The following is a 97,542-nucleotide window of genomic DNA, read 5'->3' as shown; positions in this document are numbered from 1 at the left end:
TTACATTCCGAACCCGGAAGCTAAGCCTTACAGCGCCGATGGTACTGCAGGGGGGACCCTGTGGGAGAGTAGGACGCCGCCGAACAATTATTGGGGAAACCCCCGCATCTTCTGATGCGGGGGTTTTCTGCGTTTAGGCTCGGAGTATGCGCCATGACCTCGTGATCTTCGACAATGACGGTGTCCTCGTCGACAGCGAGCCGATTTCCAACCGGCTCCTGGCGGCCTATCTCACCGAACTCGGGCACCCCACGTCCTACGAGGACTCCCTGCGCGACTACATGGGCGCCGCCATGCACCGCGTACACGACCTGATCGCGGAGCGGACCGGGCGGCGGCTGCCCGAGGACTTCGACGACGTCTTCCACGGCCGGGTCTTCGCCGCCTTCGCACAGGAGCTGCGGCCGGTACCGGGTGCCGAGGAGGTGCTGCAGAAGCTCGCCGCGGACGACGTGCCCTACTGCGTGGCGTCGTCCGGGAGCCATGAGCGGATCCGGGTGGGGCACCGGACGACCGGGCTCGACCGGTGGTTCGACGACGGGCGGATCTTCAGCTCGCAGGACGTCGGGCGCGGGAAGCCGGCTCCCGATCTGTTCCTGTACGCCGCCGAGCGGATGGGCGTCGCACCGGAGCGGTGCGTCGTCGTCGAGGACAGTCCGCTGGGGGTGCGGGCGGCCGTCGCGGCCGGGATGGACGTGTACGGGTTCACCGCGATGACGCCGGCCGGGAGGCTGTCCGGTGCCACGCGGCTCTTCTCCGACATGCGGGAGCTGCCCGACCTGCTGGCGTGATCCATGAAGTGATCCACTGATCCACCCGGGGCACCCGCCTGTGAGAGCTGAGAAGAATTCATCTTTGGCTGGATCTACCCACGGGTAGGCCCGAGCCCTACGCTCGCCGCCATGACTGATGTGCTGCGGCGCGGCAGGGGCTCGCTGGCGTTCGGTTTCCTCGTGCAGGGGGTCGCCTTCGCTCTGCTCGTGACGCGGATCCCGGCCATCCAGGACCGGTACGGGGTGTCCGACGCCCTGCTGCCGGCGTTCCTGGCCGCCGTGCCGATCCTCGCCGGCATCGGGAGCGTGAGCACCGAGCGGCTGGTGAAGCGGGTGCCGCCGAGCCGGCTGCTGCGCTGGTCGCAGCCCGTGGTGCTGCTGGCGCTGCTCGGCGTCGGGGCCGGGGAGCGGATGGTGGAGCTCGCCGTCGCGCTCGCCGCCTTCGGGCTGGCCGTCGGGATGCTGGACGCGTCGATGAACATGCTCGGGGTGAGCCTGCAACGGGCGTACGGCCGCAGCATCATGCTCGGTTTCCACGCGGCCTACAGCCTGGGCGGGATCCTCGGGGCCTCGCTGGGGTGGGCGGGGGCGCACTGGGATCTGGCGTTGTGGGTGTCGTACCTGCCGGTCGTGGCGGTGCTGCTGCCGGCCGTGCTGGTGGGCAGCCGGTGGTACGTCGACGACCGGGGGGCGGCGACCGGGGCGGAGGAGAAGGCCGCGGGGGAGGGCCAGGTCGTCGTCTTCAGGTGGCTGCTGCCGCTGTGCCTGGTGATGACGGTGGCGTACATCGGGGACTCGACGGTCTCCAACTGGAGCGCGAAGTACCTGCAGGACGTGCTGGGCAGCTCGGAGCAGCTGGCGACGGTGCCGTACAACGTGTACATGGTCACGACGCTGCTGGGGCGGACCGTCGGGGACCTCGGGGTGCGGCGGTTCGGGGCCGTGGCGGTCGTGCGGGCGGGTGCGCTGCTGGCGGCCGGCGGGTTCGCGGTGGTGGCGGCGGCGCCCGGGGCGTGGGTCGGGATGCTGGGGTTCACCCTGCTGGGGCTGGGGTTGTGCGTGCTGGTGCCGCAGACCTTCGCGGCTGCCGGCCGGCTCTTCCCGGGGGCTTCGGACGCGGCCGTGGCGCGGCTGAACGTCTTCAACTACGTGGGGTTCCTGATCGGTTCGCCGTTGGTGGGTGCGCTCGGCGATCTGTGGAGCTACCGCGGCGCGATGCTCGTGCCGATGGTGTTGGTGCTGGTGACGCTGGTGTACGCCCGGTCGTTCGCGGCTCAACCGGACCGATACGGTGGCGGGCATGAGCGGCCGCGCACAGCTGATGTGGGACGAGGCAGTAACGGGCTATGACTTCGGTCCGGGGCATCCGATGGACCCCGTCCGGCTCGCCCTGACCCGGAGCCTGGTCGGCGCCTTCGGGCTGGACCGGGAGATGGACGTGGTCGCCGCGAAGGCGGCCGGGGAGTCGACGCTGCGGCTCGTGCACCGGGAGGACTACATCGAGGCCGTGAAGGCCGCGTCGGCGGACCCGGGGGCGGCGGACCAGTCGTACGGGCTCGGGACGATGGACGATCCGGCGTTCCCGGGGATGCACGAGGTGTCGTCGCTGATCGCCGGGCAGTCGGTGGGGGCGGCGGAGGCCGTGTGGCGGGGTGAGGCGCTGCACGCGGTGAACTTCGCGGGCGGGCTCCACCACGCGATGCCGGGCGGCGCGTCCGGGTTCTGCATCTACAACGACGCCTCGCTGGCCATCGCCCGGCTGCTGGAGCTGGGGGCGGAGCGGATCGCGTACGTGGACGTCGACGTGCACCACGGCGACGGTGTGCAGGCGGCGTTCTGGGACGACCCGCGGGTGCTGACGATCTCGCTGCACGAGCACCCCCGCACGCTGTTCCCGCAGACGGGATGGCCGCAGGAGACCGGGGCGGAGTCGGCGGAGGGCTCGGCGGTGAACGTGGCGCTGCCGGCCGGGACCGGGGACGCCGGGTGGCTGCGGGCGTTCCACGCGGTGGTGCCGGAGCTGATCGCGGACTTCCGGCCGCAGGTGCTGGTGACGCAGCACGGGGCCGACACCCACTTCGAGGATCCGCTGGCGCATCTCGCGGTCTCGCTGGACGCGCAGCGGGCGGTGCAGGCGGCCTGTCACGACCTGGCGCACGCGCACGCCGACGGGCGGTGGGTGGCCCTGGGCGGGGGCGGCTACGCGGTCGTGGACGTCGTGCCGCGGTCGTGGACGCATCTGACCGCGATCGCCGCGGGGAAGGCCGTGGCGCCGGAGACGGTGATCCCGGAGGCGTGGCGGCAGGAAGTGTTCGCGAGGACCCGGCAGTTGGCGCCGGGGCGGATGACGGACGGGCGATGGCCCGTGGAGTGGGCCTCCTGGGAGGACGGCTACGACCCCGCGGACCGGCTGGACCAGGCGGTGCTGGCGGCCCGGCGGGCGGTGTTCCCGCTGCGGGGGCTGCTGGCGTGACGCGCCGCGGGTGAGGGCGCCCTACGCCGACCGTGCGGTGTTCCGCGGGTTCGGGGGACAGGCGCGGGCCCGGTCGCGGACGATCTCCTCGTGCTGACCCCCGAAGCCCTGCGCGCGCACCTGGTGGGCGCGCGGCTCGCCGGTACCGTGGCCACCTCGCGCGAGGAGAGCCTGCGGAGCTACCGGCTCTTCGCCGCGCGGGACCCGCGGGTGCTGCTCGGGATCGATCCGGAGGGTGCCTGGGGGCAGCGGGACGTGATCGAGCTGATGGCGGACCGGTGCGGGGTTTCGGCCGATTTCCGGGGGAATTCCGGCCAGGATGTGATCGACCCGGAGCGTACGCTGGCCGCGCTGGACGCCTTCGCGGACCGTCTGGCCGATGCCGCCCGGCGGGCCGCGCCCGTGCTGCTCGGCACCGGTCACCCGCACCGGCTGCTCGGCTTCTACGCCGCTCTGGCAGACGCCCTGTCGGCGGCGGGATGTGCCGTCCTCACCCCCGCGCAGGGTCGCTGTGTCGACATAACGACCCGGTTCGGCCTACGCACGTACAACCTCGACTACGTACGAGGAGTCGCGCTGGTGCGGCCCCCCGGGGCGGAACGCCCCGGTTGTGAGCCCGGCGCACATACGCACTCACCCCTCCCGGTTCGTACCGTGCTGGCCGCTGCCGCGGAGGCCGGCGGGCCGCTGCCCGAGCTGGTGATCGGGGACCACGGGTGGGTCTGCGGAGCAGGTCAGCTGGGGTTCGAGACCATCGGGCCGGCCGATACGGACGACCCGGCGCTGTTCGTGGGTGAGGCCGAGGGGTCCGTGTCCGTCGTCGTTCCACTTGATGACGGCGTGCGGTCTGATTACTACCTGCCGCTGACCCGCTACGTACTCAATCGGGCGTGTCTGTCACAGTAGGCCGCCGATGGGTGCACCTCTTCCCCACTCGCATCACCCGCCCCTACATTGGGGAGTGAGCACGCAGCGACGAAGAGTCACCGGAAGGGGAAGCCGGTGGCCGTCGAGTGCGGAAGGTTCAGGTGTGTCATGGCTGCAGCTGGCGAAAGGCCTCTGAACGAGGTTCAGTTCCTTACCGTGGCGGAAGTCGCCTCGGTGATGCGAGTGTCGAAGATGACCGTGTACCGGCTGGTGCACAGCGGTCATCTGCCCGCGATCCGTGTGGGGCGGTCCTTCCGCGTCCCGGAGCAAGCGGTTCACGAGTACCTCCGCGAGAGTTACGTGGGGGTGGAAACCGCCTGACGGCTGGGCCGGGGTGATCTCCACAGGGCACTTCGGGATCGCCCCGGCCCCTCGATTACGACCTCAGCGCTCGGTTGGGTAGGCTGGCCCCTCGTAGGTCGTATGGGCCCATGGCGCCCAAACACCGAGTGATGAGAAGTGAGCGAGGGTAAGTCGTGGGCTCTGTTATCAAGAAGCGGCGCAAGCGGATGGCGAAGAAGAAGCACCGCAAGCTGCTCAAGCGCACGCGCGTTCAGCGTCGCAACAAGAAGTAGGTTCGCGACGCGGACCGCGTGAGAGCGTTGCTGTGGCCCCCCACCGACCGGTGGGGGGCCACAGCCGTATCCGCCCTCCGGTCGTTGCGGCTCGTACGTCCGGCTTGCTTCGGTCGCCTCGCGCATCGCGCGGTCCTCACAGCGCAACGCCGACCCGCTAAGTTGGCCCCACAGGGGAACGCGGCGGGACAAGAGGTTTCTGAAGGAAGGCGCTGATCTTGGGCAAGGTCGTGCTCGTCACCGGAGTGGCCCGCCAGCTGGGGGGCCGGTTCGTCCGGCGGATCCAGCGTGACCCCGACGTGGACCGGGTCGTCGCCGTGGACGCGGTGCCGCCCGAGCACCATCTGGGCGGGGCCGACTTCGTCCAGGCCGACATCCGCCAGCCCGGGATCGCGCGGGTGCTGGCCGAGACGGGCGCCGACACGATCGTCCACCTCGACGTGACGGGCACACCGCTGGGCAGCGGCAACCGGGCGTCCCTGAAGGAGACCAACGTCATCGGCACCATGCAGCTGCTCGGTGCCTGCCAGAAGTCCCCGACCGTGCAGCGGCTGGTCGTGAAGTCCAGCACCAACGTCTACGGTTCCGCGCCGCGCGATCCGGCCGTCTTCACCGAGACGACCCCGCCCAAGTCCCTGCCCAGCGGCGGCTTCGCCAAGGACACCGTCGAGGTCGAGGGCTACGTCCGCGGCTTCGCGCGCCGGCGGCCGGACGTGGCGGTGTGCGTGCTGCGCTTCGCCAACATCCTCGGCCCGAGCGCCGACACCCCGCTCGCCTCGTACTTCGCGCTGCCCGTGCTGCCGACCGTGTTCGGCTACGACCCCCGGCTGCAGTTCGTGCACGAGGACGACGTGATCGAGGTGCTGCGGCTCGGCTCGCACGAACCCCGGCGGGGCACGCTCAACAGCGGCACGTTCAACATCGCCGGCGACGGCGTCCTGCTGCTCTCCCAGTGCTCCCGCCGCCTCGGGCGCCCCACGGTGCCCCTGCTGCTTCCCGCCGTCGTCTGGGCGGGCTCGCTGGTGCGTACGCTGGGCATGACGGACTTCTCGCCCGAGCAGATCCGGCTGCTCACCCACGGCCGGGTGGTGTCCACGGGCCAGATGCGCGAGACGCTGGGATTCGAGCCCAAGTACACGACCGCGGAGACGTTCGCGGACTTCGCCCGCAGCCGAGGCCCCGGACTCCTCCCGCCCGAGGCCGTCGCGGCGGCCGTCGACCGGATCGCCGCGCTGCCCCTGGCGGGCGGCGGTCAGAGCCCGACGCAGAGCGCCAACTGAGGAGCGCATCAACGATGGCGGACGCCAAGGTCATTCCGTTCGACGACGACCGGTCCCGTGGGAGCGCCGCGCAGCGGCCCCAGCGGCGCCGGAGCGCGGGGAACCGCCGCCCGGGCCAGGAGTCCGCGCCGGTCCGCGAGGTGCAGCCCCTGCCCGCCAGGGACGTTCCGCAGGATGGTGTCCCCGTGACGGACGGGGAACAGCCACCGGAGCGGTCCGGGGACCGCGACGGCGGCCTGGAGCGGCGGATCGCGGGCGGCCTGGCCTTCCTGCGCCGCCGCCTCACCGGGGACTACGAGGTCGACGACTTCGGCTACGACGAGGAGCTGACCGACCAGGTCCTGATGTCACTGCTGCGCCCGCTGTACGAGAAGTACTTCCGGGTCGAGGTGAAGGGCATCGAGAACATCCCGTCGGAGGGCGGCGCGCTGATCGTCGCCAACCATTCGGGGACGCTGCCGATGGACGGCCTGATGCTGCAGGTCGCCGTGCACGACAACCACCCGGCGGGCCGGCACCTGCGGCTGCTCGCCGCGGACCTGGTCTTCATGCTGCCGGTGGTCAACGAGCTGGCCCGCAAGCTCGGCCACACCCTGGCGTGCGCCGAGGACGCGGCGCGGCTGCTGCACCAGGGCGAGCTGGTCGGGGTGATGCCGGAGGGCTTCAAGGGCCTCGGCAAGCCCTTCGCGGACCGCTACAAGCTGCAGCGCTTCGGCCGCGGCGGTTTCGTCTCGACGGCGCTGCGCGCCGGGACGCCGATCGTGCCCTGCTCGATCGTCGGGGCCGAGGAGATCTACCCGATGATCGGCAACGCCAAGACGGTCGCCCGGCTGCTGGGATTCCCGTACTTCCCGCTCACGCCCACGTTCCCCTGGCTGGGGCCGCTCGGCGCGGTGCCGCTGCCGACCAAGTGGACGATCCAGTTCGGTGAGCCGATCCCGACGGACGGCTATCCGCCGGAGGCCGCCGAGGACCCGATGCTGATGTTCAACCTGACCGACCAGGTCCGGGAGCAGATCCAGCACACGCTGTACAAGCTGCTGGTGCAGCGGCGGTCGGTCTTCTTCTGAGCCCGCGTACGGACAAGTCCGCGTGCGGACGGGCCCGCGTGCGCATGACGGTGGGGCGCCCCTCGGCCGAGGGGCGCCCCACCGTCATGCGTCTAGTCCGCGTCCTCTAGTCCGCGTCCTCGCCGTCGATGCCCAGGCCGGGCAGCAGGCCGGGCAGGAGCGGCGGGAGGGTCACATCCGGCTCGGGGGCGGGTGTGAGGCCGTCAGCGGGCGGGCTGGTGCTCGTCTCGCTGTCCCTGGGCGGGTCGAGGAGGCCGCCGGTGTTGCCGCCGAGCAGGCCGTCGTCGTCGCTGCCGGAGCCGGCCGAGCGGCTGGGGCTGCCGCTGCTCGTGCCGCGCTCGTCGCTGTCCCGGCCGGCGCTCTCGCTGGTGGGGCGCGTCGAGCGGTCGGTGCCGGTGGAGCCGGCGGGGGCCGACTCGGAGGCGCCCGGGCGTCTGCCGTCGCCGCCGCCCGCGGCCGGGGGCTCGGGCAGCAGGGAGCGCAGCGGGGCGACGTCCTGCTCTATGGCGTCGAAGACCGAGGACACCTGCTCGCTGACGTCCCCGAGCTGGACGGGGAGGCGGTCGCGCAGCTCGCCCCAGGTCTGGCGGTGGGAGTGGGAGAACGCGGACAGGGCCTGGATCGGGCCGAGTGAGTCGGGGTCGTGCTGGTACGCCTCGCTCAGCAGCCGGTGGCCCTCGGACGCGTCGTGCCGCACCCCGGACAGGGCCCGGCGGATCTCGCCCACGGACTCGTGGTCCAGGGGGCCGCTGCGGCCGCGCTCCATGAGGCGACGGGCCTCGCTGAGCCGGGTGGACGCGTGGTCGAGGTAGACCCGGCCGCGCTCGTCCGCCCCGTCGGCCAGGCCGAGCTTGACGTCCTCGATGCCCCGCTTGAGGCCGTAGAGCGAGTCGCCGGGCAGGGCGTCGGAGCTGGCGGCGGAGACGCCGCCGAAGGCGCTCGCGGCCACGCCGACGCTGAGCCCGCCCGCGGTGAGGCCCTTGGCGAGGCGGGACCGCGGCCGGAGCTTCCTCAGTGAGCTCGCCCGGTGGGCGCCACGGGCCCGGGTGGAGCGCTGCCCGGGGACCGCGCGGTCCGTCGCCCCGCCTCCCGCGGTGCCCTCCTGGAGCATGGCCTCGAACGCGGCCACCAGCTGGGCCCGCTGGACGACCTTGACCTCCGGGTCGAGCTCCGGCTTGGGCAGCGCGTCGAGACCGGAGGCCAGCGCCAGCAGGCGCGCCCCCTCGGCCGGTTCCGCGGCTGCCGGGGCCGGTGCCGAACCTTCGGGCTGCTCGGCCGCCGTGCCCTGCTCGGACTGCTCCTCCAGGGCCTGGGCGAAGGCGTTCGCCCGCCGGTGCGCCGATACGTTCGCGATCACTGGCGGCACCTCCTCTCGTCATGACGGTCGACTCCCCAGGGGGTCCTGAGGGTTGCACACCCTGACGGCGACCACACGATCGAGTGAGCGGAGTCGGCCAGGGGGTGACCACAGGGAGCCTGCATCCCGCACAACGAGCGGCGCGGCACTTGGGTTACGGACGCCGGCTGATCGGATGCCGAAGTCAACAAACTCTCACCCACCGTGAGTTGGCCGTCGCCGAGGGTGCGCGCCCGTCAGCGGGCGTCTTCCGGGAGGAGCCGGGCGAGGGTGCGGACGGCCCGGTACTGGAGGGTCTTGATGGCGCCCTCGTTCTTGCCCATGACACGGGCCGTCTCGGCGACGGAGAGGCCCTGGAGGAAGCGGAGCGTCACGCACTCCTGCTGCTGGGGGTTGAGCCGCCGTACGGCGTCGAGCAGGGCGGCGTTGGAGAGGGACTCCAGGACGGAGTCCTCCGGGGAGCGCTCGACCTCGTTGGCGTCGAGCATCTCGCCGGTGGTGACCTCGAGACGGAAGCGGCTGGACTTGAAGTGGTCGGCGACCAGGTTCCGGGCGATCGTGACGAGCCAGGCGCCGAAGTCGCGGCCCTGCCAGGTGAAGGTGCCGATGCGGCGCAGGGCGCGCAGAAAGGTCTCGCTGGTGAGGTCCTCGGCGGTCGCCTTTCCTCCGACCCGGTAGTAGATGTACCGGTAGACGGTGTCGCTGTACTGGTCGTAGAGGCGGCCGAAGGCGTCGGCCTCGCCGGCCTGGGCGCGCTCGACGAGGTCCATCATCCGGGCGCTGTCGCTGTCCGCCGCGGGGCGGCGGGCGGTGGCCGCCCCGGACGGGCGGCCTCGTCTGCCGACCGCGGCGCTGCCGTCGGCCAGTGCGTAGCACGGGCCGACGGGCGCGGCGGTGGCGAAGGCGGGGACGGCGTACGCGGTGGGGACGAAGCCGCGCAACAGGTCGAGGACCGTTGCGCGCAGCGTAGCCAGGCCCGAGGCGTCAACCCCGACGTGTGGGTACACGGGACTCCCAGAGGCAGAGCTTCCATCACGTGCAGTGCGGGACCTTTCACCCGTCGTAGCGACGGAGGGGTACCGGTTTGCGTCTGAGGAGAATAACGCTTCGTGCAGGCACTGCTACACCGAGTTGCTCAAGTCGTCGATTACGTCGCTTCCGTAACCGATTGACGCCGGATCAAGTGTCAGAACCTGAACGGTTGTTGACCGAAGCGGTTCGGATCACGGCTGAGTGCGGGGCGTGTTGTGGCCGTGTGCAGCCAAGAGGACTGGACAGGCGGTTGTGGGGGTACGCCTGTTGGATTTACGGCGCGTGTCATCCCGGAAACGAAGGTGTCCCGCTTTGATCGCACGGTCAGCGGCTTGATCGGACGGTCAGCGGCGGCGGCGGTGCAGGGCGATGGCGGCCGCCGTGCCGCCGGCGACCGCGCCGACCCCGGCCGCGGCCGGGATGCCGACCTTGGCGGCCTTGCGGCCGGTGCGGTAGTCGCGCAGGCGCCAGTCCAGCTTCCGGGCGTGCTTGCGCAGCTTGGAGTCCGGGTTGATGGCGTAGGGGTGGCCCACCAGCGAGAGCATCGGGATGTCGTTGTGCGAGTCGCTGTAGGCGGCGCAGCGGCCGAGGTCCAGGCCCTCGGCGGCGGCCAGGGCGCGGACCGCCTCGGCCTTCGCGGGGCCGTGCAGCGGCTCGCCGACGAGCTTGCCGGTGTAGACGCCGTCGACGGACTCGGCGACCGTGCCGAGCGCGCCGGTCAGGCCGAGGCGGCGGGCGATGACCTGGGCGATCTCGACGGGGGCGGCCGTCACCAGCCACACCCGCTGGCCCGCGTCCAGGTGGGCCTGGGCGAGGGCGCGGGTGCCGGGCCAGATGCGCTCGGCCATGTACTCGTCGTAGATCTCCTCGCCGATCGACTGCAGTTCGGCGACGCGGTGGCCCTTGACGATGGACAGCGCCGACTCGCGGGCCTCCTGCATGTGCTCGGGGTCCTCGACCCCGGCCAGCCGGAACCACGCCTGCTGCCAGGCGAAACGGGCGAGCTCGCGCGTCTCGAAGAACTTCCGCTTGTACAGGCCCCGCCCGAAGTGGAAGAGGGCGGCGCCCTGCATGACGGTGTTGTCCAGGTCGAAGAAGGCGGCGGCCCGGTCGTCGCCGTGCACCGGGAACTGCGGTTCCGTCGTGCCGGCGGCTTCCTGTGTGGACTTGCGGGCTGCCTCCGCCGAGGCCTCGCCTGCCAAAACGCTCCGCGCCGTGGCGGGGCGCCTACGCGGTGTGAGCCATCCAAGTGCGGCCATGGCGTGAGCATAGCCATTTCGACCGGGGGTTCCGGAGTCGAGAGGTTTGAAGCGTGTGAACTCTCGGCGAGTGTGTCGTTAATGGCGCCGGCCGGGACGGCGGGTCCCCGGCGTGTCCGCTGGCGCTTTCGCGAGGGCTTCCCCTCGTTCACGGGCGCGCGACAATGGCCGACATGAGTCTCTTCCGCCGCAGGCCCCCTCGGGACCGGCTCGTGACCTTGATCCGCAAGCCCGGCTGTCACTTGTGTGATGACGCACAGGTCGTTGTGGAGAAGGTGTGCGGGGATCTGGGCGTCCCCTGGGAGCAGAAGGACATCACCGAGGACCGTGAACTGCACGACCGGTACTGGGAGCAGATCCCCGTGGTGCTGGTCGACGGCGCGCAGCACACGTTCTGGCGTGTGAACGAGGAGCGCCTGCGCAAGGCGCTGACCGACTGATCCGGACCGCCGGGACGACTGACCGAGCAGTACAAAGAGGGTCGGAAGTCGCTTAGGATCGATGGCGGCTTGGTCTCGGGGGCGGGATTCACTGAGGAGAGTGTGCGGTTTTGCCCCCAGAAGAAAAGGAACGAGGGTGCCCGTGCGCCGGTTCCCCGCGCGTGCGCCGGGGGCGCGTGAGCCCGGTCACGTTGGGCGGGCAAATCGGACACCATCTTTGTGCACGCGTTCACAAAGACATAGCCTGCATTCGACGGGGCGGTCATGTAGGGACGTATGACCGCCTACAGCCCCGCTCTACCCGCAGGAGCACCGTGGCAACTGGCCGAACTCACCGACCGGCGACCCGCAGCCGAGGGATTCCCGAGGCCACCGTCGCCCGGCTTCCGCTGTACCTCCGCGCGCTGACCGCACTGTCGGAGCGCTCGGTGCCCACGGTCTCCTCCGAGGAGCTCGCGGCCGCGGCGGGGGTCAACTCCGCGAAGCTGCGCAAGGACTTCTCCTACCTCGGGTCGTACGGCACGAGGGGCGTCGGCTACGACGTCGAGTACCTCGTCTACCAGATCTCCCGCGAGCTGGGCCTCACCCAGGACTGGCCCGTCGTGATCGTCGGTATCGGCAACCTCGGCGCCGCCCTCGCCAACTACGGCGGGTTCGCCTCCCGCGGCTTCCGCGTCGCCGCGCTGATCGACGCCGACCCGGCCATGGCGGGCAAGCCCGTCGCCGGCATCCCGGTGCAGCACTCCGACGACCTGGAGAAGATCATCCAGGACAACGGCGTGTCCATCGGCGTCATCGCCACCCCCGCCGGTGCCGCCCAGCAGGTCTGCGACCGGCTCGTGGCCGCCGGTGTGACCTCCATCCTGAACTTCGCGCCGACCGTGCTGTCCGTCCCGGACGGCGTCGACGTGCGCAAGGTCGACCTCTCCATCGAGCTGCAGATCCTCGCCTTCCACGAGCAGCGCAAGGCCGGCGAGGAGGCCGCGAGCGCCGACGCCCTGCCGGCCGCCGCCGCCCGCACCGACTCCGCCGACCAGGGGCCCGACGGGGACATGCCCGCCGTGATGCCGGCATGAGTCTCCTCGTCGTCGGACTCTCCCACCGCAGTGCCCCGGTGAGCGTCCTGGAGCGGGCCTCGCTCGCCGCGGACGCCCAGGTCAAGCTGCTGCAGGACACGGTCGCCGCCGAACCGGCCTCCGAGGCCGCGCTGCTCGCCACCTGCAACCGCATCGAGCTCTACGCCGACGTGGACAAGTTCCACGCCGGTGTCGCCGAGCTGTCCACGCTGCTCGCCCAGCACAGCGGCGTCGGCCTGGAGGAGCTCACCCCCTACCTCTACGTGCACTACGAGGACCGGGCCGTCCACCACCTCTTCTCGGTGGCCTGCGGGCTGGACTCGATGGTCGTCGGCGAGGGCCAGATCCTGGGCCAGATCAAGGACTCCCTGGCCCGGGCGCAGGAGCTGAACTCCGCGGGCCGGCTGCTGAACGACCTGTTCCAGCAGGCCCTGCGGGTCGGCAAGCGCGCCCACTCCGAGACCGGCATCGACCGCGCCGGCCAGTCCCTGGTCACCTTCGGCCTGGAGCAACTGGCCGCCGGCGGTGACGTGGAGACCTGGGCCCGGGGCAAGAAGGCCCTGGTCATCGGCGCCGGCTCGATGTCCTCGCTGGCCGCGGCGACGCTCGCGCGGGCCGGGGTCGCCGAGATCGTGGTGGCCAACCGCACCCTGGACCGCGCCGAGCGGCTCGCGCAGATACTGAGCGAGGGCGACGACACGGCGCACGTGGTGGCCCGCGCGGTACCGATGGAGTCGGTGCCGGTCGAGCTGACACGTGCCGACGTGGCCGTCTCCTGCACCGGAGCGACCGGCCTGGTGCTGACCGCCGAGGCCGTCGCCGCGGCGGCCGAGGGCCGGGCGCCGTCGGCCGCGTCCGGCGGTGACGGACCGGCGGCACCGGGCGGCGCGTCCGGCCGGGCGGCCGGGGGCGCGCAGCGCGGCCCCTCGGGCACCGGCCCCGGCACCGAGGACGGCTGTCCGCTGGACCTCACCGCGGTGCAGACGACCGCCGGTTTCTCCGTGCTGGGCGAGGCCGCCGTGGCCGGAATGGCCGCCGCCGAACTGGAGCAGCACGCCGCGTGGGTGGACAACGGCACCCCGGGCGGCGCCCAGCGGGCCGGGAGCCCGGCCAGGCCCGGCACGCTCGACCCGGCCGCGGACACCGAGGCCATCGCCGCGCTCGCCGCGACCGTCGCCACCGTGGGGCGGATCCCCGAGCGGCGCCGGCCCGAGCCGGTCGAGGAGCCGCAGCGGCCCGAGCCCGTGTTCTTCCTGCTGGACCTGGCGATGCCGCGCGACATCGACGCGGCCGTGCACCGGCTGGCCGGCGTGCGGCTGGTCGACATCGAGTCGCTGGCGGAGGCCTCCGCGGGCGCCCCGATGGCGGCCGACGTGGACCAGGTCCGGCGTATCGTCGCCGACGAGGTCGCGGCCTTCGGGGCGGCGCAGCGGGCCGCGCACATCACGCCGACCGTGGTCGCTCTGCGCACCATGGCCGCCGATGTGGTGGCCAGCGAGATCGCCCGCCTGGACGGGCGGCTGCCCGGCCTCGACGACAAGCACCGCGCGGAGATCACCCAGACCGTGCGGCGCGTGGTGGACAAACTGCTGCACGCGCCGACCGTACGGGTCAAGCAACTCGCGGCAGAGCCCGGCGGCGCCGGGTACGCGGACGCGCTGCGGACCCTGTTCGACCTCGACCCCGAGACGGTGGCTGCCGTCTCCCGGGCCGGGGACAGCACCACCCAGAAGGACCGAGGCCCGGCATGAACGACAAGAAGCTGAGGCTGGGCACCCGGCGGAGCAGGCTCGCCATGGCCCAGTCCGGGCAGGTGGCGGAAGCCGTGAGCCGGGTGACCGGGCGGCCCGTCGAGCTCGTCGAGATCACCACGTACGGCGACGTCTCGCGTGAGGCGCTCGCGCAGATCGGCGGCACCGGCGTGTTCGTGACCGCGCTGCGCGACGCGCTGCTCAGGGGCGAGGTCGACTTCGCCGTGCACTCGCTCAAGGACCTGCCGACCACGCAGCCCGACGAACTGGTCATCGCCGCCGTGCCGGTGCGGGAGGACCCGCGGGACGTGATCGTCGCCCGGGACGCGCTGAAGTTCACCGACCTGCCCCGCGGGGCGCGCATCGGGACCGGCTCACCGCGCCGCATGGCCCAGCTCAACGCGTACGCGCGCAGCCACGGCCTGGACATAGCGACGGTTCCGATCCGGGGCAACGTCGACACCCGCATCGGGTTCGTGCACAGCGGCGAACTCGACGCGGTCGTGCTGGCCGCCGCCGGACTGAACCGGATCGGCCGCGGCGACGAAGTGACCGACTTTCTGTCGGTCGACACGGTTTTGCCCGCCCCCGGCCAGGGGGCCCTCGCGATCGAGTGTGCCGCGGGCGACGCGGACCTCGTCGCCGCGCTCGCCGAGCTCGACGACCCGTTCACGCGGGTCGCCGTGACGGCCGAGCGGTCACTGCTCGCCGCCCTGGAGGCCGGTTGCAGCGCCCCCGTGGGCGCGTTGGCCGACTTGTCGGGCGAGAGGCAGATTGTCAAGGAAATGCGCCTGCGCGGCGTCGTCGGGACCACCGACGGCACCCGCACGGTGCAGCTGTCCACCACCGGTCCCGTGCCCGACACGCACGACGGGGCTACGGCGCTCGGCCGCGAACTCGCGGACGAGATGCTCGCCCAGGGCGCGGCCGGTCTGATGGGGGAGCGAGCACAGTGAGCCCCACCACCCTTTCCGCCGGTCCTGAACACGGGCACGTCACCTTCCTGGGTGCCGGACCCGGAGATCCGGGACTGCTGACTCTGCGCGCCGTGGAGGCGCTGGCGAACGCGGACGTCCTCGTCGCCGAGCACGAGGTGCTCGACGTCGTACGTCAGCACGCCAGGCAGGGCGTCTCCGAGGTGCACACGGACGCGGGTCCCTCGGACCCGGCGCCGGGCACAGGAGCGCCCCAGCTGACGGTAGTTGACGGCACGTCAACCACCGTCGCCGCCCCCGCGGTGCGGGATGCCGCACATCTTGTCATGGAGGCCGCACGGGGCGGCAGGCGGGTCGTCCGTGCGGTGTCCGGTGACCCGGGCCTCGACACCTACGCCGCCGAGGAGATGCTGGCCTGCGCCGCAGCGGGGGTGCCCTTCGAGGTCGTCCCCGGTGTCGCGAGCGCGGTCGGCGTGCCCGCGTACGCCGGTGTGCCGCTGCGCGACGCGCAGGGCGCGGACGTGCGGTTCGTGGACGCGCGGACGGCGTCGGACCGGTGCTGGACGGAGGTCGGGGCGTCGGACGGCACGGTCGTCGTCTCCACGACGCTGGACTCCGTCGCCGCGGCGGCCGGCGAGCTCGTCTCCGCCGGGCGCAAGCCGGACACCCCGATGACGGTCACCGTCGCCGGGACGACCACCCGGCAGCGCACCTGGACCGCCACGCTCGGCACGATCGCGCAGACGCTGAAGCAGGCCAAGGTGCTGCCCTCGCCCGACGGCGGCCGGCCGGTGATAGCCGTGGTCGGTGAGCGTTCCGCCGCCGCCCAGCGCGACCAGCTCGCGTGGTTCGAGTCCAAGCCGCTGTTCGGCTGGAAGGTGCTCGTGCCGCGCACCAAGGAGCAGGCGGCGTCGCTCTCCGACCAGCTGCGGTCCTACGGGGCCGTGCCGCACGAGGTGCCGACGATCGCCGTCGAGCCGCCGCGCACGCCCCAGCAGATGGAGCGGGCGGTCAAGGGCCTGGTGACGGGCCGCTACGAGTGGATCGCCTTCACCTCGGTGAACGCGGTCAAGGCCGTGCGGGAGAAGTTCGAGGAGTACGGGCTCGACGCGCGTGCCTTCGCGGGCATCAAGGTCGCGGCCGTCGGCGAGCAGACCGCCAAGGCGCTGATCGCCTTCGGCGTGAAGCCGGACCTGGTGCCCAGCGGCGAGCAGAGCGCTGCCGGTCTTCTGGAGGACTGGCCGCCCTACGACCCGGTCTTCGACCCGATCGACCGGGTCTTCCTGCCGCGCGCCGACATCGCCACGGAGACACTGGTCGCCGGGCTGATCGAGCTGGGCTGGGAGGTCGACGACGTCACGGCCTACCGCACCGTGCGGGCCTCCCCGCCGCCGGCGGAGACGCGTGAGGCGATCAAGGGCGGTGGCTTCGACGCGGTGCTGTTCACGTCGTCGTCGACGGTCCGGAACCTGGTCGGCATCGCCGGCAAGCCGCACAACGTCACGGTGATCGCCTGCATCGGCCCGGCCACGGCGAAGACCGCCGAGGAACACGGCCTGCGGGTGGACGTGATGGCCCCCGAGCCGTCGGTGCACAAGCTGGCGGAGGCGCTGGCCGACTTCGGCGCGAAGCGCCGGCTGGCGGCGCTGGAGGCCGGGGACCCGGTGACGCGTCCGAGCGAGCGGCGGCCGGGGAGCCGGCGGCGGCGGTCCACGACCTGACCGACCCGACCTGACCCGACGAGCGGGGCGGACCGCGATCAACGCGTTCGCCCCGCTCGGGCTTGTCGTCCGTGCGTGTCAGTGCGCGCAGGCGTACGGCAGGAAGTCCGCCCAGGTGGTAGGGGTGAGGGCGAGACGGGGGCCGTGGGGGTTCTTGGAGTCGCGGACGAGGACGTGGTCGGGGACGGTGGCCACCTCGACGCAGTCGGGGCCCTCGTCCGTGCTGTAGCTGCTCTTTATCCACACGAGGTCGGTCATGTCTCTCCAAGCACTTTCTCGATGAGGGCCATCGACTCTCGTGGGCTGAGAGCCTGCGCCCGGATGGTCCCATAACGAATGTCGAGGAACTGCACTTCCTTCGGATCGGCGATCACACGGCTGATGTGCTGCACCTCCACGTGTCCGACCGTGGTGCCGTCCTTGAGTCTGAGCAGCCTGAACGGCCCTGCGAGACCTGAGTTCTCCTCACGGCTCAGCGGCAGTACCTGAAGGTCGACGTTGGGCAACTCGGCGACCTCCAGCAGTCGTTCGAGCTGTTCGCGCATGACCATCCTGCCCCCGATGGGCCTGCGCAGCGTCGACTCGCACTGGACAAAAGTGAACAGCGGGCGGGCCGTCGTGTCACTGACGATCTCCTGACGCGCCACGCGGGCTGACAGCCGTTGTTCGAGTTCGTCCGTGGTGAAGGGCGGTCGGCGAGCGCTGAACACCGCCCGTGCGTACGCCTGGGTCTGCAACAGCCCATGCACGACGGAGTTGTTGTAGGCCCCCAGCTCGACGGCCTCCGCCTCCAGTTTCTTCAGGTCCCGCACCTTCTTCGGATACCGGGCCTCCGCCACGTCGCTCTTCATCGCGGCGATCTTCCCGCCCGCGCGCAGGACTTCGTCCGCCGCGTCGAGGTACTCCGGCCGTGGAATCCGCCGCCCCCGCTCCACCGACGAGACCAGGTCCTCGCCGTACCCGATCGCCGCCCCCCGAACTCCGCCTGGGTGAGGCCGGCCGACTCGCGCCACAGCTTCAACTGCCGTGCCACCGTGCGCATCACGGCCCCGGCCTCCTCGTCGTCCAGCCCCGCTTCCCACCCGCTCATGCTCGCCGCCCTCCCGTCGCGCACCCTTCCCCGGAGCAACTCCGGCCGCGCGCGGTCGGTCACGCCGGACAGCCCGGACGGAATCCGGACGCGCACGGACAGCCGCTACGCCGGCGTCACCGCGTGCCCGAAGCGGAGCAGGTTGGACGGGTCGTAGGTGGCCTTGTCGTGGCGCAGGCGGTCGTAGACCTCCGGGGTCCAGGCGCGGGCGCGGTCCTGGTCGTCGCCCGGGGTGCCGTGGATGTTGACCATGGTGCGGCCCGTGCCGTACGGGGCCATCGCGCTGTGGAGGCGGCGCGTCGCCTGTTCGACGGCCTCGGCCGCCGGCGGGGCGGGGATGATGCCGACCGACTCCAGGAAGTACCGGGCGTCGCGGGCGCACACCGCGTCCTCGACGAGGGCCGGCCGGGCCAGCGCGCCGCCCATGTGGCGCACCGAGGCGACCAGCAGCGGGTGGTCGGGGCCGGCTGCCGGGCCGACCTGGTCCAGGAACGTGCTCAGGGCGTCGGGGGGCAGGTCCCGCAGCAGTGTGCAGCACTCCCGGGCCGGAAGCGGGTCCTGGGGTTCCATGTGGATGCGGTCCAGGGCCGCGTGGTCCATCTCCTCCACCAGGTCCACGGCCACGGGGGCGGCCGCGCGCAGCGGGGCGATCAGTGCCTCGCCCTCGGCCGTGGGACCCGGCCAGGCGATCGCCACCCGGGCCCAGAAGCCGCCGCGCAGGGTCTCCGGGATCTGCGGGATGGGCGGCAGGCGGAGCACCGAGAACATGCTGCACATCTCGTCCGGGACGGTGCGCGTCCACTCCGCCCAGGCGTGCAGCAGCGTCTCCGTGTGCTCGGCGTGGCAGTGGATGCCGCCGCCGTAGAGGCGGGGGACGGGGAGCAGTCCGGTGACGAGTGAGGTGACGACGCCCACCGTTGTCTTGCCGCCGCGCAGGGCCCAGAACAGTTCCGGTTCCTCGTCGGCGGTCGTCTCGCGGAGCCGGCCGTCCGGGGTGACGACCTGGAACGAGCGGACCAGGTCGGCGGCGTAGCCGTAGGCGCGGCCGAGGACGGGCAGGCCGCCGCCGAGGGTGTAGCCGATGACGCCCGCGTCGGTGGAGGTGCCGCAGAGGCCGGCCAGGCCGTGGGGTGCGGCGGCCGCCATGAGGTGGCTCCACTTCGCGCCCGCGGCGACCGTGGCCGTGCGCGTGCCGGGGTCCACGCGGACGTCCGTCATGCGGGACGTGTTGATCAGCAGGCCCCGCTCGACGGGGAAGTTGGCGCCGTGGCCGGTGGCCTGGACGGCCACGGGGGTGTGCGTGGCGCCTGCCCAGCGCAGGGCGGTGACGACGTCGTCCGGGCCGGTCGCTCCCACGACCACGTCCGGCGTGCGCAGGGAGGCCAGGTTGAAGCCGGTGACCTCGTCCGCGTAGCCCGGGTCGCCGGGCCGCAGGACCGGGCCGTTCAGCTCCGAGAGGGCGAAGAGGTCGGGGGTGTGGTGCGGGGCGGTCATCGCGTCCTCCGTGGGCGCGCGGTACGGAGGGACGGCGGCGGCGCGGGGTGGGCCGTCGGGGTCCTGGTGTTCGTGCATTTGTTCGTTGTTCTCAGGATGGACCTGGGAGGTGGCGGGCGCATCGCGGGGTGGCGGGCGCGGCCGCCGGGCGCCGACGGTGCGTCGGTATCGGGGGGTTTCGGGCGGGCGTAGCGTAGGGGTCATGTCGACGTACGGATCTTTTCCCGGTTCCCGGCCGCGGCGTCTGCGGAGCAACCCCGTCATGCGCCGTATGGTCGCCGAGACCCGGCTGCACCCCGCCGATCTGATCCTCCCGGCCTTCGTGCGGGAGGGCGTCAGCGAGCCGGTGCCGATCGCGGCCATGCCGGGGGTCGTGCAGCACACCCGGGACAGTCTGAAGAAGGCCGCCGCCGAGGCCGTCGCGGCGGGGATCTCCGGGATCATGCTGTTCGGCGTGCCCGAGGAGTCGAAGAAGGACGCGCTCGGTACGGCGGGCACCGACCCGGACGGGATCCTGCAGGTCGCCCTGCGGGACGTGCGGGCCGAGGTCGGGGACGAGCTGCTGGTCATGTCCGACCTGTGCCTGGACGAGACGACCGACCACGGCCACTGCGGGGTGCTCGACGCGCAGGGGCGGGTCGACAACGACGCCACCCTGGAGCGCTACGCCGAGATGGCCCAGGTGCAGGCCGACGCCGGCGCCCATGTCGTCGGGCCCAGCGGGATGATGGACGGGCAGATCGGCGTCGTCCGCGACGCCCTCGACCAGATCGGGCGGGAGGACGTGGCCATCCTCGCCTACACGGCGAAGTACGCCTCCGCCTTCTACGGCCCCTTCCGCGAGGCCGTCGGTTCGTCCCTGCAGGGGGACCGGAAGACCTACCAGCAGGACCCGGCCAATGTGCGCGAGTCCCTGCGCGAGCTCGCCCTCGACCTGGAGGAGGGCGCCGACATGGTGATGGTCAAGCCGGCCGGCCCCTACCTGGACATCCTCGCCCGGGTCGCGGACGCCGTGGACGTGCCCGTCGCCGCCTACCAGATCTCCGGCGAGTACTCGATGATCGAGGCCGCCGCCGAGAAGGGCTGGATCGACCGCGACCGGGCGATCATGGAGACCCTGACCGGTATCCGGCGGGCCGGGGCGCGCACCGTCCTCACCTACTGGGCCACCGAGGTGGCCCAGAAGCTGAACCGTCAGTAGGCCAGTGCCTGGTCCCGGCCCCGCAGGCGGTACGTGACCGTCAGCTCGCTGTCGTCGTGGACGCCCTTGGGCGGGCGGGCCCCGGGATCAAGGGCTGACCCCGGGGGGCAGGGCTTCCCCCGGGGGCCGGGCCCGGAGGTCCGCCTGCCGCTGTCCGCATGCCGGAAAACTTCTTGTAGGCGGCATGTATATCTCTAGGCTGCGGGGCACTGGCCGCCCCCCTGTCGCGCCCGTCCCTCTCCGCAGCCCGAGGAGCCCCGCCATGACCGTCGCCGAGCCCGCGTCCGCCCCCGCCACCGCCGTGCCGCCGCTCGCCGCGCGGGTCCGGGCCGTCGGCGGTTCCCCCGTGCGGGACATCCTCGCCGTCACCGCCCGCCCCGAGGTGATCAACTTCGCGGGCGGGCTGCCCGCGCCCGAGCTGTTCGACGCGGAGGGCATCGCGGCCGCGTACCGGGCGGTGCTGAGCGAGACGCCCGCGCGGGCCCTGCAGTACTCCACGACCGAGGGCGAACCCGCGCTGCGGCAGGCGCTCGCCGCGCGCGTCACCGCGCGCGGACTGCCGACCGGCCCCGACGACCTGCTCGTCACCACCGGCTCCCAGCAGGCCCTGTCCCTCCTGGCCACCGCGCTGCTCGAACCCGGGGACACCGTCCTCGTCGAGGACCCCTGCTACCTGGCGGCCCTCCAGGCCTTCGGCTTCGCGGGGGCGCGGGTCGTGGCCGTGCCCGGTGACGAGCACGGCGTCGACCCCGAGGCGCTGGAGGACCTGGTGGTGCGCGAGCGGCCCAAACTTCTCTACACCGTGCCCACGTTCCAGAACCCCACCGGCCGTACGCTGCCGGCCGGACGGCGCGCCGCCGTGGCCGCCGTCGCCGCCCGGCGCGGGCTGTGGATCGTCGAGGACGACCCGTACGGGGAGCTGCGCTACGAGGGCGACCGCGTGCCCTGGATCGCCTCGCAGCCGGGCGCCGAGGACCGTACGGTGCTGCTCGGCAGCTTCTCCAAGGTCATGGCGCCGGGACTGCGGCTGGGCTGGCTGCGCGCGCCCGGGCGGCTGCGGCGGGCCTGCGCCGTCGCCAAGCAGGCCGCCGACCTGCACACCCCGACCGTCAACCAGCTCGCCGCCGCCCGGTACCTCGCCGACCACGACCTCGACGCCCACGTCACCCGCGTCGCCCGCGTCTACCGCGAACGCCGCGACACCATGCTCGCGGGGCTGGCCGGGGCGCTGCCCGAGGGGTCGGTCTGGAACCGCCCCGAAGGCGGCATGTTCCTCTGGGCCCGCCTGCCGGAGCCCTGCGACACGACGGCCCTGCTGCCGGTCGTGGTGCGGCACGACGTGGCGTACGTCCCCGGCGCCCCCTTCCACGCCGGGACACCCGACCGCAGGACCCTGCGACTGTGCTTCGTGACGCAGACGCCGGAGGAGATCGAGGAGGGGCTGCGCCGGCTGGCGGCGGGCCTGCGGGAGGGCCGGTCCTAGGGCCGAAGTACCAGCGGCAGTTCCTGCTGTGGGCCGCCGACGGGCCCGGGCCGTTCTGGTTACGGTGACCGCATGTCCGACTCCAAACCGTTCGATCTCGACGCGTACTTCCGGCGGATCGGGTGGGAGGGGGAACGGCGCGCGGATCCCGCGACCCTGCGCGGTGTGCATCTCGCGCACATGCGGGCCATCCCGTTCGAGAACCTGGACGCCCTGCGCCGTACGGCCCCCTCTCTCGACCCCGCCGACCTCATGGCCAAGCTGGTGCACAGCCGGCGCGGCGGCTACTGCTACGAGCACAACTCACTGTTCGCCAGGGCGCTTCGGGCGCTCGGCTTCCGGGTGACCCTGCTGACGGCACGGGTCGTCGTGGGCGCCGACGGCATCACCAGCCGGCCGCGCACCCACATGGCGCTGCTCGTCGACGTCCCCGGCGAACCGCGGCCGTACCTCGCGGACGTCGGTTTCGGGGCGATCGGGGCGCTGCTGGAGCCCGTACCTCTGGTGGCCGGCGTCGAGTTCGACGACGCCGGGCGGCGGCACCGCCTCGTCCACGCGCCGCACGACGGTCCGCTGGACCTGTGGGTGCTGGAGGCCCACGACCGGCAGAAGGGCGACTGGGCGGCGCAGTACGCCTTCACCGTGGAGCCGTTCGAGAGGCCCGACTTCGACGTCGTCAACTGGTACGTGGGCACGCACCCGCGCTCCCCGTTCACCCAGCGCCTCTACGCCCAGCACCTCGGCGCCGACCGGCATCTCCTCCTCGACGGGCGGCTCCTCACCGAGACCCGCACCGACGGGACGGTCACCGAACGGGAGGTGACCGGTGAGGCGGAGGTGCGGCGACTGCTGGACGAGGAGTTCGGGATCAGCGCGCCCGATCACGCCCTCACCGCCGGGGCGCCCGGCCCGCCCTGACCGCTGCCCTCTCACGACACCGGGGACGGCACTCCACGGCAGGAGTGCCGCCCCCGGGCCGTCGGGCGGGTGCCGGGGCTCAGAGCCGCTCGGGCGTCCGGATGCCCATCAGGGCCATGCCCTGGTGGAGCGTGCGGGCCGTGATGTCGCACAGGAACAGGCGGTTCTCGACCTGCTGCGGCGACTCGGCCTTCAGCACCGGGCACTTGTCGTAGAACGACGTGTACAGCGACGCCAACTGGTACAGGTACGCCGCCAGCTTGTGCGGGGCGTACTCGGCGGCGGCCTCCGCCACCGTCTCCGCGAACGCGTCCACGTGCAGGCCCAGCGCGCGCTCCGCCGCGTGCAGCTCCAGCTCCGGGTGCGCGGCCGGGCGCACGTCGCCGGCCTTGCGCAGGATCGACCGGATACGGGCGTAGGCGTACTGGAGGTAGACCGACGTGTCGCCGTTGAGCGAGACCATCTGGTCCAGGTCGAACTTGTAGTCCCGGTTCGCCGACGTCGACAGGTCCGCGTACTTCACCGCGCCGATGCCCACCTGGGCGCCCCGCTCGGCGATCTCCTCCTCGGAGAGGTCCTGCGCCTTCTCCCGGACCACCGCCGAGGCGCGGTCGACGGCCTCGTCCAGCAGGTCGACCAGCCGGACCGTCTCGCCCTCACGGGTCTTGAACGGCTTGCCGTCCTTGCCGAGGACCGTGCCGAACGCCAGCTGGTACGCCTTCACGTCGTCGTTGAGCCAGCCCGCCCTGCGGGCCGTCTCGAACACCATCTTGAAGTGCAGCGACTGCCGGGCGTCCACCACGTAGATCAGGCTGTTCGCCTTCAGCTGGAAGACGCGGTCCCGGATCGCCGACAGGTCGGTCGCCGCGTAGCCGTAGCCGCCGTCCGACTTCTGCACGATCAGCGGGACCGGCTTGCCGTCCGGGCCCTTGACGTCGTCGAAGAACACGCACAGCGCGCCCTCCGAGCGGACCGCCACGCCCGACTCCTCGAGCATGCGGCACGTCTCGGCGAGCATGTCGTTGTACCCCGACTCGCCCACGATGTCGGCGTCGTGGATCTCCATGTCCAGCTTGTCGAAGACGGAGAAGAAGTAGATCTTCGACTCGTCCACGAACTTCTGCCACATGGCCAGCGTGTGCTCGTCCCCCGCCTGGAGGTCGACCACCCGGCGCCGCGCCCGCGTCTTGAACTCCTCGTCGGAGTCGAAGAGCCTGCGGGCGGCCTTGTAGAGGCGGTCGAGGTTCGACATCGCCTCCTCGCCGGTCACCTCGGCGGCCTTGTGGTCCAGCTCGTGCGGGTGCTCGTCCAGGTACTGGATGAGCATGCCGAACTGGGTGCCCCAGTCGCCGATGTGGTGACGCCGGACCACCGACTCGCCGGTGAACTCCAGCAGCCGCGTCACACAGTCGCCGATCACCGCGGACCGCAGGTGACCGACGTGCATCTCCTTCGCCACGTTCGGCTGGGCATAGTCGATGACCGTGGTGCCCGGGTTCTCCGCGCGGGGCACGCCGAGGCGGCCCGCGTCGTCCGCGTAGCGCGCGGCGAGGGTCTCGGTGATCGCCCGGTCGGTGAGGGTGATGTTCAGGAAGCCGGGGCCGGAGACCTCGACGTCCTTGATCACGTCACCCGACTCGACCCGGGAGACGACCTGCGTCGCCAGCTCGCGCGGGTTCGCCTTCTCCTTCTTCGCCAGGGCCAGGATCCCGTTGGCCTGGAAGTCGGCCCGGTCGCTTCGTCGCAGCAGCGGGTCCGCGGAGCCGGCCTGCGGCAGGGCTGCCGACAGGGCCGCCGCGAGGCGCTGGTGGACGGAGTCGCTGAGGGACGTGACCGGGGCCATAGGTAAGGGTGCCGTTCTCCTCGAGGGAATCGATAGACAGGCTCAGTATCCCATGGGGGGTCCAGCCGTTTTCCTGGACGCCGGTGCCGGGCCCGACAACGCGTTTTCGCAGTCGTGGCCAGAACTGGGACAATGTTGCGGTCAGCCGTGCGACCGTACCGGCTGCCCGATGCAGAAAGAAGGACGTGCCGATCGTGGCTCAGAGCACCGAGACCACCGACTGGGTCTCCCGTTTCGCGGATGAGGTCATCGAGGAGTCGGAGCGCCGGGCCCCGGGCAAACCCGTCGTCGTCGCGTCCGGCCTCTCCCCGTCGGGCCCCATCCACCTCGGCAACCTCCGCGAGGTCATGACCCCGCACCTCGTCGCCGACGAGATCCGCCGCCGGGGCCATCAGGTGCGCCACCTGATCTCCTGGGACGACTACGACCGCTACCGCAAGGTGCCGGCCGGCATCCCGGGCGTCGACGAGTCCTGGGCCGAGCACATCGGCAAGCCGCTGACGTCCGTCCCGGCGCCGAAGGGCTCCGCGCACCCCAACTGGGCCGAGCACTTCAAGGCCGCGATGATCGAGTCGCTGGCCGAGCTCGGTGTGGAGTTCGACGGGATCAGCCAGACCGCCCAGTACACCTCCGGCGTGTACCGCGAGCAGATCCTGCACGCCATGAAGCACCGCGGCGACATCGACGCCATCCTCGACCAGTACCGGACCAAGAAGGCCCCCGCCAAGAAGCAGCAGGGCCAGAAGCCGGTCGACGAGGCCGAGCTGGAGGCCGCCGAGGGCTCCGGCGCCGCCGCCGAGGACGACGGCAGCTCCGGCTCCGCCGGCTACTTCCCGTACAAGCCGTACTGCGGCAACTGCGAGAAGGACCTCACCACCGTCACCTCCTACGACGACGACTCCACCGAGCTGACCTACGCCTGCACCGCGTGCGGCTTCTCGGAGACCGTCCGGCTCAACGAGTTCAACCGCGGCAAGCTGGTCTGGAAGGTCGACTGGCCGATGCGCTGGGCCTACGAGGGCGTCGTGTTCGAGCCCAGCGGCGTCGACCACTCCTCGCCCGGCTCGTCGTTCCAGGTCGGCGGGCAGATCGTCGGCATCTTCGGCGGGAAGCAGCCCATCGGCCCGATGTACGCCTTCGTCGGCATCTCCGGCATGGCGAAGATGTCCTCCTCCAAGGGCGGCGTGCCCACCCCGGCCGACGCCCTGCAGATCATGGAGCCGCAGCTGCTGCGCTGGCTGTACGCCCGGCGCAGGCCCAACCAGTCCTTCAAGGTCGCCTTCGACCAGGAGATCCAGCGGCTGTACGACGAGTGGGACCGGCTCGACGCCAAGGTCGCCGACGGCAGCGCCCTGCCGGCCGACGTCGCCGCGCACTCCCGTGCCGTACGCACGGCCGCCGGTGAGCTGCCCCGCACGCCCCGGCCGCTGCCGTACCGCACGCTGGCGTCCGTCGCGGACATCACCGCCGGGCACGAGGACCAGGCCCTGCGCATCCTCAGCGAACTCGACCCCGACCAGCCGCTGACCTCGCTCGACGAGGCCCGCCCGCGGTACGACAAGGCCGAGGCCTGGATCAACACCCACGTCCCCGCCGACCAGCGGACCATCGTGCGGGACGAACCCGACGCGGAGCTGCTGAAGTCGCTGGACGAGCAGGGGCGCCAGTCGCTGCGGCTGCTGCTCGACGGGCTGGCCGGCCACTGGTCGCTCGACGGGCTGACCCACCTCGTCTACGGCGTGCCCAAGGTGCAGGCCGGGTTCTCCGCCGACGCCACGCCGAAGGAGCTCCCGCCGGAGATCAAGACCGCCCAGCGGTCCTTCTTCGCGCTGCTGTACCACCTGCTGGTGGGGCGCGACACGGGACCGCGCCTGCCCACGCTGCTGCTGGCGGTGGGCCAGGAGCGGGTGCGGGCCCTGCTCGGGGAGTGAACCGGCCCTGAAGTGACCGGGCACCGAGAAGGGGCCCCCGGATCTCCGGGGGCCCCTTCCTCTGTTCGCCCTCGTCCCCGCGCGAGCGGGTCACGGTCCCCGCGCGAGCGGGTCACGCGATGTGGTCCTCCTCCAGTTCCGCCGAGTGGCGCTTCTGGAAACGCTCCACCAGCGACTTCAGCTCACCGGGGCTCAGCGTCGTGCCGTACGTGGCCTGGATGTTGTCGCCCAGGGCGCGCGGCGTGGGGTAACTGCCGTCGATCGACTGGCGGAACACCTGGTAGTACGCCTCCTCGTCCGGCTCCGGAGCCGGCGGCGTGCCCCCGCCCTCGCCCAGTTCCCGGGTGCGGTTCGGGCCCACCGGGATCGGGAAGCTGCCGGTGTCCTCCGGGGACGGCGGCTCACGGTCGTACTCGGGCTGGTACCGCTCGGCCTCCTGCTGCTCCGCGATCCACTGGGCGTAGTGCTCGGCCGGGTCGTAGTCCGGGTCGTACCCGCCCTGGTACTCGACCTCGCGCGGGGTGTTGAACCACGGGCTCTGGTCCGGCTGGGGCTCCTGCTCCGGGAACTCCGTCTCGGGGCCGCTGTCGAGCTCCAGGCGCTGCTCGCCGGGAGGCGCCGCCCTGCGCGGGCCGGGCGCCGCGCCGCCGGACCGGTGGTCCGCCGTCACCTCCGCCTGCTGCGGCGGCGGGGGGATCAGCGCCGGTTCGATGCCCGCCGCCGCCAGCCCCGCCGGGGCCGTCTCACCCAGCGGCACGCCGTACTTGGCCAGGCGCAGCGGCATCAGGGACTCCACCGGCGCCTTGCGCCGCCAGCCCCGGCCGAAGCGGGAGCGCAGCCGGGCCTGGTACACCAGCCGCTCCTGCTCCAGCTTGATGACCTGGTCGTAGCGGCGCAGCTCCCACAGCTTCATGCGGCGCCACAGCAGGAACGTGGGCACGGGGGAGAGCAGCCAGCGGGTGAGGCGGACGCCCTCCATGTGCTTGTCGGCCGTGATGTCCGCGATGCGGCCGATCGCGTGGCGGGCCGCCTCGACGGCGACGACGAACAGCACCGGGATCACCGCGTGCATGCCGACACCGAGCGGATCCGGCCACGCGGCCGCGCCGTTGAAGGCGATCGTGGCCGCCGTCAGCAGCCACGCCGTCTGGCGCAGCAGCGGGAACGGGATCCTGATCCAGGTGAGGAGCAGGTCCAGGGCCAGCAGGACGCAGATGCCCGCGTCGATGCCGATCGGGAAGACGTAGGAGAAGTTCCCGAAGCCCTTCTTGAGGGCCAACTCGCGGACCGCCGCGTACGAACCGGCGAAGCCGATGCCGGCGATGATCACGGCACCGGCCACGACCACGCCGATGAGAACGCGGTGCATCCGAGTCAGCTGCAGTGGCGCGGCCACCCGTACTCCCCTCCCCTTGCGTGTTGTTGCGCGCAACAGGGTGGCACATGTGTGCGGAGAACGGGTGGCCGGATCCCGACGGGCCTGTTCAGCTCTTCGACACGGGCTTCTTCGACGACGAGCCCGACGCGGCCTTCGACGCCGACTTCGACGGGGACGTGGAGGAGGACTTGGACGGGCTGCCGCCCGCCTTGCCGCCGCCCGAGGCGTTCGCCTCGGTGACCGCCTCCACGGCCTCCTTCGCGGCCTTCTTCGCGTCCTTCAGCAGGTCGGCGCCGCTCGGCGTCTTGTCGCCGGCCAGGCCCGCGCCGTTGTAGTCGAGGGTGACGACCACGTTCTCCACGCGCGCCACGATCGTCTGCTGCTTGAAGGTGCCTTCCTTCTTCTTCAGCTCGTACGTCACCGCCGTCGCCTGGTCGCCCGTGCCGGACACCGGCTCCGTCTTCGCGCCCTTGGCGCCCTCGACCGCCTGCGCGTCCTGCACCTGCTTCGTGTAGTACTCCTGCGCCAGCTTGTCGGCCGGGCCGCGGGCGACGTCCGACTCGAAGCGCAGCAGCGACACGTTCAGCCAGCGGAACTGCGAGCCCTTCACGCCGTTGTTGTCCAGGCTGCTCCAGGAGCAGCCGGCACGCGTGGAGATGTCGTCCGACTTGCCCTCCTTGCCGGACTTGCTCTCCGGGACCAGGTCCTCCAGCGTCTTCTTCGACAGCACCTTGCAGGGCTCCGGAAGCTTGCTGTACGCCGCCGCCCGCACGGTCGGCGACGGGCTCGCGGAGGCCGACGCCGCGGACTTCGCCGCCTTGTCCGTGCTGTCCCCGGAGCCGGAGTCCGAGGAGCAGCCGGAGGCGACCAGCATCACGGGGACGGCGGCCGCGCAGACAAGGACGCGGTTCAGGCGCTTCGCTCGCTTGGCTCGCTGGTCTCGCTCTTCTCGCTGTGCTCGTCGCTGCATGGTTCCTTCACTCATGACGCTCGTGGTTCCCTGCGGTCGGAACGGGTCCGGGTGGTCACGGTACGCGGTGGGGCAGCGGTGTGTTCTTCCTTCGGATGCTTTGCGCGTACCCGTGAACGGGGCGTGAAGGGGCCTCAGTCGCCCAGCGAATCCGCCAGCCGGGACGCCAGTTTCTGCGCTCTGTCCTGCATTTCCCTGCTGTCCGGCACGACACCGACGGTCGCCGGCTGCTCCGTGTACTCGATGGTCACGATGACGTTCGACGTGCGGAACGCCACAGTCACCGTCCGCTGCTTGGCCGTCGAACCGGAGCTGCTCAGCGCGTCGTCGATGAAGGCCTCGTCGCCCAGGTCCTCCAGGACGCGGGGCTGCAGCTCGCTCGGGGCGACGGAGGGCGAAGCCGAAGCCGAAGCCGAGGACGAACCGGGCGAACCGGAAGAAGCGGAGGAACCGGAGGGGTCGGGGGAGTCCGAGGAACCGGAGGAACCGGAAGGGTTCGCGGACGGGGAACCGCTCCGGGACGCGGAGGAGTCGCCGGCCGGAGAGCTGCCGCCGGTCCGCGCCGACTCGGTGGCCGTCGGCTCGGGCAGGTGGGCCCCCGCCTCCTGCTCCGCGAACAACCGCTCCGCCTGGCTGTCGTCGCTGACGGCGTTGTCGTAGGAGACGACCCGCTGGAAGTCGACGAGCAGATGGTCGGTCGCCTGCCGCCCGTCGACCTTCCACTGGCAGCCGACCTTGCGGTCCGTGTCGAACGTGACCGTCGGCACGCCCTCGTAGGCCTTCTCGCGCTGCTCCTCGTCGGTGATCTGCGCGATGCCGGGCAGGAGTTCGTCGAGGGTGCCCCGGCCGACCGCGGTGCAGGGCTCGGGCAGGGTGCGGTACCGGCCGGGCTCGGCCGCGGCCGACGCCGTGCCGGCGTCGCCCGGGTTGGAGTCGTCCGTCGTGCCGCCGTCGCCGGAACCGCCCGTGCAACCGGCCAGCAGGGTCACGAGGAGCACGGCGATACCGGGTGCGTACGCCCTCCGTTGCACGTGGTGGCTCCTCTCGACACGGATATTGGCTTGCCGCCGCGAGGCGGCCGATGGACACAATGTGTATCGCACGCACTGCCGTGGACGCCGGTCCGGAATCCCTTTCGTCGACCTTGGCTCCGGTATTTGCTCTTGAAGACTTCTGTTCGTTTACGGGGGATTGAGGACGTTATGTCGTACGTAGAGGTGCCCGGCGCGAAGGTACCGATCCGGATGTGGGCCGACCCGGCCACGGTCGAGGAGTCGGCGCTCCAGCAGCTCCGCAACGTCTCGACCCTGCCCTGGATCAAGGGCCTGGCCGTCATGCCCGACGTGCACTACGGCAAGGGCGCGACGGTCGGCTCGGTCATCGCCATGCAGGACGCGGTGTGCCCGGCGGCGGTGGGCGTCGACATCGGCTGCGGGATGTCGGCGGTGAAGACGTCCCTGACGGCGAACGACCTGCCGGGTGACCTGTCCCGGCTGCGGTCGAGGATCGAGCAGGTCATCCCGGTGGGACGCGGGATGCACGACGAGGCCGTGGACCCGGGGCGGCTGCACGGGTTCGCGACGGCGGGGTGGGACGACTTCTGGGGGCGGTTCGACGGGGTGGCGCAGGCGGTTCAGTTTCGGCGTGAGCGAGCGGCCGCGCAGATGGGAAGCCTTGGCCAAGGCAACCACTTCGTTGAAGTTTGTGTGGATACGTCTGATTCGGTATGGCTCATGCTCCACTCCGGTTCCCGCAACATCGGCAAGGAACTGGCCGAGCACCATATCGGCGTGGCCCAGAAGCTCCCGCACAACCAAGGGCTGGTCGACCGGGACCTGGCCGTCTTTGTCGCGGACACCCCGCAGATGGCGGCGTACCGCAATGACCTGTTCTGGGCGCAGGAGTACGCGAAGTACAACCGCTCGATCATGATGGCGCTCCTGAAGGACGTGATCCGCAAGGAGTTCAAGAAGGCGAAGCCGGCCTTCGAGCAGGAGATCTCCTGCCACCACAACTACGTGGCCGAGGAGCGGTACGAGGGCATGGACCTGCTCGTGACCCGCAAGGGCGCGATCCGGGCGGGCTCGGGTGACTTCGGGATCATCCCGGGCTCCATGGGCACGGGTTCGTACATCGTGAAGGGCCTGGGGAACGACAAGTCCTTCAACTCCGCGTCGCACGGCGCGGGCCGGCGCATGAGCCGCAACGCGGCCAAGCGCCGGTTCTCGGCGAAGGACCTGGAGGAGCAGACGCGGGGCGTGGAGTGCCGCAAGGACTCCGGTGTCGTGGACGAGATCCCGGCCGCGTACAAGCCGATCGAGCAGGTCATCGACCAGCAGCGGGACCTGGTGGAGGTCGTGGCGAAGCTGAAGCAGGTCGTCTGCGTGAAGGGCTGACCGGCTCTACCGCTCCCGGTGCACCTTCGTGTTCGACGCCTGGGCGCGGGGGCGGAGGATCAGGAGGTCGACGTTGACGTGGGCGGGGCGGGTGACCGCCCACGTGATGGTGTCGGCGACGTCGTCGGCGGTGAGGGGGTCGGCGACGCCCTCGTAGACCTTCTCCGCCTTCTCCTGGTCGCCGTCGAAGCGGGTCAGGGCGAACTCCTCCGTCTTGACCATGCCGGGGGCGATCTCGATCACGCGGACCGGCTGGCCGACTATCTCCAGGCGCAGGGTCTCGGCGAGGACGTGGGCGCCGTGCTTGGCGGCGACGTAGCCGGCGCCGCCCTCGTAGGTGCCGTGGCCCGCGGTGGAGGAGACGACCACGACCGTGCCGTCGCCACTCGCGGTCAGCTTGGGCAGCAGGGCCTGGGTGAGGTTGAGGGTGCCGATGACGTTCGTCTCGTACATCCGGCGCCAGTGCTCCGGGTCGCCGGTCGCGACCGGGTCGGCGCCGAGCGCGCCGCCCGCGTTGTTGACCAGGACGCCGATCGTCTTGAACGCCGTGGCGAACTCGTCGACCGCCGCGCGGTCCGTGACGTCCAGCGGGTACGCCGTGGCCCGGTGGCCCGCCGCGTTGATCTCCTCCGCCAGCGCCTCGATGCGGTCCTTGCGGCGTGCGGTGAGGACGACCCGGTAGCCCGCCTCCGCGAGCCGGCGGGCCGTGGCGGCGCCGATGCCGCTGCTCGCACCCGTGACGACGGCGATGCGGGAGGCTGCGGGCGGGGCGGCGGTGGCCATGGAGGGCTCCTCGGGCGGTCCGGTTCTTCTGATGCGGGCTCCGGCCAGGATAGGCGGGGGTTCAGTTCCCCCGCGGGGCGTACATGATCACCGCCATGCCCGCGAGGCAGATCAGCGCGCCCGTGATGTCCCAGCGGTCCGGGCGGTAGCCGTCCGCGATCACTCCCCACAGGATCGAGCCGGCGACGAAGATCCCGCCGTACGCGGCCAGGACGCGCCCGAAGTGGGCGTCGGGCTGGAAGGTCGCGACGAAGCCGTAGGCGCCGAGCGCGAGGACGCCGCCGGCCGCCCACAGCCAGCCCTTGTTCTCGCGTACGCCCTGCCAGACCAGCCACGCGCCGCCGATCTCCAGCAGGGCGGCCAGGACGAACAGGGCGGCGGAGCGCAGGATCGGCATGCGGGCAGCTTCGCACGGGCGGGCGGGGCGGCCGGGGCGCGGTGTCACCCCCATCTCTGAGGTGCCGTGCTCCGGCCGCCGCTCCGCTGTATGGTTGAATCGTAAACAACCTGGAGGGTGAGCGAGCATGCAGTTCGGGATCTTCAGCGTCGGGGACGTCACCCCCGACCCGACCACGGGACGCACGCCGACCGAGCGTGAGCGGATCAAGGCGATGGTGGCGATCGCGCTGAAGGCCGAGGAGGTGGGCCTGGACGTCTTCGCGACCGGTGAGCACCACAACCCGCCGTTCGTGCCGTCGTCCCCGACGACGATGCTCGGCTACATCGCCGCCCGGACCGAGCGGCTGATCCTCTCCACGGCCACCACGCTGATCACCACCAACGACCCGGTGAAGATCGCCGAGGACTTCGCGATGCTGCAGCACCTGGCCGACGGCCGGGTGGACCTGATGATGGGCCGCGGCAACACCGCCCCCGTCTACCCCTGGTTCGGGCAGGACATCCGCCAGGGCATCAACCTGGCGCTCGAGAACTACGCCCTGCTGCACCGCCTCTGGCGCGAGGACGTCGTCGACTGGGAGGGCACGTTCCGCACGCCGCTGCAGGGGTTCACCTCCACGCCCCGGCCGCTGGACGGGGTGCCGCCGTTCGTCTGGCACGGCTCGATCCGCTCCCCGGAGATCGCCGAGCAGGCCGCCTACTACGGCGACGGCTTCTTCCACAACAACATCTTCTGGCCCGCCGACCACACCCGGCGCATGGTGGAGCTGTACCGGGAGCGGTACGCGCACCACGGGCACGGCACGCCCGAGCAGGCGGTCGTGGGGCTGGGCGGGCATGTGTTCATGCGGAGGAACAGCCAGGACGCGGTACGCGAGTTCCGGCCGTACTTCGACGTCGCGCCGGTGTACGGGCACGGGCCGTCTCTGGAGGAGTTCACCGAGCAGACGCCGCTGACCGTGGGCTCCCCGCAGCAGGTCATCGAGAAGACCCTGACGTTCCGCGAGTACGCCGGCGACTACCAGCGCCAGCTGTTCCTGATCGACCACGCGGGGCTGCCGCTGAAGACCGTGCTGGAGCAGATCGACCTGCTCGGCGAGGAGGTCGTGCCGGTGCTGCGCGAGGAGTTCGCCAGGAACCGCCCGGCCGGCGTGCCGGACGCACCGACGCACGCGGCCCGGCTCGCCGGTGCACCGCCCCGGCCCGGGGACGACCGGACGGCGGGCCGCCGGTGAGAGACCGGTGAGAAGCGGGTCCCGGCGCGGCCCGTCCGGTCCCGGGGCCCCGGTGGCTTGGCACACTGGACCGGTGCCCCACACCGTGCTGCTCGCCGAAGACGACCGCGCCATCCGCAACGCCCTGGAGCGCGCCCTGACCCTGGAGGGCTACCAGGTCGTGGCGGTGGCCGACGGGGTCGAGGCGCTGGCGCAGGCCCACCGCAGCAGCCCGGACGTGCTCGTCCTGGACGTGATGATGCCCGGCATCGACGGGCTCCAGGTGTGCCGGGTGCTGCGCGCCGAGGGCGACCGGACGCCCGTGCTGATGCTGACCGCGCTCGTGGAGACCGCCGACCGGATCGCCGGGCTGGACGCGGGCGCCGACGACTACGTGGTGAAGCCCTTCGACGTGGAGGAGGTCTTCGCCCGGCTGCGCGCCCTGCTGCGCCGCACCAGCCCGGTGGCGGCACCGGCCGCGCCGCCGGCCGAGGCGCCGAGGCCGGTGCCCGAGCGGTTCGTCGAGGCGGCGGGCATCCGCATGGACCCGCAGGCCCGCCGCGCCTGGCGCGACACCCGCGAGCTTGAGCTGACCCGCACCGAGTTCGAGCTGCTGGAACTGCTGGTCCGCAACGCGGGCATCGTGCTGGACCACGCCACGATCTACGACCGCATCTGGGGCTACGACTTCGGCCCCGGCTCCAAGAACCTCGCCGTCTACGTGGGCTATCTGCGCCGCAAGCTCGACGGGCCGGACGCCCCGCAGCTGATCCACACCGTGCGCGGTGTGGGTTACGTGCTGCGGGAGGGCTGAGTGGGCCGCCTCGGCCGGCTGCCGGCCGGTCGGCGGCCGAAGCTGGTCTCGCTGCGCACCACGTTCGCGGTGTCCTTCGCCGCGGTCACCGCGGCCGTGACGATCCTGGTCGGCATCCTGTCGTACAACGCGGCCGCGCGGCTGGTGCGGGTGGACCAGCAGACCGTCTTCGACGAGGTGGTGCAGGACCTGCGCAGCGAGGTCAGGGAGAACCGGATGGCGCCGGGGGACTTCTCCTCCGCCGCGCCCGGCCACGACCTGGTGCGGCCCGCGCGGACCGATGTGCAGGTGCTGGGCCCGGACGGGCACGTCGTCGACCCGGGCAGTCCGGGGCTGCCGGTGACGGGGACCGACGTGCGGATCGCGGCGGCCGCCGATTCCGGGCGGGTGGCCGAGCACGGCAACGTCAACGTGGGCGACGACGTGTACCGCGTGGCGACGGTCTCCCTCGGGGGCGGCCGGGGCGCGGTGCAGATCGCGCAGGAGTTCAGCGACGTCGAGGACCTGCTGCGGGCGCTGCAGCGGCGGACCCTGCTGCTGATGGCCGCGGTCGTGGTCGGCGCCGGGCTGTTCGGCTGGTGGCTGGCCCGGCGGATCACCCGCCGGCTGGTCGTGCTCACCGACGCCGCCGAGGACGTCGCCCGTACCCGCCGGCTCGGCATCCAGGTGCCGGTGGCCGGGCATGACGAGGTGGGCCGGCTGGGCCGGGCCTTCGACCGGATGCTGGGCCGGCTCGCCCAGTCCGAGGAGGACCAGCGCCGCCTGGTCCAGGACGCCGGTCACGAGCTGCGCACGCCGCTGACGTCGCTGCGGACGAACATCTCCCTGCTCCGCCGGATCGACGAGCTCCCGCCGCGCGCCCGGGAGGAACTCGTCGCCGACCTGGGGCAGGAGGCCCGTGAGCTGACCGACCTGGTCAACGAACTGGTCGACCTCGCGGCCGGGCAGTCCGACACGGAGCCGCGGCAGCGGCTGGACGTGGCCGACCTCGCGGAGGAGGTCGCGGCCCTCGCCCGGCGCCGCAGCGGGCGGCGGATCCTGCTGCGCACGTGCGGCGACACCACGACCGACGGGCGGCCCGGGATGCTGACCCGGGCCCTGTCCAACCTCGTGGAGAACGCCCTGAAGTTCGACGAGGGCGGCCGGGACGCCGTCGAGATCGTCGTGGCCGGGCCCGCCCGGCCCGGCACCATCCGCGTCGAGGTCCTCGACCGCGGCCCCGGCATCGCGGGCGGCGACCTGGACCGGGTCTTCGACCGCTTCTACCGCGCCGCCGACGCCCGCTCCCTGCCGGGCTCGGGCCTGGGCCTGTCCATCGTGCGGGAGGTGGCCCTCGCGCACGGGGGAGCGCCCTTCGCGGTCCGGCGGGACGGGGGCGGGACGGTCATCGGCTTCACGGTGGGCGGCGCGGTGCCTGGCGGCGGCCCCGGGGCGGACTGAGATCCCGGCAGCGGACCGGGACCAGCGGCCCGGCCCGCCCCGCGGCCGCTTCGGGCTACACCGCCAGCCACACCGCCTGGTCCGGCCCCAGCCGCCCGTTCTTGAGCGGTCCGCTGGCGAGGAGCAGCCCGGAGTGCGCGGGCAGCTCGTACGGCTCCTCCGAGAGGTTGACCACGCACAGGAAGCCGGGGGAGCGGGTGAAGGCCAGCACCCCGTCGGGTGCGTCCTGCCACTCCATCGTGCCGTCGCCCAGGGCCTCGTGGTCGCGCCGGATGCGCAGGGCCGTGCGGTACAGCTCCAGCATGGAGGCCGCGTCGCCGGTCTGCGCCGCGACGCTCAGCCGGGCCCAGTCGGCGGGCTGCGGCAGCCAGGGCGTGCCGTGGGCGCCGTCGGGGCTGAAGCCGTACGGGGCGCTGTCGCCGGACCAGGGGATCGGCACGCGGCAGCCGTCCCGGCCGCGTTCGGTGTGCCCGGAGCGTTCCCACACCGGGTCCTGCAGGACCGACTCGGGCAGGTCCTCGACCTCGGGCAGGCCCAGTTCCTCGCCCTGGTAGACGTAGGCGCCGCCGGGCAGGGCGAGCATCAGCAGGGCGGCGGCGCGGGCGCGGCGGGTGCCGAGGTCGAGGTCGAGCGGGCCCTCGGGGCGGTAGGTCTCGTTGGCCACCCAGCGCCTGGCCGACCGGCGGCCGTAGCGGCTGGGGTGGCGCACGACGTCGTGGTTGGACAGCACCCAGGTGGCCGGCGCCCCCACCGAGCCGAGCATGGCGAGGGAGTGGTCGATGACGGACCGCAGGTCCTTGGCGTCCCAGCCGGACATCAGGAAGTCGAAGTTGAAGGCCGTGTGCAGGCCGTCGCGGCGGACGTAGGCGGCGAGGCGTTCCGGGGTGTCCGCCCAGGCCTCGGCGACGAAGGAGCGGTCGCCGGGGAACTCGTCGGCGACCTTGCGCCAGGAGCGGTAGATCTCGTGCACCTCGTCCCGGTCCCAGTGCGGGTGGTCGACGTGCTGCCAGGGCCGTCCGTCGTCCGGGTCGCGGCGGGGCGGGAGGTCGGGCAGCTCCGGGTGCTTGATCAGGCCGTGCGCGACGTCGATGCGGAAGCCGTCGACGCCCCGGGCGAACCAGAACCGCAGGACCGACTCGAACTCGGCCCGCACCTCCGGGTGCTGCCAGTTGAGGTCCGGCTGCTCGGGGGCGAACAGGTGGAGGTACCAGTCGCCGTCCGGCAGCCGGGTCCAGGCCGGGCCGCCGAAGCAGGACACCCAGTCGTTCGGGGGCCGGGAGCCGTCGGGGCCGCGCCCGGGCCGGAAGACGTAGCGCTCCCGCTCGGGGCTGCCCGGGCCCGCCGCCAGCGCCGCCCGGAACCAGGCGTGCTGGTCGGAGGTGTGGTTGGGCACGATGTCCGGGATGACGCGCAGCCCGTGCGCGTGCGCCTCCTCGATGAACCGCTCGGCGTCGGCCAGGGTGCCGAAGAGCGGGTCGATGGCCCGGAAGTCGGCGACGTCGTAACCGTGGTCGGCCATCGGCGACTTGTACCAGGGGTTGATCCAGATGGCGTCCACGCCGAGCGACTTCAGGTAGGGCAGGCGCGAGCGCAGGCCGGCGATGTCGCCGACGCCGTCGCCGTCGCCGTCGGCGAAGCTGCGGATGTAGACCTGGTAGATGACGGCACTGCGCCACCAGGGTGCGGTGGGGGACACGGGCACGTGGCTCCTTCTGGGGAGGGGAGGCTACTTGGCGGCGCCGGCGGTGAGCCCGGCGACGATGCGGCGCTGGAAGAGCAGCACCATGACCACCAGCGGGACGGTGACGAGCACGCCCGCGGCCATCTGGCTGCCGAAGGGGGTCTCGTACGTCGTGGCGCCGGTGAACTTGGAGATGGCGACGGTCGCGGTCTGCATGCCGGGCTTGTTCGTCATCGACAGGGCGATGAGGAACTCGTTCCAGGCGGCGATGAACGTGATGATCGCGGTGGTGAAGATGCCCGGTGCGGCGAGCGGCACGATCACCTTGCGGAAGGCCTGGCCGCGGGTGCAGCCGTCGACCATGGCGGCGTGCTCCAGTTCGTCGGGCATCTGCCGGAAGAACGTGGTCAGGTTCCACACCGCCAGCGGCAGGGCGAAGGACATGCTGGGCACGATCATGGCCTGGTAGGTGTTGATCCAGCCGATGTCGGTGAACAGCTTCAGCAGCGGCACGACGATGGACACCACCGGGAACATCGACGTGGCGATGATCAGCGTCATGATCAGCCGCTTGAAGCGGAACTCCAGCCGGGCCATCGCGTACGCGGTGAACGTGGCCAGCACCAGCGCCAGTACGGTCGTGACGCCGGCGACGACCAGGCTGTTGAGCAGCGCCCGCCCGAAGCCCTGCACCGGGTCGAACACGGCCCGGTAGTTCTCCAGGGACAGCGGGGAGGGCAGCAGCGAGGTCTCGAAGATGTCGCCGGTGCGGCGCAGGCTGGAGACCAGCATCCAGTAGAACGGGGCCAGGCAGTACGCCACGACCGCGACCACCCCGGCGTACACCAGGGCGCCGCGCCACCTCGCGGTGCTCGTCGTCATGCCGTCACCTCCCTGCGGCGCAGGCCCGCCCGGCGCCGGCCGCCCGAGCCGCCGCCCGTGCCCCCGACCAGGTCCGCGCCGAGCAGCCGCACGAACGCGAGCGCGATCAGGAAGACGTAGAGGAAGAGGATCACCGCGTAGGCGGAGGCCGGTCCGAAGCGGACGTTGGACGCCTCGTTCTGCGCGAGCATCGACAGCGTCTCCACCGAGTGCTTCTGCGCGCCGACGAGGATGTAGGGCAGGTCGAACATGCGCAGCGCGTCCATGCAGCGGAACAGCACGGCCACCAGCAGCGCGGGCTTCACCAGCGGCAGGGTGATGTGCCAGAACTGGCGTACCGGGCGGGCGCCGTCCATACGGGCCGCCTCGTAGACCTCCTTGGGGATGACCTGGAGACCGGCGAGCACGAGCAGCCCGATGAACGGGGCGGTCTTCCACACCTCGGCGACGATGACCGCGACCTTGGCGTGCACGCCTTCGGTGGTCCACAGGATCTGCTGCCCGATCAGGGCGTTGGCCACGCCGTCGCTGTTGAAGATCCACCGCCACAGCAGCCCGGAGATGGCCGTCGGCACCGCCCAGGGCACCAGGATCCCGGCCCGCACCCACGCCCGGCCCCGGAAGGCCTTGTGCATGATCAGCGCCATGGCCACGCCGATCACGGTCTCCAGCGCGACCGTGACGACGGTGAAGAACGTGGTGTTCCAGAAGGCGTTCCAGAACCGCGCCCCGCTCTCGCCGAAGATGTCGACGTAGTTGCGCAGGCCGACGAACGGCTCGGTGACGCTGATGAACCCGGTCGCCGGGTCCAGGCCCTTGGGCCCGTACAGCGACTCCTTGAGCGCCATCAGGGTCGGGTACAGCACGACCACCGCCAGCACCAGCAGGGTCGGGGAGACGAGCAGCGCGCCCAGCCGACCGGCGCCGGAGGTCGCCCGGCCCCGCTTCGGTGCCCGCCCGGGTGCGGCCCGTACCTCCGCCCCGGCCGCGGGCGGAGTCTCCGTCACGGCGGCGGCCTTCACTGCGCCACGGCCTTCCGCAGCGCCTTCTGCAGGTCCTTCAGCGCCTGCTCGCTGCCCTTCTCACCGGTCAGGGCGGCGTAGGCCTCCTGCTGGACCGCCGAGGTGACGTCGCCGTAGGGCACCACCCGGGGGCGCGGCACGGCCCGCAGGATGGACTCCTTGAGCACCGGCAGGTAGGGGTACTGCTCGATGAGTGCCGGGTCGTCGTAGAGGGAGGCGTACGGCGGGGCGAGGGAGGCGCTCTCCAGGAACGTCCGGGTGTTCTCCTCGCTGGTCATGAACTTGATGAAGTCCAGGGCCGTCGCCTTGTTCTCGGCGTAGGCGGAGACGGCCATGTTGTGCCCGCCGAGGCTGGAGGAGCCGGGCCCGTCCAGACCGGGCAGGGGCGCGACCGCGAACTTGCCCTTGATACCGCTCTTCTGGGCCAGCGCGTACACGTAGGGCCAGTTGCGGTGGAAGATCAGCTCACCGGACTGGAAGGCCTGCCGGCCGTCCTCCTCCTGGAAGGTGACGGCCTTCTTGGGGATGGTGCCGTCCTTCAGGGCCCCGGTGAGGAAGTCCAGGCCCTTCCTGGCCTCGGGGGTGTCCACGTCGGGCTTGCCGGAGGCGTCGGTGACGGTGCCGCCCGCGGAGTTCACGGCCTCGGCGAAGTTCACCGTCAGGCCCTCGTACTTCTGGAACTGCCCGGCGTAGCACGACATGCCCTTCGCCTCGGGCAGCTTCCGCACCTTCGCGCAGGCCGCCGTCATCTCGGCCCAGGTGGAGGGGGGTTCGGCGACGCCGGCCTTCTTCAGCAGGTCGGTGCGGTAGTAGAGCATGCCGCCGTCCGAACTGCTCGGCACGGCGTACAGGCCGCCGCGGTAGCGGGAGGTCTCCACCACCGGCTTGAGCATCTTCCCCATCGGGAACCGGTCCTCGGGCAGCTTGTCGATCCACTGGTGGGCGGCGAACTCCGAGGTCCACACGACGTCGAGGGAGAGCACCGTGTAGGCGTCGGACTTCGTCTCCGCGTTCTGGATCATCTGGCGGCGCTGGGCGTCCGCGTCCGTCGGGAGCTGGATGAAGCTGACCTTCTCCTTCGGGTGCGCCTTGTTCCAGCGGTCGAGCATCGGCTGGACGGTGCCGGTGCTGTCCTTGCCGGCCACGAACGTGATGGGGCCGCGCCCTTCGAACGACGGCGCCCCGGCCTGTCCGGAGCCGCTGCCGCCGGACGAGCCGCAGGCCGCGAGGAGCAGTCCGGCGGCGGCGAGGGCGGTCGCTCTGGTGATGGTTCTGGTCGTCACTGTCTCTCCTGGTCGTGCGGAACCGAGGTCACGGCTCGTGAGACTGCGTTGTCACGCGTTGCATGAAACGAAAGCGCAGGTCAGATCCTTTAGGAGAATCCCACTCGGGATCTCTTGCGGCCCTGCGGGACAACGTTTGCAAGCTAGGGGTGGCCCAGGGGTAAGTCAATGCGTTACGTGCGAGTAATCGCCTGCATGATCGCCTGGCGATTCCGGGAAAGCGCTGTCACGCATCCCGTCAGGAAGGGCGGTCCCTGTGCTAAATTCCGCTCATGCCTCCAGCTCAGCGGCACCCCACGATGGCCGACGTCGCCGAACGGGCCGGGGTCTCCACCTCCACCGTCTCCCGCACCCTGCGCGGTCTGTCCACGGTCTCCCCGGAGGTCCGCGCCCGGGTCGAGAAGGCCGCGCGCGAGCTGAACTTCGCCGTGTCGCGGCAGGCCGCCAGCCTCGTCACGGGCCGGACCGGGACCGTCGCGGTCCTGGTGCCCACGCTGAACCTGTGGTTCATGGGCTCCGCCCTGTCCAGCCTGGCCCCGCTGCTGCGGTCGGCGGGCATGCAGCTCAGCGTCTACGAGATCCCCGACCTCGCCGAGCGCACGGCCTTCTTCGAGCACCTCCCGGCACGCCGCAACGCCGACGCGCTGCTGGTGTTCTCCTTCGACCTCACCGACGAGGAGACCGAGCGCCTCGACGACCTCGGCATGCCGGTGATCTACGTCAGCCAGCACGTCGACGGGCGCCCGAGCATCTACGTCGACGACGTCGCCGGCGCGCTGCAGGGCACCCGGCACCTGCTCAACCTCGGCCACCGCCGGATCGCCTTCGTCCCCACCGTCGGCGCGAGCGGCTTCTCCTTCAGCTGCAACGAACGCCTGCTGGGCTACCAGAAGGCGCTCACCGAGGCGGGGATACCGCTGGAGGACGACCTGGTGGTCTCCGCTCGGGTCGGCGACAAGCGCTCCGCCGCCGAGGCGCTGGGCCGTCTGCTGAGCCTGCGCGAGCCGCCCACCGCCATCTTCGCCGAGCAGGACGAGGTCGCCGTCGCCCTCATCTGGAACCTGCGCCGCAACCGCGTCCCCGTGCCCGAGCGCATCTCCGTCCTGGGCTTCGACGACCAGCCGCTCGCGGACTGGTTCGACCTGTCGACGGTGGCGCAGTCACCGTCGGACATGGGCCGCGAGGCCGGGGAACTGGCCCTGAAGCTCATCGCCGACTCCGAGGAGGAGCACAGCCGGCACGTCGTCCTGCCGACCCACGTGATCCCCCGGGCCACGACGGCTCCGGCGACCCGGGGGCATGAGGACGGGGAGCCCGCCGATCGGGCGTCGACGGCGTGAGCCGCGCGAACGGCACGGGCGGGCACGCCGCCGAGGTGGCCGGCCTGTGGCGGGAACACCTGCGCGCGGCCTTCCCCGCCGCCCTGCGCGGCGCCGAGCCAGCGGGAATCGACCTGGTGCTGCTGGACGCAGCCGTCGCCGGGTGCGTGTCCGCCTGGCGGAACGACGGTGGTGCTCTCGACGGAGAGCGCCACAGGGTCCTGCGCGCGTGCATCGAGGATCTGGACCGCGTCCTGCCGACGCTCGGTGAACCGGAGGACCGGCGCTACTGGAAGCGCCTGCGCCGGCTGGCGGTACTCGTGTCGGACACCCGTCCCGGGGAGTGATCAGCCCGCGAGGGCGTAGAAGCCGATCGGGGAGTTCGGCTCGAAGCCGATGCGCGGGTACACGGGCGCTCCGGCGGCCGTCGCGTGCAGGGTCGCCCGGGTCAGGCCCGTGGCCCGGGCGCCTTCGTACAGCGCCTTGCGGGTGACCGCCTCCCCGTAGCCCCGCCGCTGCCGGCCCGGGTCGGTGGCGACGAGCGCCACGAACAGCCGGCCGTCGGCCTCCACGGTGGCGGCACAGGTCACCGGGACGCCGTCGCACAGTCCCAGCCAGGCGTGCACCCGCTCCTTCCACAGCGACGAGCCGCCGATGCCGTCCCGGCCGTCCTGCGAAGGGAAGCCGTAGGCACGCGAGTTGAGGTCCGCGTAGGCCCGCAGCAGCTCGTCGTCGCGCACCCGCACGAACGTCAATTCGGGGTGGGACGGCTCGGGAACCGGCAGGATGTCACCGGCCATGCCGGTGCCGGGGAACGCGTGGACGAGCCCGGCCCGGGCCGCCGCCCCGGCGAGTCCGGCACGCGCCTCGTCGCTGAGCAGGTCCTCGAACAGCCAGAGGAAACCGGGGTGCCGCTTCGCCCGCATGATCCGCGCGGCCTCGTCCAGCCGCCGCCGCAGCAGCCCGGGGCCCGTGCCGGTCTCGGTCAGCGTGAGGCAGTTCCAGAAGGCGAACCGGCAGTCCGCCCAGCGCACGGCGATGCCGGGCAGGTCGCGGACGTCGGCCCGCGGATCCCGGTCGAGCACCATCAGCCGCCAGACCGTGGCGAGCTGCTCCATGGATTCGACCGAGTCGGTGAGAGCGTGCATGCGAACCCCCAGTGGTCCCGAGCGATGCTGCGACAGTGACCCCATGGATCACGCACAGGCCCAAGCATGGCTCACCACCGCCCTGGAGGAGGCCCGTGCCGGGCTGGCCGAAGGGGGCATCCCGATCGGGGCCGCCCTCTACGGCGCGGACGGCGCCCTGCTGGGCCGGGGCCGCAACCGGCGCGTCCAGGACGGCGACCCCACCCTGCACGCGGAGACGGCCGCCTTCCGCGCGGCGGGACGGCAGCGGTCCTACCGGGGCACGACGATGGTGACGACCCTGTCCCCCTGCTGGTACTGCTCGGGACTGGTACGGCAGTTCGGCATCTCCCGGGTGGTGATCGGCGAGGCGGTCACCTTCCACGGCGGCCACGACTGGCTCGCCGAACACGGCGTGGACATCGTGCTGCTGGACGACCCCGCGTGCGTCGCGCTGATGCGTGACTTCGTCGCCCGCGAACCCGCGCTGTGGAACGAGGACATCGGCGCCTGACCGGGCGGACACGAGCGGCGTCAACCCGGCACGACGCACCGGCCTCGTATCGCCGTTCGACATGCCATCCGTTCTCCTGAAATGCGGCGACACCCCGTGTGGTCGGCGGGCCCATCGGCATTGTCTTGATCGGGTCTGTCCCACCTGCGAACGGAGACGCCCCGTGCGAATGACTGACATCCAGCGCTGCGAGGTCCGGCCTGGACGACTCGTCGAATGGACGCTCAGTCCGGCGACCGTCGCGACGGCGAAGGCCCTGCCGGAGGACTCGCGTCCGCCCGCCTACATCCAGGAGTCACACCTGCGGACGGCGCGTTCGGTGCGCGAGGACGGCCTGTTCGTGCCGACCTGGATCGGCGCCGCCTTCGACCTGCCCGGCCGCGCCGACCTCGACGCCCTGGGCGAGGCGCTGCGCGGCTGGACGCTGCGGCACGAGACGCTGCGCAGCGGCTTCCGCTGGGCGGGCGGACCCGGTGACTCGCTCCGCCGTTTCACGCTCGACGCGGACGCGGTCTCGCTGCACCGTGAGGACGCCGGGGAGTTCACCGACGCGGCGGCCCTCACCCAGCACCTCCAGGACCGCTTCGACACCACGGCGGACGCCCTGCGCTGGCCGAACCTCATCTACACGGCCGTCGTCCGCGACGACTCCACCAGCGTGTACATGGCCTTCGACCACAGCAACGTCGACGCGTTCTCGATCTACCGCATCCCGGCGGAGATCCACGAGCTGTACGCCCACCACCGCACCGGCCGCGTCCCCGACCGGGCACCGGTCAGCAGCTACGTCGACTTCTGCGAGGCCGAGCGGGCGGACGCGGACCGGATCGACGCCGACCACGAGATCGTCGCCCGCTGGCGGGAGTTCATCGGCCGCTGCGACGGGCGGCTGCCGAGCTTCCCCGTCGACCTCGGCCTGGAGCCCGGCGGCGCGCTGCCCACCCAGAAGCTGATGCGCGAGATGCTCGTGGACGCGGACGCCGCCGCCGCGTTCGAGGCGTACTGCCGCCCCTGCGGCGGCACCCTCGTCGGTCTGCTGGCGGCGACCGCCCTGATCGTCCAGGAGATCGGCGGCGAGCCCGTCTACCGCACCGTGGTGCCCTTCCACACCCGCGCGCGGTCGGCGTACTCGGACTCCGTGGGCTGGTACGTCGGCGGCGCGCCGATCGAGGTGCCCGTGGCCGGCACGCCCGACTTCCCCGCCGCGCTGAAGACCGTGCGCCACGCGCTGCACGCCGCCCGGCCGCTGTCCCGCATGCCGCTGGCCCGGGTCCTGCGGCTGCTCGGCGCGGACTTCCGGCCGACCTCCCCCGACATGTACTCGATCGTGTCGTACACCGACACCCGGGACATCCCGGACTCCGCGGACTGGACCGGGCGGAACGCCTACGGACTGGTCCGGGTGTCCTACGGCGACCAGGTCTGCGCGTGGGTCACCCGGCTGCACGAGGGGCTGTGGTTCGCGGCCCGCCACCCGGACACCGACGTCGCGCACAAGAACCTGCGGCTGTACGCCGACCGGCTGCGCGACATCGTCCTGTCGGTCGCGGACCGCGCCTCCCACACCGGGCGCTGAGGTGCTCCCGGGCTACACGCCCGCGTAGGAGTGCAGGCCGGAGACGAACATGTTCACGCCGTAGTAGTTGAACAGCCAGCAGGCGAAGGCGAGCAGGGCCAGGTAGGCGGCCTTGCGGCCCTTCCAGCCGGCGGTGGCGCGGGCGTGCAGGTAGCCGGCGTAGGCGACCCAGGTGATGAAGGACCAGGTCTCCTTGGGGTCCCAGCCCCAGTAGCGGCCCCAGGCGTCACCCGCCCAGATGGCGCCCGCGATGATCGTGAACGTCCACAGCGGGAAGACGGCGGCGTTGACGCGGTAGGCGAACTTGTCCAGGGAGGCCGAGGAGGGCAGCCGCTCCAGGACGGACGTCGCGAAGGTGCCGGGACGGCCGCCGCCCGCGAGCTTGTTCTCGTAGGAGTCCTTGAAGAGGTACAGGACCGTGGCCATCGCGCCCACGTAGAACACCGCGCCGCACAGGATCGCCGTGGAGACGTGGATGTACAGCCAGTACGAGTGCAGCGCCGGGACCAGCTGGTCGCTCTCCGTGTACAGGACGGTGACCGCGAGACCCAGGTCGAGCAGGACCGTGGTGGTCAGGAACAGGCCGAGCCAGCGCACGTTCTTCTTCAGCGCCAGCAGCAGCAGGTACACGCCGATGGCGACCGTGGAGAAGGTGATGTTGAACTCGTACATGTTGCCCCACGGCGCCCGCTGCACCGAGGCCGCGCGGGCGACGACGCCGCCCGCCTCGATGACGAACGCGAGCACCGTGAGGGAGACGGCGATCCGGCCGTACAGGTCGCCCTGCTCGTCCCCGCCGTGCGCCCCCGGCCCGTCGGGCACGTCCCGCCGGCCGGCCGCGGCCCGCACGGTCACCTTGGGCCGCTCCAGCACGGCCGTGCCGCCCGCCGTGCTGACGGTGACGGCGGGCGCCTTCTTCGCCTCCGGCCGCGCCGTGAGCGCGGCGGCGGTCCGGGCGACCTTGCTGCGGCTGCCGAAGAGCCATTCGGCGATGTACGCGAAGAAGGCCAGGGTGTAGACGGCCATCGCGGAGTAGATCAGCGTGTTGCTGATGCTGGCGAGCTGTTCGTTGGTCGCGGCGGCGAGAGTCACTGCTTCTCAGCCCCTTCGGCGGGTACGGGGGTGTCGGTGCCCGGCTCCTGGTCGGCGTCGGGGTCGGTATCGGGGGAATGCGCGGGGGCGGGCGCTCCGGGCGCCTGGTCGTACAGGATCCCGGCGAGCTGCCCCAGCTCCTCGGGGACCTTCGCGGACTCGCTGCGGCCGAGTCCGGCCATCTCCACGACGGTCACGCCGTCGGGGCCGGGCAGGGCCCGCACCCAGACGCGGCGGCGCTGCACGAACAGCGAGCCGGCCAGGCCGAAGATCGCGGCGACCGCACCGCCCAGGGCCCAGCCGCTGGCGGGCTGCCGGGTGATCTGGAACTGCGCCCACTCCTTGACGTCCTTCTCGAACGTGACCGAGCCGGCGCCGTTCGGCAGCCGCATCGTCTCCCCGGGCTTGAGCAGCTTCTTCAGCAGCTTGCCGTCGGAGTCCTTGAACTCCTTCATGTTGCGCTTGTCGAGCTGGTAGACGCTCTGCGGCAGGCCCGAGTCGACGCCCAGGTCGCCGTGGTAGGCGTTGAGCGCGAGCACCGGGCTCAGCAGCGCGGGGAACTGCGAGACCATCGCGCCGCCCTCGTAGGTGGGCACGAAGAACGCCTGGAAGCCGAGCTGTTCCTTCTCGCCCTCGGGGTTGCGGTAGCCGTCCATGACCTTGACGGCGCCGGAGGAGGTCGCGAAGCCGTCCAGCGGGAGCAGCGGCACGGCCTCGCGGTAGACGACGTCGCCCTTGCCGTCGCGGACGGTGATGACCGGGGCGTAGCCGTGCGCGGCGAGGTAGACCTTGGTGTCGCCGATGGTGAGCGGCTCGTTGACCTTGATGGTCCGGTGCCGGTCCGCGCCGTAGGCGCCCTCGCTGTAGTCCACCGTCGCCTGGTAGGTGCGCGGGGTGCCGCGGTTGGGGCCGCTCATCTCGTAGGTGCCCTTGAAGTCCTTCAGGCGGAAGCTGAAGGGGTTCAGGTCGTCCTGCGTGAAGAGGTTGCCGGACTTGAAGTCGTCGTACTGGGTGAGCGTGTTGGAGAAGCCGTCGCCCTCGACGACCAGCTTGAAGCCCTCGGCCTTGAACAGCTGGCCCCAGGCGAAGGCGATCAGCATCACGATCAGGGCGAGGTGGAAGACGAGGTTGCCGACCTCGCGGAGGTAGCCCTTCTCGGCGGCGACCGCGTCACCGGCGAGGTGGGCGCGGAAGCGGCGCCTGGTCAGCAGGGCGAGCGCGGCGGTCCGGACCTCCTCCGGCGCGGCCGTCGTACGCCACGTGGTGTGGGCGGGCAGCCGGGTCAGCCGCTTGGGCGCACCCGGCGGGCGGCCGCGCAGCTGGCCGACGAACTGCCAGGTGCGGGGCACGATGCAGCCGATGAGGGAGACGAACAGCAGGATGTAGATCGCCGAGAACCACACCGAGCTGTAGACGTGGAACAGCCCGAGCTTGTCGTAGACGTCACCGAGGGTGGGGTTGTTCTTGCGGAACTCGGCGACCTTGGTGGCGTCGATGCCGGTCTGCGGGATCAGCGAGCCCGGGATGGCGCCGAGCGACAGCAGCAGGAGCAGCAGCAGCGCGACCCGCATGGAGGTGAGCTGCCGCCAGAACCAGCGGGCCCAGCCGATCACGCCCAGGGACGGCAGGCCCGGCCCGTCCTCCCTGGGGGCGGTGGACAGCTGCGCTCCGGCGTCGCCGAGGTCCTGGTCCTCGGGGAGGCCGGCGGGGGCCGGGTCGGTGGTGCCGGTCTTGCTCATCGGTCAGATCCCCACAGTGAAGCCGTTGGACCAGGTCTGCATCTCCTGCACGATGCTGTCCCAGGCGCCGGTCAGCAGCAGCAGACCGGTGAGGATCATCATCGTGCCGCCGAGGCGCATCACCCAGACATAGTGGCGCTTGACCCAGCCGAAGGCGCCGAGGGCCTTGCGGAAGGCGACGGCGGCGAGCACGAACGGCAGCCCGAGGCCCAGGCAGTACGCGACGGTCAGCAGCGCCCCGCGGCCCGCGCTGCCCTGGTTGGAGGAGAGCGCCAGCACGGAGGCGAGGGTCGGGCCGATGCAGGGCGTCCAGCCGATGCCGAACAGGGCGCCCAGCAGCGGCGCCCCGACCAGCCCGGTCACCGGCCGCTTGTGGAAGCGGAACTCGCGCTGCGTCATCCAGGGCATCAGCCCCATGAAGAACACGCCCATGAGGATCATGAGCCCGCCGAGCACCTTGGACAGCACGCCCCGGTTGGCCTGGAGGGTGTCGCCGAAGTAGCCGAACAGCGCCCCGGAGGAGACGAACACGGCGGTGAAGCCGAGCACGAACAGGGAGGCGCCCACGACCATCCGCCCGCGCCGGGCCTCGGCGAGGTCGGTGCCGGTGACGCCCGTCACGTACGACAGGTAGCCGGGGACGAGCGGCAGGACGCACGGGGAGAAGAAGGAGACGAGCCCGCCGAGCAGCGCGATGGGCAGGGCCGCCAGCAGGGCGCCGTTGAGCACCGTGCCGTTGTAGCCCGTCGCCGCGAGCGTGGTGACTGCCGAGGTCACGTCACTTCTCCGCGAGGACCGGGGCGATCATCTTGCGCAGCTTCTCCTCGCTCAGCGCCTGGAGCGAGCGGGCGGCGATCCTGCCGTCCCGGTCGAGGACCAGGGTGGAGGGGATCGCCTGCGGGTTGAGCGTGCCGCGCTCGAAGCGGAGCATCAGCTTGCCCGTCGGGTCGTACAGGCTCGGGTACGTCACGCCGTAGGTCTTCTCGAAGGCGAGGGCCGGGCCGGTGCCGGTGTCGCGGGTGTTGATGCCGACGAACTGCACGCCCTTGTCCTTCAGGTCCTGGGAGACCTTCTGGAAGCCGGGGGCCTCGGCACGGCAGGGCGGGCACCAGGAGCCCCAGACGTTGAGGACGACGACCTTGCCCTTGTAGTCGTCGACGTTCAGCTGCTTGCCGTCGACGGTCTTGCCGGACAGGTCCGGGGCGTCCGCGCGCTCGCCCTTGTCCGCGGTGGCGATGCCGTCCTCGCCCAGGACGAAGTTGGTGTCACCGCCTCCGCCGGACGTCCCGCCGGAGCTGCACGCGGACAGCGTCAGCACCGCGGCCGCGGCACCGGCGGTGAGCAGGGCGGCGCGGCTGCGGGTGCGGGTCGAGCGCAGGGGGGCACGGCTGGCGGCACTCATGTGAAAAGTTTCGCATGTCCGTTCCGGGGATCTTTCCCACCCCCCTCGCGGGCGGATAAGCGCATTTCAGGCGGCGTTTCGGGACGGTGTCCCCGAGTCGCCGGGGGCCGTCTTCAGGAACTCCCGCCAGCCGCCCGCGGGCTGCTGCCCGACGTCGAGGGTGCGCAGCCGGGCGAGGACCTCGGGCTTCTGCGCGTCCATCCAGTCGACGTACTGCCGGAAAGAGACGAGACGCACATCCCCGCCCTTGTCCTTCTCGCGCGCGATGTGCCGGAAGGCTTCCTCGACGGCGTCCATGTAGATGCCGCCGTTCCACTGCTCGAAGTGGTTGCCGACGAAGAACGGAGCCCGGTTTGTCTCGTATGCCCGCTTGAATCCCTGGATGTACGCCTGTGCCGACTGCTCCCGCCAGCCCGGGTAGTTGTGCGCCGGCGCCTTGGTGGAGTTCAGGGACTGGTTGGCCAGCATGTTGTAGTCCATGGACAGGACCTCGAAGCCACGGCCGGGGAAAGGTATCTGCTGCAGCGGCAGGTCCCATATCCCGCCACGCTTGACGGGCCAGACCTGGCGGCCGCCGGGCGAGGAGGCGTCGTAGCGCCAGCCGAGCGCGCGGGCGGTGGGCAGCAGGTTGTCCTGGCCCAGCAGGCAGGGCGTGCGGCCGCCGACGAGTTCCTTGTCGTAGTCGAAGGGCAGGGACGGCACGTCGGTCCAGCCGGTGTGGGTGCGCCACTTCTTCACGAAGGACTTCGCCTGGTCGATCTCGCTGCGCCACTGCCGCGGCGTCCAGTTCCCGACCGAGCCGTGGGAGTCGCCGCAGAAGTGCCCGTTGAAGTGCGTGCCGATCTCGTGGCCCTCCAGCCAGGCGCGGCGCAGGTACTTCAGCGTGTCCTTGATGTGCGCGTCGGTGAGGTAGCCGATGTCGGAGGCGCCGCGCGGGTTGTTCGGCGGGTCGTAGAGGCGCTTCTTCGACTCGGGCAGCAGGTAGAGCCCGGACAGGAAGAAGGTCATGCTCGCGCCGTGCTCCTTGGCGAGGTCAAGGAAGCGCGGGAAGAGGCCGTTGCCGACCTCGCCGGCGCCGTCCCAGGAGAACACCACGAACTGCGGGGGCGTCTGGCCCGGCTCCAGCGGCTCGGGCTTCGCGGGCTGGTGGGGCTGCTTGCCGGTGTGGGCGGTGGAGCCGTCGCCGATCGGGCGGGCGGCGGGCCCCGGCTCCGCTCCGCCCTGGGCGGAGTCGCCGGAACCGTCCGCGTGGCCGGAATCGTCCGAGCCCGTGAGGCCACCGCAGGCGGTGAGTGAGGCGGCGGCGGCTCCCGCGCCGATTCCGAGCAGTCCCCTGCGGGTGAGAGCGCGCATGGCATCCCCGATTCGTCACGTCGTGCTGGTCACCCAGTCAGAGGACGTGACGAACGGGGAGGTTCCGCCGATATTTGCAGATTCAGTAACGAAGCGGTCTTAAGTGATCAAGAGGTCTCAAATGATCAGAAGGGGACGACCGGACGTCCGGGCGCCCGGCTAGGCGCCGAACGCCTTGTCCTTCCCCTTCACCGGCTTCGCGCCCGCCAGCAGATGCGCCGGGACGAGATCGCGGGCCGGCTCGCTGTAGCCCACGGAAACGATTCGGTCGCCGTGGTACGTGAAGCTCGTCAGCGAGGCGAGCGTGCACTGCCGCTTGCGCGGGTCGTGCCACAGCCGCCGCCGCTCGACGTAGGACCGCACGATCCAGATGGGCAGCTGGTGGCTGACCACCACCGCCTCGTGCCCGCGGGCCCTGTCCTTCGCCGCTCCCAGCGCGCTCATCATCCGCACGACCTGGTCGACGTACGGCTCGCCCCAGGACGGCCGGAACGGGTTGACCAGGTGCTTCCAGTTGCCCGGGTTGCGCAGCGCCCCGTCCCCGACGCCGAACGTCTTGCCCTGGAAGATGTTGGCGGCCTCGATCAGCCGCTCGTCGGTCGCCAGGTCGAGACCGTGCGCCTTGGCGATCGGCTCGGCCGTCTCCTGCGCCCGCTCCAGCGGCGAGGCGGCGACGTAGGTCACATCGCGCCCCGACAGGTGCTCGGCGACCCGGTCGGCCATGCGGCGGCCCAGGTCGGAGAGGTGGTAGCCGGGCAGACGGCCGTAGAGGATGCCGTCCGGGTTGGCGACCTCGCCGTGCCGCATGACGTGGACGACGGTGACGTCGTCGTCGCTCCGGTGGCCCGTCGCCCCGCTCATGCCGTCGCCTCCGCCGCCGCGCGGGCCGCCGCCGGGAGGGCGTCGGCGATCCGCTGCACCGCCCGCTCGTCGTGCGCGGTGGACACGAACCAGGACTCGAAGGAGGACGGCGGCAGGTAGACGCCGTGCGCGAGCAGCGAGTGGAAGAACGCGGTGTAGCGGAACGACTCCTGCGCCTTGGCGTCCTCGTAGTTCCGCACCGGCCGGTCGGTGAAGAAGACCGAGAACATGTTGGAGGCGGTCTGCAGCCGGTGCGCGACGCCCTCCTTGGCCAGGGCGTCGGTGACGAGCCCCTGGATCTCCTTCGAGACGGCGTCGACCTTGGCGTAGGCCGCGTCGTCGAGCAGCCGCAGCTGGGCGAGGCCGGCCGCGGTGGCGACCGGGTTCCCGGAGAGGGTGCCGGCCTGGTAGACGGGCCCGGCCGGGGCGAGGTGGGCCATCACGTCGGCGCGTCCGCCGAAGGCCGCGGCCGGGAAGCCGCCGCCCATGACCTTGCCGAAGGTCATCAGATCGGGGACCACGCCGTCGACCCCGAACCACCCGGCGCGGCTGGTCCGGAAACCGGTCATGACCTCGTCGGAGACGTAGAGGGCGCCGTGCTCGGAGCAGATGTCCTTCAGCCCCTGGTTGAACCCGTCGGCGGGCGGTACGACGCCCATGTTGCCCGGAGACGCCTCGGTGATCACGCAGGCGATCTCGCCGGGGTGCGCGCGGAAGGCCTCGCGGACGGCGTCGAGGTCGTTGTACGGCAGCACGATCGTGTCGCCGGCCTGGGCGCCGGTGACGCCCGGGGTGTCCGGCAGCGCGAACGTGGCGACGCCGCTGCCGGCCGCGGCGAGCAGCGAGTCGACGTGCCCGTGGTAGCAGCCGGCGAACTTGACCACCTTGGTGCGCCGCGTGAACCCGCGCGCGAGCCGGATCGCCGACATGGTGGCCTCGGTGCCGCTGGACACCAGCCGCACCCGCTCCAGCGGCGCGACCCGGGCGACCATCTCCTCGGCGAGCGCGACCTCGCCCTCACCGGGCGTGCCGAAGGACGTGCCGCGGGCGACGGCGTCCTGGACGGCGGCGATCACCTCGGGGTGCGCGTGCCCGAGGATCATGGGCCCCCAGGAGCAGACCAGGTCGACGTACTCCCGCCCGTCGGCGTCGGTCAGATAGGGGCCGGTGCCGGACACCATGAACCGCGGCGTGCCGCCCACGGCGCGGAAGGCCCGGACCGGTGAGTTCACGCCACCGGGCGTGACGGCCGCGGCCCGATCGAACAGAGCCTGCGAGGCCGGTGCTTCATACGGATATGTCAGTTCGCTCATGACCTGCGACTTCTCCGACCTTCTCCGACGTCGTCGGGCTCCGGGTGTCAGTGACCTGTTCAGGGTAGGTCAGGGGAAAGGGGAGCCGGGGTGTGGGACGACCGGTCGGAGGCCCCCCGTCGTCTGCGAGACTGGGACCTGATACACACAGCTCCGGCAACCGGGTGGTCGGAGGCTGCGAAGATCCTGCGGTCAGATGTTTCGACGCACGTTTCGGCGGGCGGCCGTGGGGGAGGTCACTGACACGATGATCGGGTCGCGCGGCCGGGGCGACGCGTTCTGGAAAAGCAGTCGGGTGGAGATATGCATCGCGGTGGCGGACTGGGCGAGGGGACTGATGACCTGGGTCCTCGACGTGCCCGGCGGGGAAGGCACCGGCGCGAAGCGGAGGACACGCAGGAAGCACGCCACGCACAGGGCCGGCCCACTGAACCGGAGCGGCTCGACGGACGTACTGAACGTCGAGTGGACGATCTTCGGGCCGGGAACGGGAATGGTGGTCGGGTGGGGGTGACGTACAAGTACTTCGGAGCGCCCGACGGCGCGACCGCGGCCCGCGTCCCGATCTCGATGCGCCCCGAGGAGCTCGGCGGCGACGAGCTCGGCATGAACGGCATGTTCACCAAGATCAAGCCGGAGACGATGGCCGCGATGGTCCTGACGGGCATCGAGGGCGTCCCCCTGCACAAGGTCCCGCCCCTGGAGCTGGTCGTCCTGCACCCCGACTACGCGGTGGTCAAGCTCCCGATGACGGTCGTCGACCCGCTGCGCGGGATCGGCGAGGAGGCGGTGGGCGCGGCGGCGTTCATCTGGTCGACGGTCCCCGACCGGGGCGGCCCGCGGGACGCGTTCAACGTCTACCAACTGCTGCACGAATGGCAGGACTTCAGCCATCGGTTGCATGAGGCGGGGCATCAGCCTTACTGCCTGGTGTGGCCGTGAGCTGAGGCGCGCTTTCCGGGGGTTCGGGCGGGGCTTGCGGGCTCCGGCCTCCTCATGTGCGCAGGAGGGCCGGCGGCGGCCGCGCGCCACCGTGGCCGTGCAGGATGCTCGGCTCTCACTGAGCAGCGCTACAGCTCCGCATAGCGCAGGAACTGCCACCCCAGTACGGCCAGGGCCAGCGTCTGTGCGAGGGAGACCGTCAGGAGGAGCGGCCGTACGGCGGGGGAGCACCAGAAGGCGATCACGCAGATCATCGGCAGGGCGACGTAGGTGAACAGGTCCACCGCCGTCTGCAGCCGCTTGCGCGTGGTGCGCCTCGCGTCGTCGCGGTGGTAGGTCTCCCAGCCGAACACCGCGCCGGGGGCGCCGCTGAGTTCGGCCAGCCGCGGTCCCAGCCGGTCGCGGATGTAGCAGCCCACCGCCGAGATCTTCTCGTCGTTGACCAGGTAGGTCCAGCCCAGTACCAGGCAGATCACCGGGACGGCGAGCAGCAGGGGGGCCTGCCCGCCCGGGACGGCGATCGCCAGGACCGCGGTCGCCGAGGCGAGCGTGAAGTAGAGCAAATTGTCACGGAACCCTATGCGGGTCTTCTGCTCCTCCTTGATGCGGTCGTACTCGACCAGCAGCAGCCTGCTCTCGGTGACGTCGTCTGTGTCGGCCACGGCCATTCCTCACCTCGGGTACCGGCTGGGAGCTGATGAACGGGCGGGCAGGGGCGGCGCTGCGGCCCCTGCCCGGCCCGGACGCCCGGAGGGCTCAGTCGGCGGGGCGGAAGGACGGCAGCTTGTTGGGGTTGTTCCGCTCGATCCAGCCCTTGCCGTCCGCCGCTATCCCTTCCAGGAGGCGGAAGGTGTGGGTGAAGCCGGCCGCGTTGAGGTTGATCTCGGCGATCTCCCGGGCGTTCTCGTCCGGCGCCAGTTGATGGGTGTCGGCGTCCTTGACGCGGATGGTCCTGGCCGGCCCGTTGGTGAGGACGAGCTCCAAGTCGTAGCCGACGTGGGTGCGTTCGGTGACCTGCACGGAGGACAACGCGTCGAAGCGGTAGTTGCTGCGCTGCTCGTTGCCGCCGCGCTGCGCGTCGGTGAAGTCGAGTTCCGTGCTGACCTCGCGGACGCCGTCCTGCGTGACCAGGAAGAGGCGGAAGCTGTAGCGCGAGTATCGCCAGGGGCCGCCCTTCACACGCCCCCGCTTGTAGGGGCGTGCGGGGGTGACCAGGATGGTGTGGGTGATCAGGTCACGCCAGGTGAGCTGGTAGTGGCGCAGCGCCTCGTCGACGAACAGCGTCTTGTCGCAGGTCAGCCACTTCTCCATGTCCAGCTCACTGGGGCGCGTGGTGTCCAGGAACGACTTCCACTTCTCGTACGCGGCCTGCCGCGCGGTGAGCTGCTCCTGGTAGGCCCGCTCCTCCTCGGCCAGCCGCTGCTCCTCGCCCCGGGCCGCCAGCCACGCGTACGCGGCCTCGCGTCCGGACCAGACGGCACCGGCCAGCGCCAGGACGGCCAGCAGCATCTGCGACGCGCCGGAGCCCGAGGCCACCGTTCCGATCAGGGCCATCGTCATCATGCCGAGCGCGATGAGGGCGACCACGCACAGCGCCTTCGCCACCGCCGGCGTCTGGTTGCGGTGGCCCTCGTCGAAGAGAGTGCCCTTGTGGTGGCGGTCCCGGGCGTCCTCGGCGAGATGGCGGATCAGCCAGTTGAGGCGGTCCACGCCGACGCGGCTCTCGCGGTAGAGGGTCGCGATCTCGGCGACGAGGTTGTGGCGGAGGTGGGCGGTGAGCCGGAGCCAGGCGTGCGGGGTCAGACCGTGCGGCACGCGGACGCTGAAGTAGTGGTCGAACGCCTGGCGGACGCGGTTGGTGAACCCGTCGCCGGCCGAGGCCTGAGCGCCCGTGTACGGCAGGTGGGACTCGCGGTTCCTGGCCTTCAGCTGATGCTCGTCGTACCACCACTGGCGGCCGAAGCGGGCCGCGGTCAGGCCCGCGCCGAGCGCCAGCAGCGACTCGATGATCGCCGCGGCCGGATCCGCGAACAGCGCCAGGATCCAGAGGAACGCGGTGGCGAGCACGAACAGTCCGACGCGGACCGGCAGGGCCGCCTGGGCGGCTGCCGCGGTGCTCGGGCGGGGCGGCAGGGCACGCGGCCCGATGGGGTCGGGTTCGAAGTAGGCCCAGACCCGCTGGACACGGTCGTTGGCGAAACGGGCGGCCTCGGCCCGCCGGCGGTTCTCGGCCCACAGGCTGTCCTTCAGCCCGCCGGTGAGGACCAGGTCGAGGTGGTGGAGGATCGCGTCCCGCTGGTGGGGTGACAGGGCCTGCAACCGCTCCAGGACGCGTCCCGTCCCGCCGTCCGCGGGACTGAGCATCGCCAGCAGCTCGAAGGCGACGCGCAGCGCGTCCTTCCACTCCCCGTCGGCGTAGTGCCCCACGAGCCCGGAGGCCTTGTGCAGCCGCTGGAGTTCCTCCGTGCCGAGGTCGTGGTAGGCGCGTGCGCTGAGCATCGCGAGCACCCAGTGGAATCGGACCTCGGCGTTGTCGTGTCCGTGGGCGATCGCGTCGCTGATCATGTCGCGAGCGCGGCTGGGGATGCCGTCCTCCAGGTACCGCACGCCGACCTTGTACTTCTCCTGGGGCGAGGCATCCGGGTGGACGAAGTAGACGTTGGAGTTGTGTACGGTCTCGGCCTGGATCCCGACGGTCGAGTCGTACGCGGCGGAGTGGTGCGTGACGGTGGTGCCGTCGTTCATGACAGGTCACCCGCCGCCACGACCAGGGGTGCCAGCCGGGCCACCAGCTCGGGAGACTCCGCGATCAGTCCGCGTAACCTCTTGAGTGCCGTGGTCGCCCTCCGGGGCGCTCCGGACGTGTTCTCCCTCGCCGCCCGCAGGGCCGAGGCCAGGTCGTCCAGTGCCGCCCGGTAGGTGTCGTCGTCGAGGCCGCCCTCGGCGTGGTGACGCTCCAGGTGCGCACGGAAGGCGTCCAGTTCCGCGACCAGGTCGGCCGGTCCGGTCACCTTCGGGTCCGCGTTCAGGTGGACGCTGCTTCCGTGGACCGAGCCGGCCATGATGCCGACGGTGCTGTGGTGTGCGGTGTTGCGGACGCGCTCCTGGCGTCTGCCGGCCGTAGCGGCCCTGTCTGCTCGTGACATCGCGATGTGCTCCTGTTCTCCCACCAGTTCCACGGCCAGCCGGGTGGCGAACGCGGCCGCGTTCGCCGCGGCCCGCGGTTGCAGGTTCCGGTCCTTCGCGCTGCTCTTCGTCCCGTCCGCCCGGTCGCTGATGCCGCGGATGACGGCCACCGGCGCCCCGTTGAGATGACCGGCCTGCGCCACCCCGGCGGCCTCCATCTCGATGGCGAGCGCGTCGTTGTAGTGCTGCCGGATCCAGCGCGCCTCGGCCGAGATCCGCGAGTTCTGCACGATCTCGCCGGCGGCGATCGCGCCGAAGCGCACCTGCGGCGCGCGCCCGCGACCGGGTGTGCCCCCGGCCCAGTCGTCGGTGCGGGCCACGTGCGAGGCGAGCTGGCTGATGCCGTGCGGCGCCTCCCACACCCGCGGCCGGGCCTTGAGGCCGTCGTCCTCGCTGGTCCCGCCGTGGTAGGCGTACACATGGGTCGCCACCACCACGTCGCCCAGCCTGGCGGTGTCCCACAGGGCACCGGCGACACCGACGAAGAACACGGCCGCCGGCGAGAACTCCTGGATCGCGCGCTCGGCGATCACGGCGGCGGAATGATTCCCCTTGTTCGTCAGGCCGAGCGCGACACGGCAGGAAGTGCCCCGCACGGTTCCCACCTCGAACCGTGTCCCACGCTCGTGACGGTGCAGCTGTGGGCCGGCCAGTTTCCGGCGCACGGCCTCGTACTCGAGATTGAGGGCGGTGAGGATCACCACCAGGTCTCCCGACATCTACTTCCCTTCCTCTCCCGCGTCCTCTTCGTCGGCGGACGGCACAGGCCGGATCAGTGGTGGGGACAGCACCGTCGTCGGCCCGGCCCGGTACAGCCGTGCCGGCCGTCCGCCCGTGGTCCTGCGTCCGGGGCCGGCGGGGACGATGAACCCCTTCACGGCCTGAACCTTCCGGTAGAAATTGCGGGTGTCGAGGGCGGTGCCCCAAACCGCCTCATACACCTGCTGCAACTCGGCTATGGTGAACAGTTCTCCGCAGAAGGCCGTGGCCAGCGCCGAGAACTCCAGCTTGGTACGGGCGCGTTCGATCCCGTCCGTCACGATCCGCCGGTGGTCGAAGGCCAGTTCCACCTCACCGGACAGGACGGCCTCCGCGGGGACCCACGCGGCATCCGCGGCGTCCGTCCCCGCGACCGGCTCGGGGAGCCCCGGCGCGATCGCCAGGTGGGCCACGGACACCACACGTCCCCGTGGATCGCGGCCCGCCTCCCCGTAGGTGGCCAACTGCTCGAGATGCACCCCTCCGCCGCCCAGCGCGGTCTCCTCACTCAGCTCACGGTGGGCGGCGTCCACGATCTCCTCACCGGCGTGGTTGAGGAATCCGCCGGGCAGGGCCTTCATCCCCTGGAAGGGATCCTCACCTCGCTCCACGAGCAGGACGCACAGGCGCCCCTCGCGCAGGGTCAGGATCACGAGGTCGACCGTCAGGAGCACGGGTGTGGGTGACCACTCGTCAACTTGCATAGCAATGACGGTACTTCAGTTCCTGTCACTTTAACAAGAAGGGAGGTGTGGAGACCGTGGGTGCGGTAAGGGCGTCTACGCTCACCCGCCATGGACTGGCTGGAGCGCATGGCGAAGCTGAGGCAGTGGACGCGGAGCGGGACGCGGGCTCCGCACAAGCCGTTGCTGCTGCTGTACGCCCTCGGGCGGTACCAGGAGGACGCCGACGGCGGGCTGCGCTACACCGCGGTGGAGCGCGATCTGCAGCGCCTGCTGGCCGAGTACGGGCCGCCCCACAGGACGACCCCCGCCTACCCCTTCCACCACCTCACCGGCGACGGCGTGTGGGAGGTGCGGACCGACCGCGGACCCGGCAGCCCGGGCAGCGGGGTGCGCGACCTTCGCGCGACGGGCGCCACCGGACGGCTCGCGCCGGACCTGAGGGCGGCGCTGCGGCGCGAGCCGGAGCTGCTCGGCAGGATCGCGCGGTCCCTGCTCGACCTGCACTTCCCGCCGTCCCTGCACGGGGAGTTGTGCGAAGCCGTCGGCCTGGACCTGGAGCTTGCGGAGGTCGAGCGGCTCACGGCGGTACGCAGGCGGCGCGACCCGCGGATGCGGGAGCTGGTGCTGACCGCCTACGAGTACCGGTGCGCCTTCTGCGGATACGACGGCAGGATCGGCGCGGTACCCGTCGGGCTGGAGGCCGCCCATGTGCGCTGGTGGGCGTTCGGCGGACCCGACGAGGTCGAGAACGGGCTGTGCCTGTGCTCGCTGCACCACAAGCTCTTCGACAAGGGCGTGCTCGGGGTGGGGGACGATCAACGCGTCCTGGTCTCACAGCGGTTCGTCGGTCACAGCGCCGCCGCCCGCGAGCACGTCACCGCCCTGGCGGGCCGCCCGCTGGTCGGGCCCCAGCCCGGCGCGTCCCCCGTCGCCGCGGCGCACCGCGACTGGCACGCGCGCCAGGTCTTCCACGGCGCACCGCGCCCGGCCCCGGCCGCCTGACCGCTGCCGCCGTCGGGACAAGGGCCTCAAGGGCAGAGCCGGCCGTCAGGGCCGGGCCGGCCGTGAGGACAGCGCCGGCCCGTGAGGACAGCGCCGGCCGTGAGGACAGCGCCGGCCCGTGAGGACAGCGCCGGCCGTCAGGACTGCGCCGGGTCCGTTCCGCTGCCGCCCGTGGCCGTGTCCATGAGGCGTTCGGCCTCCGCGTCCGTCGCGGCGGGCGGCACGACCAGCAGGTCCCAGCGCCCCTGGCCGGGGGAGAGGAGGCAGACGGTGTGCCCGGCTCGCGCCGAGTCCGTGCCGCGCGCGTGCACCCACTGGTCGTCGATGAGCATGCCGTCCCCGGACAGCGACCACATCCCGCCGTTCACGAGGACGCTGGTGATGTGTCCCCAGCGGTGCGGCAACGCGGCGAGGAGTCCGGGCAGTTCGGCGGTCAGGTCGTACGACCTCGGCCACCAGGCGCCGTCGAGGGGCCGGGCCGAGCCACTCGCGCCGGAGTACTCCCCCAGGCGCAGCCGGACGGAGGACGCAGGGCGGGACGGCACAGTCATGAGGGTTCCCGGAGCCGTAGGGGCGTGGGGCTTGGCGTGGGAGTCTGCGTGGAACCCACGGTCGTTGGAGGCTCGGCGGTCTCGGCGGTCTCGGCGGTCTCGGCGGTCTCGGCGGTCTCGGCGGGTTCCTGCGGCCGCGGCCGGAGCGCGGTCTCGCCCGTGTGCGTCCGGTCGACCGGGGGTCTGCTCGCCTCCAGCCAGGAGGGAAGGGGCCCGGCGGCCCGCTCGGGGTCGAGCGTCAGGTGCAGACGCGTCCCCTGTCCCGCCGGCGCCGCCGGATAGCTGCGTTGCTCACCGCCCGCGAACAGCAGCCGGAGAGCCTCCGCCACCTGGCGGGCCGCTGCGGCGTCCGCGGACTCGATGCGTACCTCGACCCTGCCTTCGGCGGCGGCGGCGCCGTCAGGATCGTCGTCGAGCCGGTGCGGGAAATCGGTGGTCATAGGGCGGATCCTGCCCCGGGCCGTCGGAACGGCTCGTGTCGTGTCGCGCGGCTCGTGCCGTGCCGCGCGCCGAGGACGAGACCAGTCCTGTCACCGGTGTACGAAGTACCCTCGACTCCTCCTACGGTACTCCTGGGACCGTCACCGATCCGTCACACCGGCGAAGTGCCCCCGCCCCCGGTGTCGACGAGGATCTGTCCCGCACGGCTGACGTTGTCCGCCCGGACGGCCTGGGCCATCGCGGCGTGGGCGGCCTCCGGTGCCGCGTCCGGCGGGACCACCAGCAGGGAGAACACGTCCTGGTCGCCGCGGGTGATCAGGACCGTGCCGTCGCCGACCGGGAACCGGTCGACGTGCACCACCCGGTCGTCCACGACGATCCGCGTCGGCAGACCCTCCCAGGCCGCGCTGTCCAGGCCCACGCGGGTCACGGGTCCGAGGTGGTCGACGAGGGCGGTCAGCAGCGCGGGCAGCTCGACCGCGAAGTCGCGCGAACGCGGCCACCACGCGCCGTCGAGGACCCCTTCGCGCGAGTCGGTCGTCTCCAGCCGGAGCAGCGCGCAGCCCGGTCGCACGGCCTCGTGGACGCCGCTGGGCAGACGCCGGGAAACAGTTGGTGTGTCCGTGCCGGTCATGAGGATCACCCGTCTCGAGTGCCGGTGCGACAACGGGACCGCCTCGCACCTGCCACGTTACTCCCGGTATCGCCCGCGGCGGGGCAGCCGCGGGCGCCTGCGCGCGGCCGGTCTCACCGGGGTGGGACTCCTGCGGCCTCGGGGAGCCCGCTGAGGTAGGTGTGCAACGCCCCCGCCCCCTCGGTCATCCCCCTGGTCCGGGCCGCGAGGGCCTCGCCGCGGGCCGCGATCGCCGCCCGCAGGGCCTCGCTGCCGCCCTCCCTCCGCAGCCCTTCCAGCACCGGCCTGATCTGGTCGAACAGGTAGTGGCTGCGGCGCAGGGTGTGCACCAGCCGGGCGTCGCGCACGTCGGCCGGCCCGTACACCCGGTAGCCCGTGCCGCGTTCGCGGACCGGCGCGAGCAGCCCCGCCGCCTCCCACACCCGCAGCGCCGAGGTCCGTACGCCGAGCAGCCCGGCCACCTCGCCGATGCGCAGCACCCCGGAGCGGGGGAGCGCGGCCGGGGGTTCCAGCGCCAGGAGCTCCAGCGCCTCGCTCGCCGCCCGCAGGGACACCCGCTCCTCGTGCACCGCCGCGTGCGCCGCGTCGACCTGGGCGAGGGCGCCGGGGACGTCCCCCTCATGGACCCTGCGCATGATCGCCGCCGCCGTCACCGGACCGTAGCCCCGCAGCATCGCCCGGTACGCCAGCAGCGCGCGGCGGTGCACGTCCCGGAAGGCCCGGTAGCCGGACGCCGTGCGGGCGGCCGGCGGAAGCACCCCGGCCTCCTCGTAGTTGCGGATCTGCTGCGTCGAGACACCGGCCAGACGGGCCAGGTCGACGGGGCGGAGGCGGCGGTCGTTCGTCATCGGTTTGAAGGTTACGCCAGCATCCTCCGCCGCAAGCGGGCGAAAGTCCCAACACCGCGCTTCAATGGAAGACTTGAAGGAATGGACTCCTGCATTCATGTCACCGGTGCGCGTCTGAACAACCTCAGGAACGTCTCCCTCTCCCTGCCGAAGAACAAGCTGGTCGTCCTGACCGGACTGTCCGGCTCCGGCAAGTCCACCCTCGCCTTCGACACCCTCCACCGCGAGGGCCAGCGGCAGTACCTGGAGTCGCTGGGCATGGTCACCGGCCTCGTCAGCAAGCCCGCCGTCGACTCGATCACCGGCCTGTCCCCGTCCATCAGCGTCGACCAGCACCACACCAACCGCAGCCCGCGCTCCACGGTCGGCACGGTCACCGAGGTCTTCACCTACCTGCGGCTGCTGTGGTCGCGCGTCGGAGTACGGCCGTGCCCGGGCTGCGGGCAGAGCATCCCGCCGTCCTACGCCGACGACACCGAGCCCGACGAGGACGCCGAGGCCGAGCAGCGGCCCTGCCCGCACTGCGGCACCCTCGTTCCCGACCTGGTCATGGGCTCCTTCTCCTTCAACAAGCCCGCCGGGGCCTGCCCCGCCTGCACCGGCCTCGGCGAGGTCGTCCGGCCCGACGTACGGCGCCTGCTCGACGGCGCGAAACCGGTCGCCGAGGGCGCGGTGCGCGGCTGGAACACGAAGTTCACCGAGTGGAGCCTGCCCCAGCTGCGGGCCGCCGCCCGGCACTACGGCTTCACCTTCGACACGGACCGGCCCGTCGACGAACTGAGCAGGCAGGAACGGGACCTGCTCCTCCACGGCGTCGAAAGCCCAGAGTTCCGGCGGCACTTCCCGGACACCGAGCCGCCGAGGACCGTGTCGGCGGGCCGCTTCGAAGGGGTCGCGACGGCACTGCTGCGCCGCTACACCGACCGTGCCGACGACCCCGAGTACCGCGAACGCGCCGAGCAGCAGGGCCTGGTGAAGCAGCCCTGCGAGGCGTGCGGCGGCACCCGGCTGCGGCCGGAGAGCCGGGCGGTGACCGTGCACGGCCTCACCATCGTGGACGCCGCGCGGCTCCCGCTGACCGACCTCGGCACCTGGCTCGCCGGGCTGCGGGAGCGGACCGCCGGGGACGAGTGGCTGCTCGTCGAGCCGGTCGTCGCCGACCTGGAGGAACGGGTGCGGCGCCTGGTCGACGTCGGCGTCGGCTACCTCACCCTCGGGCAGGCCACACCCAGCCTCTCCGCCGGCGAGACACAGCGGCTGCGGCTGGCCGCCCTGCTCGGCTCCGGACTGACCGGCGTGCTCTACGTCCTGGACGAGCCCACCATCGGCCTGCACCCCTCCGACACGGCCCGCCTCGTCGGCGTCCTGCGCCGCCTGCGCGACCTCGGCAACACCGTGCTGGTCATCGAACACGACCTGGAGGTGCTGCGCGCCGCCGACCACGTCGTCGACGTCGGCCCCGGCGCCGGGCGGGACGGCGGCCGGATCGTCGCCGCCGGGACCCCCGAGGAGGTCGCCCGCGCCGAGGGCTCGGTCACCGGCGCGTACCTCTCCGGCCGCCTGTCCGTGCCGGGTTCACGCCGCCGCGGGGACAGCGACACGGCCGTCGTGATCCGCGGGGCCCGCGCCCACAACCTCAAGGACCTCACCGTACGGATCCCGCTGCGCCGCCTGGTCACGGTCACCGGCCCGTCCGGCTCGGGCAAGTCGACGCTGCTGCTGGACGTCCTCGGCCGCGCCGCCCGCCGCCACTTCCACGGGGCCGGGGACCCGCCCGCCGAGCACGACGGCGTCGACGGCTTCGAGCACCTGTCCAAGGCCGTCCTCATCGACCAGGAGCCCATCAGCCGCGTCCCGCGCTCCAACGCCGCCACCTACTCGGACGTCTTCACCCCGATCCGCGAGGTCTTCGCCGCCCGCAGCAAAGGTGCCCTCACCGCCGGGCACTTCTCCTTCAACGTGCCCGGCGGACGCTGCGAACGCTGCGAGGGCGCGGGCGTCCTCACCGTCCGCATGCACTTCCTCCCGGCGGTCGAGGTGCGCTGCCCCACGTGCAAGGGCCGCCGCTTCCGGCCGGAGGTGCTGTCGGTCCGCCACGAGGGCCACGACATCGCCGAGGTGCTCCAGGCGACCGTGGACGAGGCCCTGACCGTCTTCGCGGACGTCCCGGCGGTCGCCGCCCGGCTGCGCCGCATGGCGGACGTCGGCCTCGGCTACCTCCCGCTGGGCCAGCCCGCCACCACCCTCTCCGGTGGCGAGGCCCAGCGCCTGAAACTCGCGAAGGAACTCGGCCGCCGCACGACGGGCCGCGCCCTGTACCTCCTCGACGAACCGACGACGGGCCTGCACTCCGCCGACACCGCCCGCCTCCTCGACGTCCTCCAGCGCCTGGTCGACGCCGGGCACTCGGTCGTCACCATCGAGCACAACACCGATGTCGCCCGCGCCTCCGACTGGCTGATCGACCTCGGCCCGGAGGGCGGCGCGGGCGGCGGGCAGCTCGTGGCACAGGGCGCGCCCGGGCACTGAACGTTTCCGGCCCCGCACCCGTCTTCGTCGCGTGGCCGTCGCCGAAGGGGCGCGGGCCCCGGAAGGAGGAGCACCGATGAAGACATCGATGCCGTGGTGGGCGGTGGCCGTGCTCGTCCCCCTGACCGCGGGCTGCGCGCCCTCGTCCCCGGACGCCGACGCGCGGCCCGCGCCCTCCTGCGCCTACGTCGTCGAGTACGACGGCCGCACCTACCTCGGCAGGGAGGAGACCGGCGTGCCCGTGGGGCGGTCGCTCGGCTCCGCCACCCGCCCGGCCTGCGACGACACGCCCGGCGACGGCGACGACGGCGAGGGCCCGGTTCTGACGACCGCGTTCGCCGTGCCGGGCGTGGACCCCGCCGTCGCGGTCGCGGTCGCCGAGGACACGGGCGCCCACCGTCTCGTCGTCGCGGAGTCCGTCGACCGACTCCCGCCCGAGCTGCGGAAGCTGACCGACCGCTCCTGAGTCGGTCGAGCGTCGTCAGCCGCCCTGCCGCTCCAGTACGGCGTAGTCGGCGAAGCTGCGGCGGTAGCGCAGGTGGCCGGTCTCCTGGGTGTGCCTGCGCTGCCACTCCTCGACCTCGCCGGGCGCCCGGCACGGCCCCGACGTCGCCCCGCAGTCCGCGTCCTCGCCCGCGACGCAGTACGCCTGGTACTCGGGCAGCGCGGACGCGTCCTGCACGATCGAGTACGGCACGTACCGGAAGATCCGGCGTCCCGCCGACTCCCCGCCGTGCTCCTCCCGTTGGTGCTTGCGCAGCAGGACGTTCGCGTCCGTCACGGCACTCGCGTCGAAAGCCGCCCGTGCCCGGTCCCGCCGAACCGCCAGCTCCTCACACGCCGCGCACCCCCGCACCGGCAGCGGAGGCCGGGTCGGATCAGCCGACAGCCCCTCCCTGGAACGGTCGTTCAGCGCCCGTAACCCCGCGCTGAGCCGCTCGTCCGGGGTCGCCGGCCGGATCCTCTCCGGGTCCGCCTGCCACTCCCTGCCACCGCCGACCGGGCGCAGCATCACATACGGGCCGGTTCTGTCCCGATACTCGCCGACCCTGTTCGCCTGCGGGTCGTAGACGAGCGTTCCCGGTTCCATTCCGCACACCTCCGTAACTCTGTGTGCATCGAGCGTTGCGCACGGGAACGGCTCGGTTCAATGCTCTGCGTGTGACACCGGTGCACTGTCACGGAGGGGGATGCCGTGAGCCGACGGAACGGCGGGGCGGAGTCGGGAGCGAGCACGGCGGCCGTGTTCGGCGAGGTGCTGCGGCACTTCCGCGAGGCCGCGCTGCTCACGCAGGAGGCGCTGGCCAGACAGATCCCGTGCGACCGCTCGCATGTGGCGCGGGTGGAGGCGGGCACGCGCGTGCCGCAGGACTCCTTTGCCAAGGCGTGCGACGGGATTCTCGGCACGGGTGGGGTGTTGGCCCGGTTGTGGGGGCGGATCGACTGGTATCCGCAAGTGGAGCACCCTGACTGGTTCCGGCGGCGGGCCGAGATGGACGAGGTGGCCGTGAGCCTGCGGGAGTACCAGGAGCGTCTGGTTCCGGGGTTGTTGCAGACCGGTGACTACGTCCGGGCGCTGTTCGCGCGCGTCGCCAGCGGAGACGAAGTCGAGGAGCGGGCACGCGCCCGACTGAGTCGGCAGCGGCGGTTTCTGGCTGAGGGCGGGCCCCTGTACATCGCCATCCTGGATGAGAGCTGCCTGCGCAACGTGGTCGGCAGTCCGGGGATCATGCGGGACCAGTGTGCCCACTTGCTCAGCGTCACAAGGCGACCCAACATCCGTCTTCAGGTCGCTCCGGCGAGCTTCTCGGAACTGCTCCGGCCCAACGTCTCCATGTCGCTGATCGAGCTGCCGGACGGGCACCGTTGGGTGTACTCGGAGTCGCTCGACAGGGGCCACTTCAGCGACGATCCGACCGTCTACAGACGGCATAGCCACGCCTATGATGTGCTCAGGGCAGACGCTCTGTCAGTCCGCGAGTCGGTCGCCCTGATCAGCGACGCGATGAAGGGGTACGAGCAGCATGAACAGGCACGAACTCTGCGCGGCGAACTGGATCAAGAGCAGCTACAGCGGCGAAAACGGCGGCAACTGCATAGAAGTAAGCCCCGGTATCCCCGCCGCCGTCCCCATCCGCGACAGCAAGAACCCTGACGGACCGGTCCTGGTCGTCACCCGGTCCGCCTGGTCCGCGTTCGTCTCCGCCCTGCGCTGACCTACTGCCCGCCCAGCATCTGCAGGACCCGGTTGGCCGCCTCGGCGACGGGCTGGCCCACGGCACCGACCGCCGCGGCGATCGCGGCGACGGCCATCAGCGCCCGGTGCCGCTCCTGCGCCGGCGCCGCGTCCGCGGCCAGCACGGGCAGGGAGTCGTCGATGAGCTGCGCGCTCGGCGCAGGGAGCTGCTCCCGCAACTCCCGTACACCTTCGAGCAGTTCGGCCAGTGCCAGCCTCAGCGCGGGATCCGTCTCGCCCGAGCCGCCGTTCTTCACGATGCCCGTGTTTCCGCTGCCGCCGTGCATGCTGACGCTGTCGCCGAAGTGGTAGCTGTTTCCGCTCATGCCGCGATCCCCGTGTTTCCGCTGCCGCCGTACATGTTCACGCTGTCGCCGAAGTGGTAGTTCGTGGGCGAGTTGATCGTCAGGCGCTCCACCGTCACCTGGAACTCGGTGTCGGGATTCTCCAGCGCGCCCGCGACGTAGCCCACGAGCTGGTCGAGGTGCTGCGGGTTCCGGCTGGTGACCATCGCGGTGGACGGCCCGGCCGTCTCGACGGCGAGGACGTAGTGCGACTGTGCCGTGACGACGGTGAGCATGTCCACGAGGAAGTAGATCAGCGCCGCGCCCGAGCCGAGCCACACGAAGGTGAGGAGCCCGCTGCCCGTGGACTCGCTCGCTAGGAACGTCACGCTGCCGATGATCGAGAGGCCGATCGCCACGGCGAGGGTGATCCCGGTGCGGGTGAGGTAGCGGACGACCGCCTCCTTGCGCTTGGGATGCAGGGTGAAGGTGTACACCCGGGCGATGTTGCGCAGGGGGTAGGCGGCGCCGCCGACCCATAACAGGCGCTTGTGGACGCGGAGTTGGACGTCGGTCATGGCGCGCGGTGGCGTGGCGGGCGGGGGTGGCACGTCCCACTGCCCCGGTGGCTGCTGGGTCTCCATGGCGTCCCTCTTCAGGCCGGTGGTCACGGTGTGAACACCATTGACGACCATGCGTGTACGCGGGAGCAACCCGTTTCTCTGAAGCTCTGCTGAGCCGCTCAGGACTCGTCGCGCCTCGGGTCGTCGTCCTTGTTCTTGTCCTCGTCGAGGGACTTCAGGAAGTCGGGGTTGTCGTCCGGCGCGACCCACTGCCGGGAACGGCCGCCGCCCCGGACGCCGGACCAGCCCTCGGCGGCCGGGCTGCGCCTCTTGCCGGCGATCAGCCAGGAGATCGAACCGACCAGCGGGAACAGCAGCACGAGGATCGCCCACAGCGGCTTGGGCATGTGGCGGATGTCGTCGTCCTTCGTGCTGATGCAGTCGATGAACGCGTACACGCTCAGCGCCAGCGGCACGAGGAACATCAGTACCCGGAGCATGGGCGGCCTCTCAGCGAAAAGCGGTGGGCGGTTCCAGGCCAGGGTAGCCGCTCGGGGATACTGGACCCCATGGCTTACGACGATCTTCGCTCCCTGCTCAGGGCGCTGGAGCGCGAGGGCGACCTCAAGCGCATCAAGGCCGAGGTGGACCCGTACCTGGAGGTCGGGGAGATCGTCGACCGGGTGCAGAAGTCCGGCGGCCCCGCCCTCCTCTTCGAGAACGTCCGCGGGTCGCGCATGCCCCTGGCGATGAACGTGTTCGGCACGGACCGGCGGCTGCTGAAGGCCCTGGGGCTGAAGTCGTACGCCGAGATCTCCGAGCGGATCGGCGGACTGCTCAAGCCCGAGCTGCCGCACGGGTTCGTGGGCGTGCGGGAGGCGTTCGGCAAGCTCGGGTCCATGACGCACGTGCCGCCGAAGAAGGTCAAGGACGGCCCCGTCCAGGAGGTCGTGCTGACCGGGGACGACGTCGACCTGGACCAGCTCCCGGCCCTGTTCACCTGGCCGAAGGACGGCGGCTCCTTCTTCAACCTGGGGCTGACCCACACCAAGGACCCGGAGAGCGGTGTCCGCAACCTCGGGCTGTACCGGCTCCAGCGGCACGACAAGCGCACCATCGGCATGCACTGGCAGATCCACAAGGACAGCCGCAACCACTACCAGGTGGCCGCGCGGCGCGGTGAGCGGCTGCCGGTCGCGATCGCCTTCGGCTGCCCGCCCGCCGTGACGTACGCGTCCACCGCGCCGCTGCCCGGCGACATCGACGAGTACATGTTCGCCGGGTTCCTCGCGGGCAAGCGCATCGAGATGGTCGACTGCAAGACCGTGCCGCTGCAGGTGCCCGCGCAGGCCGAGGTCGTCATCGAGGGCTGGCTGGAGCCGGGCGAGATGCTGCCCGAGGGGCCGTTCGGCGACCACACCGGCTTCTACACGCCGCAGGAGCCGTTCCCCGCGCTGACGATCGACTGCGTGACGATGCGCAAGCGGCCGCTGCTCCAGTCGATCGTCGTGGGCCGGCCCCCGACGGAGGACGGGCCGCTGGGCCGGGCGACGGAACGCTTCTTCCTGCCGCTGCTGAAGATCATCGTGCCGGACATCGTGGACTACCACCTGCCGGAGGCGGGCGGCTTCCACAACTGCGCGATCGTCTCGATCGACAAGAAGTACCCGAAGCACGCGCAGAAGGTCATGCACGCCATCTGGGGCGCGCACATGATGTCGCTGACCAAGCTGATCGTGGTCGTCGACTCCGACTGCGACGTGCACGACCTGCACGAGGTCGCCTGGCGGGCGCTGGGCAACACGGACTACTCCCGTGACCTGAGCATCGTCGAGGGTCCCGTCGACCACCTCGACCACGCGTCCTACCAGCAGTTCTGGGGCGGCAAGGCCGGCATCGACGCGACGAAGAAGTGGCCCGAGGAGGGCTACACCCGCGACGGCGGCTGGCCCGACATGGTGGAGTCGGACCCGGAGACCGCGGCGAAGGTGGACCGCCGCTGGAAGGAATACGGACTGTGACCTCCGCTTCCGCCGCCATCCCCCAGCCGGGACGCACCAAGGCCTTCCTCCGGCTGGTGATGATCGAGCACTCGGTCTTCGCGCTGCCCTTCGCCTACATCGCCGCGCTCACGGCGATGTACGAGTGGGACAGGAACATCCACTGGGGCAAGCTGCTGCTCGTCACCGTGTGCATGGTGGGGCTGCGGACCTTCGCGATGGCGGTCAACCGGATCATCGACCGGGAGATCGACGCGCGGAACCCGCGCACGGCGCAGCGCGAGCTGGTGACCGGCGCGATGTCGGTCAGGCACGCCTGGACGGGCGCGCTGATCGCCCTCGCGGTCTTCCTGGGCGCGGCGGCCCTGCTGAACCCGCTGTGCCTGGCGCTGGCCCCCATCGCGGTGATCCCGATGGTGGTCTACCCCTACGGCAAGCGGTTCACGAACTTCCCGCAGGCCATCCTCGGCCTCGCCCAGGCGATGGGCCCGGTCGGCGGCTGGCTGGCGATCACCGGCTCCTGGTCCTGGGACGCGGTCCTGCTCGGTCTCGCCGTCGGCATCTGGATCGGCGGCTTCGACCTGATCTACGCCTGCCAGGACGTGGAGACCGACCGCGAGATCGGCGTCATGTCCGTCCCGGCGCGCTTCGGCATCCCGGCGGCGATCTGGGGCGCGCGAGCCTGCCACACCGTCACGACGGGCCTGTTCGTCTGGTACGCCCTGGCCACCGGCGCCGGCGCCTTCTTCTGGCTGGGGCTGCTGATCGTCGCCGCCGCGTTCCTCTACGAGCACTCCATCGTGCGCCCGCACGACCTGTCCCGCGTCAACCGCGCGTTCTTCAGCGTCAACGGCTTCATCGGCATCGCCCTGTTCGTGTGCGCGCTGCTGGACCTGCTGGTGCGGGGGCTCACGGTGTGAGCGCGGGCGGCGGGGCGGGCCGGCGGCGGAGCGCGAACGCCGCGCCCACCCCCGCCAGCAGGCCCAGCAAATGGCCCTGCCAGCTGACGCCCGACTGGGTGGGGGCCAGGCCCGCCAGGATCGAGCCGCCCCAGATCGCGGCGACCAGCACGCCGGCCAGGATGCCCAGGGGGCGGCGCTCCACGAAGCCCGTGACCAGGAGGAAGCCGAACAGGCCGAAGATCAGGCCGGAGGCGCCCGCGGTGTTGGTGCCCGCCGGGGATATCAGCCACACGCCCAGACCGTCCACGACGACGATCAGCGCGGCCACCAGCAGGAAGCGGCGCAGGCCCGACAGCGCGGCCAGGAAGCCCAGGACCAGCAGCGGCACCGTGTTCGCCGCCAGGTGGGCGAAGCCGAAGTGGACGAAGGACGACGGGACGACGTCGGCCAGCTCGGAGGGCTCGCGCGGGGTGACGCCGAAGCCGTCCAGCGCGTGGCCCGTCGCCACGTCCAGCACCTCCAGCAGCCACAGCAGCGCGATCCACGCCAGCATCAGCTTGCCCGCGGCCAGCGCGCGATCGCCCCTGGACCACCCGGCTTCCGGACCCGACACGGCGACCCCCTCGACGTTCGCTCGTCCCCTCTGGGCAACGGCCCGCCCCCCTTGGCCGGTTCCCACCTGGCGACGCCGGATAGGCTCGGAGTTGTGAACCCAGTCAAGCCAGGCGAGATGCCGCGTACGCCTTGGATCGTAGGGGTGTCCGGCGCCTCCGGCACCCCGTATGCCGCCGCCGTGCTGCGGGCCCTGCTCGCCGCGGGCGAGAGCGTCGACCTCGTGGTCTCCCGGGCCTCCCGGCTGACCCTGCTGGACGAGACCGGAATCTCCTTCCGGGACGGGCACTGGCAGGACGACCTGCGGGAATGGCTGTCCCGGGGCGCCGACGGCAAGCCGGACACCTTCTCCGTCGACCTGGACGCCGTACGGCACTGGAGCGCCGGCGACCTGGCCGCCGGACCGTCCTCGGGGTCGTACCCCACCAAGGGCATGCTCATCGTGCCCGCCTCGACCGCGAGCGTGGCCGGTGTCGCGCTCGGGCTGTCGAAGGACCTGCTGCAGCGGGCGGCGAGCGTGACCCTGAAGGAGGGGCGCAAGCTGATCGTGGCCGTACGGGAGACCCCGCTGAACGGCCAGACCCTGCGGCACCTGGTCACCCTCGACGACGCGGGCGCGACGGTCGTGCCCGCCTCACCCGCCTTCTACGCGGGCGCGACGCACATCCAGGACCTGGTGGACTTCGTCGCGGGGCGCGTACTCGACGCGGCGGGCGTGCCGCACACGCTCTACCGCCGTTGGCAGGGTGAACTCGGCGGCGGCGGGGCACGCCGCGCCGACTGAGCACACCCGTACCTCTTCGGACTCACAGACAACTTCAGCGGAAGGCTTCGATCGCAATGGACGCGGTGGACAGGCAGCTCATCCAGGCCCTGAGGGAGAACGGCCGGGCCTCCTACGCGGAGCTGGGGCGCCTCGTCGGCCTGTCGGGACCCAGCGTCACCGACCGCATCAACCGGCTGGAGGCGGCCGGGGTCATCACCGGCTACCGGGCCACCGTCGACGCCGCCTCGCTCGGCCTCGGTGTCACCGCCCTCATCGGCATCTCCCTCTCCGACGCCACCGACCACGAGGACGTGGCGCAGCGGCTGAAGGACCTGTCGGAGATCGAGGACTGCTGGTTCATCGCGGGTGACGACTCGTACATGCTCAAGGTGCGGGCGGCGGACGTGGACGGCCTGGAGAAGATCATCCGGCGGCTCAGCGGGACCAAGGGCGTCTCCCGGACCCGTACCACCATCGTGCTCTCCACGAAGTGGGAGAACCGGGTCGGGGAACTGCCCGAAGAGGTCTAGGCCCGGAGGGCCGTATGGGGGCACCTCCCGCCCGAAGGGTGGGGGCGTACGGTTGAGGGCGTCGTCGGGCGTCGTCGGAGAAAGGTGTGGGCATGGATCTCGGGCTCAAGCGCGAGCTGGAGGAGAAGGTCAGGGCGGGTGAGCGCTTGACCCGTGAGGACGGCATCGCGCTGTACGAGTCGGACGACCTGGCCTGGCTCGGCGGCCTCGCGCACGAGGTGCGCACCCGCAAGAACGGCGACGTCGTGCACTTCAACGTCAACCGTCACCTCAACATGACGAACGTGTGCACGGCCTCCTGCGCGTACTGCTCCTTCCAGCGCAAGCCGGGGGAGAAGGACGCGTACACGATGCGCATCGAGGAGGCCGTCAAGCTCGCCAAGGCGATGGAGTCGGAGAACCTCACCGAGCTGCACATCGTCAACGGACTGCACCCCAACCTGCCGTGGCGGTACTACCCGCGGTCGCTGCGCGAGCTGAAGGCCGCGCTGCCGAACGTGTCGCTGAAGGCCTTCACCGCCACGGAGATCCACCACTTCGAGACGATCTCGGGGATGTCGGCCTCCGAGATCCTCGACGAGCTGATCGACGCGGGTCTTGAGTCGCTGACCGGCGGTGGCGCGGAGATCTTCGACTGGGAGGTCCGGCAGCACATCGTGGACCACCGCACCCACTGGGAGGACTGGTCGCGGATCCACCGGCTGGCGCACGAGAAGGGTCTCAAGACGCCGTCCACGATGCTGTACGGGCACATCGAGGAGCCCCGGCACCGGGTGGACCACGTGCTGCGCCTGCGGGAGCTGCAGGACGAGACCGGGGGCTTCCAGGTCTTCATCCCGCTGCGCTACCAGCACGACTTCGTCGACATGAAGGACGGCAAGGTCCGCAACCGGTTGCAGGCGCGGACGCAGATGGCGACGGGGGCGGAGGCGCTGAAGACGTTCGCGGTGTCGCGGCTGCTGTTCGACAACGTGCCGCACGTGAAGGTCTTCTGGGTGATGCACGGGGTGCAGACGGCTCAGCTGGCGCTGCAGCACGGGGCGGACGACATGGACGGGTCGGTGGTCGAGTACAAGATCACGCATGACGCGGACAACTTCGGGACGCCGAACAAGCTGACGCGTGAGGATCTGCTGGACCTGATCCGTGACGCCGGGTTCCGGCCGGTGGAGCGGAACACGCGGTACGAGATCATCCGCGAGTACGACGGGCCCGATTCGGAGCGGCGGGAGTCGCCGCAGCCGATGCGGGTGTGACTCCGTCGGTTTCGCCGTGTGGTCGTGCCGTCATGCGGTCGTGTTTCGGGTGCGGGTGCGTGGGGGCTGGTCGCGCAGTTCCCCGCGCCCCTGGGGGCGTGGTCCGGCTGTCTGTGGAGGGGCTGGGCGTGCCCCGCGGCGGTGCCGCGCATCGGCAGCGTCCCGCGCCCATGGGGGCGTGGTCCGGCTGTCTGTGGAGGGGCTGGGCGTGCCCCGCGGCGGTGCCGCGCATCGGCAGCGTCCTGCGCCCCCGGGTGGGGTACCCGGGGGGTATGGCCAGGAGCGAGGCGCCTGAGGATGCCTATACCGCCGAGCCCTTCGTGCCCGGGCGCGGCGGGCTTGCCGCTCTGCGGGAGGCCGCTGCCGGGTGCCGGGGGTGTCCGTTGCACCGGGACGCGACGCAGACCGTGTTCGGGGACGGTGCCGCGGACGCCCGGGTCATGCTCGTGGGGGAGCAGCCCGGGGACCAGGAGGACCGGCAGGGCAGGCCCTTCGTGGGGCCCGCGGGCAAGCTGCTCGACCGGGCCCTTGAGGACGCCGGCATCGACCCCGGCGAGGCCTACGTCACCAACGCCGTGAAGCACTTCAAGTTCACGCGGGCCGAGCCGCGCAAGCGGCGGATCCACAAAGCGCCGACCCTGCGGGAGATGACCGCGTGCGGGCCCTGGCTGGCCGCGGAGCTGGCGGTGGTGGAGCCGGAGCTGATCGTCGTGCTGGGGGCCACCGCCGGGAAGGCGCTGCTCGGTTCGTCGTTCCGGGTGACACAGGTGCGCGGGACCGTGCTGGAGGAGGAGATCCACGGGCGGCCGGAGCGGCTGGTGCCGACCGTGCACCCCTCGTCGGTGCTGCGGGCGGACGACCGGGACGCGGCCTATCGGGGGCTGCTGTCGGACCTGAAAGTGGCGGCGCGCGTGCTGGGGTAATAGCTAGTATTGCCGCGTGCCTCTTACTTTCACGCTCGATCCCGCCGTCACCCCCGAGCTGCGGGACGGCATCCTCGATCTGTGGACCGACGTCTCCAACGCCGGGGGAGCCGTCGGGTACGTGCCGCCGGTGACGCGGGAGGAGATCCGGCCCGCGCTGGTGCAGCACTTCGCCTCGGTCGACCAGGGGCGGGTCCGGATGCTCGTCGGCCGTGACGAGGAGGGGCGGGTCGCGGCGACCGCGTTCCTCACCTTCAACACGCACCACCTGATGACGCACTGGCTGTGGCTGTACACGGTGATGGTCCACCCCCGCCACCAGGGCAAGGGCTACGGCCGTGACCTGCTGGCCGCGGCCGCCGACGCCGCCCGGGGGATCGAGGGGATCGAGGCGATCCGGCTGACCTGCCGCGGCGGGCTCGGGCTGGAGCGGTTCTACGAGTCCTGCGGTTACAAGGAGGTCGGCCGCATCCCGGGGGCGATCCGGCTGGGACCCGGGGAGGACCGGGACGACGTCGTCATGCTGCTGCCCCTCGCCTGACCCCCGTCGACCCCCGTGCAAGATCCGGTGCCGGTCGTGCTTCACTGGACGGTGCCCGATTGGGTGCGTTCTGGCCGTTCGAACCGGAAGAGTGGATTGAGATGCTCCGCTACACGCTGATGCGCCTCGGAATCTTCGTGGGCTGCCTCGTGGTCGTCTGGGGCGCTGTCTACTCCGGCCTCGCCCCGCGCGGCCTCGGCGACAGCAACGGCCTGTGGGTGGTCCTGCTCGCGCTGCTGCTCTCGGCGCCGATCAGCTTCGTCGTGCTGCGCAAGGAGCGCGACAAGGCGTCGGTGCAGATCGTGCAGCGCGTGGACCGGATGAAGGCCTCCATGGAGGCCAACCGCAGCCAGGAGGACGTCGCCGACGACTCCGCCCGTGCCCAGGGGCAGACCTCGTAGGGTCCCTTCCGCCGTGTGCGGGCGCCCCGTTTCCCTCCTTATCGGGAAACGGGGCGCTTTGCCTTGTATGGGCATGTGTGTCCCGTCACCTGTCAAAGCCAGGCTTTGGGGCCCTCAAAGCTCTGGTGTTAAGGTCTGTGTATGAAGTCAGCAGTCGCGTCCCTCACGCCCCGGAGCATTCCGCTCGTGGCGCGCCTGCACGTGGATCTCTGTCGGTGCGCGTCCGCTTTCTGTCGTCCCTGACGTCACGCAACCCCCGTCGTCTCCCACGTCAGTTCCCCCCAACGCGTCCCCCAACGGAGTCAGTCCGTGTCCTCATACACGAAGTCCTTCAAGGTGCCCTTCTGGGCCCAGATACTCGCCGGTCTCGTCCTGGGCGTGCTGCTCGGCTGGCTCGCCCGCAGCCAGGACCTGTCCTGGCTGGTCACCACCCTGGAGAAGGTCGGCGGCACCTTCATCGGGCTGCTGAAGCTCGCCGTCGCCCCGCTCGTCTTCTTCGCGATCCTGGTGTCGATCACCAACCTGCGGAAGGTCAACAACGCGGCCCGGCTGGCCTCGCGCACCCTCCTCTGGTTCATGATCACCTCGCTGATCGCGGTGAGCATCGGCCTCGTCATCGGCCTGGTCACCAACCCGGGCGCCGGCACCGGCCTCACGCCCAAGGACGGCGCGAAGCCCGAGGACACCGGCTCCTGGATCGACTTCCTCACCGGCATCGTGCCGACGGACGTCATCACGCCGTTCACCGAGCTGAACGTCCTGCAGATCGTCTTCATGGCCGCCGTCGCCGGCATCGCCGCCCTGCAGCTCGGCGAGAAGGCCCAGCCGATCCTCACCCTGAGCGAGTCCGTCCTCAGCCTGCTGCAGAAGGCGCTGTGGTGGGTCATCCGGCTCGCCCCGATCGGCACGGTCGGCCTCATCGGCAACGCCATCGCCACCTACGGCTGGGACCTGATCGGCAAGTACGCGACGTTCACCGCGGACATCTACGTCGGCTGCCTCATCGTGCTGTTCGGCGTCTACCCGACGCTGCTCGCGACCGTCGCCAAGGTCAACCCGGTCCAGTTCTTCAAGGGCGCCTGGCCCGCGATCCAGCTGGCCTTCGTCTCCCGCTCGTCCGTGGGCACCATGCCGCTGACGCAGAAGGTCACCGAGCGGCTCGGCGTGCCGCGGGAGTACGCGTCCTTCGCGGTGCCGTTCGGCGCCACGACCAAGATGGACGGCTGCGCCGCGATCTACCCGGCCATCGCCGCGATCTTCGTCGCCCAGATCTTCGACATCCAGCTGGGCGTCGGCGACTACCTGCTGATCGCGTTCGTCTCGGTGGTCGGCTCCGCCGCCACGGCCGGTCTGACCGGCGCGACGGTGATGCTGACCCTGACCCTGTCCACCCTCGGCCTGCCGATGGAGGGCGTGGGCCTGCTCCTGGCGATCGACCCGATCCTGGACATGATCCGCACCGCCACCAACGTGGCCGGCCAGGCGCTGATCCCGGTCCTGGTCTCCGCCCGGGAGAACCTGCTCGACCGCGACGCCTACGCCAAGGCCGACGGCTCCTCCCTGGACGAGCCGGCCGACGCGCCGCGCGACAAGGCCGAGCCGGTCGCCGCGACCGCCTGACGGGCCGACGGATCTGACGCGTTCACGTCCCCCCGGGCGTCCTCCTCCGGTTTCCCGGACGAGGGCCGCCCGGGGGGACCGTACGCTAAGCGTATGGGTGCCGTGAAGACGAAGCGGATGCCGCGCGCGGTCCGTGAACAGCAGATGCTGGACGCCGCCGTGCGGATCTTCGGCCAGCGGGGGTACATGGCCGCTTCGATGGACGAGATCGCCGAACTCGCGGGCGTCTCCAAGCCGTTGGTCTACCTCTACCTCAACTCCAAGGAAGACCTCTTCACCGCCTGCATCCGCCGGGAGGCAGGCGCCCTCGTCGAGGCGGTGCGGGCCGGGGTCCGCCCCGACCTGCCCGCCGACCGGCAACTGTGGGAGGGCCTCGCCGCGTTCTTCGCGCACACCGCCGAGAACCCCGACGCCTGGTCGGTCCTGCACCTCCAGGCCCGTACGCACGGCGAGCCGTTCGCCTCCGAGGTCTCCGCGATGCGCGCGGAGATCGTGGTGTTCGTGACGCAGCTCATCCTCGCCGGTGCCCGGGAGGCGCACCGCGACCCCGACCTGCCCGAGCGCGAGGTCGCCGGGCTCGCCGAGGCCCTGGTCGGTGCCGCCGAGTCGCTCGCCGCCTGGGCCAACGCCACCCCGGGCGTCACGGCCCGGCAGGCCGCCGCCACCCTGATGAACTTCGCCTGGGCCGGGCTCGGCGACCTCATGGAGGGACGCCCCTGGTCACCACCGGAGGAGCAGCAGCCCGGCGCTCACACCGGGTAGACGCCCCCGGTCACGTGCAGCCGGTCGTCCTTGCCGCGCAGTTCGAAGCGGCCGTCCCGCGCCGCGTACGTCACCGTCCCGGGCAGCAGGACCGGGGCCCGGAAGTCCGCCCGGACGTGGCAGGAGTCCGGGGTGCCGTGCGCGGCGAGACAGCGGGCGACCGTCCACATGCCGTGCGCGATGGCCCGGGGGAAGCCGAACAGGCGGGCGGTGAGCGGGTGCAGGTGGATCGGATTGCGGTCCCCGGAGGCGGCCCCGTAGCGCCGCCCCACGTCCCCGGCCAGCCGCCAGTCCGCGACGGGGGGCAGGGGCGCGTGATCCTCCGGGGCGTCGGGGGCGTCGGGGGGTGCGGTGGGGCGTTCGGTTGCCGCATGCGCGGGCGGGCCGGTGGGGCGTTCGGTTGCCGCATGCGCGGGCGGGCCGGTGGGGCGTTCGGTTGCCGCATGCGCGGGCGTGCCGGTGGGGGGTCCGGCCTCCCCAGGCGAGGGCGCGGCGGGCCGGTGGGTCGTCGTTCCCGGAGGTGCGGTGGTCAACTCGTCCGCCGTCCCCGACGCCCCCGCGGGCCGCCCCGTGCGATGCCTGGCCAGGTACGTGCTCCTCGACTCCCAGACCACGTCCGTGCCGCTGCGCACCTCGGTGACGACCGTGGCCTCGGTGCCGCGGCGGTGCGGGGCCAGGCCCTCGACGTGGACGGACAGCTCGTGGTCACCGGTCGCGGGCATCGCGGTGTGCCGGGTGAGGGTGATCGACGTGTGGACCAGGCCGAGCAGCGGCAGCGGGAAGCCCCGCTCGCTCATCAGCCGCATGGCCAGCGGGAATCCCAGTACGTGCGGATAGGTCACCGGCAGCGCGTCCTCCCCGGTCGGGAACCCGCAGACCCGCTCGTACGCCGCGAGCCGCGCGAGGTCGATCCGCAGGCCGGGCAGGACGAGCCGGGTGCGCGGGAACTCCGCGTCGGGGGAGGGGCGTTTGAAGGGGGACAGCAGGGCGCCCCGGGCGAGGAGCGGGGCGAGGGACGGGAGCCCGGTGAGGACGAGCGCGGAGCCGGTCATCACGCCCCCAGCAGGCTCTGGCCGCAGACGCGGACGACCTGGCCGTTGACCGCGCCCGAGGCCGGATGTGCGAGCCAGGCCGTGGCCTCGGCGACGTCGGCCGGCAGACCGCCCTGCGCCAGGGAGTTCATACGGCGGCCCGCCTCGCGGATGAACAGCGGGATCGCCGCCGTCATCCTCGTCTCGATGAAGCCGGGCGCGACCGCGTTGACCGTCACACCGTGCTCCGCGAGCGCCCGCGGGGCCAGGGAGCGGACCAGGCCGACGACACCCGCCTTGCTGGCGCCGTAGTTGGTCTGGCCGGCGTTGCCCGCGAGACCCGCGATGGACGCCGTCGTCACGATCCGGCCGCCGCGCCTGAGCGTTCCCGTCTTCAGCAGGGCGTCGGTGGTGCGCAGCACGCTCGCCAGGTTCACCTCCAGCACGCAGATCCAGTTCTCGGCCGGCATGTTGACCAGGCGCCGGTCGCGCGTGATGCCCGCGTTGTGGATCAGCAGGTCCAGGCCGTCCGGCAGCGCCTCGGCGATCCTCGCGCCCGCGTCGGCGGCCGTGATGTCGAGCAGCAGGGCCGTGCCGCCGAGCCGTTCGGCGACGCGCCGGGCGTCCTGCTCGGCCTGCGGCACGTCGAGCACGACGACCCGGGCGCCGTCCCGGGCGAGGGTCTCGGCGACCGACTCGCCGATGCCGCGTGCGGCACCGGTGACCAGGGCGGTGCTGCCGGCGAGAGGACGGTCCCGGTCGACGGGGGCGGTGGTCTCCCCGGCGGTCCCCACCTCGATCACCTGCCCGCTCACGTACGCCGACTTGGGCGACAGCAGGAACCGGAGCGTGGACTCGGCGGCCGGGGCGTCCGTCAGCCGGACCAGGTTCACCGTCCTGCCCCCGCCGATCTCCTTGCCGAGCGAGCGCGTGAAGCCCTCCAGGGCCTGCTGGGCCGCGGCCTGATGGTGGTCGGCCGGGTCGAGGGGCGCGCCCAGCACGACCACCCGCCCGCTCGGCGCCACGGACCGTACGACGGGATGCAGGGCGCCGTGCACCCCGGCGAGCCCTTCGACGTCCCGCACCCCGGTCGCGTCCAGGACGACCGCCGCCGCCCGCTCGCCACCGGCCGGCGCGAGCCCCGTACGGGCCAGGACCGGCGCAAGCCCCGTACGGGCCAGGACCGGCGCGAGGTCCAGCCCGGACGCCCCGGCGGTGAGGTGGAGCAGGCCGCCGTCCAGGGCGGGGCGCCCGGGTGAGAAGCGGACCAGCGGCGCGGGCCGGGGCAGACCGAGTCTGCGGGTGAGGAAACGGCCCGGCCCGGTGGCGGTGAAGCGCAGATAGCGGTCGGCCATTCCAACTCCCGGTTCCGATGCGTGCCAGTTGCTGACTCTGGAGTAAGGTTACCGGAGGTAAGGGTACGTCACCCACGGAACGGTGAGGAGCAGGTCGAGATGAGCCCCGAGAACAGGCCGGTGCGGCGCGTGGCCGTCGTCGCAGGAGCGCGCATCCCCTTCGCCCGCTCCGACGGCCCCTACGCCACCGCCTCCAACCAGCAGATGCTCACCGCCGCCCTGGACGGCCTCGTCGAGCGGTACGGCCTGCACGACCCCGGCGCCGTCGGCGAGTTCGTCGCCGGCGCGGTCCTCAAGCACAGCCGCGACTTCAACCTCGCCCGCGAGACGGTCCTCGGCTCCGCGCTGCACCCCACCACCCCCGCCTACGACATCCAGCAGGCCTGCGGCACCGGACTCCAGGCCGTCATCGCCGCCGCCAACAAGATCGCCCTCGGCCAGACCGAATCGGCCGTCGCGGGCGGCGCCGACACCGCCAGCGACGCCCCCCTCGGCGTCAACGACACCCTGCGCCGCGTCCTGCTGGAAGCCCGCCGCGCCCGGTCCCTCGGCGCCCGGCTGAAGGCCCTGGCGAAGGTGCGCCCGGCACACCTCGTCCCCGACATCCCGCGCAACGCCGAACCCCGCACCGGCCTGTCCATGGGCGAGCACGCCGCCGTCACCGCCCGCGCCTGGGGCATCGGCCGCGCCGCCCAGGACGAACTGGCGGCGGCCAGCCACCAGCGGCTGGCCGCGGCCTACGAACGCGGCTTCTTCCAGGACCTGGTGGTCCCCTTCCGGGGGCTCGCCCGCGACCAGAACCTGCGCCCCGGCTCCACGGTGGAGAAGCTCGCCGCCCTCAAGCCGGTGTTCGGCCTCGACCAGCCCGAACCGACCATGACGGCCGGGAACTCCACCCCGCTGACGGACGGTGCGGCGACCGTGCTGCTGGCGAGCGAGGAGTGGGCCAGGCAGCGCGGTCTGGAGCCGCTCGCCTACCTGACCGCCCACGAGACGGCGGCCGTCGACTTCGTGGGCGGGGACGCCGCGGGCGGCGAGGACGGGCTGCTGATGGCACCGGCGTACGCGGTCCCGCGCATGCTGGAGCGCGCCGGGCTGGGGCTCGGCGACTTCGAACTCGTCGAGATCCACGAGGCGTTCGCCTCCCAGGTGCTGGCGACCCTCGCCGCCTGGGAGAAGCGCGGGCTCGGCACGGTGGACCGCGCGAGGCTGAACGTCGCCGGCTCCTCCCTGGCGACCGGCCACCCCTTCGCCGCCACCGGCGCCCGGATCGTCGCCACCCTGGCCAAGCTGCTCGCCGAACGCGACGCCCCGGCCCGCGGGCTGATCTCCGTGTGCGCGGCGGGCGGGCAGGGGGTGACGGCGGTCCTGGAGCGGGCCTGACCCCCGCCCGGGGCACCGGACCTGAGGAACCCTCACGTGATCGCCGACCATGCACAGGCCCGGCCCCGGACCATCCCCGAACCCGCACAGGGCCGCCACGTGAGCGCCGTACGATCCCGTTCCCACCGTCAGCAACCCCTTTCTGGGGGTTCCGCCGGTTGAGCGCCTCGGCGTGCGAGGCACGTACGTCATGGCAGCAAGCAGTCCTTCGCTGCACGCCCCAGGAGCCGCCCGTGTCCACTGCCCATCCCTCCTCCGCCTACGACGACGCGTACGGCGACCTGTACGGCGGGCCGGTCCTGGTCGAACCCGGCATCCGGCGGCTCGACGGGGCGGTGCGGGAGGTGTCCGTGCCGCCGCTGGCACCGCCGTGGACGCACGGGTCGCTCGCCGACCTGCCCTTCGACAACGCGAGCGCGTCCCCGGACGCCGTCGCGCTCAGCCGCAAGGACGCGGACGGGCGCTGGAGCGACGTCACGGCGGCGCAGTTCGCCGACCAGGTGCTGGCCGTGGCCAAGGGCCTGATCGCCGAAGGGCTGGTGCCGGGCGACCGGATCGCGGTGATGGCCCGCACGATCTACGAGTGGACGGTCCTGGACTTCGCGGCCTGGGCGGCCGGCCTGGTCACCGTCCCCGTCTACCCCACGTCCTCCGTCTTCCAGGCCCGCTGGATCCTCCAGGACTCCGGCGCGGTCGCCCTGATCACGGAGACGGCCGCACAGGCCGCCGCCCTCGGCCCGGAACGCGGCCGGCTGCCCGACCTGCGGCACCTGTGGGTCGTGGAGAAGGGCCACGTCGACCGGCTCGCGGAGGCCGGGGCGCACCTGGGCGACCCGGAGGTCGAGGTCCGGCGCGGCATGCTCGGCCCCGACACCCTCGCCACCCTCATCTACACCTCCGGCACCACCGGCCGCCCCAAGGGCTGCGCCCTCACCCACGGCAACTTCTTCGCCGAGGTCGACAACGCCATCGAACTGCTCTACCCGGTCTTCAAGTCGAGGACCAGCGACGAGGCCTCGGTCCTGCTCTTCCTGCCGATGTCCCACGTGTTCGGGCGCATGGTCGCGATCGCCTGCGTCCGCGCGCGGGTACGGCTGGGCCACTCGCCCAGCATCAAGGCGAAACACCTCCTCCCGGACCTGGCGAGCTTCCGGCCGACCTGCCTGCTGGCCATCCCGTACATGCTGGAGAAGGTCTTCAACTCGGCCCGCGCCAAGGCCGAGGCGAGCGGCCGGGTCACGTCGTTCGACCGCGCGGCGTCCGTGGCCCAGCGCTACGGGGAGGCCGTCGAGGCCCGGCAGACCGGCCGCGGCCCCGGCCCCTCCCGCGCCCTGAAGACCGCCCGGGCCTTCTACGACCCGCTGGTCTACCGCCGTATCCGCAACGCCATGGGCGGCCGGGTCCGCTACGCGATCTGCGGCGGCTCACCGCTGGGCCGCCGCCTGGCCGCGTTCTACGCCGGGGCCGGCATCGAGATCTTCGAGGGCTACGGCCTCACCGAGACCACCGGCGCCACCACCGTCACCCCGCCCCTCAAACCCCGCCTGGGCACGGTCGGCTGGCCGCTGCCCGGCACCCGCGTCCGCATCGCCGCCGACGGCGAGATCCTCGTCGGCGGCGACCACGTGCTGCGCGGCTACTGGGACCCCCAGGCCGGCGGTGTCGTACCCGCCGCGCCCGACGGCTGGCTCGCCACCGGCGACCTCGGCGCACTCGACGACGAGGGCTATCTGACGATCACCGGCCGCAAGAAGGAGCTCCTGATCACCGCGGGCGGCAAGAGCGTCGCCCCGGCCCCCCTGGAGAACTGGCTGCGCTCCCACCCGCTGATCTCCCAGTGCATCGTCCTGGGCGACGGCCGCCCCTACGTCACCGCCCTGCTCACCCTCGACGAGGACGGCGTCACGCACTGGCGCCGCATGAACGGCAAACACCCCGTCCCGCCCACCCTCCTCGTCGACGACGAGGAACTGCGCGCCGTCCTGCAGCGCGCCGTCGACGAGGCCAACAAGATGGTCTCCCGGCCCGAGTCCATCCGCCGATTCGCCGTCCTGCCGGGGGACTTCACCGAGGAGGCGGGCTTCCTGACCCCGTCGATGAAGCTCCGCCGCGAGGCGGTCCTGAGCGCCTTCGCCACCGAAGTGGAGAGTCTGTACACCCGGTGAGGCGCCTTTGCGATGTCTTCACACCTGGTCCTTGACGACGCGCGCTGCCTACCCTTTGGCTTTCTGCCACCTGGCCGCGATGCTCCCCTTTCGGAAGGCACCACGTGATAGCGCGCAACACCCGTCGGACCGCTGTGCGGAACGTCTCCATGGCCCTGGCGGTCTCGTTCTCGGCCCTGTCCCTCACCGCCTGCGGCGGCGGTGGGAGCGACGACACCGCCGGGGTGAAGAAGAGCAACGACATCACGGTGGGCCTGCTGCTGCCCGACCGGGAGACGGCGCGCTTCGAGAAGTTCGACCACCCGCTGATCAAGCAGGAGGTCGCCTCCCTCACCGACGACCAGGGCACGGTCCGCTACGCCAACGCCGAGGCGAGCGTGTCCCGGCAGAGCGAGCAGTTCCAGAAGATGATCGCCGACAAGGTGGACGTGATCCTGGTGGACGCGGTCGACTCCAAGGCGATCGCCCCGGACGTGCAAAAGGCCAAGGACGCCGGCATCCCGGTCATCGCCTACGACCGGCTCGCCGAGGGACCGATCGACGCGTACGTCTCCCACGACAACGAACTCGTCGGGCAGGTGCAGGGCCGCGCGATCGTCGGCGAGCTCGGCGACAAGGCCGAGGGCAGCAAGGTCGTCATGATGAACGGCGACCCCGCCGACCCGAACACGGCCCGGTTCAAGAGCGGCGCCCTGAGCGAACTGCAGGGCCAGGTCGACATCGTCCAGCAGTACGACACCAAGGAGTGGAAGCCCGCGATCGCCAAGGCGAACATGCGCAAGGCCATCAAGGCCGTCGGGCTGAACGACATCGCCGCCGTCTACTCCGCCAACGACGGCATGGCGGGCGCCGTCATCGAGGCCCTCCAGGAGGCCGGCGCCACCAGCATCCCGCCGGTGACCGGCCAGGACGCCAACCTGGACGCCGTACAGCGGGTCGTCTCCGGCGAGCAGTACATGACCGTCTACAAGTCCTTCCTGCTGGAGGCGACGAACGCCGCGAAGATCGCCGTGGCCAAGGTCCAGGGCCGCTCGATCGAGTTCGCGGCCCTGACCCGCGAGACCGTCGACAGCCCGACCGACAAGAACATCCCGGCCATGCTCGTGCCGGTGGTCGCCCTCACCCGGGACACCATCAAGCAGACGGTGATCACCGACGGCGTGTACACGGTGCGGGACATCTGCACCGCCAAGTACAAGGCGGACTGCCAGGCCATCGGGCTGGAGTGACGCGGCCGACGCGGCAGACGCGGCCGGTCCAGCGGCCGGTCTAGCGGGGCCTGCGGGCCACGAGGGAGGCCTGGGGCACCGGTTCGCCGGTGGCCTCGTCGGCCTCCCGCACGGTCCGCGCGCACACCACGAAGCCGGCCGTCCGCAGCAGGGCCGCCATGTGCTCCGGCCGGCGCCGCAGGAAGTCCAGGGCGACGCTGTGCCCGAAGGGGTTCTCGTGGCGGCGGGGCTCGTCGCCGACCTGGAATCCGAGCAGCAGGTGGCCGCCGGGGCGCAGGACGCGGTGGAAGCCGGAGAAGAGGGCGGGCAGATGGTCCTCGGGCGTGTGGATGGTCGAGTACCAGGACACCACCCCGTCCAGTGAGGCGTCCGGAAGATCCAGCTCCTGCATCGAGCCCCGCACGAAGCGGAGGCCGGGGTGCTCGCGGCGGGCGACGGCGAGCATCGACGCGGACAGATCCAGACCGAACACCGACAGTCCGAGCGATGCCAGGTAGGCCGTCACCCGCCCGGGCCCGCACCCCAGGTCGGCGACCTCGCCCCCTTTCCCCACCAGCTCGGCGAACCCGTACAGCACCCCCCGATCCAGCGGCGTCCCCACGCGGGGCTCCCGGAAGTGCTCGGCGTAGTCCTCGGCGACGGTGTCGTAGAAGGCGCGAGTCTCACGAAGGAAGTCGGCGTCGGTCATGGGCGGAGCGTAGGGGTCGGTGCCTGGGGTGGTCTGTGGGGGTGGTGGGTTTCGGCCGACTTGAGGCAAGGGGGTTGGAGGGCGGGTGGCGCCCGGAACCGCGGGCGGGCGGCTGACCCCCGAATCACCTACCCGGGGCCGGGCCCGTCCCTATGCCGTCGAAAGCCGTTGAGGCGAGAGGGATGGTGGTCGCCGTACCCGGGGGAGAGGCCTATCGACAGGCCGGTCGTGAGCCGGTTGCCGGTGGCGGCCCGGACGTTCTCTTCGGCCTCGCCCAGGCCGTCATTCTCCCGAAACCGCCACCGGTGGAAGAATTCGCCGGAAATTCACCGAGACCGCCCCGGAACCCGGGCGGGAAAAGGCAGGAGCCCCGCCGCCTGACGGCGCGGGGCTCCTTGGGTACTGCTGATCAGACCGGCGTGACGTTCTCAGCCTGCGGGCCCTTCGGACCCTGCGTGACGTCGAAAGACACCTGCTGGTTCTCCTCGAGGGACCGGAATCCGGTCGCGTTGATCGCGGAGTAGTGGACGAAGACGTCGGGGCCGCCGCCCTCCTGGGCGATGAAACCAAAGCCCTTTTCGGCGTTGAACCACTTAACGGTTCCGGTAGCCATAAGCCCTCCTTGGGCTCAAAAAGGGTTGCCCTGCTCCAGAACCAGCAAGTGTGAAGATGAATTCCGCACAAGTGCCTATGTCTGAGAATGACGAGAGCCCGCGGTCACATGCTCCGCAGGCTCTGTACTGCAAGGGAAACCAAACTGCAACTTGCGACGAGCCTAGCACGCGGGCACCGGAAAGCAATAGGGGTCAAGATCACGTCACCCGAATGTTTGAACCTCCACCGCCGACTGGCGGTGAACGCGTGAGCGAGGGCCGGCACCGCGACGGCGGGGCCGGGCGCGGGCCGGTGGGCCGTGAGGGCTAGCCTCACGATGTGGACAATCCTCGCACCCGGCCGCGTGTCGGCCACATCCAGTTCCTGAACTGCCTGCCCCTGTACTGGGGACTCGCGAGAACAGGCACGCTCCTCGACTTCGAGCTCACCAAGGACACCCCGGAGAAGCTCAGCGAGAAGCTGGTGCAGGGCGATCTCGACATCGGTCCGATCACCCTGGTCGAGTTCCTCAAGCACGCCGACGAGCTGGTCGCCTTCCCCGACATCGCCGTCGGCTGCGACGGTCCGGTGATGTCCTGCGTGATCGTCTCGCAGGTCCCGCTCGAACAGCTGGACGGCGCCCGCGTCGCCCTCGGCTCGACCTCCCGCACCTCCGTCCGTCTCGCCCAGCTGCTCCTCGCCGAGCGCCACGGCGTCCAGCCCGACTACTACACCTGCCCGCCCGACCTCAGCCTGATGATGCGGGAGGCCGAGGCCGCCGTCCTCATCGGCGACGCCGCCCTGCGCGCCAACATGCTCGACGGTCCGCGCTTCGGCCTGGAGGTGCACGACCTGGGCGCGCTGTGGAAGGAGTGGACGGGGCTGCCGTTCGTCTTCGCGGTCTGGGCGGCCCGCCGCGACTACCTGGAGCGCGAGCCGGTCATCACGCGCCGGGTCCACGAGGCGTTCCTGGACTCCCGCAACCTCTCCCTGGAGGAGGTCGACAAGGTCGCCGAGCAGGCCGCCCGCTGGGAGGCCTTCGACGAGGCGACCCTCGCGCAGTACTTCACCACCCTCGACTTCCGCTTCGGCGGCCCGCAGCTGGCCGCGGTCGCCGAGTTCGCCCGGCGCGTCGGCCCGACGACCGGCTTCCCGGCGGACGTGAAGGTGGAACTGCTCCAGCCGTGAGCCGGGCGGTGCCACGGCACTACCGTGCTGATGCACGCGGGCGTACGGGGGCCCAGGGGGGCGCCGCCCGCGCACGGGGGAGGGGTGACGCCATGCGGCCGCTCGACGTCGACGAACCCACCGTGGTGGGGCCCTACCGGCTGCTCGGACGGCTGGGCTCCGGCGGCACGGGCCGGGTCCACCTGGGCCGCAGCGCGGGCGGCCGCACGGTCGCGGTGAAGATCGTGCATCCGCACTTCGCGCTGGACGAGGAGTTCCGGGCCCGGTTCCGGCGCGAGGTCGAGGCCGCGCGCCGGGTGGGCGGCGCCTGGACCGCGCCCGTGCTGGACGCCGACCCGCGGGCGCCGGTGCCGGCGCCCGCACCGCGGGGGCGGCTCCCGCCGCTGGGGCCTCGCCGAAATGCCGCTCAGCACCTCACCCCGGCACGACCACCGTGCGCAGCTCCCCGTCGCCGAGGTGCAGCATGCCCTTGCCCGGGGCGACCTGGCCGCCCACCATGCTGCGGGAGAGCCGCACGCCGATGAGGTCCCCGCTGGAGGACTCCTGCGGGGAGAGCAGGATGCCGCGGCGGGCCTTCTTCGCCTCGACCTGCCAGCCGGAGAAGCCGCTGCACACGTCCTCCTCGTCACCGGCGATGACCAGGGCGAGGCCGCGCTCGGCGCCGCGGGAGACGAGCTTCTTCAGCTGGCTCTCGGCGTCGCAGTCCTCCAGGATCTCGCCGTCGTCGACGAGCACCGCGATCGGCTCCTCCAGGGACGCCTGGTCGACCAGCTCCTCGAACTCGTCCTCGTCGATGTCGTCACCGGTGAAGACCTTCAGCACCCCTTCGCTGCCGTCGAGTTGGCGCAACGGCGACTGGCGCGGCGCCGCGATCACCAGACGCGTGCCCTGGGCGAGGAAGGAGTGGGCGAAGTTCAGCAGGACCGTCGAACGGCCCGACTTGGCCGGGCCCGCGATGACGAACGCCGGTACGCCCTGGGCGAGATCGGGCCCGAAGCCGACGATCTCGTCGCCGCCGATCCCGGCCAGACCCCACAGCCGGGAGCGCGACCCCTCCGGGTCGCGCATCTCCCAGGCCTCCGGGAAGGCGATGCGGCTGGGGAGGCTGTCGACGCGGAACGGACGGCGCGAGCGCGGCACCTCGGCGTCGCGTGCCGTGGCCGCCTCACCGATCGCGGCGAGCGCCGCCGCCTGGCCCTGACCGCTCGTGTCCTCGGCGAGCAGCGCGAACTGCGTCTCCGTGCCGAACTCGTTGCGGAACGCGCGGCCCGGCGGGATCTCCTCGGGCACCTTGCGGACCGGGATGCCGAGCGCGGAGAAGTCGCTGCGGTCGGCCAGGCGCAGACCGTACTTGTCCTCGGTGAGGGTGGCGATCCGGCCGACCAGCAGGGTCCGGTCGCCGGTGAGCACCAGATGGATGCCGACGCTCGCGCCCTCGCGCATCGTCGTCTGCAGCTCGTCCGTGAGCGAGCCGTGGTCGATCTCGCCGAGGGTCGGCACCCAGCCCTCCCAGCGGTCCAGCAGCACGACGATGTGCGGCAGCCGCTCGTCCTCGGACACCGAGGCCCGCTGCTCGCCGATGTCCGCGAAGCCCTTCTCCGACAGCAGGTCCTGGCGGCGGCCCATCTCGCCCTTGAGCCGGTTCACCAGCCGGACGACCCGCTCGGTCTGGTTGCGGCCGACGACCGCGCCGCAGTGCGGCAGCCGCGTCAGGGCGTTGAGCGCGCCGTTGCCGCAGTCGATGCCGTACAGGTGCACGTCCGCGACGGAGTGCGTACGGGCGATCGAGCCCGCCAGCGTGCGCAGCACCTGGGAGCGGCCGCTGCGCGGGGCGCCGCCGATCATCAGGTGGCCGAAGGACGAGAAGTCCACCACGACCGGGCGGCGGGACTGGCTCGCGGGCAGGTCCTCGATGCCGTACGGGGCCGGCGGCAGCTTGCCGGGGCCACCGGCGAACGCGGGCGTCTCGATCTCGTCCAGCAGCAGCGTCTCGTCGAGGGCCGGCAGCCACGGGCTGTGCTGCGGCGGGATGCCCAGCGAGCGGTTGGCGTCGCGGATCGTGTCGACGAGGACCTTCAGGTCGGTGATCTCCTCGTCCTCCCGCGCCTCCGCCTTCGGCTTGACCAGCGCGGCCCGGCCCAGGTCCTCCCAGGTCAGCGGCCCCACCCAGGGCATGAGGACGGCCGGGTCCGCCGCGCCGGGCCGGCGTCCACCGACGCGTCCCGACTGGAAGGGGACCAGCGAGGAGTGCCCGAGCCGGGCGTACGCACGGCCCGGGGTGTTCTTGGAGATGTGCCCGGCCTCGGGCGAGTCGATGACGTCGGTGGACTCGCCGCCGTCCGTCACCCGCAGCGCGATGCGCAGGTTGGTGTTGGCGCGGATCTCGGGGGAGACGACACCGGACGGCCGCTGCGTCGCCAGCAGCAGATGGATACCGAGGGAGCGTCCTCGCTGGGCGATGTTCACCAGCCCCGTGACGAAGTCGGGCAGGTCACGCACCATCGAGGCGAACTCGTCGATGACGATGAGCAGCCGCGGCACCGGCGGGTGCGACGGGTCGCGGCGCACCAGGTCCTGGTAGTCCTCGATGTCCTTGGCGTCGGCGGCCGCCAGGATGTGCTCGCGCCGGTGCAGCTCGGCACCGAGCGACTCCAGCGCCCGCTCCACCAGGTGCGCGTCGAGGTCGGTCACCATGCCGACGGTGTGCGGCAGATGCACACAGTCCTTGAACGCCGCGCCACCCTTGTAGTCGACCAGCACGAACGTCATGTTCTCGGGCGTGTTCGCCACGGCCAGCGCCGCCACGATGGTCTGCAGCAGCTCCGACTTGCCGGAACCCGTCGTACCGGCGATCAGACCGTGCGGCCCGTCCTTGCGGATGTCGATGCCGAACGGCCCGTCGTAGGACTCGCCGATGACGGCGAGCGTCGACTGCCCGCCCATCCGCCAGCGCGCCACGATCGCGTCGCTCGTCGGCGGCTCCATCTGCAGCACGTCCAGCAGCCGGCTGGAGCCCGGCAGCGCCGAGTCCTCGGTCTCGCCGCTGATGTCCCGCAGCGGCGACAGCGACCGCGCCAGCCGCAGACACCAGGCGGGGGAGACGAAGTCGGGCCGTACGTCCTTCAGCCGCTCCGCACCGGCCTCCTCGACCCGCAGCCGCAACCGCTCGACACGTGCGCCCTGTTCGGGCTGGTGCGCGGTGGTGTGCCAGGCCTGGAACGAGGGGAACCCCCCGGCCACCTGCTGTGCCTGCTGCTGCTCGACCTGCCGGTCGGGCTCGTACTCCACGGCCTTCGGCTCGGCCACGACGAACGCCTGGCACTCGCCCGGCAGGAACCGCTCCTCCGCGTCCAGGCACAGGGCGAACATCGACACGGACGGCCCCTCGCGCAGCAGCCGTACGACACCGGGCAGGGAGCGCAGCCGCCGCGACCCGTCCCACACCACGACGATGTCGGGATCGCTGAAACTGGAACCGGCCTGCGACCTGTTCTGCTCGGCGGCCTTCTTGCGGGCGTCGAGGATCTGCGTCAGCTCGCCGATGCGGGCACCGACGGTCTCGGCGTCCGTCCCGATGAGCGCGTTGACGTCCTGCCCGCTCGACGGCCGGGCGTGCGGCAGCCAGCGCACCCAGTCCCAGGACTCCTGCGCGGCGTTCTCGCTCAGCACGTAGAACTGCACGTCCATCGGGCTGTGCAGCGCCGCGGTCTGCGCCACCGCCCAACGCCCCAGCGCCCGGGCGGAATCATCGGGACCGGCCACGCCGATGACGCCGAGGGTGCGCAGGTGCAGGGCGACCGGCGCGTCCTCGATCTTCCAGGTCACCTGGCGGCGGTGGTCGTCCTGCTCGGGGTCGTCGAGCACGACCTCGGAGGGCAGCCGGCCCGTGCCGAAGCGGAGCAGAAGATGATCGCGGTCGGTGCGCCGCCGCTCCCACAACCGGGTGCGCGGCCCGGTGCCCAGGGCGAGCACGGTCGCCGGGTCGGGTATGGCGTGCCGCCGGTCGTTCCGCTCGGTGACCAGCGCGTCCTGCGCGTCCTTCTCGATCCGCTCCTTCTGCTCCTCGTACTCCTTGACCTGCTTGGCGTGGGACTTACGGCCGTGCTTCTTGTCGTTGTAGTAGTTCGCGAAGAGCAGCACCGGGCTCAGCGCGGCCATGATCAGGTAGTACCAGCGCTGGAAGATCATCACCGACACGACGGCGCCGACGAGCGGGGTGAGCGCCATCAGCCAGGGCAGCGGCCGGGCTTCGTACTCGCGGGGCGCCGACGGCAGCCGGAAGGTGGTCTGCCGCTCCGGCGGACGCAGCCGCGGGGGACGGTTGTAGTCCAGCCCGACGCCGTCGTCGGACCACTTCAGGGCGGCGTTGGGCGGGGTGTAACGGGTGAGTTCGAGCAGGGTGTTGCCGACGGCGATCTGAGCCCCGAGGGGCCACTCGTCGGGCCCGTCCTTCTTCGCCCCCGCACCGTCGCTCTTCTTCTTGCCCTTCGTCTTGCCCTGCTTCTTCCCCTTCTTCTTCCTGCCCTGGTCCTCGGGGTCCTCTTCGCCCTGCTCCGCCAGGGACTTGCCGTCGAGGGTGACGTGCTGCGGGTCCGTGTGGACGGCGACGCTGCAGGTGCCGTCGGTGGCGACGGAAAGGGTGAGGGCCCGGGCGTCGACCTCGGGATCGTCGATCCGCACGTACGACGCCGGCCCGCTGCCGATGTCGTAGCGCCCGACACCGAGCCGGTGCACGAACCCGGCGGCGGGCCCGCCGACGACGCGCAGCTCGACGAGCCCGGTCGGCTCACCGGGCAGGCACCCGGACGGATCCTGCAGACTGACGACGGCGCCCTCGCGCAAGGGCGAGCCGACGACGGTGGCCTGGGGATCGACGGCGTACCCGTCCACGTAGACCAGGGGCGCGTTGTTGGCCGGCGCGTGCCGGTGCTGCCCGAGCGGGATGACCTGAGCCCCGCTGTGCCCGACCTGCTTGGCCAGCTCCTGGGCGATGTCCCCCACGGTGGACTCAGGATCGGCATCGAGCACGACGTCGGCGGCGGCACCGCCGTACGGGTCGACGACGGTCAGAGTCAGGCGCACGACTTGTCCTCCCCGTGCCACTGGGCCGGTGTGGCCGCTGTGGTGTCTGATGCTGCGTCCGCTGCGCGTGCGTGGCGCTGTCGCTGCTGTCGCTGCTCTCGCTGCCGTCGGCTTCCGTCACGCTGGTCACAGCCGTAAGGACGATATCCGTTCCGCGGGGCGGCGGGGCAGTGGGGAGGTGCCGGGATGTTCCCTATGGCAATGTCGTGCACGCTTTCATGACCGCTCGTTCACAAGCCGGGGATGTGGCACCACAGGTCACACCCGTAAGCTGCTGACGCAAGAGCGGACGATCACACCGGTTGCCGGCTGCGACCGGCAACTCGGCCTGGGGGCCGGTGAGTTCGCGAACAGGGAGCCACGGGGGTTGGCCCTGCGGCGTTGCGAAAGGGAGCGGCTTCATGGCCAAGGACCTTGACATCACATATCAGGACATGCGGGAAGCTGCCAAGCATGTCGTGAAGGAGAAGGAAAAGCTCCAGGAGAGGCTCGACGGTCTCCGCAAGTACATCAACAACCTCGTGCAGTCCGGCTATGTCACGAAGTCCTCGTCGAAGGCGTTCGACGAGAACTTCGACGACTTCGTGCAGGGCACGAAGACGACGCTGGACGGGCTCGACGGCATGGGTGACTACCTGACCATGGCGGCGGACAAGTTCGAGCAGATCGACGAGGAACTGGCCAAGCAGGCTCGTAAGTAGCCTTCTGCTGAGGGTCGCGGGCGGTGCGGCGGGGTGCGGGGCGCCTTGCCGCACCGCGGCTCGCTGACCATGGCGCGTCTGCTGAGGGTGTCATCCTGAGGTGGGCCGTGCATGCCTCTCTCGGCTCGTCCGTCGATTAGTAGGCGATCCATGGGTCAGTAAAGTTCGGACACTTCGTTACTGAGTGCGGTGAGCCGCGCTATCGGGGGATCACGGTGAACATGAACATGTTTGTGGCGGCTCATGGCTGACCGCGTACGGATCGACGATCTTGAGGTCATCCGGGAGATGGGTAAGGGTCTCGGACGGATTCACAAGGCATTCGAAGGCCTGCCTGACATTGTGGAATCCTACGGAGAAGACTTTGGCCACGACGACCTGTCCGAAAAATTCGAGGACTTTGAGTCGAACTGGAACCTAAACCGGGACAAGCTTCAGGAAGAGCTTAAGTTCCTATCGGAGTATGCGCTGGCTGCGGCGAAAACGTACAGCAAAATGGATCACGAACTGGCCAAGGCGATCCGAGACGCCCAAGACTCCGGCAAGAAGGGTAAGTGAGTCGCTGTGGGGGGACGACCTCGTGATTGGTCACCGCTGTGTTGGTTCGATCCCGTTCCGGGAGATCCGGACAGGGTGGCGAGTCTTGGGAAGAAGCTCAAAAAGACCGCCGAAGAACTCGAGCGTCAGGTAAAGAATCTCAGGGCGATATCTGAGATTGACTCATGGGACAGTGACGCAGGCCGGGAATTCCGCAAGCGGGCGGAAGGGTCCACGGGAAAGCTGGAAGCCGCACGGAAGCGCTACGCCACGGCAGCGACAGCACTTGGGGACCAAGTGGTGGAGGTGGGCGGGGGCTATGCCGACAAGGCCCACGCCTCGGCAAAGGACTATGCGTCGGACCTGAACCGGGCGCAGCAGATTGCTGACCAGGCCCTCAAGGAAGCCCAGTCGGCGGAAGATGACAAACGAGCCGCGGGGACGAAGCTCGCCGATGAGGGAGACGACTCGAGGAAGAAGGAACTCGAGGACAAGCAGCAGGCAGCCGAGGATGTGATCAAGGCCGCCAAGGAGAAGATCGAAGAGGCAAGGCGCATCCGTGATGCCGCGGCCAAGCGAGCGTGCGACGCGATCGACGAGGTCATCTCCGACGATGCTCTGAAGGACGGGTTCTGGGACAGCCTTCTCGACGACATCGCGGACATCACCGGCCTCATCGCCACCGTTTGCGGAGTGCTGTCGTTGATGGTCGGCTGGATCCCGGTGATCGGACAGGCACTGGCCGGCATCCTTGGCACCATCGCTCTGGTCATGTCGTTGGTTGGATTTATCTGTACTGCCATTTTGTATATGCGTGGAAACGCCGATCTCATGGACTTGGGTGAGGCGGCGCTTGGCTTCTTGATGATCGGAGTCGGGAAAGCTTTCTCCAAGCTCGCCGGAAAATATGCCGGAACTGTACTAAAGCGGCTCAGTAGAATGAAGTCAAGTAAGAGGCCGGGCATGGGTAAGGCCTTCAAGCGTGACCGTCAGAAGCTGAACAGGCTCGGCTCTCAGGGCTTTACGAAGGTGCTCTCGATGACACCGAAGGAGCTTGGCAAGACGATGACCAGCCCGTTTGCCGAGCTGGTAACGAAGGCGGGCTGGAAGGGGTTCGCGGATAACGCGAAAACGGTGTTTAATGTGAACAGTTGGCGGGGTGCGAAGGAAGCCATCTCCGCGAACGGAGGTGTGGCGAAGTCGGTGTCTCTCGTGGACGCCGAAGTTGCCGCCAGCCTGAAGTCGATCAAACCATTGGCCGCCAACTTCCCCGACATCCCTGGATTGAACGGCGTCAAAACAACGGTCAACGTTCTGACCGGCATCGGATATGTGGTAACCGGTGGCAATATTTACCTCGACGAGAATACTCGACCGGCGCTCTAGGAGAAACATATGACGGTTGACAGTAATGACTGGACCTGTCGGCTGGAATTTCGCGACGGTTGGGTCGATCTGACAGCCGGTACGGGGCTCAACGCCGATGACAAGGCGACCTGGGCACGGGACGTTGTGCAGTCCTTCAACCCCATGGACCTCGTGGCCTCGAAGGAGTCCATCGAAAAAGACTTGATCCAGCTTGCACATGCCGCCGAAAAGAACCAAGCTGTTCTCGCGGCCGTGTTCTTCGCGTTGGGCGGAGCGCACTATGCCACCTTCGACGTTCAGATCTTCGGTGAGGACGACGTCGTCCTCACCCTCGCTGAGATCGAGCACATGTTGCGTGGCCATAAGGAGATCGCCTCAGAGCCTCAGGTGAGCAGGGTTGACCTGCCGGCGGGGACGGCCGTACGGCTGCAGGCCATGTATCAGTCCAAGGGCTTGTTGGGCTTCGGGAAGAGGCTCTCGGAGGCCGTCTCGTACGCTCTGCTGGTCCCTGAGACCTCGGATGTGCTCCTGGCGACGATGAACTGGCGGGCGATCGAGCACAGCGATCAACTCAGCGCAGAGATGGATGCGTTGATGCCCACGCTGCGGTTCGTGCCACTTGACGCGGAGGGCAATCCGATCGCTGACGGGACGCCTGATGCCTGAGCAGTGGATTGTCGAGTCCGCCACTACACCCCCGACGGACTACAACCTGATCGTCCCTGACGGCTGGTTCAAGCTGTTGCTCGGCCCGGAAGACCGCGACCGCAGCATCATTGCCCTGGCAGACCAGCAGTTCCACGGAATCGACAATGCCCCTCTGCTCAAAGAGCAGATGATGCGCGAGTTGCAGAAGACGGCAAAGGACGCTTATCAGGCCGGAGGTATCGAGCTGTACCTCTCGACCCTGAGGGTGGGTCCGCTACCGCTTTCCTCTTCGCTTCTGGTCAGCTTCCCCATGCCCGGCACGATGCCGCCTTCCCGGGATGTGCATACGCTCGCAGAGGTGCTCGGCCGACGGGGCACGGAGACGACCGTGGTCAAACTCTCCGCCGCAGGAAGGGCGGTACGGGAGGTTCGCTCCGAACCGGCTGATCCGCAGACCCAGCTGGGGAACAAACTTCCCACGACCACCGTCAAGTTCTACGTCCCAGTGCCGGCGACTGAAGAGTGGCTGATCCTTGCGTTCTCCACGCCATTGGACCCGCTGGCGCGACGCATGGTGGGACTCTTCGACGCCGTGGCGGATACGTTGCACTGGACCTGATGCCGCAGCGAGTGCGTGACAACTTGGGTTGAGGAAGGGACGACTGGTGGAGCGACGGGGTGACACTTCCTCCGCCGTGGGGTGGTTCGGCCTCCGGGACAGTCTGAGGATCGCCAAGGTGATTCTCTGCCTGGTCGTCGGGATGGGCGCCATCCTGCTGTTCGTAGGGCTGGGAAAGCGCGTCGCCCGAGAAACGGTCCCAGCGCTGGTCGACTTGCCCGGTGGACCGTGGACAGCTGGAGGCGTCCTCGGGGCGATCACCGTGCTCGGGGTGGCTGGTGGACTACGTGGTGCGTCCGGTGCCCCAGGCGAAACCCGGTCATTGCGCGGACTGCGAGCGGTGACTGTGACGTTTTGTTGCCTCACCGCTTTCGGCCCGCTCTTCCTCTTGCTGAGTGGCCTGCCCGGGAAAAATTGTCACTCTGCAGGCTGTGCCTACATCCCCGGAACGAGCAGCGCACTGCTCGCCTACTTCCTCGGCGCCTGCGCCGTGGCCTGGCCGCTATGGCGTTGGAGACGATTGCGGGCGGAGGAACGAGCAGCGTTGGAGCGGCAACGGATGCAACGCCTTCGCAAGCGAGGCAAGGGCAAAAGCCGGACAGCCAGTGGCCGGTAGGGCGGTCAGGGACTCGCGTTTGGAGGCGCGCCCGCTGCACGTCAGCCGCTCGTGTACCGGGCGGGGGCGCCGTTTCCAGCACTGAGCTTCTTCAGCGTTGCCGCTCCAGAGTGAGGATGGCTTTGGCGATTGACGTCATGCGGTTGGGGCTGCAGCGGGATCTACGGAAGATTCGCC

91 protein-coding genes, 1 rRNA gene and 4 pseudogenes are annotated in these 97,542 nt (G+C 71.3%); 53 read left to right on the top strand and 43 right to left on the bottom strand.

The annotated features are described in order from the left end of the window. The 9 genes from rrf to ABZY20_RS32700 form a co-directional block, all read left to right on the top strand. A 5S ribosomal RNA gene (gene rrf / locus ABZY20_RS32740) occupies positions 1 to 85 on the top strand; the annotation flags it as partial. A 61-nt stretch (positions 86 to 146) separates the two neighbouring features. Next, entirely contained in the window at positions 147 to 791 is a 645-nt protein-coding gene (locus tag ABZY20_RS32735) for an HAD family hydrolase (protein ID WP_356446409.1), read from the top strand. Between the two features lie 111 nt (positions 792 to 902). Beyond that, complete coding sequence (locus tag ABZY20_RS32730; RefSeq protein WP_356446407.1) at positions 903 to 2,123, top strand: MFS transporter; 1,221 nt, start codon at positions 903 to 905, stop codon at positions 2,121 to 2,123. Beyond that, entirely contained in the window at positions 2,074 to 3,246 is a 1,173-nt protein-coding gene (locus tag ABZY20_RS32725) for an acetoin utilization protein AcuC (protein WP_356446405.1), read from the top strand. The genes ABZY20_RS32730 and ABZY20_RS32725 overlap by 50 nt, the downstream gene beginning before the upstream one ends. Positions 3,247 to 3,336: 90 nt before the next feature. Next, positions 3,337 to 4,152, top strand: coding sequence for a phosphatase (locus ABZY20_RS32720; RefSeq protein WP_356446403.1), 816 nt, complete (start codon positions 3,337 to 3,339; stop codon positions 4,150 to 4,152). A 129-nt stretch (positions 4,153 to 4,281) separates the two neighbouring features. Further along, positions 4,282 to 4,494 carry a helix-turn-helix domain-containing protein gene (locus ABZY20_RS32715; protein ID WP_004984898.1) on the top strand — a complete coding sequence of 71 codons (213 nt, stop codon included), beginning with the start codon at positions 4,282 to 4,284 and terminating at the stop codon, positions 4,492 to 4,494. 155 nt (positions 4,495 to 4,649) lie between these two features. Beyond that, complete coding sequence (locus tag ABZY20_RS32710; RefSeq protein ID WP_003948845.1) at positions 4,650 to 4,748, top strand: AURKAIP1/COX24 domain-containing protein; 99 nt, start codon at positions 4,650 to 4,652, stop codon at positions 4,746 to 4,748. Between the two features lie 218 nt (positions 4,749 to 4,966). Next, positions 4,967 to 6,028: an NAD-dependent epimerase/dehydratase family protein gene (locus ABZY20_RS32705; RefSeq protein WP_356446401.1), complete on the top strand. Its 1,062-nt coding sequence runs from the start codon at positions 4,967 to 4,969 to the stop codon at positions 6,026 to 6,028. 14 nt (positions 6,029 to 6,042) lie between these two features. After that, a complete protein-coding gene (locus ABZY20_RS32700) occupies positions 6,043 to 7,098 on the top strand; it encodes a lysophospholipid acyltransferase family protein (RefSeq protein ID WP_356446399.1) in 1,056 nt (351 codons plus the stop codon). 106 nt (positions 7,099 to 7,204) lie between these two features. On the opposite strand, the gene ABZY20_RS32695 is transcribed toward ABZY20_RS32700, so the two are convergent. From ABZY20_RS32695 to ABZY20_RS32685, 3 genes are all read right to left on the bottom strand, one after another. Beyond that, complete coding sequence (locus tag ABZY20_RS32695) at positions 7,205 to 8,455, bottom strand: DUF5667 domain-containing protein (protein WP_356446397.1); 1,251 nt, start codon at positions 8,453 to 8,455, stop codon at positions 7,205 to 7,207. Positions 8,456 to 8,691: 236 nt separating this feature from the next. Further along, complete coding sequence (locus ABZY20_RS32690) at positions 8,692 to 9,462, bottom strand: ECF subfamily RNA polymerase sigma factor, BldN family (protein WP_031117141.1); 771 nt, start codon at positions 9,460 to 9,462, stop codon at positions 8,692 to 8,694. A 369-nt stretch (positions 9,463 to 9,831) separates the two neighbouring features. Continuing rightward, positions 9,832 to 10,746 (bottom strand): HAD-IB family hydrolase, encoded by a 915-nt coding sequence (locus tag ABZY20_RS32685; protein WP_356446395.1) that lies wholly within the window; start codon positions 10,744 to 10,746, stop codon positions 9,832 to 9,834. A 164-nt stretch (positions 10,747 to 10,910) separates the two neighbouring features. On the opposite strand from ABZY20_RS32685, the gene ABZY20_RS32680 reads away from it, so the two are divergent. From ABZY20_RS32680 to ABZY20_RS32660, 5 genes are all read left to right on the top strand, one after another. Continuing rightward, positions 10,911 to 11,186 carry a glutaredoxin family protein gene (locus tag ABZY20_RS32680; protein ID WP_356446393.1) on the top strand — a complete coding sequence of 92 codons (276 nt, stop codon included), beginning with the start codon at positions 10,911 to 10,913 and terminating at the stop codon, positions 11,184 to 11,186. A gap of 314 nt (positions 11,187 to 11,500) precedes the next feature. Further along, positions 11,501 to 12,262 carry a redox-sensing transcriptional repressor Rex gene (locus tag ABZY20_RS32675; RefSeq protein ID WP_356446391.1) on the top strand — a complete coding sequence of 254 codons (762 nt, stop codon included), beginning with the start codon at positions 11,501 to 11,503 and terminating at the stop codon, positions 12,260 to 12,262. Further along, complete coding sequence (locus ABZY20_RS32670) at positions 12,259 to 14,013, top strand: glutamyl-tRNA reductase (protein ID WP_356446389.1); 1,755 nt, start codon at positions 12,259 to 12,261, stop codon at positions 14,011 to 14,013. The genes ABZY20_RS32675 and ABZY20_RS32670 overlap by 4 nt, the downstream gene beginning before the upstream one ends. Continuing rightward, entirely contained in the window at positions 14,010 to 14,969 is a 960-nt protein-coding gene (gene hemC, locus ABZY20_RS32665; RefSeq protein ID WP_356446387.1) for a hydroxymethylbilane synthase, read from the top strand. The genes ABZY20_RS32670 and hemC overlap by 4 nt, the downstream gene beginning before the upstream one ends. Beyond that, positions 14,966 to 16,669 carry a bifunctional uroporphyrinogen-III C-methyltransferase/uroporphyrinogen-III synthase gene (locus ABZY20_RS32660; protein ID WP_356446385.1) on the top strand — a complete coding sequence of 568 codons (1,704 nt, stop codon included), beginning with the start codon at positions 14,966 to 14,968 and terminating at the stop codon, positions 16,667 to 16,669. Before hemC ends, ABZY20_RS32660 begins: the two co-directional genes overlap by 4 nt. A 78-nt stretch (positions 16,670 to 16,747) precedes the next feature. On the opposite strand, the gene ABZY20_RS32655 is transcribed toward ABZY20_RS32660, so the two are convergent. The 3 genes and pseudogenes from ABZY20_RS32655 to ABZY20_RS32645 all read right to left on the bottom strand — a co-directional run bounded on the left by ABZY20_RS32655 (position 16,748) and on the right by ABZY20_RS32645 (position 19,331). Beyond that, on the bottom strand, positions 16,748 to 16,927 hold the full coding sequence (locus ABZY20_RS32655) for a DUF397 domain-containing protein (RefSeq protein WP_356446384.1): 180 nt from the start codon (positions 16,925 to 16,927) through the stop codon (positions 16,748 to 16,750). Then, positions 16,924 to 17,759: pseudogene (locus tag ABZY20_RS32650) on the bottom strand (helix-turn-helix transcriptional regulator). The gene ABZY20_RS32655 and the pseudogene ABZY20_RS32650 overlap by 4 nt, the downstream one beginning before the upstream one ends. A gap of 105 nt (positions 17,760 to 17,864) precedes the next feature. Further along, a complete protein-coding gene (locus ABZY20_RS32645; RefSeq protein WP_356446382.1) occupies positions 17,865 to 19,331 on the bottom strand; it encodes an FAD-binding oxidoreductase in 1,467 nt (488 codons plus the stop codon). Positions 19,332 to 19,455: 124 nt separating this feature from the next. Between ABZY20_RS32645 and hemB the strand changes: the two genes are divergently transcribed. The 3 genes from hemB to ABZY20_RS32630 all read left to right on the top strand — a co-directional run bounded on the left by hemB (position 19,456) and on the right by ABZY20_RS32630 (position 22,855). Beyond that, a complete protein-coding gene (hemB, locus tag ABZY20_RS32640; protein ID WP_356446380.1) occupies positions 19,456 to 20,454 on the top strand; it encodes a porphobilinogen synthase in 999 nt (332 codons plus the stop codon). 262 nt (positions 20,455 to 20,716) lie between these two features. Then, the gene (locus tag ABZY20_RS32635; RefSeq protein ID WP_356446378.1) at positions 20,717 to 21,937 is read left to right on the top strand and encodes a PLP-dependent aminotransferase family protein; all 1,221 of its coding nucleotides are present in this window, start codon (positions 20,717 to 20,719) and stop codon (positions 21,935 to 21,937) included. Positions 21,938 to 22,009: 72 nt separating this feature from the next. Continuing rightward, the gene (locus ABZY20_RS32630) at positions 22,010 to 22,855 is read left to right on the top strand and encodes an arylamine N-acetyltransferase (protein WP_356446376.1); all 846 of its coding nucleotides are present in this window, start codon (positions 22,010 to 22,012) and stop codon (positions 22,853 to 22,855) included. Between the two features lie 79 nt (positions 22,856 to 22,934). Here the strand turns inward: ABZY20_RS32630 and argS are convergent, their stop codons facing one another. Further along, entirely contained in the window at positions 22,935 to 24,698 is a 1,764-nt protein-coding gene (gene argS, locus ABZY20_RS32625) for an arginine--tRNA ligase (RefSeq protein WP_356446374.1), read from the bottom strand. A 185-nt stretch (positions 24,699 to 24,883) separates the two neighbouring features. On the opposite strand from argS, the gene lysS reads away from it, so the two are divergent. Then, a complete protein-coding gene (gene lysS, locus ABZY20_RS32620) occupies positions 24,884 to 26,629 on the top strand; it encodes a lysine--tRNA ligase (RefSeq protein WP_356446372.1) in 1,746 nt (581 codons plus the stop codon). Between the two features lie 112 nt (positions 26,630 to 26,741). Here the strand turns inward: lysS and ABZY20_RS32615 are convergent, their stop codons facing one another. The 3 genes from ABZY20_RS32615 to ABZY20_RS32605 form a co-directional block, all read right to left on the bottom strand. Continuing rightward, positions 26,742 to 27,998, bottom strand: a complete 1,257-nt coding sequence (locus ABZY20_RS32615) for a DUF2637 domain-containing protein (protein WP_356446370.1) — start codon at positions 27,996 to 27,998, stop codon at positions 26,742 to 26,744. A gap of 115 nt (positions 27,999 to 28,113) precedes the next feature. Beyond that, positions 28,114 to 28,977: a DUF3558 family protein gene (locus tag ABZY20_RS32610; RefSeq protein ID WP_356446368.1), complete on the bottom strand. Its 864-nt coding sequence runs from the start codon at positions 28,975 to 28,977 to the stop codon at positions 28,114 to 28,116. Positions 28,978 to 29,111: 134 nt separating this feature from the next. Beyond that, the gene (locus ABZY20_RS32605; protein ID WP_356446366.1) at positions 29,112 to 30,008 is read right to left on the bottom strand and encodes a DUF3558 domain-containing protein; all 897 of its coding nucleotides are present in this window, start codon (positions 30,006 to 30,008) and stop codon (positions 29,112 to 29,114) included. Positions 30,009 to 30,179: 171 nt separating this feature from the next. Here ABZY20_RS32605 and ABZY20_RS32600 point away from each other — a divergent pair, with 171 nt between their 5' ends. Further along, a complete protein-coding gene (locus tag ABZY20_RS32600) occupies positions 30,180 to 31,373 on the top strand; it encodes an RtcB family protein (RefSeq protein ID WP_356446364.1) in 1,194 nt (397 codons plus the stop codon). 6 nt (positions 31,374 to 31,379) lie between these two features. Here ABZY20_RS32600 and ABZY20_RS32595 read toward each other — a convergent pair whose 3' ends face one another. Together ABZY20_RS32595 and ABZY20_RS32590 are read right to left on the bottom strand one after the other, a co-directional pair. Next, positions 31,380 to 32,156 (bottom strand): SDR family NAD(P)-dependent oxidoreductase, encoded by a 777-nt coding sequence (locus ABZY20_RS32595; RefSeq protein ID WP_356446362.1) that lies wholly within the window; start codon positions 32,154 to 32,156, stop codon positions 31,380 to 31,382. Between the two features lie 61 nt (positions 32,157 to 32,217). Further along, positions 32,218 to 32,553, bottom strand: a complete 336-nt coding sequence (locus ABZY20_RS32590) for a YnfA family protein (protein ID WP_356446361.1) — start codon at positions 32,551 to 32,553, stop codon at positions 32,218 to 32,220. 127 nt (positions 32,554 to 32,680) lie between these two features. On the opposite strand from ABZY20_RS32590, the gene ABZY20_RS32585 reads away from it, so the two are divergent. The 3 genes from ABZY20_RS32585 (at position 32,681) to ABZY20_RS32575 (ending at position 36,023) form a co-directional block, all read left to right on the top strand. Beyond that, on the top strand, positions 32,681 to 33,790 hold the full coding sequence (locus tag ABZY20_RS32585; RefSeq protein WP_356446359.1) for an LLM class flavin-dependent oxidoreductase: 1,110 nt from the start codon (positions 32,681 to 32,683) through the stop codon (positions 33,788 to 33,790). Between the two features lie 73 nt (positions 33,791 to 33,863). After that, positions 33,864 to 34,583 (top strand): response regulator transcription factor, encoded by a 720-nt coding sequence (locus tag ABZY20_RS32580; protein ID WP_356446357.1) that lies wholly within the window; start codon positions 33,864 to 33,866, stop codon positions 34,581 to 34,583. Beyond that, positions 34,584 to 36,023 (top strand): HAMP domain-containing sensor histidine kinase, encoded by a 1,440-nt coding sequence (locus ABZY20_RS32575; protein ID WP_356446356.1) that lies wholly within the window; start codon positions 34,584 to 34,586, stop codon positions 36,021 to 36,023. A gap of 55 nt (positions 36,024 to 36,078) precedes the next feature. Here the strand turns inward: ABZY20_RS32575 and ABZY20_RS32570 are convergent, their stop codons facing one another. The 4 genes from ABZY20_RS32570 to ABZY20_RS32555 are packed head-to-tail and all read right to left on the bottom strand — an operon-like array spanning position 36,079 to position 40,891. After that, positions 36,079 to 37,719: an alpha-amylase family glycosyl hydrolase gene (locus ABZY20_RS32570; protein ID WP_356446354.1), complete on the bottom strand. Its 1,641-nt coding sequence runs from the start codon at positions 37,717 to 37,719 to the stop codon at positions 36,079 to 36,081. 30 nt (positions 37,720 to 37,749) lie between these two features. Then, positions 37,750 to 38,586 carry a carbohydrate ABC transporter permease gene (locus ABZY20_RS32565; RefSeq protein WP_356446352.1) on the bottom strand — a complete coding sequence of 279 codons (837 nt, stop codon included), beginning with the start codon at positions 38,584 to 38,586 and terminating at the stop codon, positions 37,750 to 37,752. Next, positions 38,583 to 39,593: a sugar ABC transporter permease gene (locus ABZY20_RS32560; protein WP_356446350.1), complete on the bottom strand. Its 1,011-nt coding sequence runs from the start codon at positions 39,591 to 39,593 to the stop codon at positions 38,583 to 38,585. Before ABZY20_RS32560 ends, ABZY20_RS32565 begins: the two co-directional genes overlap by 4 nt. An 11-nt stretch (positions 39,594 to 39,604) precedes the next feature. Beyond that, positions 39,605 to 40,891, bottom strand: coding sequence for an ABC transporter substrate-binding protein (locus tag ABZY20_RS32555; protein WP_356446348.1), 1,287 nt, complete (start codon positions 40,889 to 40,891; stop codon positions 39,605 to 39,607). Positions 40,892 to 41,190: 299 nt separating this feature from the next. On the opposite strand from ABZY20_RS32555, the gene ABZY20_RS32550 reads away from it, so the two are divergent. Continuing rightward, on the top strand, positions 41,191 to 42,231 hold the full coding sequence (locus ABZY20_RS32550; protein ID WP_356446412.1) for a LacI family DNA-binding transcriptional regulator: 1,041 nt from the start codon (positions 41,191 to 41,193) through the stop codon (positions 42,229 to 42,231). Next, on the top strand, positions 42,228 to 42,557 hold the full coding sequence (locus ABZY20_RS32545; RefSeq protein WP_356446346.1) for a hypothetical protein: 330 nt from the start codon (positions 42,228 to 42,230) through the stop codon (positions 42,555 to 42,557). Before ABZY20_RS32550 ends, ABZY20_RS32545 begins: the two co-directional genes overlap by 4 nt. Here the strand turns inward: ABZY20_RS32545 and ABZY20_RS32540 are convergent, their stop codons facing one another. Beyond that, on the bottom strand, positions 42,558 to 43,358 hold the full coding sequence (locus tag ABZY20_RS32540; RefSeq protein WP_356446344.1) for a GNAT family N-acetyltransferase: 801 nt from the start codon (positions 43,356 to 43,358) through the stop codon (positions 42,558 to 42,560). It abuts the gene before it with no gap. Between the two features lie 43 nt (positions 43,359 to 43,401). Here ABZY20_RS32540 and ABZY20_RS32535 point away from each other — a divergent pair, with 43 nt between their 5' ends. Together ABZY20_RS32535 and ABZY20_RS32530 are read left to right on the top strand one after the other, a co-directional pair. After that, positions 43,402 to 43,851 (top strand): nucleoside deaminase, encoded by a 450-nt coding sequence (locus ABZY20_RS32535; protein ID WP_356446342.1) that lies wholly within the window; start codon positions 43,402 to 43,404, stop codon positions 43,849 to 43,851. A 163-nt stretch (positions 43,852 to 44,014) separates the two neighbouring features. Then, positions 44,015 to 45,427: a condensation domain-containing protein gene (locus ABZY20_RS32530; RefSeq protein WP_356446340.1), complete on the top strand. Its 1,413-nt coding sequence runs from the start codon at positions 44,015 to 44,017 to the stop codon at positions 45,425 to 45,427. Between the two features lie 12 nt (positions 45,428 to 45,439). On the opposite strand, the gene ccsB is transcribed toward ABZY20_RS32530, so the two are convergent. The 7 genes from ccsB to hemL form a co-directional block, all read right to left on the bottom strand. Next, a complete protein-coding gene (gene ccsB, locus ABZY20_RS32525; protein ID WP_356446338.1) occupies positions 45,440 to 46,519 on the bottom strand; it encodes a c-type cytochrome biogenesis protein CcsB in 1,080 nt (359 codons plus the stop codon). Continuing rightward, positions 46,516 to 48,258, bottom strand: coding sequence for a cytochrome c biogenesis protein ResB (locus ABZY20_RS32520; protein ID WP_356446337.1), 1,743 nt, complete (start codon positions 48,256 to 48,258; stop codon positions 46,516 to 46,518). The genes ccsB and ABZY20_RS32520 overlap by 4 nt, the downstream gene beginning before the upstream one ends. 3 nt (positions 48,259 to 48,261) lie before the next feature. Further along, positions 48,262 to 49,035 (bottom strand): cytochrome c biogenesis protein CcdA, encoded by a 774-nt coding sequence (locus ABZY20_RS32515; RefSeq protein ID WP_356446335.1) that lies wholly within the window; start codon positions 49,033 to 49,035, stop codon positions 48,262 to 48,264. Position 49,036: 1 nt separating this feature from the next. Then, positions 49,037 to 49,660 carry a TlpA disulfide reductase family protein gene (locus tag ABZY20_RS32510; RefSeq protein WP_356446333.1) on the bottom strand — a complete coding sequence of 208 codons (624 nt, stop codon included), beginning with the start codon at positions 49,658 to 49,660 and terminating at the stop codon, positions 49,037 to 49,039. 66 nt (positions 49,661 to 49,726) lie between these two features. Continuing rightward, the gene (locus ABZY20_RS32505) at positions 49,727 to 51,013 is read right to left on the bottom strand and encodes a polysaccharide deacetylase family protein (protein ID WP_356446331.1); all 1,287 of its coding nucleotides are present in this window, start codon (positions 51,011 to 51,013) and stop codon (positions 49,727 to 49,729) included. A 159-nt stretch (positions 51,014 to 51,172) separates the two neighbouring features. After that, complete coding sequence (locus ABZY20_RS32500) at positions 51,173 to 51,874, bottom strand: histidine phosphatase family protein (protein ID WP_356446329.1); 702 nt, start codon at positions 51,872 to 51,874, stop codon at positions 51,173 to 51,175. Continuing rightward, positions 51,871 to 53,187, bottom strand: a complete 1,317-nt coding sequence (gene hemL, locus ABZY20_RS32495; protein WP_356446328.1) for a glutamate-1-semialdehyde 2,1-aminomutase — start codon at positions 53,185 to 53,187, stop codon at positions 51,871 to 51,873. The genes ABZY20_RS32500 and hemL overlap by 4 nt, the downstream gene beginning before the upstream one ends. A 504-nt stretch (positions 53,188 to 53,691) precedes the next feature. Between hemL and ABZY20_RS32490 the strand changes: the two genes are divergently transcribed. Then, complete coding sequence (locus ABZY20_RS32490) at positions 53,692 to 54,129, top strand: hypothetical protein (RefSeq protein WP_003974483.1); 438 nt, start codon at positions 53,692 to 53,694, stop codon at positions 54,127 to 54,129. A gap of 128 nt (positions 54,130 to 54,257) precedes the next feature. Here the strand turns inward: ABZY20_RS32490 and ABZY20_RS32485 are convergent, their stop codons facing one another. From ABZY20_RS32485 to ABZY20_RS32470, 4 genes are all read right to left on the bottom strand, one after another. After that, a complete protein-coding gene (locus ABZY20_RS32485) occupies positions 54,258 to 54,797 on the bottom strand; it encodes a hypothetical protein (RefSeq protein WP_356446326.1) in 540 nt (179 codons plus the stop codon). A gap of 88 nt (positions 54,798 to 54,885) precedes the next feature. Further along, positions 54,886 to 56,874 carry a hypothetical protein gene (locus ABZY20_RS32480; RefSeq protein WP_356446324.1) on the bottom strand — a complete coding sequence of 663 codons (1,989 nt, stop codon included), beginning with the start codon at positions 56,872 to 56,874 and terminating at the stop codon, positions 54,886 to 54,888. Next, positions 56,871 to 58,034 carry a 5'-methylthioadenosine/S-adenosylhomocysteine nucleosidase gene (locus ABZY20_RS32475; protein WP_356446322.1) on the bottom strand — a complete coding sequence of 388 codons (1,164 nt, stop codon included), beginning with the start codon at positions 58,032 to 58,034 and terminating at the stop codon, positions 56,871 to 56,873. The genes ABZY20_RS32480 and ABZY20_RS32475 overlap by 4 nt, the downstream gene beginning before the upstream one ends. Beyond that, positions 58,035 to 58,778: an NUDIX domain-containing protein gene (locus tag ABZY20_RS32470; protein WP_356446320.1), complete on the bottom strand. Its 744-nt coding sequence runs from the start codon at positions 58,776 to 58,778 to the stop codon at positions 58,035 to 58,037. Positions 58,779 to 58,868: 90 nt separating this feature from the next. Here ABZY20_RS32470 and ABZY20_RS32465 point away from each other — a divergent pair, with 90 nt between their 5' ends. After that, the gene (locus ABZY20_RS32465) at positions 58,869 to 59,762 is read left to right on the top strand and encodes a phosphorothioated DNA-binding restriction endonuclease (RefSeq protein WP_356446318.1); all 894 of its coding nucleotides are present in this window, start codon (positions 58,869 to 58,871) and stop codon (positions 59,760 to 59,762) included. A gap of 137 nt (positions 59,763 to 59,899) precedes the next feature. Here the strand turns inward: ABZY20_RS32465 and ABZY20_RS32460 are convergent, their stop codons facing one another. The 4 genes from ABZY20_RS32460 to ABZY20_RS32445 all read right to left on the bottom strand — a co-directional run bounded on the left by ABZY20_RS32460 (position 59,900) and on the right by ABZY20_RS32445 (position 62,236). Then, positions 59,900 to 60,313: a DUF5994 family protein gene (locus ABZY20_RS32460; RefSeq protein WP_356446316.1), complete on the bottom strand. Its 414-nt coding sequence runs from the start codon at positions 60,311 to 60,313 to the stop codon at positions 59,900 to 59,902. Further along, on the bottom strand, positions 60,310 to 60,753 hold the full coding sequence (locus tag ABZY20_RS32455; RefSeq protein WP_356446315.1) for a hypothetical protein: 444 nt from the start codon (positions 60,751 to 60,753) through the stop codon (positions 60,310 to 60,312). The genes ABZY20_RS32460 and ABZY20_RS32455 overlap by 4 nt, the downstream gene beginning before the upstream one ends. A gap of 152 nt (positions 60,754 to 60,905) precedes the next feature. Further along, positions 60,906 to 61,388: a DUF5994 family protein gene (locus tag ABZY20_RS32450; protein ID WP_356446313.1), complete on the bottom strand. Its 483-nt coding sequence runs from the start codon at positions 61,386 to 61,388 to the stop codon at positions 60,906 to 60,908. 113 nt (positions 61,389 to 61,501) lie between these two features. After that, positions 61,502 to 62,236 carry a MerR family transcriptional regulator gene (locus ABZY20_RS32445; protein WP_356446311.1) on the bottom strand — a complete coding sequence of 245 codons (735 nt, stop codon included), beginning with the start codon at positions 62,234 to 62,236 and terminating at the stop codon, positions 61,502 to 61,504. An 81-nt stretch (positions 62,237 to 62,317) separates the two neighbouring features. On the opposite strand from ABZY20_RS32445, the gene uvrA reads away from it, so the two are divergent. Together uvrA and ABZY20_RS32435 are read left to right on the top strand one after the other, a co-directional pair. Next, entirely contained in the window at positions 62,318 to 64,765 is a 2,448-nt protein-coding gene (uvrA, locus tag ABZY20_RS32440; RefSeq protein WP_356446309.1) for an excinuclease ABC subunit UvrA, read from the top strand. 76 nt (positions 64,766 to 64,841) lie between these two features. Then, positions 64,842 to 65,231, top strand: coding sequence for a DUF6281 family protein (locus ABZY20_RS32435; protein WP_356446308.1), 390 nt, complete (start codon positions 64,842 to 64,844; stop codon positions 65,229 to 65,231). 15 nt (positions 65,232 to 65,246) lie between these two features. Here the strand turns inward: ABZY20_RS32435 and ABZY20_RS32430 are convergent, their stop codons facing one another. Further along, positions 65,247 to 65,855, bottom strand: coding sequence for a hypothetical protein (locus tag ABZY20_RS32430; RefSeq protein WP_356446306.1), 609 nt, complete (start codon positions 65,853 to 65,855; stop codon positions 65,247 to 65,249). Between the two features lie 105 nt (positions 65,856 to 65,960). On the opposite strand from ABZY20_RS32430, the gene ABZY20_RS32425 reads away from it, so the two are divergent. Then, the gene (locus ABZY20_RS32425) at positions 65,961 to 66,920 is read left to right on the top strand and encodes a helix-turn-helix transcriptional regulator (protein ID WP_356446304.1); all 960 of its coding nucleotides are present in this window, start codon (positions 65,961 to 65,963) and stop codon (positions 66,918 to 66,920) included. Further along, a pseudogene (locus ABZY20_RS32420) lies at positions 66,874 to 66,981 on the top strand (DUF397 domain-containing protein); the annotation flags it as partial. The gene ABZY20_RS32425 and the pseudogene ABZY20_RS32420, both read left to right, overlap by 47 nt. A gap of 1 nt (position 66,982) precedes the next feature. Here the strand turns inward: ABZY20_RS32420 and ABZY20_RS32415 are convergent. The 3 genes from ABZY20_RS32415 to ABZY20_RS32405 form a co-directional block, all read right to left on the bottom strand. After that, positions 66,983 to 67,327, bottom strand: a complete 345-nt coding sequence (locus ABZY20_RS32415) for a hypothetical protein (RefSeq protein ID WP_356446302.1) — start codon at positions 67,325 to 67,327, stop codon at positions 66,983 to 66,985. Then, positions 67,324 to 67,956 (bottom strand): DUF6232 family protein, encoded by a 633-nt coding sequence (locus ABZY20_RS32410; protein ID WP_356446301.1) that lies wholly within the window; start codon positions 67,954 to 67,956, stop codon positions 67,324 to 67,326. The genes ABZY20_RS32415 and ABZY20_RS32410 overlap by 4 nt, the downstream gene beginning before the upstream one ends. A gap of 71 nt (positions 67,957 to 68,027) precedes the next feature. Further along, positions 68,028 to 68,348, bottom strand: coding sequence for a PLD nuclease N-terminal domain-containing protein (locus ABZY20_RS32405; RefSeq protein WP_356446299.1), 321 nt, complete (start codon positions 68,346 to 68,348; stop codon positions 68,028 to 68,030). A gap of 69 nt (positions 68,349 to 68,417) precedes the next feature. Between ABZY20_RS32405 and ABZY20_RS32400 the strand changes: the two genes are divergently transcribed. Together ABZY20_RS32400 and mqnP are read left to right on the top strand one after the other, a co-directional pair. Then, positions 68,418 to 69,869: a menaquinone biosynthesis decarboxylase gene (locus ABZY20_RS32400; RefSeq protein ID WP_356446297.1), complete on the top strand. Its 1,452-nt coding sequence runs from the start codon at positions 68,418 to 68,420 to the stop codon at positions 69,867 to 69,869. Further along, positions 69,866 to 70,768 (top strand): menaquinone biosynthesis prenyltransferase MqnP, encoded by a 903-nt coding sequence (gene mqnP, locus ABZY20_RS32395; RefSeq protein WP_356446295.1) that lies wholly within the window; start codon positions 69,866 to 69,868, stop codon positions 70,766 to 70,768. The genes ABZY20_RS32400 and mqnP overlap by 4 nt, the downstream gene beginning before the upstream one ends. Here mqnP and ABZY20_RS32390 read toward each other — a convergent pair. After that, complete coding sequence (locus ABZY20_RS32390) at positions 70,758 to 71,303, bottom strand: rhomboid family intramembrane serine protease (protein WP_356446410.1); 546 nt, start codon at positions 71,301 to 71,303, stop codon at positions 70,758 to 70,760. The two genes, mqnP and ABZY20_RS32390, sit on opposite strands and share 11 nt — an antisense overlap. A 177-nt stretch (positions 71,304 to 71,480) precedes the next feature. Between ABZY20_RS32390 and ABZY20_RS32385 the strand changes: the two genes are divergently transcribed. From ABZY20_RS32385 to ABZY20_RS32345, 9 genes are all read left to right on the top strand, one after another. Next, on the top strand, positions 71,481 to 72,146 hold the full coding sequence (locus tag ABZY20_RS32385; RefSeq protein ID WP_356446294.1) for a UbiX family flavin prenyltransferase: 666 nt from the start codon (positions 71,481 to 71,483) through the stop codon (positions 72,144 to 72,146). Positions 72,147 to 72,202: 56 nt separating this feature from the next. After that, entirely contained in the window at positions 72,203 to 72,658 is a 456-nt protein-coding gene (locus ABZY20_RS32380; protein ID WP_356446292.1) for an Lrp/AsnC family transcriptional regulator, read from the top strand. Positions 72,659 to 72,750: 92 nt separating this feature from the next. Beyond that, positions 72,751 to 73,914, top strand: a complete 1,164-nt coding sequence (gene mqnE, locus ABZY20_RS32375; RefSeq protein ID WP_356446290.1) for an aminofutalosine synthase MqnE — start codon at positions 72,751 to 72,753, stop codon at positions 73,912 to 73,914. A gap of 272 nt (positions 73,915 to 74,186) precedes the next feature. After that, on the top strand, positions 74,187 to 74,837 hold the full coding sequence (locus ABZY20_RS32370; RefSeq protein ID WP_356446288.1) for a UdgX family uracil-DNA binding protein: 651 nt from the start codon (positions 74,187 to 74,189) through the stop codon (positions 74,835 to 74,837). 16 nt (positions 74,838 to 74,853) lie between these two features. Next, positions 74,854 to 75,378: a GNAT family N-acetyltransferase gene (locus ABZY20_RS32365; protein ID WP_356446286.1), complete on the top strand. Its 525-nt coding sequence runs from the start codon at positions 74,854 to 74,856 to the stop codon at positions 75,376 to 75,378. A 101-nt stretch (positions 75,379 to 75,479) separates the two neighbouring features. Next, positions 75,480 to 75,779, top strand: a complete 300-nt coding sequence (locus tag ABZY20_RS32360) for a DUF4229 domain-containing protein (protein WP_356446284.1) — start codon at positions 75,480 to 75,482, stop codon at positions 75,777 to 75,779. Between the two features lie 141 nt (positions 75,780 to 75,920). Beyond that, positions 75,921 to 76,022 (top strand): putative leader peptide, encoded by a 102-nt coding sequence (locus ABZY20_RS32355; RefSeq protein WP_356446282.1) that lies wholly within the window; start codon positions 75,921 to 75,923, stop codon positions 76,020 to 76,022. A 66-nt stretch (positions 76,023 to 76,088) separates the two neighbouring features. Further along, positions 76,089 to 77,399, top strand: coding sequence for a dicarboxylate/amino acid:cation symporter (locus ABZY20_RS32350; RefSeq protein ID WP_356446280.1), 1,311 nt, complete (start codon positions 76,089 to 76,091; stop codon positions 77,397 to 77,399). Positions 77,400 to 77,492: 93 nt separating this feature from the next. Beyond that, positions 77,493 to 78,161 carry a TetR/AcrR family transcriptional regulator gene (locus ABZY20_RS32345; protein WP_356446278.1) on the top strand — a complete coding sequence of 223 codons (669 nt, stop codon included), beginning with the start codon at positions 77,493 to 77,495 and terminating at the stop codon, positions 78,159 to 78,161. Here the strand turns inward: ABZY20_RS32345 and ABZY20_RS32340 are convergent. Beyond that, a complete protein-coding gene (locus ABZY20_RS32340; RefSeq protein ID WP_356446277.1) occupies positions 78,149 to 79,213 on the bottom strand; it encodes a MaoC/PaaZ C-terminal domain-containing protein in 1,065 nt (354 codons plus the stop codon). The genes ABZY20_RS32345 and ABZY20_RS32340 overlap by 13 nt on opposite strands. After that, the gene (locus tag ABZY20_RS32335) at positions 79,213 to 80,547 is read right to left on the bottom strand and encodes a 3-oxoacyl-ACP reductase (protein ID WP_356446275.1); all 1,335 of its coding nucleotides are present in this window, start codon (positions 80,545 to 80,547) and stop codon (positions 79,213 to 79,215) included. Before ABZY20_RS32335 ends, ABZY20_RS32340 begins: the two co-directional genes overlap by 1 nt. Positions 80,548 to 80,646: 99 nt before the next feature. Between ABZY20_RS32335 and ABZY20_RS32330 the strand changes: the two genes are divergently transcribed. The 3 genes from ABZY20_RS32330 to ABZY20_RS32320 all read left to right on the top strand — a co-directional run bounded on the left by ABZY20_RS32330 (position 80,647) and on the right by ABZY20_RS32320 (position 85,324). Continuing rightward, a complete protein-coding gene (locus ABZY20_RS32330) occupies positions 80,647 to 81,930 on the top strand; it encodes an acetyl-CoA C-acetyltransferase (RefSeq protein WP_356446273.1) in 1,284 nt (427 codons plus the stop codon). 233 nt (positions 81,931 to 82,163) lie between these two features. Continuing rightward, the gene (locus tag ABZY20_RS32325) at positions 82,164 to 84,095 is read left to right on the top strand and encodes an AMP-binding protein (protein WP_356446271.1); all 1,932 of its coding nucleotides are present in this window, start codon (positions 82,164 to 82,166) and stop codon (positions 84,093 to 84,095) included. 149 nt (positions 84,096 to 84,244) lie between these two features. Continuing rightward, positions 84,245 to 85,324 carry a substrate-binding domain-containing protein gene (locus tag ABZY20_RS32320; RefSeq protein WP_356446269.1) on the top strand — a complete coding sequence of 360 codons (1,080 nt, stop codon included), beginning with the start codon at positions 84,245 to 84,247 and terminating at the stop codon, positions 85,322 to 85,324. 40 nt (positions 85,325 to 85,364) lie between these two features. Here ABZY20_RS32320 and ABZY20_RS32315 read toward each other — a convergent pair whose 3' ends face one another. Then, complete coding sequence (locus ABZY20_RS32315; protein WP_356446267.1) at positions 85,365 to 86,012, bottom strand: methyltransferase domain-containing protein; 648 nt, start codon at positions 86,010 to 86,012, stop codon at positions 85,365 to 85,367. A 409-nt stretch (positions 86,013 to 86,421) separates the two neighbouring features. Further along, on the bottom strand, positions 86,422 to 86,625 hold the full coding sequence (locus tag ABZY20_RS32310; RefSeq protein ID WP_004984723.1) for a cold-shock protein: 204 nt from the start codon (positions 86,623 to 86,625) through the stop codon (positions 86,422 to 86,424). A 320-nt stretch (positions 86,626 to 86,945) separates the two neighbouring features. On the opposite strand from ABZY20_RS32310, the gene ABZY20_RS32305 reads away from it, so the two are divergent. Together ABZY20_RS32305 and ABZY20_RS32300 are read left to right on the top strand one after the other, a co-directional pair. Continuing rightward, positions 86,946 to 87,794 carry a menaquinone biosynthesis protein gene (locus tag ABZY20_RS32305; RefSeq protein ID WP_356446266.1) on the top strand — a complete coding sequence of 283 codons (849 nt, stop codon included), beginning with the start codon at positions 86,946 to 86,948 and terminating at the stop codon, positions 87,792 to 87,794. A 92-nt stretch (positions 87,795 to 87,886) separates the two neighbouring features. Further along, positions 87,887 to 88,132 (top strand): annotated as a pseudogene (locus tag ABZY20_RS32300) (serine/threonine protein kinase); the annotation flags it as partial. A 76-nt stretch (positions 88,133 to 88,208) separates the two neighbouring features. On the opposite strand, the gene ABZY20_RS32295 reads toward ABZY20_RS32300, so the two are convergent. Beyond that, positions 88,209 to 92,876 carry an FtsK/SpoIIIE domain-containing protein gene (locus tag ABZY20_RS32295; protein WP_356446264.1) on the bottom strand — a complete coding sequence of 1,556 codons (4,668 nt, stop codon included), beginning with the start codon at positions 92,874 to 92,876 and terminating at the stop codon, positions 88,209 to 88,211. A gap of 401 nt (positions 92,877 to 93,277) precedes the next feature. Between ABZY20_RS32295 and ABZY20_RS32290 the strand changes: the two genes are divergently transcribed. From ABZY20_RS32290 to ABZY20_RS32270, 5 genes are all read left to right on the top strand, one after another. Beyond that, a complete protein-coding gene (locus ABZY20_RS32290) occupies positions 93,278 to 93,577 on the top strand; it encodes a WXG100 family type VII secretion target (RefSeq protein ID WP_356446262.1) in 300 nt (99 codons plus the stop codon). A 243-nt stretch (positions 93,578 to 93,820) separates the two neighbouring features. Continuing rightward, positions 93,821 to 94,135, top strand: coding sequence for a hypothetical protein (locus ABZY20_RS32285; RefSeq protein WP_356446260.1), 315 nt, complete (start codon positions 93,821 to 93,823; stop codon positions 94,133 to 94,135). A 6-nt stretch (positions 94,136 to 94,141) separates the two neighbouring features. Beyond that, positions 94,142 to 95,500 carry a putative T7SS-secreted protein gene (locus tag ABZY20_RS32280; RefSeq protein WP_356446258.1) on the top strand — a complete coding sequence of 453 codons (1,359 nt, stop codon included), beginning with the start codon at positions 94,142 to 94,144 and terminating at the stop codon, positions 95,498 to 95,500. 9 nt (positions 95,501 to 95,509) lie between these two features. Then, positions 95,510 to 96,148 (top strand): hypothetical protein, encoded by a 639-nt coding sequence (locus ABZY20_RS32275; protein WP_356446256.1) that lies wholly within the window; start codon positions 95,510 to 95,512, stop codon positions 96,146 to 96,148. Then, positions 96,141 to 96,749: a hypothetical protein gene (locus ABZY20_RS32270; RefSeq protein ID WP_356446254.1), complete on the top strand. Its 609-nt coding sequence runs from the start codon at positions 96,141 to 96,143 to the stop codon at positions 96,747 to 96,749. Before ABZY20_RS32275 ends, ABZY20_RS32270 begins: the two co-directional genes overlap by 8 nt. 707 nt (positions 96,750 to 97,456) lie before the next feature. On the opposite strand, the pseudogene ABZY20_RS32265 reads toward ABZY20_RS32270, so the two are convergent. Continuing rightward, positions 97,457 to 97,542 (bottom strand): annotated as a pseudogene (locus ABZY20_RS32265) (IS5/IS1182 family transposase); the annotation flags it as partial.

The organism is Streptomyces sp. NPDC006624 (genome assembly GCF_040611555.1).
Taxonomy (GTDB): domain Bacteria; phylum Actinomycetota; class Actinomycetes; order Streptomycetales; family Streptomycetaceae; genus Streptomyces.
The sequence above is the reverse complement of the archived record's forward strand: the minus strand, read 5'-3'. Positions and strand labels throughout refer to the sequence as shown.

Bases quoted from the DNA above. Each gene is read 5' to 3' on its own strand.
- ABZY20_RS32735 (WP_356446409.1), top strand. From the start codon at position 147: ATGCGCCATGACCTCGTGATCTTCGACAATGACGGTGTCCTCGTCGAC.
- ABZY20_RS32730 (WP_356446407.1), top strand. From the start codon at position 903: ATGACTGATGTGCTGCGGCGCGGCAGGGGCTCGCTGGCGTTCGGTTTC.
- ABZY20_RS32725 (WP_356446405.1), top strand. From the start codon at position 2,074: ATGAGCGGCCGCGCACAGCTGATGTGGGACGAGGCAGTAACGGGCTAT.
- ABZY20_RS32715 (WP_004984898.1), top strand. From the start codon at position 4,282: ATGGCTGCAGCTGGCGAAAGGCCTCTGAACGAGGTTCAGTTCCTTACC.
- ABZY20_RS32700 (WP_356446399.1), top strand. From the start codon at position 6,043: ATGGCGGACGCCAAGGTCATTCCGTTCGACGACGACCGGTCCCGTGGG.
- ABZY20_RS32685 (WP_356446395.1), bottom strand. From the start codon at position 10,746: ATGGCCGCACTTGGATGGCTCACACCGCGTAGGCGCCCCGCCACGGCG.
- ABZY20_RS32680 (WP_356446393.1), top strand. From the start codon at position 10,911: ATGGCCGACATGAGTCTCTTCCGCCGCAGGCCCCCTCGGGACCGGCTC.
- ABZY20_RS32670 (WP_356446389.1), top strand. From the start codon at position 12,259: ATGAGTCTCCTCGTCGTCGGACTCTCCCACCGCAGTGCCCCGGTGAGC.
- hemC (WP_356446387.1), top strand. From the start codon at position 14,010: ATGAACGACAAGAAGCTGAGGCTGGGCACCCGGCGGAGCAGGCTCGCC.
- ABZY20_RS32655 (WP_356446384.1), bottom strand. From the start codon at position 16,927: ATGACCGACCTCGTGTGGATAAAGAGCAGCTACAGCACGGACGAGGGC.
- ABZY20_RS32645 (WP_356446382.1), bottom strand. From the start codon at position 19,331: ATGCACGAACACCAGGACCCCGACGGCCCACCCCGCGCCGCCGCCGTC.
- hemB (WP_356446380.1), top strand. From the start codon at position 19,456: ATGTCGACGTACGGATCTTTTCCCGGTTCCCGGCCGCGGCGTCTGCGG.
- ABZY20_RS32635 (WP_356446378.1), top strand. From the start codon at position 20,717: ATGACCGTCGCCGAGCCCGCGTCCGCCCCCGCCACCGCCGTGCCGCCG.
- ABZY20_RS32630 (WP_356446376.1), top strand. From the start codon at position 22,010: ATGTCCGACTCCAAACCGTTCGATCTCGACGCGTACTTCCGGCGGATC.
- argS (WP_356446374.1), bottom strand. From the start codon at position 24,698: ATGGCCCCGGTCACGTCCCTCAGCGACTCCGTCCACCAGCGCCTCGCG.
- ABZY20_RS32615 (WP_356446370.1), bottom strand. From the start codon at position 27,998: ATGCACCGCGTTCTCATCGGCGTGGTCGTGGCCGGTGCCGTGATCATC.
- ABZY20_RS32610 (WP_356446368.1), bottom strand. From the start codon at position 28,977: ATGCAGCGACGAGCACAGCGAGAAGAGCGAGACCAGCGAGCCAAGCGA.
- ABZY20_RS32600 (WP_356446364.1), top strand. From the start codon at position 30,180: ATGTCGTACGTAGAGGTGCCCGGCGCGAAGGTACCGATCCGGATGTGG.
- ABZY20_RS32595 (WP_356446362.1), bottom strand. From the start codon at position 32,156: ATGGCCACCGCCGCCCCGCCCGCAGCCTCCCGCATCGCCGTCGTCACG.
- ABZY20_RS32590 (WP_356446361.1), bottom strand. From the start codon at position 32,553: ATGCCGATCCTGCGCTCCGCCGCCCTGTTCGTCCTGGCCGCCCTGCTG.
- ABZY20_RS32585 (WP_356446359.1), top strand. From the start codon at position 32,681: ATGCAGTTCGGGATCTTCAGCGTCGGGGACGTCACCCCCGACCCGACC.
- ABZY20_RS32565 (WP_356446352.1), bottom strand. From the start codon at position 38,586: ATGACGACGAGCACCGCGAGGTGGCGCGGCGCCCTGGTGTACGCCGGG.
- ABZY20_RS32550 (WP_356446412.1), top strand. From the start codon at position 41,191: ATGGCCGACGTCGCCGAACGGGCCGGGGTCTCCACCTCCACCGTCTCC.
- ABZY20_RS32540 (WP_356446344.1), bottom strand. From the start codon at position 43,358: ATGCACGCTCTCACCGACTCGGTCGAATCCATGGAGCAGCTCGCCACG.
- ABZY20_RS32535 (WP_356446342.1), top strand. From the start codon at position 43,402: ATGGATCACGCACAGGCCCAAGCATGGCTCACCACCGCCCTGGAGGAG.
- ABZY20_RS32520 (WP_356446337.1), bottom strand. From the start codon at position 48,258: ATGAGCAAGACCGGCACCACCGACCCGGCCCCCGCCGGCCTCCCCGAG.
- ABZY20_RS32510 (WP_356446333.1), bottom strand. From the start codon at position 49,660: ATGAGTGCCGCCAGCCGTGCCCCCCTGCGCTCGACCCGCACCCGCAGC.
- ABZY20_RS32505 (WP_356446331.1), bottom strand. From the start codon at position 51,013: ATGCGCGCTCTCACCCGCAGGGGACTGCTCGGAATCGGCGCGGGAGCC.
- ABZY20_RS32500 (WP_356446329.1), bottom strand. From the start codon at position 51,874: ATGAGCGGGGCGACGGGCCACCGGAGCGACGACGACGTCACCGTCGTC.
- hemL (WP_356446328.1), bottom strand. From the start codon at position 53,187: ATGAGCGAACTGACATATCCGTATGAAGCACCGGCCTCGCAGGCTCTG.
- ABZY20_RS32485 (WP_356446326.1), bottom strand. From the start codon at position 54,797: ATGGCCGTGGCCGACACAGACGACGTCACCGAGAGCAGGCTGCTGCTG.
- ABZY20_RS32480 (WP_356446324.1), bottom strand. From the start codon at position 56,874: ATGAACGACGGCACCACCGTCACGCACCACTCCGCCGCGTACGACTCG.
- ABZY20_RS32475 (WP_356446322.1), bottom strand. From the start codon at position 58,034: ATGTCGGGAGACCTGGTGGTGATCCTCACCGCCCTCAATCTCGAGTAC.
- ABZY20_RS32470 (WP_356446320.1), bottom strand. From the start codon at position 58,778: ATGCAAGTTGACGAGTGGTCACCCACACCCGTGCTCCTGACGGTCGAC.
- ABZY20_RS32465 (WP_356446318.1), top strand. From the start codon at position 58,869: ATGGACTGGCTGGAGCGCATGGCGAAGCTGAGGCAGTGGACGCGGAGC.
- ABZY20_RS32460 (WP_356446316.1), bottom strand. From the start codon at position 60,313: ATGACTGTGCCGTCCCGCCCTGCGTCCTCCGTCCGGCTGCGCCTGGGG.
- ABZY20_RS32455 (WP_356446315.1), bottom strand. From the start codon at position 60,753: ATGACCACCGATTTCCCGCACCGGCTCGACGACGATCCTGACGGCGCC.
- ABZY20_RS32450 (WP_356446313.1), bottom strand. From the start codon at position 61,388: ATGACCGGCACGGACACACCAACTGTTTCCCGGCGTCTGCCCAGCGGC.
- ABZY20_RS32445 (WP_356446311.1), bottom strand. From the start codon at position 62,236: ATGACGAACGACCGCCGCCTCCGCCCCGTCGACCTGGCCCGTCTGGCC.
- uvrA (WP_356446309.1), top strand. From the start codon at position 62,318: ATGGACTCCTGCATTCATGTCACCGGTGCGCGTCTGAACAACCTCAGG.
- ABZY20_RS32435 (WP_356446308.1), top strand. From the start codon at position 64,842: ATGAAGACATCGATGCCGTGGTGGGCGGTGGCCGTGCTCGTCCCCCTG.
- ABZY20_RS32430 (WP_356446306.1), bottom strand. From the start codon at position 65,855: ATGGAACCGGGAACGCTCGTCTACGACCCGCAGGCGAACAGGGTCGGC.
- ABZY20_RS32415 (WP_356446302.1), bottom strand. From the start codon at position 67,327: ATGAGCGGAAACAGCTACCACTTCGGCGACAGCGTCAGCATGCACGGC.
- ABZY20_RS32405 (WP_356446299.1), bottom strand. From the start codon at position 68,348: ATGCTCCGGGTACTGATGTTCCTCGTGCCGCTGGCGCTGAGCGTGTAC.
- ABZY20_RS32400 (WP_356446297.1), top strand. From the start codon at position 68,418: ATGGCTTACGACGATCTTCGCTCCCTGCTCAGGGCGCTGGAGCGCGAG.
- ABZY20_RS32390 (WP_356446410.1), bottom strand. From the start codon at position 71,303: ATGCTGGCGTGGATCGCGCTGCTGTGGCTGCTGGAGGTGCTGGACGTG.
- ABZY20_RS32385 (WP_356446294.1), top strand. From the start codon at position 71,481: ATGCCGCGTACGCCTTGGATCGTAGGGGTGTCCGGCGCCTCCGGCACC.
- ABZY20_RS32380 (WP_356446292.1), top strand. From the start codon at position 72,203: ATGGACGCGGTGGACAGGCAGCTCATCCAGGCCCTGAGGGAGAACGGC.
- mqnE (WP_356446290.1), top strand. From the start codon at position 72,751: ATGGATCTCGGGCTCAAGCGCGAGCTGGAGGAGAAGGTCAGGGCGGGT.
- ABZY20_RS32370 (WP_356446288.1), top strand. From the start codon at position 74,187: ATGGCCAGGAGCGAGGCGCCTGAGGATGCCTATACCGCCGAGCCCTTC.
- ABZY20_RS32360 (WP_356446284.1), top strand. From the start codon at position 75,480: ATGCTCCGCTACACGCTGATGCGCCTCGGAATCTTCGTGGGCTGCCTC.
- ABZY20_RS32355 (WP_356446282.1), top strand. From the start codon at position 75,921: ATGAAGTCAGCAGTCGCGTCCCTCACGCCCCGGAGCATTCCGCTCGTG.
- ABZY20_RS32345 (WP_356446278.1), top strand. From the start codon at position 77,493: ATGGGTGCCGTGAAGACGAAGCGGATGCCGCGCGCGGTCCGTGAACAG.
- ABZY20_RS32340 (WP_356446277.1), bottom strand. From the start codon at position 79,213: ATGACCGGCTCCGCGCTCGTCCTCACCGGGCTCCCGTCCCTCGCCCCG.
- ABZY20_RS32335 (WP_356446275.1), bottom strand. From the start codon at position 80,547: ATGGCCGACCGCTATCTGCGCTTCACCGCCACCGGGCCGGGCCGTTTC.
- ABZY20_RS32330 (WP_356446273.1), top strand. From the start codon at position 80,647: ATGAGCCCCGAGAACAGGCCGGTGCGGCGCGTGGCCGTCGTCGCAGGA.
- ABZY20_RS32320 (WP_356446269.1), top strand. From the start codon at position 84,245: ATGGCCCTGGCGGTCTCGTTCTCGGCCCTGTCCCTCACCGCCTGCGGC.
- ABZY20_RS32315 (WP_356446267.1), bottom strand. From the start codon at position 86,012: ATGACCGACGCCGACTTCCTTCGTGAGACTCGCGCCTTCTACGACACC.
- ABZY20_RS32310 (WP_004984723.1), bottom strand. From the start codon at position 86,625: ATGGCTACCGGAACCGTTAAGTGGTTCAACGCCGAAAAGGGCTTTGGT.
- ABZY20_RS32290 (WP_356446262.1), top strand. From the start codon at position 93,278: ATGGCCAAGGACCTTGACATCACATATCAGGACATGCGGGAAGCTGCC.
- ABZY20_RS32285 (WP_356446260.1), top strand. From the start codon at position 93,821: ATGGCTGACCGCGTACGGATCGACGATCTTGAGGTCATCCGGGAGATG.
- ABZY20_RS32275 (WP_356446256.1), top strand. From the start codon at position 95,510: ATGACGGTTGACAGTAATGACTGGACCTGTCGGCTGGAATTTCGCGAC.
- ABZY20_RS32270 (WP_356446254.1), top strand. From the start codon at position 96,141: ATGCCTGAGCAGTGGATTGTCGAGTCCGCCACTACACCCCCGACGGAC.